This window comes from Pseudomonas sp. Irchel 3H7, from assembly GCF_900187605.1.
In the GTDB taxonomy this organism is placed as follows: Bacteria; Pseudomonadota; Gammaproteobacteria; order Pseudomonadales; family Pseudomonadaceae; genus Aquipseudomonas.
Window position 1 is genome coordinate 285615 of record NZ_FYEA01000007.1, and the last position, 111688, is coordinate 397302.

The window sequence follows — 111688 nt, forward strand, 5'->3', positions numbered from 1 at the left end:
GAGCACAACGCCAAGGTCGCCAGTTTCGCCACCGACCTGCGCACGCGCATCCGTGGTCAGGAACAAGCCGTGCACGCACTGGACCGCTCGATGCGCGCCACCGCTGCCGGCCTGAACAAACCTGACGCGCCGGTCGGCGTGTTCCTGCTGGTCGGCCCGAGCGGCGTCGGTAAAACCGAAACCGCCCTGGCCCTCGCTGACTTGCTGTACGGCGGCGATCGTTTCATCACCACTATCAACATGTCCGAATTCCAGGAGAAGCACACCGTCTCCCGTCTGATCGGCGCGCCACCGGGCTACGTCGGTTACGGCGAGGGCGGCATGCTCACCGAAGCCGTACGCCAGAAACCGTACTCGGTGGTGTTGCTCGATGAAGTCGAAAAGGCTGACCCGGACGTGCTCAACCTGTTCTACCAAATCTTCGACAAAGGCGTGGCCAACGACGGCGAAGGTCGCGAGATCGACTTCCGCAATACGTTGATCCTGATGACCTCGAACCTCGGTAGCGACAAGATCAGCGACCTTTGCGAAAACGGCGCACGCCCGACGGCCGAAGTGCTCGAAGAAACCATTCGCCCGGTACTCAGCAAACACTTCAAACCAGCGCTGCTGGCGCGGATGAAAGTGGTGCCGTACTACCCGGTCGGCGGCCCAGTATTGCGCGAGCTGATCGAGATCAAACTCGGTCGTCTCGGCGAGCGCCTCAACCGTCGTCAGCTGGATTTCAGCTGGTGCCAGAACCTCGTCGATCACCTGTCCGAGCGTTGCACGCAAAGCGACAGCGGCGCGCGCCTGATCGACCATCTGCTCGATCAGCATGTGCTGCCACTGGTGGCGGATCGTCTGCTCGACGCCATGGCCACCGGTGAAAGCCTCAAGCGTGTGCATGCCACGCTCGACGGTGAAGCCAGCGTGACGTGCGAGTTCGCCTGAGGTGGGCGTGATGTTCACTCAGGTGCCGCAGCCACTGGTCTATGCCGAAGCGTTGCTGGCGCAGTTCGCCAGTCTGTCGCGGGCGGCGGACGGTGCTGCGTTGCTGGGTGACTTCGTGCGCGGTCTGGCCGAGTTGAGCGGTTGCGAATTAACGCAGCTGTATCTGCTCGACGCCACCCACACGTGCCTGGGGATGAACGCCGAATGCCTCGACGGTGCTTTGCAACCGCGTGAAGCGGCGAGCCTGCCGGCGGATTACAACGGTGAGCAACTGCTGCAATTCGCCCTGTGCCAGAACCGCGTGGTGTGCCTCGACGACTTGAGCGGCAGCCTGCACGAAACCAGTTTTCTGCCGGCGGCGACCTCGCCGTGGCAGTCGCTGTTGTGCGTGCCGCTGGTCAATCAGCACAAAGCTGTTGAAGGTTTGCTGCTGTGCGCCAGCCGTCGTCGTACCCACCTGCAAGGCTTCGCTGATTCCCTTGGCCAGCTCGGCTCGTTCGTGCTCGGCCAGTTGCATTTGCTGCAACGCCTGCGCCAGCCACTGGCGGAGTCGGCCACGGTAGCGCGCAGCGTGCCGAGCATCAGTGGCTATGGCTTGATCGGCAAAAGCGCGGCGATGCGCCAGACCCATTCGCTGATCAGCAAAGTCCTGCACAGTCCGTACACCGTGTTGTTGCGCGGCGAAACCGGCACCGGCAAGGAAGTTGTCGCCCGGGCGATTCACGATTGCGGCCCGCGTCGGTCGCAGGCGTTTATCGTGCAGAACTGCGCGGCGGTTCCGGAAAATCTTCTGGAAAGCGAGTTGTTCGGCTATCGCAAAGGCGCCTTCACTGGTGCCGACCGCGACCGCGCTGGTCTGTTCGATGCGGCCAATGGCGGCACGCTGCTGCTCGACGAGATCGGCGACATGCCGCTGTCGTTGCAAGCGAAGATCTTGCGCGTGTTGCAGGAAGGCGAGATTCGTCCGCTGGGTTCCAACGACACCCACAAGATCGACGTACGCATCATCGCTGCGACCCACCGCGATCTGTCGACGCTGGTCAGCGAAGGCAAATTCCGCGAGGACTTGTACTACCGCCTCGCGCAATTCCCGATCGAGTTGCCGGCGCTGCGTCAGCGCGAAGGCGACATCCTCGAACTGGCCCAGCACTTCGCCGAGAAGACCTGCACGTATTTGCAGCGCGATCCGGTGCGCTGGTCGAGCGCGGCGCTGGAACACCTGTCCGGCTACAACTTCCCCGGCAACGTGCGTGAACTCAAGGCCTTGGTCGAGCGTGCGGTGCTGTTGTGCGAGGGCGGCGAGTTGCTCGCCGAGCATTTCTCCCTGCGCATGGAGGCAATGCCGGAAGACAACAGCCACCTGAATTTGCGCGAACGTCTGGAGCAGGTCGAACGCACGTTATTGCTCGACTGCCTGCGCAAGAACGACGGCAACCAGACCCTCGCCGCCCGCGAGCTCGGCCTTCCGAGGCGCACGCTGCTGTATCGGCTCGGCCGTCTGAACATCAATCTGGGAGATTTCGATGGGTAGGCAAAAAGTCATCGAAATCCTCGCAAAAACCAATTTCAGCGCCGCCCGCAAGGGTCGGCGCTTTGTGCTTTGTCTACCCCTGGAGACCCTCTGATGTCTGTTCGTCACTGGCAAGCTGTCCTGCTGACCCTCGTCGTTCTATGCGGCCTGGGCGGCTGTAGCGGCAATTACAAATTCAACGACAACGACTATCGCCCGTTGGGTGATCCGCAAGCGGTCAATCGCGGCAAGTGACCGCAAGGAGCATCAAACATGGAATTGGTTTTCGAAATGCTGAACACCAAGCAGTTCGTGCCCACCGAGTTGTGCCAGAAGACCTTTAAACAGGCCGGCGGCGTGATCGGGCGGGGCGAGGACTGCGACTGGATCATCCCTGACCGCAAGCGTCACCTGTCCAATCACCACGCGATTGTCAGCTACCGCGAAGGCACGTTCTTCCTCACCGACACCAGCAGCAACGGTGTCCAGGACGGCGAGAGCGGCGCGCGTCTGCACAAAGGCGAACCGGTGCGCATCGAGCACGGCAGCACCTACGTGCTGGGTGACTTCGAAATTCGCGCGCGACTGGTGCGCGACCCGGCGACCTTCGACGGTGAAGTCGGCCGTCCACGCGCCGCTGGCAGCATCATTCCCGACGACGCGTTCCTCGATCTCGACCCGCTCAATGCTCTCGAGCAGCAAGAGCGTGTGTACTCGGAAATCGACGAACTGCTGGCGCCGAACACCAAGCCTGAAGACTCCCGTCAGCGTGCCGACTACGCACGTATCGACATGGAAAGCCTGATGGTGCCGGAGCTGATTGCCGCGCCCGCCGAACCTGAACCCGCTCCGGCGCCGAAAGCCGTTGAGCGTCAAAGCGAAGGTTTCTGGGAGCACTTCGGTGCGGCGCTGGGCGTCGACGTCAAAGGCCTCAGCCACGACGAACGCGAAGCCCTGGCGCTGAATGCTGCCCGCTTGTTGCGCCAAAGCATCGGCGGTTTGCAGCAGAGCCTGCGCACTCGCTCGGAGCTGAAAAACGAGCTGCGTCTGGCCCAGACCACCGTGCAAGGCACCAACAAGAACCCGCTGAAATTCGCCGTCGATCCGAGCGAAGCCCTGCAGATTCTGTTGCAGCCAAGCAAGCCCGGCCATCTGCCGGCCGAGCAAGCCATTTCCCGCGCGTTCCGCGACCTGCAGGCGCATCAAGTGGCACTGCTGACCGCCAGTCGCGCCGCCGTGCGCGGCACGCTGGAGCACTTCTCGCCAGAGCAACTGACCCTGCGTTTCGAGCGCGACAACAAGCCGTTGATCGCAACCTCGGGCGGGCGCTGGAGAGCGTTCGGCCGTTATCACCAGGCGCTGCGTCAGGACGATGACTGGAGCGAGCGTCTGCTGGCCCGCGACTTCGCCCAGGCCTACGAAGAACAGATCCGCCTGATCTCCACCCTCCACACCGACCACCAAGGATGATGCGCATGTCTCGCCGCTCGACCGCTTTTTTCAAGACGCTGACTGCGCTCACCGTGCTGGTGCTGCTCGCCGGTTGCTCGTCGCTGTCGCCGTACTCGAAAGTGACCAAGATTAACCTGAAGCTGACCGGCAGCGATCAGCTCAACCCGGACCTCAACGGTCGGCCGTCGCCGATCGTCGTGCGCCTGTTCGAACTCAAGCACCCGGTGACCTTCGAGAACGCTGACTTCTTCAGCCTTTACGAACGCGCCAAGGAATCCCTCAATCCGGATCTGGTGGCCAGCGAAGAGCTTGAGCTGCGCCCGGGTGAAACCGTGGAGATGAAGCTCAAGGTGGAAGAGGGCAGCCTTTATGTTGGCGTTCTCGCCGCTTACCGCGACTTGCCGGACACCCAATGGCGCCACACCGTTCAGATCACTCCGCTGGAGGTCACTGAAGTCGATCTGACTCTGGACCAGACCGGCATCCGCAACACCAATCAAGTGCTCGCCAAGGCGGATGACTGATCATGAATACCCATAAAGTCATTTGGCAGGAAGGCATGCTGCTGCGTCCGCAGCACTTCCAGCACAACGATCGTTATTACGATCACCAGATGAAAACCCGCACCCAATTGCTGGGTGGCTACACCTGGGGTTTCCTCAATCTGGAGATCGACTTGCAGTTCCTCAACATGGGCAAACTGGTGATCAGTGAAGCCTCGGGGATTCTGCCGGACGGCAGCCTGTTCGAACTCGGTGGCAACACCGAGCCGCTGGCGCTGGACGTACCGCCGAACACCGGCAACACGCCGATCTACCTGGCGCTGCCGCTGGTCACCGGTAACCACATCGAGTCGCGCCGCCCGGAGCAATCCGACGTGCTCGCGCGTTACACCGCGTACGACGCCGAAGTGGCCGACTCCAACGCCGGCGACGATTCCGCCAGCCAGGTCAGCTGCGGTCGCCCGGACTTCAAACTGTTGCTCGGCGAGCAGCAGAGCGATCAGGCCTACGTCAAGCTGAAGATCTGCGACGTGCTCGACACCACGCCGGACGGCGTGATCAGCCTCGACCCGGATTTCGTGCCGACCTACATTCAGGCCCACGCCTCCAGCTATCTGCTGTCGTGCCTGAAAGAAGTCATCAGCATGCTCAACCACCGTGGCGACACGATTGCCGAGCGGATTCGCTCCAACGGCAAGGTCGGCGGTGCCGAAGTTGGCGACTTCATGATGCTGCAACTGATCAACCGCACCGAACTGCTGCTGCGCCACTACCTCGGCCTGGAGCAAGTGCACCCGGAAGAGTTGTACCGCACGCTGCTGACCATGCTCGGCGATCTGGCGACCTTTTCCGGCGAGAGCAAACGCCCGCGCCTGGACAGCCGCTACTCCCACGCCGATCAGGGCGGGAGCTTCCGCAAACTGATGGAAGCGATTCGTCAGGTGCTGTCGATGGTGCTCGAACAGCACGCCATCGAACTGATCCTGCAAGCGCGTCAGTACGGCATCATCGTCTCGCCGTTGCACGACCACAAACTGCTTGGCTCGGCGTCGTTCGTGCTGGCAGCCAGTGCCAACTGCGACTCCGAAGAACTGCGCCACCGCTTGCCGGCGCACCTCAAGGTCGGCCCGGTGGAACGTATCCGCCAACTGGTCAACCTGCACTTGCCGGGGATCAAGGTCAAACCGTTGCCGGTGGCCCCACGGCAGATCGCGTTCCACTCGAACAAAACCTATTTCATCCTCGAACTCAGTTCCGAAGACCTGGCACAACTCGAGCGCTCCGGCGGTTTCGCGTTCCATGTGTCCGGCGAATTCGCCGAGCTTGAACTGAAATTCTGGGCCATCAGGAACTGACCGACATGATCAAGGAAACGGATTACAACCAGGACGACAAAACTGTCCTGCTCGATCGTCAAGGCCACGGACCGGCATCGAGTCCGCTGACCGACTTCGCCGCGCCGCCGCGTTTCGAGCAACTGGAAGAACGCATGATCTACGCCGCGCGCTTGCGCCCGGCAGAAGCGTTCAACATCAGCCTCAATTCGCTGGTCGCTGCTTCGTCCGAGCTGCTTTCGGAAGTGGTGCGCCTCAAGCACAGCGAAACCCGCGAAGACTTGTACGCACTCAACGAGCGTCTGACTGCCGGGCTGAAATTGTTTGAAGTACGCGCCCTGCACAACGGCGCCGAAAGCAGCCAGGTGATGGCCGCGCGTTATGTGCTCTGCACCGTGGTCGACGAAGCTGTCGTGACCACGCCGTGGGGCAACGAAAGCGAATGGTCGCAAATGAGCCTGCTGAGCAGCTTCCACAACGAAACCTTCGGTGGCGAGAAGTTCTTCCAGTTGCTCGATCGACTGTCGAAAAACCCGGTCAAGCACCTGCCGATGCTCGAACTGATGTACCTGTGCCTGTCCCTCGGTTTCGAGGGCAAGTACCGCGTCCAGGCACGCGGCATGCTCGAACTTGAAGGCATTCGCGATGCTCTGTATCGGCAGATCCGTCAGTTGCGTGGCGACGTGCCGCGCGAGTTGTCGCCACACTGGGAAGGCTTGAACGATCAGCGTCGCAACCTGGTGCGCATCGTGCCGGCGTGGATGGTGGTGTTGTTCACTTTGGTCTGTCTGGTGGTGATGTATTCGGGCTTCGCCTGGGTCTTGGGCGAGCAGCGCGACACCGTTCTGCAACCTTATCAGCCGCTTGATCCAGCCGCGGTTCAACCGCAGTCGCAGCCGTAAACAGGGACGTGTGATGAAAAAGTTTTTCAAGAAAGTCGGCGCCTTCCTGCGCCAGACCTGGGTCTGGACCTTGCTGCTGGTGCTGTTCGTGGCGCTGCTGGTGTGGTTCGTCGGCCCGTTGTTGGCGGTTGATGATTACAAGTTCTGGGAAAGCGCGACCGCGCGCTTGCTGACCATCGCTGTGCTGTTCCTGATCTGGGGCCTGACCATGGTCTTCGTCAGCTGGCGCGCGGGTATCCGCAAGAAAGCCGAGGAAGAAAGCGAGGACGGCCAGGACCGCATTCGCCGCGAAGAGCTGATCGACGAAGAGCAGAAGGAGTTGAAGGCGCGCTTCAAAGACGCGCTGAAAACCCTGAAGACTTCCAGCCTGTATCGCGGCCGCAGCGAGCGCTGGCGCAGTGACTTGCCGTGGTACCTGTTGATCGGTCCGCAGGCCTCGGGCAAGACCAGCCTGCTGGACTTTTCCGGTCTGGAATTCCCGATCAACAAGATCGACCGCAAGCTGACCCGCGACACCCTCGGCACCCGTCATTGCGACTGGTACTTCGCCGACCACGGTGTGCTGATCGACACCGCCGGGCGTTACACCACGCAACCGGATGTGGAAGTCGACGGCGGTGCCTGGACAACGCTGCTGGAGCTACTGCGCAAGCGTCGTCGCGGGCGTCCGTTGAACGGCGTGCTGGTGACCATTCCGGTGGAAACCCTGCTCGGCGGCAGTGAGCAGGACATCGACACCCTCGCGCGCCAGATTCGCGGCCGTCTGCAAGACGTGCATCAGAAACTGCACGTCGACGTGCCGGTCTATCTGGTCCTGAGCAAGGCTGACAAGCTGCTCGGCTTCGACGAGTTCTTCGATCAACTGACCCGCGAAGAAAGCGATCAAGTGCTCGGCACCAGTTTCCGCAAGGATCAGGTCGGCACCGACGTCGCTGTGCTGCGCAACGAGTTCGAAGAACTGCTGCGCCGCCTCAACAGCCAAGTGATCATGCGCATGCACTCCGAGCGCGATACCCAGCGCCGTGGCCGCATCCTCGACTTCCCGCATCAACTAGGGCAGATCGGCGAGCGCCTGTGCCTGTTCGTCGACATGGCGTTCACCGGCAACCGTTATCAGCGTGCCACGCAACTGCGTGGTTTCTACCTGACCAGCGCGCCGCACCTGACCCAAGAGATGGATGCGACCACTGCCGGCATCGGCGCCAGCCTCGGCATGAGCGCCGGTGTGCTGCCGACCCTGCGCAGCGGTCGTTCGCGCTTCATTCATCACTTGTTCAGCCAGGTGATTTTCCCCGAATCCGACCTAGCCGGTCTGGACAAGCGCGAACGCAGCCGTATTCATTGGGGCCAACGTGCGTTGTACGTCGGCGCACTGGCTGCGCTGGCACTGTTCGGCATGCTCTGGGCGGGCGGTTTCTCGGCCAACTACGAGCGCCTGGAAAACCTGCGCAATCTGGCGCAGAACTGGACGCAGCAACGCACGGCATTGTCGCCGCGTGATGATGCGATGGGCGTGCTGAAAACCCTCGACAGCAGCTACGCCGCGACGCAGGTGTTCCCGAAGAAGGGCGACGTTTCGTATCACGAACGTGGCGGTCTGTATCAGGGCGAAGACGTCAATCCAGTGGTCAAAGAGGCTTACGAGCGCGAGCTTGAAAAGCAACTGCTGCCACGGGTAGCGACGATGCTCGAAGGGCAGATCCGCGCCAACATGAAGGACCGCGACCGCCTGCTCAACAGCCTGCGCGCGTACCTGATGTTGAACATGAAGGATCGTCGCGATGCCGCGTGGCTCAAGGACTGGGTCGCCACTGACTGGTCGACGCGCTACACCGGCAACACCGCTGTGCAGAACGGTTTAAGCGCGCATCTGGAACGTCTGCTGAAGCAGCCGTTTATCTACCCGCTGAACGATCAGTTGGTCACTCAGGCGCGTCAGGTCTTGCGCAGCGAATCGCTGGCCACGGTGGTTTACCGCATGCTCCGCGAGCAGGCGCGCAACCTGCCGGACTACCGTTTCAGCCAACACCTCGGTCCACAAGGCTCGCTGTTTATCGGCACCGAATACGTGATCCCGGGCTTCTACACGCAAACCGGTTATCAGCAGTATTTCTCGGTACAGGGTTCGGCGCTGGTTACCGACATCCTGCGTGACAACTGGGTGCTGGGCGAAGGTGCGGGCATCAGCGACATGGACTTGCGTCGTCTGATGGTCGAGCTGGAGCAGCTGTACTTCCGCGACTACGCCAACTATTGGAGCGAAGCGGTTGGCCAGGTTGCCCTGCCGCCGATCAGCGACGCCGGTGAAGGCGCCGAACAACTGGCGGGCCTGACCTCGGCCAACTCGCCGGTGCTGGCATTGCTCACTGAAGTGCGTGAGAACACCCGCTTCCAGGCGGCTGCAGACCCTGTCGAAGAAGCTGGCGACGCTGCTGATGCGCTGGCCGGGCAGAAAGGCAAACTGGGTAAGGTTGGCAAACTTGCCGCCGCCGCAGCAGACAAGGCTTCGGCCCTGAACGTGGCGAAGACCCTGCCGGACACCGCGAAGAAGTCGCTGCAACGCCGCTTCGAACCGCTGCATCGTTTGCTCGATGACAACAACGGCCCGGCGGCGGACCTGACGCCAGCGCTGAACGCGCTCAACGACCTGCAACTGCAACTGGCCGGCCTGGCCCGTTCCAGCACGCCGGAACAAGCCGCGTTCGAAATGGCGAAAACCCGCATGAGCGGCCAGCGTGATGCGCTGACCAACCTGCGCAATGCCTCCGGCCGTCTGCCGCGTCCACTGAGCGTGTGGTTCAACGTGCTGGCCGAAGACTCGTGGCGTCTGGTGCTTAACGATGCTTACCAATACCTGAACGGCCGTTATCAGAACGAGCTGTACAGCGTGTATGGCAAAACCATCAGCAAGCGTTATCCGTTCAGCGCCAGCAGCACCAGCGACGTGGCGATCAGCGATTTCCGCGAGTTCTTCCGCGCGCAAGGCACCGTCGACCGCTTCTTCGACAGCTACATGCGTCCGTTTGTCAGCGGCGATCCGGGCAACTACCGCATGCGCAGCGTCGACGGTCACAGCCTGCCGGTATCGAAGATGTATCTGGACCAGATGGCAGCGGCGCTGACGATTCGTCAGAGCTTCTTCTCGATCAACCCGGCCGAGCCGACCGTGCAGTTCAAACTGGAGCCGTACACCCTCGACCCGGCGGTCAGCCGTTCCGAGTTCAAGTTCGGCGACAAGACCATGGAATACCGCCACGGTCCGATCCTGCCAATGTCGTTCAAATGGCCGACCGATGCTGAGGACGGTCGCACCAGTCTGGTCATGGACAAAATGGCCGGGCGCCCGATCGGCATCGAGAAGAACTCCGGCCCATGGTCGCTGTTCCGTCTGTTCGACCTGATGCAGACCGAGTACCTGAGCGGTCGCGACGTGCTGGTGCTGAAAGCCGACGTAGGTGGCCTGCGCGCCAACTACCTGCTGACCAGCCAGCGCACGCCGAACCCGTTCGACATGGGCGTACTGCGCACCTTCCGTATGCCGGTGCAGCTCTGATGCTGGTGGCCAGTGCCTGGCGCAGCGCGGCGCGGACCGACCCGGGCAAGGTGCGGGCGCGCAACGAAGATGCCTTCCTCGACTCGCCACAGCAGGGGCTGTGGGTGGTCGCGGACGGCATGGGCGGTCATCAGGGTGGCGACATCGCCAGCCAGTTGATCGTCGCCAGCCTGGCTGAACTGCCGCAACACGAGGACTTCGACGAACGCCTCAAAGCCATCCGCCAGTGCCTGCACTGGCTGAACCGGCGTTTGGGGCAGGAGTTGACGGTCACCGCCGGACGCCACGACAGCATCATGGGCAGCACCGTCGTCGCGCTGCTGGTGGAAGGCAATCGCGCGGCCTGCATTTGGGCCGGCGACAGCCGTTGCTACATGTGGCGCGGGCAGCGTTTGTATCAGCTGTCCAAGGACCATTCGCTGCAACAGCAATTGATCGACGAGCAACAAATGAGCGTCGAACAAGCGGCAGCACACCCGGCGGCTCAGGCCTTGACCCGAGCCGTCGGCGCGGCCGAAACACTGACCCTGGATGTACTGGAACTCGAGGTCTATCCGGGCGATGCGTTTTTGCTCTGCAGCGATGGTTTGTATCAGGGCCTGAGCAGCGATGCCCTCGGCAACGCCCTCAGCCTCAGCGCGCCGCACGTGGCGCTGGAACGTTTGTTCGACGGCGCCCTGCGTGGCGCCGCGCGCGACAACCTGACAGCCGTGGTGATCCGCCAATGACTGAAATCGAATCCTCAGTCGACGACTTGCTGATGAGCGAAGAGCAGGCCAACAACCTGACCTACTTCGCCTTCGCCAAGGAAAACAAGGCAGAGCCTTTGCTGGCGCCAACCAAGGCCAGCATCGGTGCACTGCCGGATGTACTCGCCGGTCGCTACCACCTCGAGCGTCTGCTCGGGGCCGGTGGCATGGGCGCTGTTTACCGGGCGCGGGATCTGCTGCACGAACAGTTCGGCGATCCCGACCCTTACATAGCGCTGAAAATCCTCAGCGAAGAATTTGCCGAATCGCCGGACGCCAGTGCCTTGCTCTACAGCGAGTTCGCCCTGACCCGACGCCTGCGCCACGACAACGTCGTGCGTGCGCACACCTTTGAAGTCGACACCGACTGCCAGCGGGCCTTCATCACCATGGAATACATGCGTGGCCTGACCCTGGACAAATTGCTCTGCGAGCGGCCCCTCGGCCTGCCGTGGCACGAACTGCGCGACATCGTCCTGCCGCTGCTCGACACGCTGGCCTACGCCCACGGTCGCGGCGTGCTGCACGGTGACATGAAACCGAGCAACGTCATGCTCAGCGAAGACGGCTTGCGCCTGTTTGACTTCGGCCTCGGTCAGGCAGAGGAGGGCGTGTTGCCCGGCCTGCCACATCTAAGCCGCGAACGCTTCAACGCCTGGACCCCGGGCTACGCCGCCCCCGAACTGCTTGAGGGCCAACCGTTGTCGGCCAGCGCGGACGTGTACGGCGTGGCCTGCGTGATCTACGAACTGGCGGGCGGCAAACACCCGTTCCGCCGCTTGCCCTCGACCCAGGCCCGCGACGAGCACCTGGAGCGCGAGCTGCATGCGCCGGCGAACTTACCGAAACACGGCTGGCCAGCGCTGCGAACCGCGCTGAGCTTCGACCCGGCAGAACGCAGCATCACTGCCCAACAATTGCGTGACGCCTTGGGCGCCACTTCGTCCTGGCTGCAACGGTTGCGACTTCGGGCCTAACGGATGACATTCGAACAGGGAGCACTTTATGTTCAACCCAGCTAACGAAACCCACTTCAGCCTCAAGGTCGAAGACTACGTCGGCGACCTGCAAGTGCTGTCGTTCACCGGCACCGAAGGCATCAGCCAGCCGTATCGCTTCGACCTCGAACTGGTCAGCGAAAACCCGGATCTGGACCTTGAGCAACTGCTGCACAAGCAGGCGTTTCTGGCGTTCGATCCACAAGGCTCGGGCATCCACGGCCAGATCTACCGCGTCGCCCAAGGCGACGCCGGCAAGCGTCTGACCCGCTACAAAGTGTCGATGGTGCCGCAACTGCAATACCTGCATCACCGCACCAACCAGCGCATCTACCAGCAGATGTCGGCGCCGAAAATCATCGCGCTGATCCTTGAAGAGCACGGCATCAAAGGTAACGCCTACAGTTTCCAGTTGAGCCAGCCGTGCCCGGATCGCGACTACTGCGTGCAATACGACGAAACCGACCTGCACTTCGTCCAGCGCCTGTGCGAAGAGGAAGGCATTCACTACCACTTCCAGCACAGCGATAAAGGCCACCTGCTGGTGTTCGGCGACGACCAGACCGTGTTCCCCGACCTCGGCCAGCCAACCGCGTACGTGCAAGGCAGCGGCATGGTCGCCGAAGAACCGGTGATCAAAGGCTTCAAGCTACGCCTGGAAACCCGCACCAGCCGCATCACACGCCGCGACTACGACTTCGAAAAACCGCGCCTGCAAATGGAAGCGGCTTACAAGCCCGATGGCGAGAGCACCGAACCGGACCTCGAAGACTACGACTACCCGGGCCGTTTCATCGACCGCGCCCGTGGCAAGTTCCTCAGCCAGCGCGCCCTCGAACGCCATCGCGCCGACTACCGCCAGGCCGAAGGTCGCGGCGACCAGACCAAGCTGGTCAGCGGCCACTTCATGGAACTGTCCGACCACCCGCGCAGCGAGTGGAACGACCTGTGGCTGCTCACCGAACTCTTCCACGAAGGCAAACAGCCGCAAGTCCTCGAAGAAGGCGTGACCAGCGACACCACCGACAACAAGGACGACTTCCACCAGGGCTACCGCAACACCTTCCTCGCCACCCCGTGGGACGTGTTCTACCGCCCGGCCCTCGAACACCCGAAACCACGCGTACTCGGCAGCCAGACCGCCATGGTCACCGGCCCCAAAGGCGAAGAAATCCACTGCGACCAATACGGCCGCATCAAAGTCCAGTTCCACTGGGACCGCGAAGGCCTCGCCGACGACAAAACCAGCTGCTGGCTGCGCGTCTCCAGCTCCTGGGCCGGCGACCGCTACGGCGCCATCTCCATCCCGCGCATCGGCATGGAAGTCCTCGTCACCTTCCTCGAAGGCGACCCCGATCAACCGCTGGTGACCGGCTGCCTGTACCACAAGGAAAACCCGGTGCCGTACGCACTGCCGGCGAACAAGACTCGCAGCGTGTTCAAAACCCTCAGCTCACCGGGTGGTGGCGGCTACAACGAACTGCGCATTGAAGACAAGAAAGGTGCGGAGCAGATCTACATCCACGCCCAGCGCGATTGGGATGAGAACGTTGAGCATGACCAGAAGATTCGGGTCGGGAATGAACGCCATGACACGGTGGAGAAGAACAGCTACACCGAGCTCAAGGCTGAAGAACACCGCACCACGATCTCTGACCGCAAGATTGAAGCGAAGCTGGATGATCACCTCACGATTGGGCAGAACCAGCATGTGAAGCTGGGGACTGCGCAACTGACCAGCGTGGGGAAAGAAATTCACCTCAAGGCTGGGGACAAGATTGTTATTGAGGCGGGGACGGAGCTGACCATTCTTGGGGGGGGGAGCTTTATCAAGCTCGATGGCGGTGGGGTTACGGTGGTTGGGCCGGTGATCAAGATCAATGCGGGTGGCTCGGCTGGCTCCGGCACAGGGATCGGGATTAAACCGCCGGTGCTGCCGGGGGCGGCGGATAAGGATAAGGCGGGGAGTTTGATGGATCAGGCGTTGTTGAATGCACCGCCTGAGAAGGTTAAGCCGAAGGCTTTTTTTGTGTTTTCTGAGTGATGAGTGTCGTGATGACAACAAACAGGTACGTGAGGCAGATGAAGTGGTTTTCGATTGTTTTGTTGTGCTGGGGGATGACTTCGGGGGCCTTTGCCTCTTCGTCCAGCACCGCCCAATGCCCAAGTGGCAATTTTGCTGATTTCGTAAAAGTTTTTGCATCTGAGCCAGAGACACAGAAAGCGTTTATTGCGTCTCCTGTGAAGCATGTTCACGTGATAGCTGATGGGAAAATACCGAAGGTTGTCGAACGGAGCTTGGGCTCGATTTCCGCCGATGAGTTGAAGGTGCTGCTTCCGGAAAATGCTGCCAAATTGGATCTCACTATTGAAACCAAGGTGCCTGACAGGGTGGTCGTCCGAGATGAGGCGGGCCATTTTTTGAAGATTTTTCTTTTCAAACACAGTGATTGCTGGGCTCTGAATCGAGTGGAGAACTGGGCAATCGATGCGGTCATGGAAGAGATCACTCAGTCTGAGAAACTAACGCCCGGTGAGCTGGAACTCAAAAAAGGCGTCATATTCGACAGGTTGGTAAACAAGGCCTCTCCCGAATCAGGGATCTATTTGTACGCCGCGGCATTGGATAGCTATTTAGATGGCGCCCGGAAGGGTTCGGCGCAAGCAGCATTTGCTGCTGCGGGAATCAGCCTTTCTGGGCAGGCGCCACGCTTGGAGAATTCCAGAATCGTGGCGTTATTGATTCAAGCTTCAGAGCAAGTGCCGGATGCCGGCTTGACTCTCGCAGATTTTTATTGCGATGAAGGTGAATACGACGAAAGTCACGGTTGTATTAATCCCAGAGAATCAATAGCGACATTGGAGCGTGCCGCCCGCCTAGGTTCGACTAACGCACTGATTCGATTAGGTGAAGTGTACGAAGCGGGAGCCCTCGTAGCGGCTGACTTGCCACGCGCGATGGCGTGTTACCGGAATATTCAGAAAACCGATCCCAAGACGGCTACCGCTTTGGTTGAGCGCTTGGCAGCCCGAGGCGTCGTCAGCGATAACTCTATTCAATGTTTTGAAGCAGGAAGCTTTTGATGAGCACAGGACTACTTGAACAAAGGCAGCAATATCGCACTGGTTACGAGTACGGCCCTTTCAAGGGCGAGACTGACCATGATAACGATGGCAAGAAGGAAATCGACTGCTCCGGGCTTCTGTATCGAATGCTGAAGGATGCGGGGTATACGATCCCTTACCTCACAACATCAGGGTTGAATACCGACACTACTTATTTTGATGTGATCCCGCTTGCGGAAGTACAGCCAGGCGATATTGCGCTGTGGATAAACTTTCATGGGCACACTGGGGTGATCGAAGATATCTCCGGATCGCCTGTTCGAGATCGGGGGAATTTCTTCGGTTCACAGTCTTCAAACGGACCGAAATCTGCCAAATATGGGGTGGGCAGTGGTTACTGGCCAATGCCTGAAAAGTTTTTACGCCCGAGGCCCCAATTCAGAGGCGCACAACCAGCACCCGCACCTAATCCTGCGCCGGCCCCTGTACCGGCAGGCCCAGCTCCGCTGATGAGCTTCCAATATCCATTCCGTAAACCAGATGGCAAGCAGTTCACTGGGGCTGACGAAGTATATAAGGTACTAGAGAGCGAAGTATCTGGTCATTATTTGTTAGGTAGTAACAAATTCTGGCATGGCGGATTACATGTTAGCAATGCAAGCGCTCCCCAATGTGTATTGGATGAACCATTACGGTGTATGGCTGATGGTGAAGTCGTTGCTTATCGCCTAAATAAAGAATATCTAGAATCAACATTTGATGCAGGTGGGAGTTCAAAAAAATTAAAGTATTCGAATTCTTTCTGTCTGGTCCGGCACGAATATAAGTCTGCACCTAATCCAGAAGAAGGGGCGAATAAGGGGAAGCAAAATAAGCTGACATTCTATAGCCTATATATGCATTTGCTACCGTTTGATCGTTATCCTATACCTCCTGAGGAAGCGCCTAAGCCGAAAGTGACAATGCAAGTCAATGATTTTAAAGCATATGACGAATTGCCGGTGTCATCTAGTATTGTGTCTGTGGGTAAGTTAAATAAAGACTCGAAACTTGAAATCTTAGATCAAAGTCCGGTCGCGGGTACAGACCGAATTTATGCTAAAGGTAAAATCATATCTGGAAGTGTGCAGCTAAACTCACAAAAGACACGAGAAGTAGGGAGTGAAGTCTGGTTTGCGTACTTAAAGGCCGGCGAACCCTATAAAAACAACGCCGGTGATAGAGTTTGGTTGGAAGAAAAGGTACCAGAGCGAGAGCGGCCAACCTATTGGCAGGGCAAGGTTCATGGGACAGTAGTTAATAAGCTTCCCCTTTTCGGTGCACCGTCAGATCCTACTAATGGCAAGCCAGCGGGTGCTTCGCTCGGTGCCTTGCAGTTGATGATGAACAGCGTCGTAGCTTTTGATAGTCAAAAAGTTTTGAATTTAGTTGTCGGGCCATCCCTGCAGCGTATGGCCGAATGCACGCTGGTGAGTGGTGGTCCGGTCGCCACAGGAAATGTGCCACCGACATTCTGGGCGTGTGTTGAAAATACTTCGGAAAATAATGTTCTAAAATGGAGTGTAGCTGAACCGGCATCTGTCGACACTGTTTTGAACATAGGAGTTGGAATTAAGGCGGGAGATCCTGTCGGTTACCTTGGGCAAATGGAGAATGTCACTGAAGCTGGGGAGGTTAGTAGTAAGTTCCAAGCCCATATAGAAATTTTTACCGCTGATACAGGTGTAGAAGACTTTTTGAATAATACTGCTGCCTTGAAAGTTGGCAGACAGTATTTGTATTTAGCCAAAAATTCTCTGGTTAAGTTAAAGGCCCCAGCCACTGGGGAAGTTTCTCTGAAAGAACTGCATGCTGTAGAGTTAAGCAAAGCGCCGATTTATAAAGATACACAAGAGTGGTATGAGATCAATGTAATAGACGAAGGGCAAAACGTGACCGGTTTAGTACGTAAGGCTGGCGCCACTTTAATATCGCAGCATGATTGGGCGAAGCTGGGCTTTCAGATAGTGGAGGAGTCAAACGCTGCTGCTGATGGATTTCTCGATCCAAACGATATGCCCGTTTTCTTCAAAAGATTGTTTGAAAAAATCGATAAAGATAATAATAAAGAGATAGACGCATCAGAGTTGGCCGACGCGTTGAAGGATACTGACACACGCTCTCAATGGTCAAAGCTTGTCGCCAAGCATCCAACGGAATGGAAAGATAGAGCTAATCAACCAAAATGGGCTCGACTGGATGATATTTTAGAGCATTCGCCAAAATTAAAGGCTCATGAAAAAGAGAGGATAGATAAATTTATCTTCTGGGATGAGCTATCTGGAAAAGCGTCAGTTGAATCCAGTCTAGTTTGGCACTTTCATCCGATAGAGTTCATAGCTGGGTTTACTTCATCGGCCGCGGAACTAATCTCTTTCGATCAAATGAAGAAAATGTTCCCAGACTCTACCGATCAAAAGCGTGAGGAGGTAAGGGGGTTATTTAATAAGTATGCTGATCGATTTGAAATTAATACCGCGCCGAAAATGGCTCAGTTTTTTGCTCAAGTGAAGACCGAGGTTGGTAGCGCCTTGGTAGGTAAGGTAGAAGATCTTTGGTATTCAGCTGAAGCTCTCAGGTCTAAGTTTGGAAGGTATTTCAACACATATCCTGCGGAAGCTGAACTGTATGGATATAAACGCATTACAATGGCGCAGTATAATGCACTAAGCCCTGCGGCAAAGAGCGCCTATACGATTCGTAAAAATAAAGCATATTCTCAATTCCCAAATGAAGACGAGATCGCGAAGCGTATTTATTGCTGCAACTCAGTTCAAGGTGGATTTGTATTGACTGCGGGTGGCTGTGAAGAAGGTAAGAAGTATAAAGGCAAAGGTTTTATTCAGCTGACGTGGAAATCAAACTATCAGGCGGTAGAGGACCGCTTAAAGCAAAAAATACCTGAGGAAACCATTGAAATGGTTTCCAATCCAGACCAGTTGCTGGATACAAAAATAGGATTATTATCGGCTATGGGGTTTTGGGATGTAAATAATATAAATAATCTAGTCGCGCCAAATACGGACTCTACTAATAAAATTACAGAAGTAGTTAATAAGCATACTGATAGTTATGCGGAGCGCAGGACTAATTTTACAGCGATTTATCAGGAGCTTAATAAATGATTATTTTAAAAAAATTTTGGTGTCTACAGATTTTTTTATTTATTTTTTTTGCTGGCCAGTCTTCATTTGGTACTGCAAGCGATAGTCTTCCTCCTGCAGAAATGGTGAAGAAACAGTTTGATGTTGGTTTGGTTCCTGGATTAAAGTCTCCAAGACTCCTGGTCGTAAAAAATGACGATGCTGCACTTCCCGACAAACTAGTCTTGGTTGCTGAGGTGTCTGGGAAAGACTCGGTTATATTGAGCGCAAAATCGGCATTGGCGAAAATTAATAATGTGTATTCGCCTAAAAGTTATGACGGCTTCAATGTTTCTGTTGTTAAAGGCGTCGATAAAACTATAGGTGTTGTGGATTCTCAAGGGGAAATATACACCTTCAATTCAGACGCTCACGTTGTGGGAGATGTTTTGAATTTGATTACAAAAAAAGAAGACCAAACGTCGCAGAATTTTAATGTTCAATTTGAATATGATGCTACTCGCAAAAGTGTGGCAGTTAGCCGGGTTGTCTATACGGTTAATAATGAATCGTGCGATAGATCTCTTAAGAGTGCTTATATTTTACCTCTGAATGTTTTGATTTCTAAATCACTTGAAGATTTCGACGGTGCGACTGCATTTGAATATCTTCAAAAGTTAAATTTGGACATTCAGGCGGGGCGGGTGAAAGGTGAAAAACTCATGTCATCCTTTGTTGTCTCGACGGCAGACCAAGCACTCGTTGCATACAAAAATAATGATAAAAATAAGCTCATAGAATCTATGGGTTATCTTGTTGCCGATGGGGGCAGTAGTGAGTCGTGTGCACCTGAAAGCTACATAGCTGAAGCGTATTTCTATCCTGACAAGGTGGGTTGGTCCAATGATCTCGGATTTTTGTTTGCTGAGGCAGGATATTATTCAGAATCGGTTGAACTACTAAGAAAGGTGATTTCTGAAAACCCAGAGAGAACTGTCGCTTACTTGAATATAGCTGATGCATATTGGGGGTTGAGCCAAAAAGATTTGGCTGCAGAGAACTATAAAAAATATATCTCTATGATGCAGCAGTCGGGAAAAGCCATGAAAATTCCTAAGAGAGTTTTAGAGCGATCGGGCTCTTGAGGCACTAGCCGGGTTAACGCATTGGGTGGACGGGATAATTCGTTTAACCCGGTGGCTTCGGTTTTACTACATGCCAAATAAATCTGTGCCTATCTTTCTTTATTTACTACGCGTCAGCAAGAATAGCATCAGTAGGTAAACAATACGCCGAAGCACGCATCGTTGCACTCGGGGGAGCTTATGATGAGACTGGTAGTTTTTTTTGGTTTCGCGTTCTTGGCGGCAGTGGTTAGTGCGAACTCTATCTGTGAGGCTGATCTAAATGGGGATGGAATCTGCGATCCGTATAGTGTTAGCTCACTTGAGGATGACGGTACAATTTCGCGAATCACTATAGATATTGGTGGGGGTAACAAGTCAGTTTCGGGGTTTTTTGAACTTGGAGACGGTGGGTTATCTGTAGGTTATCTACCAGGTGTATTCTCGTTGTTGCTGGATTTTTATACTCGTAATACTGATCTTACGCAGTATAGTTTTAAATGGAGTTCTGCGCGGAAAGACTGGGTTCTCTATAAAAAATCTACTTGGGCGGAACCTAGTAGAGATGAAAAATATACCTTGGGTGGTGAGAGGGTACCAGTTGAAGCACGATTTCCGCAGAAGTTTAATGTTCAGCGTGTGGCGTGTTGCACCCTGTTTTCTCAGTTCTCCGAAAATGGGCCAAATTTTAGCTATTTGAGTAATGAGGATCAGCTTGCAGAAATCAGGAAAGACTTCAAATATATTCTTGATAAGCTTCCTCAGGGCGAAAAAGGAGAATTATTTTATGGGCTCGATGATCGCGGGAACAAGGTAAGGAGGAGTATTCCTCAAGAGCTGGTGTATGAGCTAACTTTGATAATATCCAATGATAATGTCGGGCCTCTAAATGACTATGCTTATTATTTGTATCGTAGCAAAAACAATGTTTTAGCTGCTTTGCTTTTGAGGGGGATTCATAAAAAGTTTCCGGAGAGAGTCGTTGCAACATTGAATTTGGCAGATGCTTATTGGGATATCGGAATGAAGTCCGACGCATGTCCGCTATATAAGGAATACATCGCTAAAATGACAATGAACGGAAAGGGTGAACGTATTCCGCAGGCAGCGAAATCTCGAGAAAACTGCAATTGAGACGAGCCGCGTTTCACGGGGAGGAGTAGGGCGAGCACATGCAATTCAAAACTCTAGCGGTATCGCTGCTCGGCCTGATGTGGACGATCCCAGCGTTAGCCGAAACCACCACGTTCAGTCCAACCAAAGGCGTCGACGCGACGCTGATTCTCGAAGGCTCCAAACTGAACATCGCGGTTAAAAGCGAAACGCACAGCGAGTCGCGAACCATCGCTTTTGAAGCCGAGAACGAACTCCACATGCAGTTCGACGATTTCAATTTTGACGGCGACAAGGATTTCGCGATCTGGCAGCTCGATGACGGCATGGGCACTTATGACTACTACCGAGTGTTCATTTATCAAGCCAAAACCGGCACCTTCGAAGAGTTACAGCCGGACTGCGGCGATGGCTTCGTTAACCTGCGCGTCGACAAAAAACGCAAAGCGTTGCTCAGCACTTACTGGGAAACGAACATCCCAAAGCAATGCATCACCCGATTCACCAAACGCAAAGCCTGAATGACTCAAGGATGAACACAGTGAACCGTTTTGTTTTAACCCTGCTGGCCGTACTGCTGCCGGCTTCAGCGGCCTATGCACAGGACGATTGCAGCCATGTCACCTCAAGCCTGGAAATGGTTCCCTGCTCGGAGGCGGCGAAGAAGGCTGCCGATGCGCAGTTGAATGTCAGTTACAAGCAGTTGATGACGCGGCTTGAGTCTGACTATCGAGCAGATCCGGCATTGGGCGCGGAGTACGCCGCGAAGGTCAAAGAGTCGCAACGTGCGTGGTTGAAGTTGCGCGATGCGAACTGCCCTTTGGAGGCATTCGAAATCGAGACGGGGATGCCGGCGCATGTGTTCGCCGTTAACTCTTGCATCGCCAGGATGAGCCGAGAGCGTTCGGCGTATCTGGACAAGATTGTCCCTGCTTTAGCATCCGACAAGAGCGCTTCGACGGCGCCGGCCAGCGGGGTTTGTCCTTCGGAGGAGTTTCCTGCTTTCCTGACAGCGTTTTCCGCCAATAGCGAATCACAACGCCGTCTTACCGCAATGACGGTTAAGTCGCTGGTGTTGAAACCGGTAGCTGGGAAGGATCGAAGCACCTTTGAGCCTTCGACCTCGGGTGTTAGTGGAACAACGTTCACCTATCCGCTGATGGCTGCAATCACACCCGGCAAGACACCTGGAGTCGAGATCGAAGAGGTCGATGACAGTCACGTCAACGTTGTGGATAAACGGGCGGGTAACAGCAATATCAAGATCTTCAACTTCTCTCGTCAGGCATGTTGGGTGCTTGAGGGGGTTGAGGATTGGTCGATTAGTGAGAAAGACTTGGTAGTGGCGAGCAAGCCCAAGTTGAGTGTTGAGGAGAATTTCTGCCGCCAACGTGCCAACGCCTTCGGTAATTTGGGAGGACTGGAGCAGTACCGTCTCACTGCAGAGCTTTTCGAGGCGTCACTGGAAAATGACCTTTGCGCAGCGCGTTCCGGAGATCCGGAATCCAGTTTGAGTGCAGCAAGTTTGAGCCTTTCGGGCATGGCGCCGCAGTTGCCAACGGATAAATTGGAGGCGTTGATCAAAGCTGCAGCGGCTACTTCGCCCGAAGGCGCACTGATGCTCTCGCTCTATTACTGCGACGGCAACACATTGGCTGGAACAGGTTCATGCCAACATCCAGCGTTGGCTGAAGAATCAATGATCCGGGCTGCGACTATGGGCAGCGTCCACGCGTTGGGTGCTTTAGGCTCCGCTTTCGAGCGAGGGGAACTGGTGACCAAGGATTTGTCCCGTGCTGTGGCCTGTTATGAAATGGGCGCGGCAAAGGGAAGTAAAGGATCGATCAATCGTTTGGATGAGTTAAAGAAAAACTCCACCACACCAATCAAACCCAGCTACTGCTACTGACAACCCCCGAAACCCCACGCATTTCCTTTAAACTCCCCACCCCAAGGAATGCGCTCAGGACACGGAATGCCAGCCCCCTCGACCTCGCTTCGCCCAGCGCTAGTGCTCTGGCTATACGCCGCCGCAATCGTGCACATTCTCGCCGGCCTCACCCTGACCTGGGCCGGTCACTCCGGATTACTCGACGGCTACCTGCACAATCTCGAACTCGCATTCTGGGGCGCTGATGCGGTTCCCACCGCCGGCCACGAACAACAAGTCTGGTGGCTCGCGCTGTTCGGCGCGACGCTGCAAAGTTATTCGCTGTACATGCTCGCGCTGGTGCACTTGGGCAATCGCTTGAAAACCCCGGCAGTCTGGGGCTGGTTGAGCGCCGGCATCCTGTTATGGGCGCCGCAGGACATGTGGCTCTCAGCGCAACAACAGGTCTGGTCGCACCTGTGGCTCGATGGTTTTGCGTTGCTGGTGCTATTGCCGCCGCTGGTTTGGTTGTATCGGCACGACCGCCGAAAATCGCCACCAGAAAAGATGCCGAGTCAGTCCAACCCGTTTGCCGGCAGCGCTTTCAAACGCGTGCTGATCACCGGCGGTACCGGGTTCATCGGCGAAGCCTTGGTCAATCAATTACTCGACGCCGGCCACTCGGTCAGCGTACTGACGCGCGATCCGTTGAGCGCGTCCAATATATTCAACGGCCGCGTCCGCTGTGTGCATTCGTTCAGCGAACTCAGCCACGACGAAGCCTTCGACGTACTGATCAATCTCGCCGGCGCCCCAGTCGCCGGCCCACGCTGGACTCCCAAGCGTCAGGCGCAACTGCTCGCCAGCCGAGTCGGCACCACCGAAGCGTTGATGACCTGGTTGAAGAACGCCAAGCACAAACCAACGCTGTGGATTCAAGCCTCGGCCATCGGCTTCTACGGCGTGCGCGATGCCGGCGAAAGCCTCGACGAACACGCCAGCAAGGGCGACGGCTTCATGGCCGAACTCTGTGCGCGTTGGGAAGCTGCCGCGCAACCGGCCACTGAGTTTGGCGTGCGTCAGGTGGTGCTGCGTCTTGGCGTGGTCTTTGGCTTGGGCGGTGCGTTGACGCCGTTACTGCTGCCGTTCCGCTTGGGTTTCGGTGGGCGCATGGGCGACGGTCGGCAGATCATGAGCTGGGTGCATCGCGACGATGTGCTTCAGGTGATCGCGCGGGCGTTCAACGACGACACTCTGCGTGGCACCTACAACATGGTCGCGCCCGAAACGGTCAGTCAGGCGGCGTTCGCCGGGCAGGCCGGCAAGGTCCTCAAGCGCCCGGTGTGGTTGCACATTCCCGCCGCGCCAGTGCGTGCAATGGCGGGGGAGATGGCGCAGTTGTTCTTCGACGGTCAGCGCGTGGTGCCGCAGCGTTTGACCGAGGCCGGCTACACGTTCCGCTATCCAACCCTCGACGCCGCTCTGCGCGATCTGACCTGAGGATCGCTCATGAGCAAGCCGTTGATGTACCTGCTAGCCGGCAACGGCAGCGCCGCCGATTGGTGGGATGACGCGCTGCCGCACTTCCAGCGCTACGACGTGGTACCGCTGGAGTTGCCAGGCTTCGGCGCCAACCCGCAGCCACCCTGCGAAGATCTGGCGGACTACGCGCAGACCTTGCTGGCGATGACGCAGAAGGGCAGCGCGATCATGGCGGTCGGGGTCAATGCCTTGCTTGTATTGCATGCGTTGCAGCGTCGGCCCGGACACTTTTCCCGCAGCGTTTTGTTGGCGCCGGTCGGTGCATTTTTGTGGCAGCGTCGCTTGCCGGCACTGATGTCGCCGCTGCCGATCCGCAAGACCATCCACTGGCTGCTGTCGAACAAGCCCACGCTGTTCGCCCGCAAGTTCTCCAACCAGACCTGGACACCTGCGCAGTACCAGCGCATGGGCGCCGGCTATGCGCGCTGCCGCGCGTTTGTGCCGCATTGGGATCTGGTTCGCGCCGATACTGCGCTGCCGCTGCTGGAGTGGATCACCGATCCGGTCGAGCTGGTCTGGGGCGATCAGGACGCCGTGCTCGGTATCGAGCAAGCGGCGGCATGGTCGGCGATTCTCGCCCGCGCCGATCTGACCATCAGCCTCAAACCCGGCTGGGGCCATTACCCGTGGATCGACTCGCCCGCCGAATTCGCGCAGTGGCTGGAGTCGGGCCAGCGCGGGTTTATCGCGCACACCAAGGGCGGGCGTTTGCGCCTGGCTGAACTGGCGCGGCAAGCGGTACCGGCAGCGCTGACCCTCAACGATTGCACCGATCCGCGTCTGCCGGCATTTCTCGCGGCCCAACCTGATGTGACCTGGGCGGTGCGCTCCTCCAGTTACGGTGAAGATCAGGCCGACTCGGCGAATGCCGGTTTGAGCACCACCTATCTGCGCGAGCCGTCCGCCAATGTGCCGAAACGCATTGCCGAACTGACGGCCGAAGGTGTCGAGGAAGTGGTGGTGCAGCGCTTCATCACCCCGGTCGTTTCCGGCATCGCTTTCGTGCGCCATCTCTCGGTAGAACTTGAGTGGGTGGAAGGCCATCTCGAATCGCTGGCCGACGGTCACGTCAGCCCCTCACGGGCAACGCTTTCGCGGCTCGGCGATGCCTGGCGCAGCGGCACGTTCACGCCGGCCCATGGTTTGACCGAAGACCTGCTCTGGCGCTTTTTGCAAGACGTACTGCGCGTGTTCCACTACGTGCCCGGCGACGTCGAATGGGCCTGGGACGGCTCACAACTGTGGCTGCTGCAATACCGGCCGATCAGCGATTACGGCTGGCGCCGCCACCTGACCGCCGCCAATATCGCCGAGATCCTGCCGCCGCAACCGAGCGTGTTGGTGGAATACGCCCAGCGCCGAGCCGCCGCGAGTATTCCGGCGATCATGGCGCGTTGGGATGCGCGGGTGCTGCAGGATAACGAGCCGTTCACCGCCGTCTTCGGCGGCGCGTCCTACATCAACAATGATCTGTTTCTCGCCCGGCTGGCCGACTGGGGCATCAGTGCCGCTAACTACGCCGGTGAAGTTGGCGGGGCGACTCCGCATCTGCCGTGGCAACCGCTGAAGATGCTGCGTTCGTTGCCGCTGTTTTTGCGCATGCAACGCAAGGCTCGCGGCCATTTGCTGAATCTTGAAAATGGTTTGCAGCGCTTCGATCGGGAGCTGGCCGAACTCGTCGCCCAAGCTGCCGATGGTCAGCAATTGGCAGACTGGTTCACCCGGTTTTACGTGTTCGTCGTGCAAGGCAATCTGTGCATCGCCACAGCGCTGGCGAGCAGCGGCGGTGATTGGCTGGGCCGCCCGCCGACGGCTTACGACAATCTAGAAAACAGTCCACATCGATTGCCGTGGGAGACCGATCCGGCCACGCCTCGGCCGGCGGCGACTGAGCTGCCGTTACAGGTATTTCCACAATGGTCAGGGCTGATCCGCCTCGTCCACTTGAGCGGCCTGCCGGGCTTGCGTGGCTACTACCTGCAAGTGCGCGAGTGGTACCGCGACAACCTCATGCGCATCTTCTTCCGCCTGCACCACGCCATGCCGCTGGCGGATCGCGAGCACTGGTTCGCACCGCATCCGGATGTGCGCACTCGCGATGGCAGCTTCTGGCAGGACGGTCGCGAAGGTGCGGAGCAGGCCACCGGGTTCATGATTTATCCGGGGCAGGTGCAAGGCATCCTCGGCGAGGACATCTTGCTCGAAGACACCCTCGATCCGGGGCGACATGCGCACTATCAAGCGGCGCGGGCAGTGATTGCGCGGATGGGCGGACGCTTGTCGCATGGTTCGACGTTGCTGCGCGAGTTGCGCAAGCCGTCGGCGGTAATGCCGCAGGTGGATCCGGCGTGGGTGGGGTGTGAGGTGTTGTATCGGGATGGTGAGTTGGAATTGATCAATTCGAAGGATGCGAAGTGAAACGACTGTTGTTGATGTGTTTGGCTTGGTTGCCGATGGTGAGCATGGCAACGGATCTGTGCAATTCGGAGACCGATACGAAGAATTTTCTCTCGCAATGGGTGGAAAGACCCGATTACGTCCTGGACATACATTCAAGTTTTCAAACTGATGGATTCAGTCTGGAGGAGGGCAAGGTGGTGTATCGCGGCGATCTCAACGGCGACGGTCAGGAGGACTTCATTTTCACCTCCTACTCAAGCCGTGGTTCAGCGGGTGACTCGACCTTCGCCTTCCTAATCCAGTGCCACGGTTACTTGAAGCATGTCGGCGGCGATTACTTCGCCGAGGTCAAGGTTCTGGACGGTCCGCCCAAGAACGGCGGCGATGTAAAAGACATCGAGATCTACTCCTACATCCGCGATAAGCGCGACCAGATCCGCTACAAGGGCAAAGAGGCCATGACCCGACCCCATCTGTGGCAATTCAACCCGCAGACACAGCGTTATGAAGGGCAGTCTGAGTAAGCCGACGGTCCCCACTTCATTTACGGAGTTATTACGTGAAAGGATTTTCAGTTCTTCTCGGCAGCTTGATATTGGCTGCCGCGTCCATGGCATTCGCTGCCGATCCAGTCTTCAAGGATTACACTGTCACGCCCGTTTTCACCGGCCCCAACCATAAGCTGGTGCCGCAAGAAAACAGCAGCCCAATGATGGATCAGGCACGGGTGCAAGCCCTGAAAGGCAAGGTCAACTTCGCCGGCCATTACATCCTGCACAGGCTCGGCTGTGGCGGCAGCGCGATTTGCGGCGAAGTGCTGGATGCCCAGACCGGTGAAGTGGTTGGCGGTCTGCCGAATGCTTACGACGGCAGCACCGTCGGCATGGTTTACCAGCCCGATAGTCGTTTGGTTATCGTGTCCGGCATCACGCTCGACGGTGAAGAGGACGCCCAAGGGAACGCGTTGGAAAGCGGTAACCGGGATCGTTACTACGAGTTTGTGAACAATGAGTTTCGGCTGCTAAGCATGACCGACGTGGAATCGTCGCCGATGGATGAGGAGTGAGTAGATGAACCGTCTTCTCGCGGGCAGTCTTAAGCGGTTGATGTTTGTCATGGGCCTGTTAGTTTCAGCCAATGCCTTGTCTGAAAATGTTCAGATCGTGGGGGTTGGCGGGCACTTAGTGACGCTGAAGGACAAGACATGGGGCAGGCCCGCTGCGGAGTCGGCGGTTGCCTCGTTTACCGCCAATGGAAAAACGTTTCCCCTCTATGTACCCGCGGTGGGTACTGAAACGCATGAGGCTTGGTTAAGTCCCGACAAGAAAACATTGCTCCTCCTTCAGACTCTGTATGGCGTTGTCATTGGCCAGGAGGGTGAAGAAATCCCAACAGAGGAAACTGGTTGCGGGGTCATTTCGATGGAGACCGGTTGCGTGCTCAGTCAGCCTGCAGCCAGGTTTTGCTACGGCAAGTGGGAGGGCAATCGGTGGACTTCCGGGGAAGAGGATGCGCCTGACCTCGTCCTGCAGACGCCGTCTCCAAAGGACTTATTGAAGCAGGTCTCAAATATTGAGATGCCGCAATCTCGCGTGGAAGAACTCGCATTCAATCTTCGCACTATAAGTCCAGAGTCCTATATGGCTTGTCACCCACCAGCGCGCAATGTTCAAGCTTTTAACGACTTGGCTTTCTACTTGGCCGAGGGCGGTAACGATGAGCTGGCGCTGAAGTTTTATCGCGGCGTTGAGGCCGTTGGTAAACGCACGGTACTGATGTTGAACATTGCCGACTCGCTCTGGCGCCTTGATCGGAAAGAAGAGGCGCAGCGTTATTACCGCGAGTACCGCGACGCGATGAGCGCCGACGGCAAGGCGCAGAAAATTCCGCAAAGAGTGATTGAGCGAACTGCACATCAGGGAATGAAAAATTGAACAGGATTGTCCGTTTTATCGCATTGCCTCTTGGAGCGCTGTGCGCATCAATCGCGCATGCCGAGGACACCTGCAAAGTCATCAACGTGAGCTGGCAATACGATGAGTGCTTGGAGGCCGACCGCAAGAATGCCGACGCACGACTCAATGCCAGCTACAAAAAACTGATGTCGCGGTTTGAGTCCAGCCCCGAACCGGAACTGACCAAGACAAATATGACCGCTGCCAAAGAGTCGCAACGTGCCTGGATCAAATTGCGTGACACCACCTGCCCCCTCGAAACCACGGCTGTCGCACCCGGTTCGCAGGCTTATTCCCAAGTACTCAATAAGTGCATCACCAGAATGAGTCTGGAGCGTGCCGCCTACCTGGATGCGATTGCGCCTGACGGCCCGAGTGAAGTGGTCGATGTGGCCAAGGTTTCTGCATCGGCCTCGCAACGTTTCGGTGATGTGGTAGCTCGCTACGTCACTACGTTTGGCAACCCTTGCCTCAATGTCCAGCTTCTCGCGCCCGATGGCAATTGGCGAGTGCTGGCGTCCAAGCGGTTCTGCAGTTTCGAGGGCAAGTCGTTTTGGGATGGCTATGCCAGTGCGGTGTTTGAGGATCATGCGTTCGCTACTGATGGTTTACACCTGACGCTCAGCTTGTTCGAGCTTCGTGGGGAAAGAGAGAAGCGGCTCGCTTGTGTGATACCGATCCAGAATGAGCAAATCAAAGAGCTGAAGTGCGGCGCAGCTGAGTCATCGTGAAACCATCAGCATTAACATTCGAAGATTGATCAACAGGGAAGTGAGTGGAATTGGCCAAGCTCTTAAGTTGTATGAGTGCGCTCGGATTCATGGTTGCCTTGTTGGCTCAGCAGGCATTAGCGAGTGACCCACAAACCATCGGTGAGCTGCATCCGCCAGTAGTTGCCTCGCTCGGTGATCAAAAAATCACCGTGTTCTTTTTGAAGAACAACCTCAAAGGTCAGGTGAGGGAAGGGCATGTTCCTTACGCCGAGATCTTCTACACCACCACGAATGCAGTGAAGCCTTCGCTGAATTATGTGTGGAAGGTCGAAGGTGAGCAGATCGCCTCGGTGTTCTTCTTTGAACGCAAATTCCCGGAGCAAGCGGGGAAGTCCATGTTTGTTCTGACAAAACAAAAAGTCTCGCACAGTCAATTCGAAGGTGATTCCTATTCGGTGCTGGAATTGCCACTGGTGAAGGACGGCGAACAATTGGCTTTGCGGTTTTTTAGTGGCGACCCACCAGATCCCGAGCTTGAGAACTGCCTCGACGGTCGAAATCTGGCGGATGATGTAAAGGTCGAATGTGCTTACAAGAATGCGACCAGCATTAAAAAGCGCTTGGCAGACTTGGATGCAAAGATAATTGCGGATTCAAAACTGCATCAGGACATCGGCCAGAATCCACTCAAAGCCGAGGTTGATACGTCCAATGTTGCTTGCCCTTCGACCGACTTTTCAGCGTTCCTCTCAGCTTTCTCCGAACGCGCAGATGTGCAAAAAGCCTTCGTACAACAACCGCTGAAAATGGTCACGACCGTGGCCGGCGATCCCGAACCCGAGATGGAAAAGCGCAGTCTCAGCGGCGATCAACTGAAGTTTCCTGTCATTCCGGATCAAGCAACGCGAGAGGCCCAGGGCCTGACGTTGACCGTCAAGGAAGCACGGGACAAAAAAGCGATCGCGATTCTGCAGAAGCCGGATACCGACTATGTCTTCGAATATCGGTTTGTTCGTGGGCAGTGTTGGCGGCTGGAAGAAGTGGCGGATTATTCGCTTTAGAAACGCCGGCGTTCATCGGCATAAGCGTATTCAACAGAACGGATTCAGAGGGATTTGTGAAGAAGTTATTTTTAGTGCTGCTATTGGTGTTGCCGTTGGCGGCCCACAGCGAAGTTTCTACACAGGTAAGGTGCTTCCATTCGCTGGAGGGCAAAAACATCAATTTTGAGTTCAGAACCTATTACGAGGTGGCCGCCAAATGGAGCGGCGCAAGTGTCAGGTACAGCAAGTCGAAGAAAGCTATTGCTTTGGTTCATCACCGAACCGAAGAGTACGTCATGACGGAGAGCGGGCCCTACGAATTCACGACGACTTGGGTGGAAGTTTCAGACGGTGCAGTGACGGGGCAGTATGTCATTGCAACGCAAGGCGCTCGGGTGAACTCGATGCGCTACACGAATTACAAATCCGGCAAGCAGTATTCGTTCGATGAGGACTTCAGTATCGAAGCCTCTCCGGAGACGGGTTGTCAGTGGGGATGAAATCTTCAAGAAAGGGGACTTAACGTCCCCTTTTTTCATCCGCAAATCTCGTTACGACATGGCTCAATCTCACCCCGTCCTGCCGTTGAGCGATGGCGTAAGTGGCTGAGGCTAGAGGGCCGCGGATTGCTCGAACCAGATAATCAATGTCAGGGTATTTCTGTTGATGTTCAAAAGCCTTCAAACGCCGCTACGCTCTCGACCTTGAAAATTGCCAGTGGTTGTCCATGTCCAAGAGTCGAGGGAACGGGTATCGCTACCAGATCTGGCGATCTGAAGCGCGCAAGGCAGCGGAAGATCTGGCGCGTGGGAACCAGAACCTCATAACCAGAGGTATTGATACAACTCGAATTCAGTACGAGCCCATTACTCCCGTTGCCATCGAGGCGGCCGATCTTTGGGGAGATGAGGCTACCTTGTACCCGTGGCACGATGTGCACCAATGGAAGCAAGCAGACACCCGTGGTTTTGACGTCTCGCTTTGGTTCGATCAAGAATTATGTGGGTTATGTTATGCGTCGCCTCGCAAGAGCAAGCTGTGCATCAAGATTGTGATTCTGGAGGGTAAGCCGGACAGATCTCATCCGTTGCGAGGCACCGTGGCTGCTTTGGCATTAACCGCGATTGAAAACTACGCGATCTTGATTGGCTGTACGGAAATTGAAGTTCAAGAACCAGCCGCCGCTGCTATACCGTTGTATGAGAGTTTAGGGTTTGGCTTTGATCCGACGGGCCGGCTTGTTATTGGGGTTGAGCGGTAATACTATCCAGTCAAATTTCGAGACCCGAGAGGTTTCCATGAAAAAGTCCAAACATGAACCCAAGCCTATGATGGCTGCTCGGTTCCAGGCTGAAGCTCGTGAAGTTTTGGCCAAGCGCTCTGGTAAGCGCAGCCGCTTTCTGGATGTTGCGTTGGCCAAAGGTTCTGATTTTGAGCCAGTCGGTCGACTGGCTGGTTGAAGGTTTTCGGATTCTCAAAAAAGCTGCCGTGACTGGCAGTTTTTTTGTGCCTGGATTTTTACAGGCAGTTGCAGAAAGGGGACTTAACGTCCCCTTTTTTCATCCGCAAATCTCGCTACGGCTTGGCCGCCACGCTTCGCACTTCAATCTGGTCGAGCGTCCCTTCCACCATCAATCTCACCCCGTCCGCCATTCTGCTCAGGGCAAGGGCTACCGAGCGGCGGGAGCCGTGGAGGTCGTCGGCGAGGTCGCAGGCGATGACGCTGATGGACAGGAGGTCTTCGGAGGCGTTGGCCATGAGGGCTTCGGCGTCGGTGCCGGGGGAGAGTTTGAAGTGGCCGTTCTCGCGTTTGGGATGTGGTTCGACGGCTGGTTTGAAATGGTGGTCGAGGGCGCGCTCGGCGGCTTCGTGGAATTTCTTTGATTCCAGGGTTTCGTAGGGCGAAACGTCTGGGTTTTCTGGGGGATTGGGTGTTGGTTTGATCATTCGGTCTTACTCCAGTTTAAGGAGCCGACACCGTTTCGCTCGCACTTCGAAAGTGGTGGCAGCTGTGCATAGGTGTGCAAGACCGGTGGAGTAACCCGGCAGACCCGAAGGCCTCCCATACACAGCCGCCATAACGATCCGCGAGCATAGGAAAACGCTCGGCGAATTGCCATAACCAATGTGTACTCCAACCGGACTTGCACGTCCGTATCGCCAATCTGCGGCGACACACAGAGCCTATCGATAGCCAGCCAACTCGCCTAGTTCACGCACAGCCCCGCACTTTGCAGGAAATTTCCCATAAATTCGCGGGCCGGAAGATCAAAAGATCGCAGGCTTCGCCGGCTCCTACAGGGATGTGTTTCAACAGGTGTAGGAAAGGTGAGTGGTGAGACGCAGAGCGTCTCGGGATGCATTCCCACGCGGAGCGGGGGAACGATCAGTGGGCGAGCGCTGAATCGTGACTTGGCGGTCATCGTGCGGGGAATAGTCAGCATCCTCTTCCAACAGCGGCAGATACTGGCGTTATCGTCCGAATCCCTTACACTGCCCCGGCCGTTCATTTTCCTTTTGAGGCTGTGCGCATGAAATTTCGTTTTCTTCTGTGGATGATGGGTTTGTTGATGGGTAAGGCCAGCCGGACAAATCCTGCGTTCCAGCAGCAGTTGGGTGACAAGGATTTGGTGTTTCAGTTGCAGACGCTGGATGGGAAAGTGGCGCGGCATTTCGTGGTCAAGGATCAGCGCATCACCAGCAAGTCTGGCGTGGTGGCAGAGCCGGCGTTTGCGATTGCGTTTAAAGATGCCGGTTATGGCTTCGCGACGATGCAGGCGAAGAACAAGCAGTTGGCGTTTATGCAGGGGATTCAGGACAAGTCGATCCAGCTCAAGGGCAACCCGGCGCTGGTGATGTGGTTTCAGGGGTTGATGAAGTATTTGAAGCCAAGAAAGGCTAAGGCTAAGGCTTAAGAAGGTGCTGGCTTGAACAGATCCATGCGCGCGCACTGAATAACGGTGCGCTTGTCTTGTAAGGCCATCATTGCGGCTCGTAAAGACAGCCGGACTGTCATTTCTATCAGGTGTTTTGTGCGTCATGGCGATGCTCTACTCAAGTTCCAGTTCCAGCGTTAAGGGACTCACCAACTTGATGGAACAAGCTCATGACGCAGACACACAGTATTTCGACCCCTAGGTCACTCGATCCGACATTTGCTCGCAATGGCGTGTTGACGTTACCGATACCCGGCATCGCGGGCGACGAAGCGGCGGCGGTCTTGGTGCTCCCCGATTCAAAATTTCTCGTGGCGATACCCTTAACGGGAGCGAATGCCCCGGTTGCCATTGCAAGGCTGAATGACGACGGTTCGCTGGACGAGACCTTCGGTCCGGCGCGCAGAGGTTTCGTTGAAATAGCGCTGGAAGGGGCTCGGATCAGCTATGTATCCGGTCTCGATGCGCTCGAGGATGATGGTTGGCTGATACGCCTTCAGTATTTCTCGACTACCTCCGATGACGTTGGCCTCGCACTGGTCCGCCTGAAAAAGACCGGTGAACTGAACGAAACGTTCGGCACCAACGGCGTGCGGTTCATCTCCCATTATGGCAACCCCGACCCCGCTAGCGTGCCGCGCAAGACCAGTCGCCCGACCGGCAGATCTTCTCAGATTGCGCACGCTTCATTACGGTCAACGGCCCTGAAGGTGGGCGGCAAAATCGTCCTGCTTCATCTCGTGTTTTTTGCTGATGCGCCATTGCCAGTGGGCGTTGTGATACGTCTGCAAGCGGATGGCTCCCTCGATCGATCATTCAACGGTTCGGGCTATGTGGTTGTGAATGTCGCCACATCGAATAACGTCTCCGGTATCGCCGTTCAAGCCGATGGCAAGGTGCTGGTCTGCGGTGCATACCAGGACGAATCGGGAGGCCGTGGAGTTTTTCTGGCGCGTCTGGACACAAATGGCGCACTGGACAGTCAGTTCAACGGCGGCGTGGCCGTGTTGATTCCCGACGACGAAGGCGAGAGTTTTCTGCAATCGATTTCGGTACGTGAAGGCGATGGCAGGATTATCGTCGCGGGCCAAGCCTTGCGTAGTGGCCTTGAAGGTGGGTTGATCGCTGCGTTCACGACCAGCGGCGCGGCAAACCTTGTGTTCAATGGCGGCAAGCCGCTGTTTTCGCCGTTACTGAAAGGGTTGGCGTGGACGCATGCCTCGCAGGTGGGTGGTTCGATCGTTGTTGTCGGTCACGGTGAATCAGCCATGGTGACGGCGCGTTTTCTTGCTAATGGAAAACCGGATACGGCTTTCAACGGTACGGGGCATGCGTTGTTTGAAGACAGCGCAGGGGCAGCCTCTGCGCGAGGTGTGGCCGTCATGGGGGACAGCCGGATCGTGGTGTGCATCGAACTATCCGTCCATTCTGATCTTCCCAAAGTCCCAGGGCGCTTCGTGCGCTATCTGGCGGGCACGTCACTTTTGAATAACGATCCGACTTTTGGCGACGCCGGCATCCTCAGATTTCCATTCCCGGGATTCTCGGGATATGACGTCAGGGCGCTGCTGGCGCTGCCGCAAAACAAATTGCTGGTCGCCGTTCGCCTTTCAACGCCCGGTGCGCCTACGCGGATCGTTCGCCTGCTTGAAAACGGTGCTCTCGACTCGGCTTTCGGTGGAGAAGACTCCGGCTATGTCGAGATCAGGCTGAAAGAAATTTTTTACATGAGCCGGATCCTCGGGTTTACACCGCTGAGCGATGGCGGTTGGCTGGTTGGTGCTCAGTACTCGGAAGAGGGCGCGACTAACTCGACGGGCCTGGTGCTGGTCAGGCAGCGCGAGGACGGGCAACTGCAAACGTCTTTCGGGGAACAAGGTGTGCTTTATCTTCCCTACGATAAGATGGGAGGAGGCGCATATTCCGAGGTGGTGCACGAGTCTGCCAGCGATGCCGCAAGGGCTGGCGCAGCAGGGATGGCTGCTCAGCAACTGGACGAAAAAATCGTCGTAGTCAGTACCATTGCAGATGCTGCCGGAAGGGCAAAAGGTATCGTTCTGAGGTTCGAGCCGGATGGCTCACCCGATAAGACCTTCAACGGCACTGGCATTGCGTTCATAGAGCTTGCAGATATTTCGCCTTCGGACATCGTTGCGCAAGCGGTCGCGACCCAGGCTGACGGCGCCGTGGTGATCTGCGGTAATTATTTCGCGGTGAGTAAGCCTGGCGCCTACGTGACTCGTTTCGATGCCACGGGCAAGGTTGACACGGGATTTGGAAGCAAAGGAGCGGTGTATGTGCCCCACGATGAATGGATCAGTCTGGACGTTGTGGCAGTAGTCGATGACAAAATCGTTGTGGCCGGCGGTGCGGCGGTGGAGGGCGTTTCTCATGGCTTGATTGCGGTGCTCAATCTCAGCGGCTCCTACAATCGGGTGTTCAATGGTGGTCAACCGCTAATATCTTCGCCTGTCTCTCAAGGCGTCAGATGGTTGCATTGCGTGCCGCGTGCGGACGGTTCAGTCATCGTTTGCGGTAGCAGTGGCACTGGCGCGCTTGATGAGAGTCTCAGCGCGGTCACCGCACGCTTTCTGGCCGATGGTTCTCCGGATCCTTCTTTCTTTGGTACGGGATTTACCGTTTTCAATGAAAGCGCGGGTTTCGAATATCCACACGGCATGGCCGTAATGGATGATGGCCGCATCGTGGTGGGCGGAGTGTATTTCACCGACTTCGGGTACGAAAAAGGCTGGGTGATCCGTTACCTTAACAAGTCGGATTAAGCCGGGGCGTTGGGTACATCGCGGGCAAGCGTCGCTCCAACTGGAGGTCGCTTGCCCGTTTTGCTTTCAGCCCTGACTGAACTGCGAAGCCAGTTCGCGCAGCAGGACTTCGGCCTCAAGCACTTTGCTGACGACGTCGTTGGCTTTGTCGCGAGTCAACCCCACGCGCTCCAGCAACGCATCCGGAATGTCTTCATCCGGCCCGGAGCCAATCCCGCGACTGCGCAGCAGGCGCACGGCCAGGCAGACGAGGTTCGGGTATTCGGCGTAGGCGCCGTCGTAGCTTGGGTCGTGCTGGAAGCGCAGGGCGGTGGCCAGTTCGTCGGGCATGTCCCAGTAGCGCATCAGCCACGAGCCGATCTGTTCGCGGCTGATACCGAGCAGGTGTTGCTCGATGTAGCTGTGGCACAGGTGCGGGTTGACCTCCAGGTGGCGGCAGATCAGCGAGAAGTGCGGCGGGAACACGTGGGCCAGCAACAGGTAACCGAAGTTGTGCAGCAGACCGGCCAGATACGTCAGGCCAGCTTCCGGACGCTGGGCGCGCGGCATGGCGCGGGTCAGGCCTTCGATGACGGCGGCGGTGTAGATCGACTGCTGCCAGTACGGCGTGGTGTGTTGCGGGTGGTCTTTGGGCAGGCTCAGGGTCTTGCCGAGGGCCAGGCCCAGCGCGAGGTTGATCACCAGATCGAAACCGAGCACGCGAACGATCGCGTCTTCCACCGAACGAATCTTGCCTGGCGAGGCGTAGTACGGCGACGCTGCCCAGCTCACCACTTGCGCGGCCAGCGCCGGGTCGGTTTCAACCACGCCGGTGATGTCATCGATGGTGGCGTTGGGGTCAACACGCAACTTGATGATTTTTTGCGCGGTTTCGGCCAGCGGCGGAATCTCGATGGTCGCTTCCAGACGCTGCTGAATGCGCCGCGCGGTGAACGCTTGCACGGCCTGGGTGATTTCCTCGCGGTCATCGTCCGGGCGATCAAGGTTCGGGCGGATGCTACTCAGGGCTTCGCCGAAGTTGGCGGCGCTGGCCTTGGTCAGCATGGTTTTGAAGTCTTCGCTGGCGATTTCCAGCAGCAGGCCCGGCTCGCCGGAGTTGATCAGCAACTTCGGTTCGCGCAGCAGGCTTTCTTCGTAGAGGCACGGCGAGCTGGTCAGCGCTGGCAGGCCCGGCAGCAGGCTCAGGCTGTGTTTGCCGAGCATCTTTTCCAGGCGCTCGGTGGACACGGCGGTCAGGCGCCGGCCCGTGAGTTCGGCGAGGCGATTGAGATCCAGCAGCTGGCTCTGTGGAAACAGCACCATCAACGCGCCGACGGCGTCGTCGAGCAACACGGCTTGTACCTTGCGCGAGGCATTGAGGCCGTGGTGATCGAGCACTTCTTCGTAGGCAACGCCCAGCTTGTTGAGCAGCAGCCGAATAACAGACGGAGCGTGCGGAGATTCGGGGGCGAGAGCAGCTTCGGTCATGGTCTGTATCCGTTTTTGAAACAATGGCAGGAGTATAACCAGCTCTGTCGGAACGATCCTTCAGAAACTGCGACGGTGCTCACACTTGGCCGTATTGCTGCCCATGGCGCAGCCAGCGGTCGAGCAATGGGCTGACGTGGGTCGGCCAGCGTTCCAGCAGCGCTTGCGCGGCGTCGCGGACGGCAGGCAGCAGGTCGGCGTCGCGCATCAGGTCGGCGACCTTGAATTGCAGCAGGCCGGTCTGGCGAGTGCCGAGCATTTCCCCGGGGCCGCGCAGTTCGAGGTCTTTTTCGGCGATGACGAAGCCGTCGTTGGTCTCGCGCATGATGCCCAGGCGCTGGCGACCGATCTGCGACAGCGGCGGATGGTAGAGCAGCACGCAATGGCTGGCGGCGCTGCCCCGGCCAACGCGGCCGCGCAATTGGTGCAGTTGTGCGAGGCCAAGACGCTCGGGGTTTTCGATGATCATCAGACTGGCGTTGGGCACGTCGACGCCGACTTCGATCACCGTGGTCGCGACCAGCAGTTGCAGGTTGCCAGCCTTGAATTCGGCCATGACGGCGGCCTTCTCGACGGGTTTCATGCGCCCGTGAATCAGCCCGACTTTCAGTTCCCCGAGGGCAAGTGTGAGGTCTTCAAACGTGGTTTCGGCGGCCTGACAGGTCAGCTCTTCGGATTCTTCAATCAGCGTGCAGACCCAATAGGCCTGACGGCCCTCGGCGCAGGCACCACGCACGCGTTCGATGACTTCGACGCGGCGGGTGTCGGTGACCAGCACGGTGTTAACCGGCGTTCGTCCGGGTGGCAGTTCGTCGAGGATCGAGGTGTCGAGGTCGGCGTAGGCGCTCATCGCCAATGTCCGTGGAATCGGCGTGGCGGTCATGATCAGCTGGTGCGGGCACATGCGTCCGCCGACGCCTTTCTGCCGCAGCGCCAGACGCTGCTGCACACCGAAACGATGCTGTTCGTCGATGATCACCAGCGCGAGGTTCTTGAACTGCACTTCGTCCTGGAACAGCGCGTGGGTGCCGACCACCATCGGCGCGCCGCTGGCGATCTGTTCCAGCGCGGCGACGCGGTTCTTGCCCTTGAGCTTGCCGGCCAGCCACGCGACTTCGATGCCCAGCGGTTCGAGCCAGCGCTTGAAGGTGATGAAATGCTGTTCGGCGAGAATCTCGGTCGGCGCCATCAGTGCGACTTGGTAACCGGCCTCCAGCGCCTGTAATGCAGCGAGAGCCGCGACCACGGTTTTACCCGCGCCGACGTCCCCCTGAATCAGTCGCAGCATCGGTTCGTGCTGGCTGAGGTCGTAGGCGATTTCGTTGCCGACACGCTGTTGTGCGCCGGTCGGGTTGAAGCCGAGGTTGGCCAGATACTTCGGCGGCAGTTTTTTCGCTTTCGGCATCGCTGGCGCGCGCAGCGAACGCATGCTTTCGCGCAGACGTTGTTGCGACAGTTGATGGGTCAGCAGTTCTTCGAAGGCCAGACGATGCTGGGCCCAGTGATGACCGAGGGCGAGTTCATCGACGTCGGCATCGGCGGGCGGGTTGTGCAGGTAGCGGATCGCATCGGTCAGCGGCGCGAGGTGATAGTCGCGGGCCAGTTCGGTGGGCAGCCAGTCGGGCAGGGTGTCTGGCTTAAGCATTGTCAGCGTCTGCAGACACAACTGGCGCAGACGCGCTTGGGTCAGGCCTTCGGTGAGCGGGTAGACCGGGGTCAGGGTTTCATCCACGGGCGGCGGTTCGTCGCCGGTAATGGCGCGGTATTCCGGGTGGTAGATTTCCAGTCCTGACGCACCGGGCCGGGCTTCGCCGTAGCAGCGAACGCGGGTGCCGCGCTTGAGGCCTTCTTTCTGCGCGTTGCTGAAATGGTAGAAGCGCAGACTGAGGCCGCCGGTGCCGTCCTGCAAACGCACAACGAGGCTGCGCCGGCGGCCCATGACCACGTCGGCGCCGCTGACGGTGCCTTCGACCACGGCGTCTTGCCCCGGCCGCAGCGCGCCGATTGGCACCACGCGGGTGCGATCCTGATAACGCAGCGGCAGGTGAAACAGCACGTCTTGCAGATTCTCCAGGCCGACCTTGGCCAATTTCTCGGCCATGGCTTCGCCGACACCCTTGAGTGCCGTCACCGACACTTGCGACAGCTCCGTCATGACGCTCGCTTAACCGGCTGTAACCGGTGCCGCTGGCTTGGCCACCGAACACAGGCGAATGGAGTCGGCGAGGATCTCGATGGCTTTCGGCCGTGGGAAGCTCGCGCGCCAGGCAATGGCCACGGTGCGGAACGGCACCGGCGGCGACAGCGGACGCACTTCGATCACGCCGGGGGCGTAGTGATGGCTGTCGACGGCCGACAACGGCAGGATCGAGATGCCCAGACCGGACGCAACCATGTGCCGAATGGTTTCCAGCGAGCTGGATTCGACCGTAGTGTGCTTGGCGCCGTCGTTGCCCTTGGTCAGGGTCGGGCAGGCTTCCAGCACTTGATCGCGGAAGCAGTGGCCTTCACCGAGCAGCAGCAGGCTCTTGTCGTTGAGCAGGCCGGCGTCGATGGTTTCTTTCTGTGTCCACGGGTGCTGGGCCGGCATCAAGACGTAGAACGGCTCGTCGTAGAGCGGTAGGGTCAGCACGTCGGCTTCGTTGAACGGCAGGGCGATGATGATCGCGTCAAGCTCGCCGTTGCGCAGTTTGTCGCGCAGCACGTGGGTGAAGTTTTCTTCGATGTACAACGGCATCTGCGGGGCGACCCGGTGCAGTTGCGGAATCAGGTGCGGGAACAGGTATGGGCCGACGGTGTAGATCGCGCCGACTTTCAGCGGCGCGGTCAGCTGGTTCTTGCCGGCCTGGGCCAATTCGCGGATGCCTTGCGCCTGCTCGAGGACTTTCTGCGCCTGGGCGACGATGCCTTCGCCGACCGGGGTCAGGCGCACGGCGCTTTTGCTGCGCTCGAAAATCAGCACACCGAGTTCGTCTTCAAGTTTCTTCACGCCCACCGACAGGGTCGGCTGGCTGACGTGGCAACGTTCGGCGGCGTGGCCGAAATGCTGCTCTTGGGCGAGGGTAACGATGTAGCGTAATTCTGTGAGGGTCATAGCAAGCGTCCATGAAGATGCGGGCCAAGCATACCGGCTGCAATCGATAGACGCACGTTATCAGACTGAGCGCTCAATGCGACTACGGCATAAAGCAAAAGATCGCAGCCTTCGGCAGCTCCTACATTGGAATGCATTTCCCTGTAGGAGCTGCCGAAGGCTGCGATCTTTTGATCTTGCTACTTAACGGCGGCGTTCGAGGGAGTAAACAAACGGCGCAACAATTTCGATCGAGCCGTTGTTGAGCATGTCGGCCGGTGGCTTGGGCAGCGGCTGCGCACGACGGATCATTTCCAGGGTAGCCCGGTCCAGATCGGCGTTGCCCGAGCGGCCCACCAGTTCGAACGACAGCACATTACCTTCGGCATCGACCACGAAGCGCAGACGGTTCAAGCCTTCCTTGCCCCGCGCCTGTGCACTTTGCGGGTACTTCTTGTACTTGGCCAAATGCGCAAGCAGAGTGCCTTGCCAACTGGCCTTGGCGGCCAACTGTGCCGGCGACGGGCCGGGCGCCGGTGCAGCGGATTTCTCCGTCGGTGCCGGGGTCGGCGGTGTATCGGCCGGCTTCTCCTCGGAAGGTTTTTCCTTCGGTGGATCAGGCAGCTTCTTCTCGACCGGCTTCGGCGGTTTAGGCTTGGGCTTCGGCTTGGGTTTCTGCACCGCGATTTCCGCTTTCGGTGCTTCGGCCAGCTTCGGAATCGGCAACTCTTCAACCGGAGCCGGTGGCTGCGGCGGTGTGACGACTTTCGGCGGAGCAGGCGGTGGCGGGGCCGGAACCGGGGCCAACTCGACCATCATTGCCTGCGGTGGCAACTCGATGGGCGGGCGGGCGGTCCAGTTCAGCGCCAGCGCGATGGCCAGCGCATGAACGCCCAGCACCACGGCCAGGCTACCGCTGTAACGCGTCAGCTTATGGCGCGTCGTGATCATTTCTTGGCTGCCGTCTCAAGTCCGACCAGACCGACCTTCAGGTAACCGGCAGAGCGCAGTTTGTCCATCACGCTCATCAGGTCGCCGTAATCCACGCCTTTATCGGCCTGGAAGAAGATGGTGGTGTCTTTCTTGCCCTGGGTCTTGGCGTCGAGAACGGCGCCAAGGGTTTCGGCTTTGACTTCATCGTCGCCGATGTACAGGCGCTGGTCAGCCTTGACGCTGAGGAACACCGGTTTCTCTGGCCGCGGTGCCGGTTTGGCGGTCGAGGCGGGCAGGTCGACTTTGATGTCCACGGTGGCCAATGGAGCCGCCACCATGAAGATGATCAACAGCACCAGCATCACGTCGATGAACGGCGTGACGTTGATTTCGTGGTTCTCGGCCAGATCGTCGTCTGCGCCTTCTTTCAAATGCAGGCCCATGGCCGATTACCCCACTTTGACCATGTGCGGCTGCGAGCTGCGCTCAGGCTGGTGATCAAGGTCACGGCTGACCAGCAGCAGCACTTCTGCCGAGGCGTCGGAAACCTGCGCCTTGTAACCGGCGATGGAGCGGGCGAAGACGTTGTAGATCACTACGGCCGGGATCGCGGCAACCAGACCCAGTGCGGTGGCCAGCAGCGCTTCAGCGATACCTGGCGCCACGACGGCAAGGTTGGTGGTCTGGGTTTTGGCGATGCCGATGAAGGAGTTCATGATGCCCCAAACGGTACCGAACAGGCCGACAAACGGTGCGGTGGAACCGATGGTGGCGAGGACGCCGGTGCCGCTGCTCATGTTGCGACCGCAGGCGGCAACCAGGCGCTCGAGACGGAAGCTCACGCGTTCCTTGATGCCTTCTTTCTCGCGGCTGTTGACCGACAGGCGCATTTCTTCGAGCGCGTCGTGCACCAGCAGGTTGGCGAGGGTGCCTTCCTTGCCGGCGGTGGCGCTGGCTTCTTTCAGGGTGGTGGCTTTCTTCAGGGCGGCAATTTCGCCACGCAGACGACGCTTGGCGCCCATCAGCTCGAAGCCTTTGGCGATCCAGATGGTCCAGGTGATGATGGAAGCGATGGCCAGACCGATCATGACGATTTTCACGATGATGTCGGCGTTCTGGTACATGCCCCACGGCGACAGGTCGTGGGCCATGCCCAGGCTGTTGTCGGCTTCGAGAACTTCAGGAACGTCGGCAGCGTCAACCGTTTGCACCGGATCGGTAGCGGCCGGGGCAGCCGGAGCGGCGGCTGGTGCGCTTTGCTCGGTGGCGGCTGGCGTTGCAGGTGCCTGGGCGTCGGCGAAAGCGGCGGTCGGTGCCAGCATCAGGCTGAGCAGCAGCGCTGCCACCGCGCTCCAGGCGCGAGGTCGATTGGTTGGCGAAGCGGAGGTTTGATTACGTGTCATGCTGGCCGGACCTGAGATAGAAAAACGGTGATGCTCTACCAGGCCTCGTAAGGCCGAGAACAAAAGTGGCGTGCATTATTGCAAGTAATTCTTGTTAACAAAAGTAATAGAGTATCTTTTTTTCCTGCATTGCTAGCCGTTCGTCCTTTGCCAGCGCTAGTCTGTGCCTTTGCGATAGGAGTTTTTTGATGTCCGCGCCTTCTGTTTTGATTGCCGGTTGTGGTGATGTCGGCAGTCGTCTGGCCAAGCAATTGCTGGCGGCTGGCTGGGAAGTTCATGGCCTGCGCCGGGATGTTTCGAAGCTGCCTGCTGGGGTGATCGGCGTTGCCGGCGACCTGTTCAACGAAGACTGCCCGGCCACCTGGCCGGTGGGGGCAGTGGACTATCTGGTGTATTGCGCCGCGGCTACTGATCACGATGAGGCCGGTTATCGTGCGGCTTATGTGCAGGGTTTGCAGAATGTGCTGAGCTGGCTGGATGACTATGGTCAGGTGCCTGAGCAACTGATCTTCGTGTCCAGTAGCAGTGTTTATGGCCAGCAGGAGGGTGAGTGGGTTGACGAAGCATCCGAGACGATCGCTGCCGGTTATTCCGGGCGGCTGATGCTCGAAGCGGAGCAGGTTGCGCTGAACAGTGGCATTCCTGCGAGCATCCTGCGCCTGACCGGGATCTATGGCCCGGGTCGGGAATGGCTGCTGACTCAGGTGCGTCGCGGTTATCGCGTAGCCGTCGAGCCGCCGCTGTATGGCAATCGCATTCACGCCGATGACGCGGCGGGACTGTTGGCGTTTCTGCTGGAAAAGTCACGGCAGGGCGTGCAATTGGAGAAGATCTACATCGGTGTCGACGATGCACCGGCACCTTTAGCTGAGGTCGTGGGCTGGTTGCGCGAGTATCTGGGCGTTACCGAATGGGCCGACGACGCCAGCGTTCGCCGTACCGGCAGCAAACGCTGCAGCAATGCGCGGGTGAAGGCGCTGGGCTGGACGCCTGAGTACCCAAGCTATCGCGAAGGTTACGCTGCGATCCTCGAAGGTAAATGCTGACTTCCTGACACCCCAAAAACAAATGTAGGAGTGAGCCTGCTCGCGATAGCGGTCTAACATTCAACACTTATGCTGACTGTTACACCGCTATCGCGAGCAGGCTCACTCCTACAGGGGATCTCAGCGGATTGTGGTCCGGGTTACTGCTTCTCCAGCAACCACTTGCGCTCGCCCGGCGTGTATTGCGGCATTTCATCTGCCAGCGCGGTGTTCACCGCCTGGAAAATCTCCAGCTCCTTGCCCTTGCGCGCAAAGATGTAGGCATTGCCCTGACCGTTGAGCTGCAACCACATGTTGTCGTTGGTGCTGCTCATCGAAGCGCAATCACCTGCCAGGCACAAGGCATAACGGTCGGCCCCCGGCAAACCGGAGACCTGGCCATCAGCCTGGAACTGCACAGTGCCGCCTTCGCCCTGACCGCTGGCGATTGTCCAGTTGCCGCCCATGTAGGCGGAATACAGTGCGCGTTCGAAACTGGCACCGATCGGTGCACCTTCCGGCACCGGAATCTGTGCACGGTCGAAAACCTGCTCCGGTTCGTTATCGCTGGCGGCTTGCTGCAGCTGCCCGCCGTCGCGTTTCAGCTCACTGGCGGAGCTGCCATAGAAGTCGACTTTCCAGGCGCCGGATTTTTCACCCAGCAGCCGTCCTTCGACGTTCTCAAAACCGTTGGTGTAGCGGGCCTGACCGGCCTTGGTGTTGACGTCCCACTCAAGGTTCGGGCCGTAAGCCTGAAGCGCTTCGCGCAGGGGGCCGCCCTTGGCTGCAGCATCAATCGCCACCTGGTTGATCCAGGTGCCGCTGATATCACGGTCGGCAGGGTTGCTGGCGCAGCCGCCGAGGAAAATGGCGAGCAGCGGGAGAGCTAGCGCTTTGCGCATGGTGGAATCCTTTCAAAACCTTTTCTTGCAGCAGTCGGCGCGGCGGTTGAAGGCCGCGCCGTGCGCATCACTCGATGACCAGAATGGCATCCATTTCAACCTGCGAACCCTTTGGCAGGGCGGCAACGCCAATGGCGGCGCGGGCCGGGTATGGCTGGTCGAAGTACTTGCCCATGATCTCGTTGACCTTGGCGAAGTGGCTCAGGTCGGTGAGGAAGATGTTCAGTTTGACGATGTCCTTGAACGAACCGCCGGCCGCTTCGGCCACGGCTTTGAGGTTCTCGAACACCTGGACGGTCTGGGCTTCGAAGCCTTCAACCAGTTCCATGGTTTTTGGGTCCAGCGGAATCTGACCCGACATGTAAACGGTGTTGCCGGCCTTGATCGCCTGGGAGTAAGTGCCGATGGCGGCCGGGGCCTTGTCGCTGGTGATAACGGTCTTGGTCATGTATGACTCCTTGTAATGGTTGAGTTATGCACGCATGCGGGTGATGCGGATCACCCCGGTCAAGGCGCGCAGCTTCTTGATCACGCGGGCCAGGTGCACTCGGTCGTGGACGCTGACCACCAACTGGACAACGCTGATGCGACCATCGCGTTCGTCCATGCTGATTTTCTCGATATTGCCGTCGGCCGCGTTGACGCTGCTGGCCAGCAGGGCGATCAGGCCGCGCTGGTGTTCCAGCTCGACGCGCAGTTCGACGTTGAATTCGCCGGTGACATCCTTGGCCCACGAGAGCTGGATGCATTTTTCCGGGTTGTGCCGGATTTCGCTGATGTTGCGGCAGTTGTCCAGGTGCACGACCATGCCTTTGCCCGCCGACAGGTGCCCGACAATCGGGTCGCCCGGGATCGGCGTGCAGCATTTGGCGTAGCTCAGCACCAAGCCTTCGGTGCCGCGAATCGCCAGCGGGCCTTCCGGGCTTGGCAACTGTTCGCCTTCGCCGAGCAGGCGGCGGGCGACCACATAGGCCATGCGGTTGCCCAGGCCGATGTCTTCGAGCAGGTCTTCGATCAGTTCGAGGCGGTACTCGGTGAGCATGGCTTTGACGCGTTCGGCCGGGATCTTCTCCAGCGAACTGTCGAAACCGTTAAGCACCTTGTTCAGCAGGCGTTCGCCGAGGCTGATGGACTCGGAGCGACGTTGCAGTTTCAACGCATGGCGGATGTGCGTGCGGGCCTTGCCGGTGACGACGAAATTGAGCCACGCCGGATTCGGCCGGGCGCCGGGGGCGCTGACGATCTCGACCGTGGAGCCGCTTTGCAGCGGTTCGGACAGCGGTGCGAGACGACGGTTGATCCGGCAGGCAATGCAGCTGTTGCCGACGTCGGTGTGGACCGCGTAGGCAAAGTCGACCGCCGTGGAGCCTTTGGGCAGCTCCATGATCCGGCCTTTGGGCGTGAACACGTAGACCTCGTCCGGGAACAGGTCGATCTTCACGCTTTCGATGAATTCCAGCGAGTTGCCGGCACGTTGCTGCATTTCCAGCACGCCTTTGACCCACTGGCGGGCGCGGGCGTGAGTGCCTTTCGGCTGCTCGTCGCCGCTGGATTTGTACAGCCAATGCGCGGCGATGCCGTTGTTGGCCATCTCTTCCATTTCACGGGTACGGATCTGGATCTCGATCGGTACACCGTGCATTCCGAACAGCGTGGTGTGCAGCGACTGATAGCCGTTGGCCTTGGGGATCGCGATGTAATCCTTGAAGCGCCCCGGCAACGGCTTGTACAAATTATGTACAGCGCCGAGTACGCGGTAGCAGGTATCGACCTTGTCGACGATGATCCGGAACGCGTAGACGTCCATGATCTCGTTGAAGGCCCGACGCTTGCCGCGCATTTTCTTGTAGATGCCGTAGAGGTGTTTCTGGCGACCGCTGACTTCGCCCTGGATACCGTCGATGGCGAGGCAATGGCCAAGGGATTCTTCGATCTTGTTGACGATTTCCTTGCGGTTGCCCCGGGCGCGTTTGACCGCCTGGTAGATCCGCGCGGAACGCATCGGGTGCATGGCCTTGAAACCAAGGTCTTCGAATTCGATGCGGATCGCGTGCATGCCCAGCCGGTTGGCGATGGGCGCGTAGATTTCGAGGGTTTCCTTGGCGATCCGGCGGCGTTTTTCGCCGGACAGCACTTCCAACGTGCGCATGTTATGCAGGCGGTCGGCGAGCTTGACCAGGATCACGCGAATGTCGCGTGCCATGGCCATGGCCATTTTCTGGAAGTTTTCGGCTTGGGCTTCGGCCTTGGTCTCGAAATTCATCTGAGTCAGTTTGCTGACCCCGTCGACCAGTTCGGCCACGGTTTCACCGAACTGCGCTTGCAGCGCTTCTTTGGCAATACCGGTGTCTTCGATCACGTCATGCAGCATCGCGGCCATCAGGCTCTGATGGTCCATGTGCATGTCGGCAAGAATATTCGCCACGGCAAGAGGATGCGTGACGTACGCCTCGCCGCTGCGACGGCGTTGGCCGTCATGGGCTTGTTCGGCGTAGAAATACGCTCGGCGGACCAGGTTGACCTGGTCGTTGCCGAGGTAGGTCGATAAGCGATCGGCGAGGGCGTCTATGCTCGGCATGATAATTCCTGCCGTAGGCTGTGACCCCGCGCCGTGCTACGTCGACCAGGCATAGGCTTAGACGGCCTCGTTGGACTCGTCCTCGAACGCTGCAAACAGCGGTTCGTCTTCGACGATCTCAGCGTTGGCGATGAACTCGTAGCTCATCAGGCCTTCAGCGATTTCACGCAGGGCAACAACGGTAGGCTTGTCGTTTTCCCACTGAACCAGTGGCTCTTTGCCGCCGGTGGCCAGTTGACGGGCACGTTTGGTAGAGAGCATGACCAGCTCAAAACGGTTTTCCACGTGGTTCAGGCAGTCTTCAACGGTTACGCGGGCCATGGTATTCCTCGGAGCGAATGCAATATGCGCGCTGCCCGGTTGGGCGAGCGGACTCAACAGTTTAAAAAATCACCAGCGATTAGGGAAGCGCTGATTTTTTGACCAAGCCCTTCAACGCGCTGCAAGCACCAATGTAAAGCGCTTGCAGGCGTTTTGGGAAGTGCTGATTAACCGAGCAATTCGGCAAGCAATTTGCCGAAACGCACCTGCTGGCGTTTCTGTTGGAGTTGATTGGCGCGGAAAATCGCCTTCAGATCGTCCAGTGCGTGAGCAAAATCGTCGTTGATGATCAGGTAGTCGTACTCGACATAGTGACTCATCTCGTTGACCGCTTCGCGCATCCGGCCGTCAATGATCTCGTCGCTGTCCTGACCACGATTGGTCAGGCGCTGGTGCAGGGCTTGAAGCGACGGCGGCAAGATAAAGATCGAGCGTGCTTGCGGCATCAGCTTGCGCACTTGCTCGGCGCCTTGCCAGTCGATTTCCAGAATCAGGTCGTGACCTTCGTCCAGCGTCTGCTGCAGGCGGCTTTGCGAGGTGCCGTAGAAGTTGCCGAAGACTTCGGCGCGTTCGAGGAAGTCGCCATGCTCGCCCATCTTCACAAACTCTTCGCGGGTCACGAAGTGATAGTTCACACCGTCCACTTCACCCGGACGCATGGCGCGGGTGGTGTGCGAAACCGAAACGCGAATTTCCGGTATGGCATCGGTCAAAGCCTTGACCAGGCTGCTTTTGCCCGCGCCCGATGGCGCGGAAATGATGTACAGGGTGCCGGTGCTGTGGGTCATGTCGGGGTTGCCTTACTCAATATTCTGCACTTGTTCACGCATCTGCTCGATCAACACCTTGAGGTTGACGGCGGCCTGGGTGCTGCGCGGGTCGAAGGCCTTGGAGCCCAATGTGTTGGCTTCGCGGTTGAGTTCCTGCATCAGGAAATCAAGGCGGCGTCCGGCCGCACCGCCGGACTTCAGTACCCGGCGCACTTCGATGATATGGGTGCTCAGGCGATCCAGTTCTTCGGCCACATCGCTCTTTTGCGCGAGCATGACCATTTCCTGTTCGAGGCGCTGCGGATCAAGCTCGGCCTTCATGTCGGTGAAGCGGTCGAGGACTTTCTGGCGTTGGGTGGCGAGCATCTGCGGTACCAGTTCGCGCAGGGTCACCACGTCTTCTTCAATGGAAGTCAGGCGCTCGTTGATCAAGCGTGCCAGCTCCGCGCCTTCGCGCTCGCGGCCGGCCTTCAACTCTTTCAGGCCTTGATTGAACAGGGCCAGCGCGTCGGCGTTCAATGCCTGCGGGTCAGTCGCGTCGCCCACCAGTACGCCAGGCCAGGCGAGCACTTCCAGCGGATTGAGTGCGGCGGGATTGTTGATCAGGCCGGCAATGGTTTCGGCCGCAGCGACCAGCTGCGCGGCGCGCTCGCGATCGATTTGCAGGGTTTTGCCGGTACTTTCTTCGGTGAAACGCAGGGTGCATTCGAGTTTGCCCCGCGACAGGCCCTGGCGCAGCGCTTCACGCACCGCGCCTTCGAGGTCGCGAAACGTCTCCGGCAAACGCAGGTGGGGTTCCAGATAGCGGCTGTTGACCGAGCGCAGTTCCCAGCTCAGGGTGCCCTGGGCGCCGGCTTTTTCGACGCGGGCGAAGGCGGTCATGCTGTGCACCATGGCGGTGACCTCGCAATGCAGATCGGCGCAGCAGATGTTCCGCAGGCTCGATATCAATGAATTTAAGCCGACTGGCAGCAAAGGCGCAGGATTGTAGCGCAGTGCGGCGAATGCGCCCAAACACACGGTGTGACAAAGGGCTGCAGCCCGTCGGTAATGGGTGTTTCAGGGCCTTCGATCGTCGCCCGGATTTTTTAACGAGTGCCCAGGCGCGGTGCAGCGCTCTATAATGCTCGGCAGTTTTCCGTCCCCAGTACAGGTATTCCCTATGAAACGTCCAAGTGGTCGCGCTGCCGATCAGCTCCGCTCGATCCGCATTACCCGCAACTACACCAAACACGCCGAGGGATCTGTACTGGTCGAATTCGGTGATACCAAAGTCATCTGCACCGTCAGCGTCGAAAACGGCGTGCCGCGCTTCCTCAAAGGTCAGGGCCAGGGTTGGTTGACTGCCGAGTACGGCATGCTGCCGCGCGCCACTGGCGAGCGTAACCAGCGTGAAGCGAGCCGTGGCAAGCAGGGCGGCCGCACTCTGGAAATCCAGCGTCTGATCGGTCGTTCCCTGCGCGCTGCGCTGGACATGTCCAAGCTGGGCGACGTGACCCTGTACGTCGACTGCGACGTGATCCAGGCTGACGGTGGCACGCGCACCGCTTCCATCACTGGCGCCATGGTTGCCCTGGTTGATGCGCTGAAAGTGATCAAGAAGCGCGGCGGCCTGAAGGGCGGCGATCCGCTCAAGCAAATGATCGGTGCGGTATCGGTCGGCATGTATCAGGGCGAGGCCGTGCTGGATCTGGACTATCTTGAAGATTCCGCCGCCGAGACTGACCTCAACGTGGTGATGACCAGCACCGGTGGTTTCATCGAAGTGCAGGGCACTGCCGAAGGCGCGCCGTTCCAGCCTGAAGATCTCAATGCCATGCTGGAACTGGCCAAGCAAGGCATGAACGAAATCTTCGAACTGCAAAAGGCTGCACTGGCCGACTGAGCAGATTGATAACTGCAAGGAGGACGCGATGAGTGACGAGCAAGAGCTGCTGCCCAAGCCGAGCCAGGAGGTTCGCCAGTGGGCGATGTTTTGTCACTTGTCCGCCTTGTTGGGGATCTGGATACCGTTCGGCAATTTGATCGGGCCGTTGATCCTGTGGCAAATGAAGCGCGAGACAGACCCGTTCATTGATGCTCAAGGCAAGGAGGCGCTGAATTTTCAGATCACCGTCGCCATTGCTTCATTGATCTGCTTCTTGCTGATGGTGCTGATCATCGGGTTCTTCCTGTTGGGGATACTGGCGATTGGCGCACTGGTTTTGACGATCATCGCCGGTGTGAAAGCCAATGAAGGTTTTCCTTACCGATATCCGTTTACCTGGCGGCTGATCAAATAAGAAGCTCGCAAAGTTCTAATACCAATGCCCTGACCCGTCAGGGCATTTTTATTTATGCAGCATAATTAATCGCTATTGTATGTAGGAATAATCTGGTTGCGATGACGGGTCCTATTGTTTGCGCATATACACTTTTAGTCACAACTGCATCGGCTTAGTTAGGATTCATGTCCTTGGAATCAAGTCCGACGATTGTTAAAGTTGCTCGGCTAATATTTCTTCTGAAATATTAAGATATGTTCAAGCCAACGAAGGCTCTTGAATTTCCGAGTAATCAGTGTTGAGACAATCAGCCTGTTCAGGGGCGGACGAAGGTAAAAAATTCGCCTCTGAATAAATAGCCAAGAATAATCCCAATGATTCAGCTCGATTTTTACGGAACGCTTGTGGCCGCTTCCTTAGTACTTCTACTGGGGCGCGGGCTCGTTATGCGTGTTGGCTTCATGCGCAGTTACAATATTCCTGAACCTGTCGCAGGTGGCTTGGTAGTTGCCTTGGTTTTGTTATTGCTGCGAACGTTCGATATTGAAATTCGTTTTGATACTTCCCTGCAAACACCTTTAATGCTGGCCTTTTTTGCCACTATCGGTCTGAGCGCCGATTTCGCCAGCCTGAAGAAGGGCGGGCGCATCGTGGGGATCTTCCTGCTGGCCGTTACCGGGCTGTTGGTGGTGCAGAACGCGATGGGAATCGGGCTGGCAAAAATGCTCGGGCTCGACCCATTGATGGGGTTGCTGACCGGCTCGATCACCCTGGCGGGCGGTCACGGTACCGGTGCTGCGTGGGGCACGGTATTCAGTGAGAAGTATGGTCTGGCCTCTGCCTCCGAACTGGCGATGGCCTCTGCGACGTTTGGTCTGGTACTGGGTGGTTTGATTGGTGGACCGGTCGCGCGTTTGCTCATCAAGCGTGTGGAAGTGCCCGATTGCAATCAACAGGAAGCACCACGATTGCCAAAGGGTTTTGAGCAGCCGAACAAAGAGCGCTCGATCACGCCATTTTCGTTTGTCGAAACCCTGGCTCTGATTGCCGTGAGCTTGCTGGCGGGCAATCTGTTGAATGGCCTGTTGCACGGGACTGCGTTCGAGTTACCGACGTTTGTTTGTGTGCTGTTTGTCGGCGTAGTGCTGCGCAACGGTCTTTCAGCACTGGGCTTGTATCAGGTGTTTGAGCGTGAAGTCTCGGTGCTGGGCAATGTCAGCCTGTCGTTGTTTCTGGCGATCGCCCTGATGTCGCTCAAGTTGTGGGATCTGGCCGCGCTTGCGCTGCCGATCTTCATCATTCTGGCGATGCAGGCCATGGTCATGGCGCTGTTCGCGATTTTCGTGACATTCCGGGTGATGGGCCGCAACTATGATGCTGCCGTGCTGGCGGCGGGGCATTGCGGTTTTGGCCTGGGCGCCACGCCGACTGCCATTGCCAACATGCAGGCCGTGACGCAGCGCTACGGCCCCTCGCAGATCGCGTTTCTGGTGGTGCCGATGGTCGGAGCGTTCTTCATCGACATTATCAATGTCATCGTGATCAAGCTGTATTTGGCCTTACCGTTCTTCGCGGCAGTCTGAATTCGATCCTGTCTGGAAGTGACGCATAAAAAATGCCCGTATCTTGCGATATGGGCATTTTTTGTACTGCGAAACGACGCTTAGATGGTCAGCGTCCAGTCGTAGTCGACGATCAGCGGCGCATGCTGCGAGAACCGCGGTTGACGTGGCAGGCGTGCGCTGCGTACGAAGCGTCGCAGGCCTGGAGTCAGGATCTGGTAATCGAAGCGCCAGCCCAGATTGAGCATCTCGGCCTGTTCGTTGTCCGGCCACCAGCTGTACTGGTCGCCTTCGCGGCTGACTTCGCGCAGGGCATCGACATAGCCCATGTTGCCGACAATCTCGTCCATCCAGGCGCGTTCTGGCGCCAGGAAGCCCGGGGATTGCTGGCTGTCGCGCCAGTTCTTGATGTCGAGCTTCTGCTGCGCCACGTACAGCGAGCCACAATAAATGTACTCGCGACGTTTGCGTCGCTGTTTGTCCAGGTACTTGCCGAAGTCGTCCATGAGCTTGAACTTCTGGTTCAAGTCCTCATCGCCGTTCATCCCCGAAGGGAGCAGCAAGGTGGCAATACTGACTTTGTCGAAATCTGCTTGCAGGTAGCGCCCGTAGCGGTCGGCCGTCTCAAAACCGAGACCGCTGATGACAGCCTTCGGTTGCAACCGCGAGTACAAAGCCACGCCACCTTGGGCAGGGACTTCAGCATCGCAGGCATAAAGGAAGTAGCCATCCAGTTGGAAGGCTGGGTCATCCAGTTCAAAGGCGGAGGCACGGGTGTCCTGCAGGCAGATGACGTCGGCATTCTGTGCTTGCAGCCAACTGAGCAAACCACGCTCGACTGCAGCCTGAATACCATTGACGTTCACACTGATGATCCGCATAAATGGCCCCAAAAATCGCGTGCGTGTATGATACACGGCGTCAAGCTAATTAGCTAAATCCGTGGTATTTGGGGTTTTTTTCATGCAAGCGTATCAGCGCGATTTCATTCGTTTTGCCATCGATCGCGGCGTTTTGCGCTTCGGTGAGTTCACCCTGAAGTCCGGGCGCACCAGTCCTTACTTCTTCAACGCCGGCCTGTTCAACTCGGGTTCGGCCCTGGCACAGCTGGGGCGTTTCTACGCTGCAGCCATTGCCGAAAGCGGCATTCCTTTCGACGTCCTGTTCGGCCCGGCCTACAAAGGCATCCCGTTGGCGGCGACCACTGCCGTCGCGCTGGCCGAGCATCACGGCCGTGACCTGCCATGGTGCTTCAACCGCAAGGAAGCCAAGGCTCACGGCGAAGGCGGCAGTCTGGTCGGCGCGCCGTTGACCGGTGACGTGCTGATCATCGATGACGTGATTACCGCCGGTACGGCAATCCGCGAAGTGATGCAGATCATCGCTTCCCAGGAGGGTGCCAAGGCCGCTGGCGTGCTGATCGCCTTGAACCGTCAGGAGCGTGGCAACGGTGAGTTGTCGGCGATTCAGGAAGTCGAGCGCGACTTCGGCATCCCGGTGATCAGCATTGTTTCGCTGAATCAGGTGCTGGAATTCCTCGCTGACGATCCGCAGCTCAAGCAGCACCTGCCAGCCGTAGAAGCCTACCGCGCCCAATTCGGTGTCTGACGACGAGAAGCCCTGTGAAGACAGGGCTTTTTTGTCACTGTCAAAAGCATTAATCACGCAGGCGCAGTGCGCGCAGTAACGCATCAACCTGGCCAAAAGCATCTTGCTGCCACTGTTCCGGTGTTCGGTCTTCCAGGATCTGGCTATCTTCTACGAATCGTCTTACTGACACGGGTCCGTAACCTCCAACGACGTCAAATTTTTCATTGATGTGAAGGAAGCCCTGCTCACCGTTTCCCGTTGCGAGAACGGGCTGACACTCATCAGCGAGCGCTTCTATTCCTCCAGGGAAATTGCGCACGCAATAATAAATGTCATAAGCATCTTTCTGTTTGTACCTGCCATTTAGCGCGAACCCTTTCATCGCCAACAATGCAGGGATTGAACAAACAGCGACCTCGACGCGATTCGTCCCACCCATTGGCATGGGGCCCTCAATCGCAACCATTTGATAAAATCGCAGCGCCAGATCGGCCCCGTCAGCACGCTGAACTGCAAACTCGGTGAGAATAGGTGGCTTGTTCTGGATGATTTGGGCGTCACGTGGCATCAGGAAGTCCACGATTACATCTATAGCAACCCTTTCGTCCTGCGCGGGTACTTGGCGGACGAGTTGAAAACGGCGTAATTCCCCTCTCTGCTCGTACCCGTTACCCATAAGGGCCTCAACTAACGTTGCGTATTCCCCATCGCCGAGAGCTTCTGCATCTAGGCTCAAATCCACATCGAGCGTGCCAACGTGTTGCATATCTTCATTTGCAAGCAACAACCATGGCACGGCACCGCCGATCACCACGAATTTACCTTTGAAGCTACCCAGTATCTGCCCCATTTCAACAAGTACCGTCTTCACGGTCTTCGTTGTTCGATCGTCATAATCCGAAGCTGACTGGGGTTCTTGAGGGATCAGAGCGGCCATATGAGTTTTTCCTCGCGCAAGTGTTCCGCTGCTTCCTTGCCGCGCTCACCAGCAACACTCAGATCCAGATAAGTCTGAACCGGGCTCGTGCATAAGATGCCTGGAGCAGGTTCAATGGTATCTAGCAGTAGGCCTTCGTCTTGGGTGACATTGATGACGACATTTTCGCCTTTCGAAGCAGGAACGAGCTTCAATGCGTTGATCAGTTTTTCCAGCCCTTCATTATCTGCATAGAAAAAACTCGAGTTTATTCGTGCATAGGGCGCGAGCCATTGGGCAGCAGAAAATGAAGAAAAAACTGCGCTTCCACTGCTCCGGTCGCTAAGCGCATTGCGCGCTGCTTCTTGCAAAGCATGTCCATGTAGTGTGGTGTAAAACGTTTTACGCGCAGCCACGGGTGGTTCATAAACTTCAACCCATGCATCAAGCAGCGCAGTCGGGTCAGATAGCTGTACTCCTTCGCTCGTTGCTTTGGCCCATTCTCTGTCCAGTAGTGCTTTGCGTACATTACTCACTTGACCCAGACTCGCTCCAGCGGCTTCGGAAAGCTCTACGACGCGCCACGTATGTTCTGGCTTTTGAAGCATGGTGTGCATGATTCGGGCGGATTTAGGCTTGAAGAGAAACTTCAACTCTCTGCGCTCTGTAGCCGGTCTGTCTGTAACTTGGTGATCAATGAAAACACCGTCGAATGCGATCCAGCAGTTGCCTTCCAGATCGAGATAACCGACGCTCTTTTCGCGACAAAGCTGCCTCGCGGCAGGCGAAAGATAGGGCGCTATGAGGATGGGAGTGGCACCTACGGATGAGTCACAAGCATAGTCGCGTAGCTGGAGAATCGCTGTGCTGACAAATCGTGGCTGCCCATTCGCTTTCACTTCGCAAATCAGGCGGTGGGGCTTTCCGGATACCCTGGTTTCTACAATGAAGTCAGGATTCCAGCGATTTGCAGGCGGGGCGGATTTCAGCGCCTCTACTACCAGAATAGGAATTCTGTTCAGGAGATCACTTAGTTTTTCTCTTGAGAGGTTATGTAGATTTTTCATTGCTATCGACCTTTTCAGCGAATGTTGAAAATAGACATTCTGGTGAAATTTGTCGATATTTCACTGAAATATAGTATTTCAGCATTTGTTGAACAAGCTTGAAATAGTGGAGCTGCCGCTGTCTCAGCGGAGACTCCGCCATTTAAGGGCGATTTTTGCCGCAATCAGCCCGTTGAACAGTGCCAAAACCAGGAGCACCCACACGACCATCACGTAAAGGGTACTGCTCACGTCGAAGTTCCAAAGATCCAGTGTGCTAGTACTCAAGATGCGAATGGCCGAGGGTAGGTTGACGTAAAACAGCCCCACAAACGCGCACGTCAACGGCAGCGCCCGCGAATAAAACGCCTTCCCTACTTTCTCTCGACTTCGCCTTCGGCTCTGTGGGCCAGACTGGTATTCATCCAGCGCCAACGCTTCACTGAGCGCCGGCCACGCCAGATTGAACATGAACGTGGTCAGGGTCAGCAGCAAGCCACTGACCGCGACGATGTCACTGAACGGCATTGAGCCCCAACGTCGCGCAGAGCAAGGCGTGAGAATCCTCGCTGATCTCGAACTGCCCGGCGCTGCCCTTGCGCTTGGTAATGGGTTTGAAGGTCGGCTCGTTCTGGGTGATCAGCATGTTCAGCTCATCGCGTATCACGTCCGAACTGATCACCACCAGAAATACGGTTTGCGCGTGCTCTGCGGTCTCGATCACGGCACGCATGCTGTGCTGGAGGATGTCATCGAGCTGATTGCGAAAGCGCGATACCGTGTTCTTCAGCAAGGTTTTGCTTTGGCTTTGGGTCAGCTGAAAGATCGTCGAGATCTGCGATTCCGTCGGCAGCGTTTGTCCGAAGTAGCTTTGAATCAGGTAGAGCAGGCGATCCTGTTTGGCCTCGTCGGCCCGGCTGGGCATGCCGCCCTCGACCAGCATTTTCAGGTATTCGGTCAGGCTGGCCTTGGCGATACGCTGCAGGGCGTGGGCGATTTCCGCGTCGCCAATGCGCAAGGTCTTTTTGACCGGTTCCTTTTGTTCCAGCTCGAAAGCGTCGGCGTCGATCGTGAACGAGATCTGCATGGCTCAGGCGCTCCGGAGTTATTTTTTGTCCGAGGGCGTGATGACCTCGGCGCTTTTGATGTTGGCAGGCTGTTCTGGATAAGGGTCTTTGATCGCATCACCTTGCCCGGTGAGGATTTTCCAGCCATTCAACGCGTGCGCCGTTTTGCGAAACTGTGGGCACGGTGGCATCGAGGTTTTGGCTTGATTGGAATACTGATGGCCGCAATCAACGCACTCGTAAGTGCCTGGGGAAACATCGCTGCCGTAAGGGACGTAGTCTTTTTGCATGAGTCAATCTCCGGTGGATGAAGGGATGATCCTAGGGAGATTTGTTCGGAGGGAATGTCGGACGTTTCGCTGAGTTGTATCGGATGTTTCTTGCGCGCATAAAAAAGATCGCAGACTTCGTCAGCTCCTACAGAGACTTCGTACAAAACGACGTTTCTGTAGGAGCTGACGAATGCTGCGATCTTTTGCTGTTCAGCGATTACCGATCAAGGACGCTTGCGATTGCTGATCAGCGTACCCACACCGGTGTCGGTGAAGATTTCCAGCAGGATCGCGTTCGGCACGCGCCCGTCAATGATCAGCGAGCTGCCAACGCCGCCCTGAACCGCTTCCAGCGCGCAACGGATCTTCGGCAGCATGCCGCCGTAGATGGTGCCATCGGCAATCAGATCGTCGACCTGCTGAGTGCTCAGGCCGGTCAACACGGTGCCCGACTTGTCCATCAGGCCGGCGATGTTGGTGAGCAGCATCAGCTTCTCGGCTTTCAGTGCCTCGGCAACTTTACCGGCGACCAGGTCAGCGTTGATGTTGTACGACTCGCCATTCTCACCGACGCCGATCGGCGCAATCACCGGGATGAAGTTGCCTTTGACCAGCAGGTTCAGCAGTTCGGTGTTGATCCCGACCACTTCACCTACCTGACCGATGTCGATGATTTCCGGCTGGGTCATCTCCGGTGTCTGGCGGGTCACGGTGAGCTTCTTCGCGCGAATCAGCCCGGCGTCTTTACCGGTCAGGCCGATGGCGCTGCCGCCGTGACGGTTGATCAGGTTGACGATGCTTTTGTTGACCTGCCCGCCCAAGACCATTTCAACCACGTCCATGGTCGCGGCGTCGGTGACGCGCATGCCGTCGACGAAGTGGCTTTCGATCGACAGGCGCTTGAGCAGATCACCGATCTGCGGGCCGCCACCGTGCACGACCACCGGGTTGATGCCCACGGCTTTCATCAAGACGATGTCGCGGGCGAAGCCGGTTTTCAGCTCCTCGCTTTCCATCGCGTTGCCGCCGTATTTGATCACCAGAGTCTTGCCGACATAGCGTCGGATGTAAGGCAACGCTTCGGACAGGACCTGGGCGGTATGGGCGGCGGCTTCGCGTTCGAGGGTCATTCAGGGCTCCGGGTGGATCAGAACGGTAGTTGGAGATCAGGTGCAACGCGTTTCAGTTGGGCGTGGAACACATCCTTGATGCGTTGCAATTCAGCCTCGTCATCGGCCTCGAAGCGCAGCACCAGCACCGGCGTGGTGTTGGATGCGCGCACCAGGCCCCAGCCTTTGGCGTAATCGACTCGCACGCCGTCGATGGTGGTCAGGTCAGCGCCTGGGCCCCACTGTGCGTCGTGCAGTGCATCAATGATGCTGAATTTGCTCTCTTCGGTCACATGGATATTGATTTCCGGCGTAGAAATATCGTTCGGGAAGGTCGCAAACAGCTCTTCTGCGGTGGATTTTTCCTTGCTGAGGATCTCCAGCAGCCGTGCAGCGCTGTAGATGCCGTCGTCGAAACCGAACCAGCGTTCCTTGAAGAAGATGTGCCCGCTCATTTCACCGGCCAATAGCGCACCGGATTGTTTCATTTTCTTTTTGATCAACGAATGACCAGTCTTCCACATTAGCGGACGACCACCGTACTCCTTGATCAGCGGCACCAGGCGACGGGTGCATTTGACGTCGAAAATGATCTCGGCGTCCGGGTTGCGTGCGACTACGTCGCGGGCGAACAGCATCAGCAGGCGATCCGGGTAGACGATGCTCCCGGTGTTGGTCACCACGCCGACACGGTCACCGTCGCCGTCGAAGGCCAGGCCGATGTCGGCGTTGCTTTCCTTGACCTTGGCGATCAGGTCTACGAGGTTTTCCGGCTTGCCCGGATCCGGGTGATGGTTCGGGAAGTTGCCGTCGACTTCGCAGAACAGCGGGATGACTTCGCAGTTCAGCGCCTCGATCAGTTGCGGGGCGATCACGCCGGCCGCGCCGTTGCCGCAGTCGACCACGACCTTCATGCGCCGCGCCAGTTTGATGTCCTGGACGATTTCGGTGTTGTAGCGATCGAGGATTTCGACCTGAGTAACGCTGCCGGTGCCGCTGCTCAGATTGTTGGTTTTGATGCGCTCATGCAGCACCTGAATCTGTTCGTTGGCGAGGGTGTCGCCGGCGATGACGATCTTGAAACCGTTGTAGTTCGACGGGTTGTGGCTGCCGGTGAGCATCACGCCCGACTTGCCGGCCAGCACATTGGCGGCGTAATACAGCGCCGGCGTCGGCACCAGGCCAACGTCGCTGACGTGGCAGCCGCTTTCGGCGATACCGCGGATCAGCTCGGCAACCAGTTCGGGGCCGGACAGGCGGCCATCGCGACCGACGGACACGTTCGGCTCACCCTCGGCCAGGCTCTGCGAGCCGATGGCGCGACCGATCCAGTAAGCGGTTTCGGCATTGAGGAATTCCGGCACGGTGCCGCGAATGTCATAGGCGCGGAAAATGCTGTCGGGCAGCTTCGGGGCAATCTTGGCTGGGGTGCTCATCTACGGAAATGCTCCATCTCGAAAGTGGCGGGACAGACCGACGAATCGTTCGACGGCAGGCTCAAACTGAAGGGTATGACGGCGTTTTCCACAGAGAGTTCGTGGTATGAAAGGGCCATGACGCCTCGGCTGGCGTGGCTTTCGGCCGGCAAAACCTTGATTTTCGGTGTTAAACCTTTCAGTTGATCTGCCTGAAACTTCCCCCTGTAGGAGCTGCCGCAGGCTGCGATCTATTGATCTTGATCTTAAAAATCAAAAGATCGCAGCCTGCGGCAGCTCCTACAGAAGATGACTCCGGTTATTTAGTGCCGGTGTGGCCAAACCCGCCGGTGCCGCGTTCGGTTTCGACGAACTCTTCAACCATTTCAAAGTGCGCCTGTACCACCGGTACCAGCACCAATTGCGCCAGGCGTTCACCGACGGTCATGGTGAAATCGGTCTGGCCACGGTTCCAGCACGACACCATCAACGGGCCCTGGTAATCGGAGTCGATCAGGCCGACGAGGTTGCCCAGCACAATGCCGTGCTTATGGCCCATGCCCGAGCGCGGCAGGATCAGCGCGGCGAGGTTCGGGTCGCCGATGTAAACCGACAGACCGGTCGGGATCAGCACGGTTTCACCCGGCTTGATCACGATGTCCTGCTCCAGCATGGCGCGCAGGTCGAGGCCAGCGGAGCCTGGTGTGGCGTATTGCGGCAGCGGGAATTCGCTGCCGATGCGTGGGTCGAGGATCTTGGCTTGCAAAGCGTGCATGTAAATTAAACCTGGTTCAGACGTTCGGCGATAAAAGTGACCAGCTGGCGAGCGATCTTGCTTTTGCTGGTCTGGGCGAAAACCGTGGCGTGCAGCGCACGGTCAATCACGCTGCAGGCGTTTTCTTCACTGTTGAAACCGATGCTCGGGTTGGCAACGTCGTTGGCGACGATCAAATCGAGATTCTTGTCCTTCAGCTTGCGTGCAGCGTAGTCGAGCAGGTGTTCGGTCTCGGCGGCAAAGCCGACACTGAACGGACGGTCGGGACGGGTCGCAATGGTGGCCAGGATGTCCGGGTTACGCACCATTTGCAGGACGAAGCCGTCACCGCTCGTAGGATCTTTCTTGAGTTTTTGCGGGGCGACGACTTCCGGGCGGTAGTCCGCAACGGCTGCCGAGGCGATGAACACGTCGCACGGGATCGCCGATTCGCAGGCCGCGAGCATGTCGCGAGCGCTGACCACATCGATGCGCGTGACGCGATCCGGGGTCGGCAGGTGCACCGGGCCGCTGATCAAGGTGACGCGGGCGCCGGCTTCAACTGCGGCTTCGGCGAGGGCAAAGCCCATTTTGCCGGAGCTGTGGTTGGTGATGTAGCGCACCGGGTCGATGTTTTCCTGGGTCGGGCCGGCGGTAATCACCACGTGCTTGCCGGTCAGAGCCTGACGCTGGAAGCAGTCCGCCGCGCATTGCGCCAGATCGGTGGCTTCCATCATGCGGCCCATGCCGACATCGCCGCAGGCCTGACTGCCCGAGGCTGGGCCGAAGGTCTTCAGGCCACGGCTTTCCAGGAGTTGCAGGTTGGCCTGGGTCGCCGGGTCGCGCCACATCGCCTGATTCATGGCCGGAGCAACGGCGACGACGGCGTCGGTAGCGAGCACCAGAGTGGTCAGCAAATCATTGGCGATGCCTTGGGCAAGGCGGGCGATCAGGTCGGCGGTGGCCGGGGCGATCAGCACCAGATCGGCCCACTTGGCCAGCTCGATGTGGCCCATCGCGGCTTCGGCAGCCGGGTCGAGCAAGTCGAGGTGCACCGGGTGGCCGGACAGCGCTTGCATGGTCAGCGGGGTGATGAACTCGGCGCCGCCATGGGTCATCACCACGCGCACTTCAGCGCCCTGATCGATCAGGCGACGAACCAGATCGGCGCTCTTGTAGGCCGCAATACCGCCGCCGACGCCCAGAACGATGCGTTTCCGATACAGCCGCTGCATAGGTCTGCCTTTCATTTCGTGGGTGACATACGTGGCGAATCCCCCTCCCCAGGGTGAATTCGCCCGCAAAAAAGATGGGCTAAGATATCACAGCGACCGCTACGGAACAGCGGCGCCCACAGACAGGGAATGTGTATGAGTATTCGCGATTGGCCTGCGGCGGAACGGCCGCGGGAAAGGTTATTGGAGCACGGGGCAGCGAGCCTTTCGGACGCTGAGTTATTGGCGATTTTTCTGCGCACCGGATTGCCCGGAATAAGCGCTGTGGACCTGGCGCGCAATCTGTTGACTCAATTCGGCAGCCTGCGTTTGCTGCTTGAGGCCGACCAGCACGCATTCAGCAAACAATTGGGACTCGGGCCGGCGAAGTTTGCGCAACTGCAAGCTGCTCAGGAAATGAACAGGCGGCATCTGGCTGAGAAATCACGGCAGAAACCAGCCCTGGAAAACCCTCAGGTCGTTCGCGATTATCTGAAATCGATGCTGCGTCACGAACCGCATGAGGTGTTTGGTTGCCTGTTTCTCGACTCCAAACATCAAGTACTGAATTTCGAGATCCTCTTTCGCGGCTCGATCGACAACACCAGCGTGCATCCACGCGAGGTTGTGAAGCGATGTTTGGCCAATAACGCGGCGGCGTTGATCCTGTGCCACAACCATCCATCGGGGAACACTGACCCCAGTCAGGCTGATCGATTGCTGACCAAGCGCCTGCAGAAGACGCTGGAGCTGATTGATGTGCGAGTGCTGGATCACTTCATCGTCGGCGATGGTGAGCCGCTGTCGATGGCGGAGTGTGGCTGGATGTAGTTCTAGGGACAAAACGCAAGTCCATGTAGGAGTGAGCCTGCTCGCGATGGCTTCATTTCAGTCAACATGTTTGGTGGCTGGAAGATTGCTATCGCGAGCAGGCTCACTCCTACAGGTTATGTGTAAGGCAGGTTATTTGAGGTTGACCTTGGAATAGTCCTGCCGGCCGAACGGGCTTACCGAGTAACCCTGCACGTCTTTACGCGTCAGTGCGTAGGCCGTCGGGTGCGCCAGCGGCAGCCACAACGCCTGCTGCTGAATCTGCGTCTGCGCCTGTTCGTACAGCTTGGTACGCACGCCTTGTTCGCTGGTGGTCTTGCCGGCGCTGATCAACCTGTCCAGATCGGCATTGCAGTACCGCGCGAAATTGGTGCCCGATTTGACCGCGGCGCAGGAAAACTGCGGCGTAAGGAAGTTGTCCGGGTCGCCATTGTCACCGGCCCAGCCCATGAACAGCAGGTCATGCTCGCCGGCCTTCGCGCGACGAATCAATTCGCCCCATTCGATCACGCGGATTTCTGCCTGAATGCCGATTTCCGCCAGATCCGATTGCAGCAATTGCGCACCGAGGCTTGGATTCGGGTTTAGCAGGCTGCCTGACGGGCGTGTCCAGATGGTGGTCTGAAACCCGTCCTTCAATCCTGCCTTGGCCATCAGTGCCTTGGCTTTAGCGACATCGTGCGGGTAACCCGGCAGACTCTTCGCGTAACTCCAGGTGTTCGGCGGATAAGGGCCATTGGCCGCTTCTGCGGTGTCTTCAAACACAGCCTTGATGTAGTTGGCCTTGTCGAAGGCAAGGTTGATTGCCTGACGCACCTCCGGCTTGTCCAGTGGCGGATGCTGACTGTTGATGCCGACGAATGCGGTCATGAACGCGTCAGTCTTTTCGACTTTCAGTGTCGGCTCTTTCAGCGCGGCCTGTACGTCCAACGGTTTTGGCGACAGGGCGATCTGGCATTCATTGCGCCGCAGTTTCTGCAGGCGCACGTTGGCGTCCGGGGTAATGGCGAAGATCAACGGATCCACCGCAGGCTTGCCGCCGAAGTAATCCGGGTTGGCCTTGTAGCGGATCGCCGCGTCTTTCTGGAAACGGTTGAAGACGAACGGGCCGGTGCCGATTGGCTGGCTGTTGAGCTTGTCGGTCGCGCCTGCCTTCATCAGCTTGTCGGCGTATTCGGCGGAGTAGATCGAAGCGAAGCCCATACTCAGAGTCGCCAGGAACGTCGAATCCGGGTGATCAAGGGTGAAACGCACGGTGAGCGGGTCAAGTGCGTCGATTTTCTTGATCAGTGCCGGCAACTGCATCGACTGCGCATGCGGGAAGCCGCTCTGGGCGACTTTGTGCCACGGATTGGCCGGGTCGAGCATGCGGTCGAAGCTGAATTTGACGTCTTCGGCGGTCAGTTCACGGCTTGGCTTGAAGTATTCAGTGGTGTGAAATTTCACCTGCGCACGCAGCTTGAACACGTAAGTCAGGCCGTCGGTGCTGACTTCCCAGCTGTCGGCCAGGCTCGGCACGACTTTGCCGCTGGCGGTGTCGAAATCCACCAGGCGGTTCATCAGCACGTCGGCCGAGGCGTTGGTGGTGGTCAGCGAGTTGTATTGCACCACATCGAACCCTTCAGGGCTGGCCTCGGTGCAGACGCTCAGCGCGGCGGCCTGGGCCAGGGGGCTCAGCAGGAGCGGGGCGAGCAACAGGGGTAGGGCAGCGAGGCGCATGGTCGGTTTCCTTTTACAGATCGAAGGCCCATCTGCAAGTGCAGTCTGGAAAAGGCCTACCCTAGAGGTCTGGATTACAAATGACTATCCCCTTTTTGCATTTTCGGGGCACAGTGATGGCGGTTTTTCAGACTGCGGCGCGCGGTAAAAAGTCTGGATCGGCCGTGAGGACGATTTTCTGCGACGAGTGGTAAAAATCGATGCCAGCCTTTATCCAAGGCGTTCGCAGGCTGAAAAAGCGTCTTTTTATGGATTGATTGCACACCGAATGTTGTTGCACCCGGGTCTTTCTGGTATAAAGCAGCGCTCTTTTCTAGGGGCCCGGTTCCTTCACTGTAGGTGTAGCCGGTAAGACCTCTAAAGAAACGCGGCGCCTGGCGCCAAATGACTGAGAGATTAAGCGGCCAACCCATGCCGGGTTGGGCATGTGGTTTTAGAGGGCTGAGGCATGTCGAGAGTATGTCAAGTTACCGGTAAGGGTCCGGTGACTGGGAATAACATTTCCCACGCAAACAACAAAACCCGTCGTCGTTTCCTGCCGAACCTGCAGCATCACCGCTTCTGGGTTGAAGAAGAGAAACGTTTTGTGCGTCTGCGCGTATCTGCCAAAGGCATGCGTATCATCGACAAGCGTGGCATCACTGTCGTGCTCGCCGAACTTCGCCGCGATGGCAAGATTTAAGGGAGCTAATCATGCGTGAATTGATTCGTTTGATCTCGAGCGCCGGTACTGGTCACTTCTACACTACCGACAAGAACAAGCGTACTACCCCGGACAAAATCGAGATCAAGAAATATGATCCGGTTGTTCGCAAGCACGTGATCTACAAGGAAGGCAAAATCAAGTAATTGATTTTTCCGGACTTACGAAAAAGGCCCGTATCTCACGATACGGGCCTTTTTTGTTGCCTTGAAGCCTGATCGATCAACCACAGATCAGTTCAATGATCTCGTTTTTCTCGTTGACCAGGACTCTGATGCGGTCCGCATCAGTGCGCAGGTTGTACATGCCATCCGGCACTTCGAGGCGATGCTTTGTTACTCCGGCTGCGTTGCGCACAGCGAGCAGGTTGTCAGTAGTAGCAACATCGCCGAGGAAAAATTGCGCGTTGTAGAGATTGCATTGGCTGGACATTGTGCCTCCTTGCTTTGGTTTGAGTTGAGGCCCCTATTCATCGAATCAGACTAACCTCCTGGTTTGACTGATCTTTTCTCGATTCCTAAGCGGCCAGCCGAAGTTTCACTCAAACCTGCTGGACATGCCTTACCCTGCTCGTCACCGTGTGTGTCGGATCAGCTTTTCTGTTCAAAGATCACATAGACCTTGCGGCAAGCCTCCAGCACTTCCCAAGTGCCACGAAACCCCGCCGGAATCACAAACCGGTCACCAACACGCAAGGTCTTGGCATTGCCATCGCCATCACGCAGCACCGAAACGCCCTGCAAGATCTCGCAGTATTCATGCTCGGTGTAGTTCACTGTCCACTGACCCACCGCGCCTTCCCACACACCAACGCCCATCTGCCCACAAGGGCTTTCGTATTGGTGGAACACCGCTTGCTCAGGATCACCCTTGAGCACTTTCGCCGGGTCCGGACGATAGCGTTCGGCTTCGCTGCTGGTCAGGCTGATGTCGACGACGTTCTGGATGTTCATTGTTGTTTTCTCCCGTAATGACGACGTGATGGTTGGAATGGGCGAAAGTCTATGTTTATTAAAATGAACACCGCAAGGCCGTATAGCCGGCTTATGTCAAATATATTGAAACAACCCCGGCCGCTGGTTTAGGGTGGCGGGTGCCTTGGGCCGAAATGCAGGCTGGCCGGGCAGAATTTTTGAGGACGCTGGCGACGATCGCGCGGCGCTCGTATTGAACAAGAGGAGGACACTTAAATGACCACCCTGACTCGTGCCGACTGGGAACAACGCGCCCGCGACCTGAAGATTGAAGGCCGCGCCTACCTCAATGGCGAATACACCGACGCCGTCTCCGGCGAGACCTTCGAGTGCATCAGCCCGGTCGATGGCCGTCTGCTCGGCAAGATTGCCAGCTGTGACGCCGCCGACGCTCAGCGCGCCGTGGAAAACGCCCGCGCCACCTTCAATTCCGGCGTCTGGTCGCGCTTGGCGCCGACCAAACGCAAAGCCACCATGATCCGTTTTGCCGGCCTGCTCAAGCAGCACGCCGAGGAACTGGCCCTGCTCGAAACCCTCGACATGGGCAAGCCGATCAGTGATTCGCTGTACATCGACGTCCCGGGCGCGGCGCAAGCGCTGAGCTGGAGCGGTGAAGCGATCGACAAGATTTACGACGAAGTCGCCGCTACGCCGCACGATCAACTGGGTCTGGTGACTCGCGAGCCAGTGGGGGTGGTCGGCGCCATCGTACCGTGGAACTTCCCATTGATGATGGCCTGCTGGAAACTCGGCCCGGCATTGTCGACCGGTAACTCGGTGATCCTCAAGCCGTCGGAAAAATCCCCGCTGACCGCCATTCGCATCGCTGCGCTGGCTGTTGAAGCCGGTATTCCGAAAGGCGTGCTCAACGTGCTGCCGGGCTACGGCCACACCGTCGGCAAGGCGCTGGCCCTGCACAACGACGTCGATACGCTGGTATTTACCGGTTCGACCAAGATCGCCAAGCAATTGATGATCTACTCCGGCGAATCGAACATGAAACGCGTCTGGCTGGAAGCCGGCGGCAAGAGCCCGAACATCGTCTTTGCCGATGCGCCGGATCTGCAAGCCGCCGCTGAATCCGCCGCCAGCGCCATCGCCTTCAACCAGGGTGAAGTCTGCACCGCCGGTTCGCGTCTGCTGGTCGAGCGTTCGATCAAGGACACATTCCTGCCGATGGTGATTGAGGCGCTGAAGGCCTGGAAGCCGGGCAATCCGCTGGACCCGGCGACCAATGTCGGTGCACTGGTGGATACGCAGCAGATGAACACCGTGCTGTCGTACATCGAATCCGGCCACAGCGATGGCGCCAAACTGGTCGCTGGCGGCAAGCGCATCCTGCAGGAAACCGGTGGCACCTACGTCGAGCCAACGATTTTCGACGGCGTGAGCAACGCGATGAAAATCGCTCAGGAAGAGATTTTCGGGCCGGTTCTGTCGGTTATCGCCTTCGATACTGCCGAGGAAGCTATCCAGATCGCCAACGACACGCCTTACGGCTTGGCCGCTGCGGTCTGGACCCAGGACATCTCCAAGGCACACCTGACCGCCAAGGCTCTGCGTGCCGGCAGTGTGTGGGTCAACCAGTACGACGGCGGCGACATGACCGCACCGTTTGGCGGCTTCAAGCAGTCGGGCAACGGCCGCGACAAGTCGCTGCACGCGTTCGACAAATACACTGAGCTGAAAGCGACGTGGATCAAGCTGTAAGCCGTTAGGAGGGGCTGTTCGCGAGAGCAGATCCTCCAGACGAGGCAGATCCCTGTGGGAGCGAGCCTGCTCGCGAAAGCGGTGTATCAGTCAGCCCTTGTGCTGAATGTGAAACCGCTTTCGCGAGCAGGCTCGCTCCCACATTTGCTTGATGTGGCCTCTAAAAATAATTATCCACAGGAGCGTGGAACATGCGGTGGGCGACGTATTTCGCCGTGTTGGCGTCTGTCTTGAGTGTCGGCCTGGCCCTGGGGGTCAGCATGCCGTTGGTGTCGTTGCGCCTGGAGGGTTGGGGTTACGGCTCTTTCGCCATCGGTGTGATGGCGGCGATGCCGGCGATTGGCGTGTTGTTGGGCGCGAAAATTTCCAGCCATCTGGCGGCACGCTTCGGTACGGCCAACCTGATGCGCCTGTGTCTGTGGGCTGGAGCGCTGTCCATCGGCCTGCTGGCGCTGTTGCCGAGCTACCCGATCTGGCTGGTATTGCGCCTGATGATCGGCGTGATCCTGACCATCGTGTTCATCCTCGGCGAGAGCTGGATCAATCAACTGGTGGTCGAGAACTGGCGCGGACGATTGGTGGCGCTGTATGGCAGCAGCTATGCGTTGAGCCAGCTCTCCGGCCCGTTACTGCTGGGCGCGCTGGGTACCGAGCATGATTACGGTTTCTGGGTCGGCGTCGGCCTGCTGCTGGTTTCGCCCTTGTTGCTGCTGGGCCGCAGCGGTGCACCCAGCAGCGAAGCGAGCAGCGTAACGTTCCGTGACCTGTGGGGATTCGCTCGTGAGCTGCCAGCGATTGCCTGGGCGGTTTCATTGTTTGCCGCGTTCGAGGCGATGATCTTGACGCTGCTGCCGGTGTATTGCCTGCAGCAGGGTTTTACCGCCGAGATTGCACTGGCGATGGTCAGCACGGTGGTGGTGGGCGATGCGCTGCTGCAATTGCCGATTGGCGCGTTGGCCGACTACCTGTCGCGGCGCACGTTGTTCGCCGGTTGTGCGCTGGTGTTGATGCTGTCGAGTCTGGCGATCCCGCTGTTGCTCGATACGCTGCTCATCTGGCCGCTGTGGGTATTGTTCGGGGCGAGTGCCGGCGGGTTGTTCACCCTGTCGTTGATTTTGATTGGCGAGCGTTATCGCGACGATGCACTGGTGCGGGCGAATGCGCATATTGCACAGCTGTGGGGCGTGGGATGTCTGGTCGGGCCGCTCGCGGCCGGGGCGGGCAGCCAGTGGATCAATGGGCATGCGTTGCCGTTGTTGATGGCGATTGGGGCGTTTGGGTTGGTGATTCTGCTCTTGCGCCAAGGGGCATTCGGACCCATAACCGAGCCTGCCTAAGATCAAAAGATCGCAGCCTTCGACAGCTCCTACAGTTGCAATGCATTCGTTCTGTAGGAGCTGCCGAAGGCTGCGATCTTTTGCTTTTTAAAGCATTCGCTCAAGGCCGACAGTGGTGCTGAACCACGCGTTGAATCGTCGCCACCAACTCCCCGGCTCTTTGCTCAGTGTATGCATTTGGCCGTTGTCCTCAGTCACCCAGACGATCTGCCCGTTCTCAAGCTTCGCCTCATAGCTCAACGCTGGCGCCATGCCTTGCAAGGCCAGTTCGCGAACATGTTCGGCCAGCTCGGGGCTGTCGACCAAGACCCCGACTTCGGTGTTCCACAGCACCGAGCGCGGGTCGAAGTTGAACGAGCCGATAAACGACTTCTGCCGATCAAAAATCATCGCTTTGCTGTGCAGGCTTGAATCCGAGCCACGAAACGACTTGCTGTAAAACACATGCGGACCGCTGCCGTAGTTATCCCCAGGCTGGCGCCGTAGTTCATACAACTTCACGCCATGCTCCAGCAGAGCTTTGCGATACGGCGCATATCCGCCGTGCACTGCGGGCACGTCGGTGGCTTCCAGCGAGTTGGTCAGCAGGCTCACGGACACACCCGCATCGGCGCGGCCGGTCAGGTACACCAGCCCCGGCTGGCCCGGCACAAAGTACGCCGAGATCATGATCAGTTCCTTGCTGACGCCGCGCAGCTCCGGGCCCAGCTGCGTGGTCAGCAGCAATTGCGGATCCGGCTCACCCTTGGCCAACACCTTGCTCGGTGCATCCCACAACGCCTGATTCCACGCCCAGATCAGTTCTTTGCGCCAGATATCCATGCGCGGCGCGGTCTTGAACGTCATGAGCTGCTGATAAAGCGCGTGATTCTGTTTACGGGTGTCTTCCAGCGATTCTTCCAGGCGGGTGCGAGTGTTCTGCAGATCCTTGGCGGTCGGTTGGCTGGTGAGGAACTCGTCGATCGGTTTGCTCAGCGCGCTGTTCCAGTACTGGTCGAAACTGTGCCCGAGTTGCTCGGCGACCGGCCCGACACTGAGCATGTCGATGTCGGTGAAATTCAGGTTCGGCTCGGCGTCGAAGTACTCGTCGCCCAGATTGCGCCCGCCGACGATGGCCACGCTGTTGTCCGCCAGCCACAGCTTGTTGTGCATGCGCCGATGTTGCAGCGACAGATTGAACAAGCGCCCCGCCGCGCGGGTGACGCCGGTGCTGCGGCCCAGATGCAGCGGGTTGAACAGGCGAATCTGAATCTGTGGATGCGCCGCCAGTGTCGCGATGATCTGGTCGAGGCCATCGCTGGTGGTGTCGTCGAGGAGAATGCGCACACGGACACCACGATCGGCAGCCTTGAGCAGTTCCTCCACCAGCATCCGCGTGCTGATGCCGTCGTGGACGATGTAGTACTGCAGATCCAGACTGCTCTGGGCGTTGCGGATCAGTTCGGCGCGCGCGGTGAACGCCTCGCTGCTGTTGGACAGCAGGCGAAAACCCGAGCGGCCTTGATAGGGCGCCGCTTGTGCCTGAATCGAACGACCGAAGCTGGAATCGGAAGCCGGCAACGCCTGACTGGATTCGCGCGGAACATCGAGACTGGCACAGCCGCTCAGGAACGAGGCGAGTAACAGCAAAGCGAGAAGGGGCTGTCTGAAGCTCACGTAGGGTCATTCCGGTTGGCGGCTAGGGTCGGCATATGGACGCGGTTCTCAGGAAAAAAGTCAGTCGGCTTCTGCCAGCAATCTGACAGCGGTCTCGCCGACCTTGCGCACCGCTTCTTCGATCTGCGCTGTCGGTTTGGCAGCGTAGTTCATCCGCAGGCAATTGCGGTATTTGCCCGAGGCGGAAAAGATGCTGCCGACGGCAATCTGTACGCCTTGGTCGTGCAACTCACGATTCAGTTTCAAGGTGTCGAAACCTTCCGGCAATTCGACCCACAACATGAAGCTGCCTTGCGGCCGACTGGCGCGGGTGCCTGCCGGGAAATAGCGGGTCACCCAGTCGATCATCAGGTCGCGGCTGCGCTGGTATTGCGTGCGCATCCGCCGCAAGTGCGGTTCGAAATGACCGGCCTTGAGGAATTCGGCGATGGCGATCTGCGGCTGCGGTGCGGTCGATCCGGTGCTGATGTATTTCATGTGCAGCACGCGTTCGAGGTATCGGCCCGGCGCGACCCAGCCAATACGCAGCCCTGGCGCCAGGGTCTTGGAAAACGAGCTGCACAGCAATACGCGGCCGTCTTCGTCGAAAGATTTGATCGTGCGTGGGCGCGGGTAGGTGTAGGCCAGTTCGCCATACACATCGTCTTCGATGATCGCCACGTCGAAGCGCTGCGCGAGGTTGAGCAGAGCGCGTTTGCGCGACTCCGGCATGATGTAGCCGAGCGGGTTGTTACAGTTCGGGGTGAGCTGGATGACCTTGATCGGCCATTGTTCCAGCGCTAGTTCCAGGGCTTCGAGGCTGATGCCGGTGAGGGGATCGGTGGGGATTTCCAAGGCTTTCATGCCCAGGCCCTTGAGGGTCTGCATGGCGCCGTGAAAGCTTGGCGAGTCCACCGCGACAATGTCGCCCGGCTCGCAGATCGCGTGGATGCTGGTGGACAGCGCTTCATGGCAACCGGTGGTGACGACCAGGTCGCTGGCGCTCAACTGGCAGCCGGAATCAAGCATCAGTCTGGCGATCTGCTCGCGCAATTCGAGGGTGCCGTGGATGTTGTCGTAATACAGACCGGGCATGTCCTGGCGGCGGCTGATCCGCGCCAGCCCGCGCAGCAGCGGTTTCATCGTTGGCGAGCTGATGTCGGGCATGCCGCGACCCAGTTGCACGACATCCTTGCGCGGCACTGCGCGAATCAACTCCAGCACCTGATCCCATTGCGAAATCTCCACTGGCCGTTGCGCCGGGCGGCCAACGGCGGGCAGCTCCGGCAGTTCGCGGCCAACCGGCACAAAGTAGCCGGACTTGGGCTTTGGCGTAGCCAGACCGCTGTCTTCCAGCATGCGATAAGCCTGTTGCACCGTGCTCAGGCTGACCCCGTGTTCGACGCTCAAGGCACGTACAGACGGCAACCGATCGCCGGGTCGATAGAAGCCGTTTTCGATGCGCGTGCCGAGCAATTCGGCAAGGTTTACATAAAGGGTCATGGCTCTGCCTCGGTGCGGTGATTCGATAAACCAGTACAGATGCGGCAGAAATCGACAATTCAGTCTTCAGAGCGGCAAATCTGTATGGAGTTAATACAGTTGCTTTGAATCTGTAACGGTTTTGCTCGCCCGCGCATCATGGAATCTCTGGCTACCCAAGTAAACAGGAGCAACGAAAATGAACGGCTTGAGCGATGTGCGGCTGACGTTACACAGTCAGGAACTGGCGGCAGGGCAGAAGGACAACGCGCGCAATCTCATGCGTAACGCGCCATCCGGCCTGAGTCGCTGGAATCTGTTCTGGCATCGTCTGCACACGCGAAAGGCGTTGCTGGCGCTGACGGCGGATCAGCTCAAGGACATCGGGCTGACGCGTGAACAGGCGCAGGAGGAGGGGTTGAAGCCGTTCTGGCGGATCTGATAACCACTGATCGTTCCCACGCTCTGCGTGGGAACGCCGCCCCGGACGCTCCGCGTCCGCTGTGACGCAGAGCGTCACTGGATGCATTCCCACGCAGAGCGTGGGAACGATCAATCAGACCAACTCTTTCATCCGATGCCACAACATCCCCAACGCCAACAGCGGCGAACGCAAATGCTTGCCGCCCGGGAAAGTGATGTGCGGCACCTTGGCAAACAGATCAAAGCCACCGCTGTGCCGCCCGCTGATCGCCTCGGCGAGCAACTTGCCCGCCAGGTGCGTGGCATTCACCCCGTGTCCGGAATACGCCTGGGCGTAATACACATTTGGCTGATCCGCGAGCCGGCCAATCTGCGGCAAACGGTTTGCGCCGATACCGATCATCCCGCCCCACTGATAATCGATCTTCACCCCGGCCAATTGCGGGAATACTTCGAGCATCTTCGGCTGCATGTAGGCGCCGATATCCTTCGGATCCCGCCCCGAATAATGACAGGCACCGCCGAACAGCAAACGATGATCGGCCGAGAGCCGGTAGTAATCCAGCGCGACACGTTGGTCGCAGACCGCCATGTTCTGCGGCAGCAGGCTGTGCGCCTGTTCTTCGCTCAACGGTTCGGTGGCGATGATGTAGCTGCCGGCGGGCAGGACTTTGCCGCTGAGTTGCGGGTTCAGATCATTGAGATAGGCATTGCAGCCGAGCACCAGCGTTTTCGCGCGTACCAAACCGTGGGCTGTATGGACTTTGACTTCGGGGCCGTAATCGATACGCGTCACTGCGGAGTGTTCAAACAGTTTGACGCCCAATTGCTGCGCCGCTGCCGCTTCACCCAGCGCCAGATTCAGCGGATGCAGATGTCCTGAACCCATGTCGATCAATCCGCCGACATAGCGCTTGGAGCCGACCACCGTGTGCATATCGTTGGCTTGCAGCAAGCGGGTTTCGTAGCGATAGCCAAGGCCACGCAATTCTTCGGCGTCTTCGGCAAAGCCTTCGAGGTCGGACGGTTTGTTGGCGAGGTCGCAGTAGCCCCAGGTCAGGTCACAGGCAATCTGAAAACGCTCGACGCGCTGACGAACGATTTCCACCGCTTCCAGGCCCATGAGTTTCATCTCGCGCACGCCGTCGGCGCCGATGACGTTGGTGAACTGATCGAGGCCGTGGCCGACGCCGCGAATCAACTGCCCGCCGTTGCGGCCACTGGCGCCCCAGCCAATCTTGTGTGCTTCCAGTAGCACCACGCTGAGGCCGCGTTCAGCCAGTTCCAGTGCCGTGTTCAACCCGGAAAAACCGCCACCAACCACGCAGACATCAGCCACCATTTCACCTTGCAGCGCAGGATGATCCGGCTGCGGCAAGCTGCTGGCGGCGTAATAAGAGGCAACGTGGGGTTGGCTCGCGGGGGAGTGGGCGCGGGCAGTCATGGGCGTCATCCAACGGCTAAGGTGTCGAGAAAATTTGACGGAGCATAAGCCGCACGCCCGAACGTGGGCAACACTGGTCGGCCGGCGGTGTCTGGATCAGGGCTTTTGCGGCACAATTGGCGCCTATTCCACCTTGGTTACCGTTTCGATGAGCTGCAACAGCCAGACAGTCCGCACCTTGCGTCAGCAGATCCCCTCGTTCGAGTGCGTGCCCGGCTGCCACGACTGCTGCGGGCCAGTGACCACTTCGCCGGAAGAAATGTCCCGCCTGCCGCGCAAGACCCGCGCCGAGCAGGATGCGGCGATGGAGGAGTTGAACTGTGTGCATCTGGGGCCGAATGGCTGCACGGTGTATGAGGAGCGGCCGTTGATTTGCCGCTTGTTTGGCACGACCAAAACCTTGCCTTGCCCGAATGAGCGGCGGCCGGTGGAGCTGATTCATCCGCGGGTGGAGAAGCAGATATTCGAGTACATGACGGCGAATCGGCAGGTGTTGGTTTAGTCGTAGCGTTTCATGATCATTCCCACGCTCTGCGTGGGAATGCAGCCCGGGACGCTCTGCGTCCCAAATGCCGAACGCGGAGCGTCCGAAGAGGCATTCCCACGCAGAGCGCGGGAACGATCGTCGCGGTGCTCAGTCTGGAATCGGCAGGCTCAGGCTCTCCTTCACCTCTTCCATCACGATATAACTCTTCGACTCCCGCACATGCGGCAGCTTCAGCAGAATGTCGCCCAGCAGTTTGCGGTACGAAGCCATCTCGGAAATCCGCGCCTTCACCAGATAGTCGAAATCCCCTGACACCAAATGACATTCCAGCACGTGCGGCAATTTCAGCACCGCGCGGCGGAACTCTTCGAAAGTGTCGCCGGATTTGTAGTCAAGGCTGATCTCGACAAACACCAGCAAGCTACCCTTCAAGTGCTGCGGATTCAGCCGGGCGTTGTAGCCCATGATGATTCCTTCGCGCTCCAGACGCCTTACCCGCTCGGTGCACGGCGTGGTGGAGAGGCCGACCTTTTCCCCGAGTTCGGTAAAGGAAATCCGCCCGTCCGCCTGCAGGATCCGCAAGATGTTGCGGTCGATCTTGTCCAGCTCACGTTTGGTCTGAGTGTTGGTACGCATAGGGGATGCGCCTCCGTGAAAAGGGTTTTTGCCGAGAATTGTCGCCAAATATAGGCGCTTATATAGTGAAAAGCACTGGCATTTCTTTTTTACACTGCGCGCATCATTGCTCTAACAACACAGCTCGGCGAAAAGCCGCGATGAGGGATACAAAATGCGCGTTATGGTCTTGGGTAGCGGCGTCATCGGTACCGCCAGTGCTTACTATCTGGCCCGTGCCGGGTTTGAAGTGGTGGTGGTCGACCGGCAGCCCGCTGCGGCCATGGAGACCAGTTTCGCCAACGCCGGCCAGGTCTCGCCGGGCTACGCCTCGCCGTGGGCCGCGCCGGGCGTGCCGCTGAAGGCGATTAAGTGGCTGCTGCAACGCCACGCCCCTCTCGCGATCAAGGCCACTGCCGACATCGACCAGTACCTGTGGATGGCGCAGATGCTGCGCAACTGCACCGCCAGCCGTTACGCGGTGAACAAGGAGCGCATGGTGCGTCTGTCCGAGTACAGCCGCGACTGCCTCGATGAATTGCGCGCCGAAACCGGCATCGCCTACGAAGGCCGCAGCCTCGGCACCACTCAATTGTTCCGCACCCAGGCGCAACTGGATAATGCCGCCAAAGACATCGCCGTGCTGAAAGAATCCGGCGTGCCGTTTGAAGTCCTCGATCGCGCCGGCATTGCCCGCGTCGAGCCAGCGCTGGCAGGTGTCACTGACATCCTCGCCGGCGCCCTGCGCCTGCCGAATGACCAGACTGGCGACTGCCAGATCTTCACCACGCGTCTCGCCGAAATGGCAGTGAAACTCGGTGTCGAATTCCGCTTCGGCCAGGACATTCAGAAACTCGACTACGCCGGTGATCGCATCAACGGCGTGTGGATCGACGGCAAACTGGAAACCGCCGACCGCTACGTGCTGGCGCTCGGCAGCTATTCGCCGCAATTGCTCAAGCCGCTGGGCATCAAGGCCCCGGTGTATCCGCTCAAGGGTTACTCGCTGACCGTGCCGATCACCAACCCGGCGATGGCTCCGACCTCGACTATTCTCGACGAGACCTACAAGGTCGCGATCACCCGTTTCGACAACCGCATCCGCGTTGGCGGCATGGCCGAGATCGCCGGTTTTGACCTGTCGCTGAACCCGCGCCGCCGCGAAACCCTGGAGATGATCGTCAACGACCTTTATCCTCAGGGCGGTAATCTGGCCGAGGCGAGTTTCTGGACCGGTCTGCGTCCGACCACCCCGGACGGCACGCCGATCGTGGGTGCCACACCGTTCAAGAACCTGTTCCTCAACACCGGTCACGGCACCCTCGGTTGGACCATGGCGTGCGGTTCCGGTCGTTTGCTGGCCGACCTGATGGCAAAGAAAAAGCCACAGATCAGCGCCGAAGGCCTCGATATTTCCCGTTACGGCAACAAAATTCAGGAGTCCGCAAAACATGGCAATCCAGCGCCAGCTCACCAATGAGCGCATGAGTCAGATCGTCAGCCACAACGGCACCGTGTATCTGGCCGGGCAGGTCGGCGACGACTTCGACGCCGGGATTGAACAGCAGACTCGCGAAGTACTTGCCAATATCGAGCGTTTGCTTGATCTGGCCGGCACTGACAAACAACACCTGCTGTCGGCGACGATTTACCTGAACGACATCGAGGCGCACTTTGCCGGGATGAACTCGGTGTGGGACCAGTGGCTGCCCAAAGGCGCCGCCCCGGCCCGTGCCACCGTCGAAGCGAAAATGGCCAAACCGAGCATTCTGGTGGAAATTTCCATCGTCGCCGCGCTGCCGTAACCGTTGTAAAGATCCCTCTCCCGGCGCTGTTGGCGGTTCACGTCGTCAGTCGGCGCCGGTTTTTCTTCCCATGACCGCCTAGAAGTCTGCCGCCATGCGTCCTGCCCGTGCCCTGATCGACCTAGAAGCCCTGCGCCACAACTACCGAATTGCCCGCGAAGTCACCGGCGCCAAGGCGTTAGCGGTGATTAAGGCGGATGCCTATGGCCATGGCGCGGTGCGTTGCGCGCAGGCGCTGGAAGCCGAGGCCGACGGTTTTGCCGTCGCTTGCATCGAAGAAGCGCTGGAGTTGCGCGCGGCCGGCATCAAGGCCCCGGTGTTGTTGCTCGAAGGCATCTTCGAAGCCGATGAGCTGGCGTTGATCGTCGAGCATGATTTCTGGACCGTGGTGCATTCGCTGTGGCAGCTCGAAGCAATTGAGCAGGCGACGCTGAGCAAGCCGATTACCGTGTGGCTGAAGCTTGATTCGGGCATGCACCGTGTCGGTCTGCATCCCAAGGATTACCCGGCAGCCTATCAACGGCTGCTGGCCAGCGGCAAAGTGGCGAAAATCGTCTTGATGAGCCACTTCGCCCGCGCCGATGAACTGCACGCGCAGAGCAGCACCGAGCAGGTTGCGGTGTTTGAAGCGGCGCGTCAGGGCCTGGCGGCGGAAGTCAGCTTGCGCAACTCGCCGGCTGTGCTCGGTTGGCCGCAGATTCACAGCGATTGGGTGCGCCCGGGCATCATGCTTTATGGCGCGACCCCGTTCGAAGAAGCCAACGCCGTGGCCGAGCGCCTGCAACCGGTGATGACCCTCGAATCGAAAGTCATCTGTGTGCGTGAGCTGCCCGCCGGCGAGCCGATCGGCTACGGCGCCAAATTCATCACCGACAAGCCGATGCGCATCGGCGTGGTCGCCATGGGTTACGCCGATGGCTACCCGCGTCAGGCGCCGACCGGCACGCCGGTTTTGGTGGCTGGCAAGCGCAGCCGCATTCTCGGTCGCGTGTCGATGGACATGCTCTGCATCGATCTGACCGATGTGCCGCAAGCCGACCTCGGTTCGAGCGTCGAATTGTGGGGCAAAAATATCCTCGCCAGTGAAGTGGCGCAGTGGGCCGACACCATTCCGTACCAGATCTTTTGCAATCTGCGCCGAGTGCCAAGGCTCTATTCCGAGGGTTAACGCCGCTGCGGGGGCCAAGTGTTGTAAATACTGAACGCTGTCGCCATGATAACGCTCAATATTCTTACAACATCAGGAGGCTCCCGCCTTGGACGTCGGTGAACGACTGCAATCGATCCGCAAGCTCAAAGGGCTTTCCCAGCGTGAACTCGCCAAACGCGCGGGCGTCACCAACAGCACCATTTCGATGATCGAAAAGAACAGCGTCAGTCCTTCGATCAGTTCGCTGAGGAAGGTACTGGGCGGCATCCCCATGTCCATGGTCGAGTTCTTTTCCGAAGAAATCCTGCAGGAAGTCCCGACCCAGATTGTCTACAAGGCCAACGAGCTGATCGACATTTCCGACGGCGCCGTGACCATGAAACTGGTCGGCCGCGCGCACCCCAGCCGCGCCATCGCCTTCCTCAATGAAATCTACCCGCCGGGCGCCGATACCGGCGAAGAAATGCTCACCCATGAAGGCGAGGAAACCGGGATTCTGGTGGAAGGTCGTCTGGAACTGGTGGTGGGTCTGGAAACTTTTATTCTCGAAGCCGGCGACAGCTACTACTTTGAAAGTACCAAGCCGCATCGTTTCCGTAATCCGTTCGACGCGCCTGCGCGACTAATCAGCGCAGCCACGCCGGCGAATTTTTAACAAAGAGGTGCCAAGCCATGATGGCAAAGGCATCCGGACCGTTTTTCTACCGTGCGGTATAACCCCTTCGACTATGGGGTTGTTTCAGTGTGACGGGCTACCCGCTATACTTCCGCCCGCCTGCGAACCGTGGCCGCAGGCGTGAATAGCCACCATTGAGGGTGAACGCGTGAACCTAATTATGAAAATGCTGGCTGCACCAGCAACCGTACTGGCCCTCTGGGCTGTCAGCGCTCAAGCTGCGACGAATGACGACATTGCCAAACGCCTCGAGCCGGTCGGCCAGGTGTGCGTCCAAGGGCAGGAATGCAAAGGGATGGAAGTTGCCGCTTCCGCAGGTGGTGGTGGCGGGGCGAAGTCCCCTGATGATGTGATTGCCAAGCACTGCAATGCTTGCCACGGCACAGGCCTGCTGGGCGCACCAAAAATCGGTGACAAGGCGGCTTGGCAAGAGCGCGCTGATCATCAAGGCGGCCTCGACGGCATCCTGGCCAAGGCCATCACCGGTATTAACTCGATGCCACCGAAAGGCACCTGCGCCGATTGCTCGGATGAAGAGTTGAAAGGTGCAATCCAGAAGATGTCCGGCCTGAAATAAGCCGCGCTTCTGACGAAAAAAACCGTCTTCGGACGGTTTTTTTGTGCCTGCGATTTAGTAGCCCTCACCCCAGCCCTCCCGAAACGTCGGACCGCCCGTAGGGAGAGGGGGCCGACCGAAGTGTCTTTCGCTATCCATCGACCTGAAAGACCTTAGCGATTATGGATTCGGTACAGCTCTTTCAGGTCGATGTAGATGCCGAGCATCCCCGAATCAGTCCCCTCTCCCTCCGGGAGAGGGCTAGGGTGAGGGCAACAATTTCAAGTCGGAAAAACATTTCAAGAACAGCGCACATTCACTCTGAAGCTGTTCTTTGCAGCAAACTCAAGGCAAGCTCGGTCTACCCCTATTCACGGAACGGGCAGGAGGCTTCAGATGGTGCAGTTGTGTTCGATCGAACAGGCAGTGGACGACGTGCTGGCGCGCTTGCCGGCGCACATCCACATGGGCATGCCGCTAGGCCTGGGCAAACCCAATCACTTCGTCAACGCGCTGTACCGGCGAATCAAAGAGCTGCCCGAGCGGCAGCTGACGATTTACACCGCGCTGTGCCTCGGCCGCCCGGCGCTGGGTGATGGATTGCAGAAGCGCTTCATCGAACCCTTCGTCGAGCGCGTCTTCGGTGATTACCCGGAATTCGATTTCCTCGCCGACCTGCATCGCGACAGCCTGCCGGCCAACATCCGTATCGAACAGTTCTTCATGCAGCCCGGCAGCCTGCTCAACAGCGCGCCGGCCCAGCAGGATTACGTCAGCAGCAATTACAGCCACGCCGCTCGCGACATCAACGCCGCCGGGCTGAATCTGGTAGCGCAGTTATTAGCCAGCAGCAGCGAACACCCCGACCGTCTGAGCCTGAGCTGCAACCCCGATATCACCCTCGACCTGTTGCCGATGATCGCCAAGCGTCGCGAAGCTGGGGAGACGATCCTGCTGGTCGGCCAGGTGCACACCGATCTGCCGTACATGCCCGGCGATGCTGAAGTCGATATCGACACCTTCGACCTGCTGATCGACGCCAAGGACAACAGCACGCTGTTTTCCACGCCGAACATGCCGGTGGGGTTTCAGGACCATTTCATTGGTTTGCACGCCAGTACGCTGGTGCGCGACGGCGGTACGTTGCAGATCGGCATCGGCTCAATGGGTGATGCGCTGACTGCTGCGCTGCTTACACGTCAGGCGGATAACGCCGGTTACAAGGCGTTGCTCGACGACATCAACCTCAGCCAATGGGCGCAGTTGATCCACCGCGAGGGCGGCACCGGGCCATTCGCCAAAGGTTTGTACGGTTGCAGCGAAATGTTCGTCAACGGCTTGCTGGTGCTGGCAGATGCCGGGATCATCCGGCGCAAGGTCTATCCCGACGTACAGACTCAGGAGCAGGCCAACGCCGGCACCCTCGACGAGGCGGCGCAGACTGACGGCATCTCGGTGCACGGCGGCTTCTTCCTCGGCCCGCGCAGTTTCTATGAACGTCTGCGCGAGTTACCGCAGAGCAAACGCCTCGAATTCAACATGACCCGCATCAGCTACATCAACGAGCTCTACGGGCAGGAAGAACTCAAGCGCTTGCAGCGCCTTGATGCGCGCTTCATCAACACGGTGTTCACCATGACGTTGCTGGGCGCGGGCGTGGCGGATCAACTCGAAGACGGACGGGTGCTGAGCGGTGTCGGTGGGCAGTACAACTTCGTGGCGCAGGGCCACGCGCTGCACGATGCCCGCTCGATTCTGATTCTGCGCAGCTGGCGTGAATCCGGTGGCGACGTCAGTTCGAATATCGTCTGGGAATACGGCCACTGCACGATTCCACGGCATCTGCGCGATATCGTTGTCACCGAGTACGGCATTGCCGATCTGCGTGGTAAATCCGACGCGGTCGTCATTGAATCGCTGTTGAACATCAGCGACTCGCGCTTCCAGCAGGGCTTGATCGAGCAAGCGCAAAAAGTCGGCAAGCTGCCAAAGGATTTCCGCCTCGACCCACGCTTTGCCGACAACACGCCACAGCGTTTGCAGGCAATCGCCGCGCTGCATCCGAACCTGTTTCCAGAATATCCACTGGGCTGTGATTTCACCGCGATCGAGCGGGATTTGCTGCGTGCGCTGAACTGGCTGAAGAGCAAATTCAAACTCACCGAAATCCTCGAACTCGGCAAAGCCGCCCTCGACGCCCCCGAGGCATCGCTATACCCAGAACACCTCGAACGCATGCAGCTCACCAACCCGGAAGGCCTGAAAGAAGACATCTTCCAACGCCTGCTGCTCACCGGCCTCAAAGCCACCGCACAATAACTGCCGGACCCAAAACAACTGTAGGAGTGAGCCTGCTCGCGATGGCGGTGCATCAGTCAACCAAGATGTCGACTGACCCTAGGCATTCGCAATCAGGCTTACTCCTACATATTAAGCGCACTCTAACGAGTGAATCGGATGGACGCTCACGGATGGGCTAAGAAAGTCTATGTGGTAGCCAGAGGAACCATCACCAATAGCTAAATGAACACCGCTGACTCCCTCATTCATTTGAGAGTTGATTTTGTAATCAATTTTGGTCGAGATGGATTCGTTAACACCGATGGCAAATTCCGTAAGTTTAAGTCCGCGTTTGCCCGCAGCCAGATCCAGAAGCTTAATATGTTCTTCGTTATTTATTCTTAATGAGGTTATGTTGTTTTCTTCTATTGTGAGCAAGGTCTCTTCGTTTGATATCCGATCGCTTAGCCATTTTAGAGATGTTCTTACACCGGCAGGTAACTCGGGGTTAGGCTTTCTGAGTACAGTCAGTATTCCGGAAACATTCAATGTGCCTGAGAATATAAAAGGGCAGGGCTCTAATGGGTTCATATGTGCGTAATGAACCTCAAAAAATTCTGCGACGGACTGCACGAAGTTTTCGGTCACATCTTCGCCAAGCAATGCATAAGGCTGTGCATGGGGAAGAATAGATACGGTTGCATTGGATTCGTTGCCAGATAACGAAAAGGTCTGGTGGGAGTTAAGCATATTCAACACAGCTCGCTGCGAGCAGAGCGATTGCTGAAAATCGCTGCCCATCAGAAGCTTTAGGCTGTAAAGCGCGGCGGCCAAGGATGGTTCAAATACTTGGGTCGCGCAAAAGATGATTTTTTTTCGCTCCGTCTTTTTTGCGATCTCAAATGTCATTTTTGCAGCTTCGTTGCTGAATGAAAAAACGATGCTGTTTTTTGGAAACGTCTCTAACTGAGCAATATTGACCGTCGCGAATCCCCAAAGCTCGCATTCTCTAAGGAATTCATTCGAGTCGGCGATAATCGAAAATTCTTCATGATTGAAGAGCGCCGACGCTATATTTGGCGGTGACATAAAACCCCCCTTATTCTGAAGTGCGCGGCAAGGGCGGTTGCCGCGCGGTGCTTTCAATTAATCTTCAGTATGCGCCCAGGCTAACGGTGCCCACCCGAAATTGCCCGGGCCAGAAGTGATTCGATTGAGATTTTCTTTTATAGTTTTTTCAGTTTGCATTTTATTTTCCTTTTTCTGATTTTGTTGTGATCCCCCAAGTTGCATGGGGGTGAGCGGATTAATGCATAAGTTTGTGGTCGTGTTAAATAAATATTCTTGCTTTTTAAGAATGATTTCATCTGTCTTGTTTTGTGAGGTGGGTGGTTCGGTTATTTAAGTGGACTGCGTCTGTAGGCCTAATCTGAAAGTTGTAAATTCAAGGTTTTTAAATTGTGGTGGGAGGTCTTGTCTGGTTAGGTTTTATTTATGGGTCTTGTTTTCTGGGGCTCATGCCAATCATAAATACAGGGGCACAAAGTGCATATATCAAAGAAATACCTGACAGATGTTTCTGTCCATCAAGCCTTACTTCTGACTGACTTGACCGAAAAGAGCCACCCCGATCACGCTGTCCGACTAATACTGAATGAAGTCCTTCAGGGACTCGAAGAAAAGGGCTGGCCCCGAGCCCAGTTGCAGGTTGGACCAAGGATCGTATCCGCCGAAGAAAACTACGGTTTGCTGGGTTACGACCCGGCAGAAATCACCCTCGGCAGTGAGCACACCCGTTGGGTCGATGAGCATTCGCTTTTGCGAACACAGACCACTAGCCAGATTCCTGCGGCGCTTCAGCAGGTCGCGGAGGTTCGTCAGCCGGGACAAACCATTTTGCTGGCAGCACCGGGCATTACCTTCAGGCGTGATAGCCGAGATCGTTGGCATTGCGCCGAGCCGCACCAAATGGACATTTGGGTATTAGGCGATCCAGAGCTGGCATCCCATGAGCATTTGCTGCGTCTTGTCGGCGATATTTTGCAGTTGGCCGTTCCTGAAAAATCATGGGTTTATAGCGATAGTCCACATCACTACACCGAGGGTGGGATTGAAGTGAATGTGTTGAATGGTGGCGTGCCGGTCGAGGTTCTTGAGTGCGGGCGTATTGCGGAGTCGCTATTGCAGCGTTTGCAGATTGATCCTCTGCGCCATGGCGGGCTCGCTCTTGGGATGGGGCTGGATCGCCTGACGATGTTGCGCAAAGGCATTCCTGATATTCGTTTGTTGCGTGATCAGAACGTGCGCGTGCAGGCGCAGATGCATGATCTGGATCCTTGGACTGCGGTATCTCGTTTGCCGTCGATTGCCCGCGATATCTCGTTGGCGGTAACGCCGGGATTGAGTGAAGAGGTATTGACCGAGAGGATGTTGCAGGCGGCAGGGGATTGTTCTGGATGGATTGAGGAGATGCGAATCAAGGGGCGTTGGCAACATTCGGATTTACCTGCGCAAGCCATTGAGCGACTCGGAATGCTGCCGGGTCAGGAGAACGTGCTTTTGCATGTGGTGCTGCGTGATTGTTCGCGTTCGATTACCACCGGCGAGGCGAATGCCTTGTACGCGGATATTCAAGCTGCGATGCATGAAGGGGTGCCGGGGGCGGGGTACAGAATGGATTTGTCGAAGGCTTGAGAGTTGCCTGTTGGAGTGAGCCTGCTCGCGATGGCGGTGTTTCAGCCGACGAATATATCGACTGACACTACGCTATCGCGAGCAGGCTCACTCCTACAGGGGGGGCTGCGGTGTGGCTTTATTCGATGAAAGTGACGACGCCATCCTTCAGCGATTTCACGCGGGCCAGCGATTCAACGCGGTAGCCCTGCGAGTCCAGCTCGGCGCGGCCGCCCTGGAACGACTTCTCGATGACGATGCCCAGGCCAGCAACGGTCGCGCCGGCCTGTTTGATGATCGAGATCAGCGCTTGCGACGCCTTACCGTTGGCCAGGAAGTCGTCGATGATCAGCACGCGGTCGCTGCTGGTCAGGTGACGCGGGGAGATGGCCACGGTGCTTTCGGTCTTTTTGGTGAACGAGTAAACGGTCGCCGACAGCAGGTTTTCCGTCAGGGTCAGGGACTGTTGCTTGCGGGCGAAGATCACCGGCACGCCGAGGTTCAGACCGGTCATGATCGCCGGGGCTATCCCTGAGGCTTCGATGGTGACGATCTTGGTGATGCCCGAATCCTTGAACAGCGAGGCGAATTCGTCGCCGATCAGCTTCATCAGGGCCGGGTCGATCTGGTGGTTCAGGAAGGCGTCGACCTTCAGGACCTGGTCGGAAAGCACAATGCCTTGTTCGCGGATTTTCTGGTGCAATGCTTCCATGAAGCTGTCCTCTTTTGGCGCTTTGTGCGCCGAAGGTCTAGTAAAAAAAGTGGTCAATTCTAGCGCTTTAACATCGCGCGTATATCAGCCAATGCGCTGTTGCCACGCACGACTTTGACTTCGGTCGGTGTGTCGTCGTTGCCTTCCCACGCCAGATCGTCCGGCGGCAGCTCATCGAGGAAGCGGCTCGGCGCGCAGTCGATGATCTCGCCGTACTGCTTGCGCTTGGCGGCAAAGGTGAAGGCCAGGGTCTGGCGCGCGCGGGTGATGCCCACGTAGGCCAGGCGACGTTCTTCTTCGATGGTGTCGGCTTCGATGCTGGAACGGTGCGGGAGGATTTCCTCTTCCATGCCCATGATGAACACGTAAGGGAATTCCAGACCCTTGGACGCATGCAGGGTCATCATCTGCACGCCTTCGGCGCCGTCTTCCTCTTCCTGCTGACGTTCGAGCATGTCGCGCAGGACCAGTTTGCCGATGGCGTCCTCGACGGTCATTTCGCCTTCTTCGTCCTTTTCGAGGGTGTTTTTCAACGCCTCGATCAGGAACCAGACGTTGCTCATCCGGTAATCGGCCGCCTTGTCGCTGGAGCTGTTGGTGCGCAGCCAGTTCTCATAGTCGATGTCCATGACCATGCTGCGCAGCGCCGAGATCGGGTCTTCGCCGGCGCACTGCTCGCGCACTTTGTCCATGAAGCGCTTGAAGCGCGACAGGCGATCGGTGAAACGGCTGTCCAGATGCTCGCCCAGACCGATTTCGTCGGTGGCGGCGTACATCGAGATCTTGCGTTCGGTGGCGTAGTTGCCGAGTTTTTCCAGAGTGGTCGAGCCGATTTCCCGGCGCGGTACGTTGATCACGCGCAGGAAGGCGTTGTCGTCATCCGGGTTGACGATCAGGCGGAAGTAGGCCATCAGGTCTTTCACTTCCTGACGGCCGAAGAAGCTGTTGCCGCCGCTCAGGCGATACGGCACCTGGTGGTGCTGCAACTTCAGCTCGATCAGCTTGGCCTGATAGTTACCGCGATAAAGGATCGCGAAGTCGCTGTACGGACGGTCGGTGCGCAAGTGCAGGCTGAGGATTTCCATGGCCACGCGCTCGGCTTCGGCGTCCTCGTTGCGGCAGCGGATTACGCGGATCTCGTCGCCGTGGCCCATCTCACTCCACAGCTGCTTTTCGAATTCGTGCGGGTTGTTCGAGATCAGCACGTTGGCGCAGCGCAGGATGCGACTCGTCGAGCGATAGTTCTGCTCGAGCATCACCACTTTCAAGGACGGATAGTCGTCCTTGAGCAGCATCAGGTTTTCCGGCCGCGCGCCGCGCCAAGCATAGATCGACTGGTCGTCGTCGCCTACCACGGTGAACTGGTTGCGCTTGCCGATGAGCATTTTTACCAGCAGGTATTGGCTGGCGTTGGTGTCCTGATATTCGTCGACCAGCAGGTAGCGCACCTTGTTCTGCCACTTTTCGAGAATGTCGGCGTGTTCTTCGAAAAGCTTTACCGGCAACAGGATCAGGTCGTCGAAGTCCACCGCGTTGAACGCTTTCAGCGTGCGCTGATAGTGGGTGTAGACGATCGCGGCAGTCTGTTCCTTGGGATTACGCGCGTTCTCCAGCGCCTGAGGCGGCAGGATCAGGTCGTTTTTCCAGGCGCCGATCATGTTCTTGATCTCGTCGACGCCGTCGTCGCCCGCGTATTCCTTCTGCATGATGTCGGTCATCAGGGCTTTCACATCGGTCTCGTCGAAAATCGAGAAACCGGGTTTATAGCCCAGCCGCGCGTGTTCCTTGCGGATGATGTTGAGACCGAGGTTGTGGAAGGTGCAGACGGTCAGGCCACGCCCTTCGCCGGCCCGCAGCAAGGTGCCGACCCGCTCTTTCATCTCGCGCGCGGCCTTGTTGGTAAAGGTCATGGCGACGATGTACTGGGCGCGGATGCCGCAGTTCTGGATCAGGTGCGCGATTTTGCGCGTGATCACGCTGGTCTTGCCGGAGCCAGCACCGGCGAGCACCAATAGAGGGCCGCCGACGTAGTTCACGGCTTCTTGCTGCCGGGGATTGAGTCGGGACATACGAAAATTCGGGAGTCGTTGACGAAATGGGCCGGCATTTTAACAGGCTCAGAGAATTGTGCTGCTCTCTCCGACTTGTGACGTACCACGCGATTCAAATTTGCCGGTTTTGTTACTTTCGCGGAGGATGCGCGGTGATTTTGCGGCTAATGTACTCATTCGTGACACAAAATAACGTTTTGATAACCGTTGTCATTTGGTCATTGAACATCGCAACGGCATAATGCCCCGCCCACATCTTTGCAGAGTCTAGGGAGCTAGCTTGTCTACGCCTGTCGAACCCTTGCGTTTGCTGCTACTGGCCGAAGAGCCAGCGTGGACAGCGTTATTGCGTGAGTGTCTGGCTCCGATGGGGAGCGCGGCGGTGCTGATCAGCGCGCCGAGCTGGGACTCGGTCAGCAGTCTGTTCGAAGACAACCGCAATGCGGTGTTGTTGACCCTTCCGGCATTACAACCGGCACCGGGCCGTTGCAGCCTGCCGACGGTATTGCTGCTGGAACACGAACCGGACACCGCACCGGTTGGCGTCAGCGACTGGCTGGTGTTCGACGCCCTCGACGCCGGCATGCTGCGCCGTTGCCTGCGCCATGTGCGCGAACGCGGCGTTCTCGAAAACACCCTGCAACGCCTCGCCGAACAGGATCCGTTGACCGGCATCGCCAATCGCCAGGGCTTCCAGACCTTGCTCGCCGCGCGCCTCGCGGAAAACGACGGTCGCGGCCTGGCCCTTGGACATCTTGATCTCGACAACTTCCGCCACGCCAACGACGCGCTGGGTCATCAGGCGGGCGATCGCTTGATCCTGCAGGTTGTCGCACGGCTGAAAAGTCAGCTGGAGGCGGGTGATCAACTGGCACGCCTGGGCAGCGACGAATTCGCTCTGCTGATCGACACCCGTCGTGCGCCACAACGCGCCGAATGGATGGCTGAACGCATCACCGAAGCGCTCGCCGAACCGTATTGGGTCGATGGCGAAAGCCTGCTGATCGGCTCCAGTCTTGGCATCGCCCATGCCCGTGCGCAGGGCGGTGCCGATCCGCTGATGTGGCACGCGCACATCGCCATGCAGCAGGCCAAAAGCACGCAGGGCTGCACTTTTCATATCTTCAACGAACGCATCAACCGCAACGCGCGGAGCATGGCCGACCTCGAAAGCGAGCTGCGCCGGGCCTTGCGTCGCGATGAACTGGAGCTGCATTACCAGCCAAGGCTGAATCTTGAAGACGGCCAGATTGTCGGCCTCGAAGCCTTGGTGCGCTGGCGCCATGGCGAACGTGGTTTGCTGCCGCCGAGCGAATTCGTGCCGCTGGCTGAGCAAAGCGGGTTGATCGTGCCGTTGGGTTATTGGGTGATTTCCCGGGCTCTGCGCGATATGCAGGCGTTGCGCGAACGTGGTCTGCCGGCGCTGCACATGGCGATCAACCTGTCGTTCCGCCAGTTTCAGGACAGTCAGTTGTTGCCGACGCTCAGCCGCTTGATCGCTGAGCGCGGTGTTGAAGCGCAGTGGCTGGAATTCGAACTGACGGAAACGGCGGTGATGCGCCGCAGCGATCTGGTCAAGCAGACCATGGACGCCCTTGGCCGCCTCGGTGTGCGCTTCTCGCTGGACGACTTCGGCACCGGGTTTTCCTCGTTCGTGCACCTCAACAGCCTGCCGATCACTTTGCTGAAGATCGACAAGAGCTTTGTCGGTGGCATGGAGCAGCGCGAAGAGAACCGCAAACTGGTGCACGCGATGATCAATCTTGCGCACAACCTGCATCTGGAAGTGGTCGCGGAGGGGGTGGAAACTCCGGAGCAACTGGAATTGCTGCGCGGCTTTGGTTGCGATCAGGTGCAGGGGTATCTGATCAGCCGGCCGTTGCCGTTAGCGGAACTGGTTGAATATCTCACCTACGGCTCAAGCCAGCAGCCAGCCCTCGAAATCGTCAACTGAGCGTATACCCCTGTAGGCCTTCGCCTGCTCGCGATAGCGGAGTGTCAGACAACTCATCATTATCTGACACACCGCTATCGCGAGCAGGCTCACTGCTACTGAGGATCTCAGTCGGTCTGAGGAATTGTGAATGGCCTGGATGACGCAGGCTCCAGCCGAATCATCCGCTTCATCTTCCATTCAAACGCCAGCGTCAGACTCACCGCCGCGCAGGCCAGGCCCAACGCCAAGCCCCACCAGACGCCCGTCGGCCCCCAGTTCAAGTGGAACGCCATCCACCACGCCGCCGGCGCGCCGATCAGCCAATAGCAGCCGAGCCCGACCAGAAACGTGGTCTTCGCATCCTTGAGCCCGCGAATGCAGCCCATGGCAATCGTCTGCGTGCCGTCGAACAGTTCAAACCACGCCGCCACTGCCAGCAGGCTCACCGCCAAGCGAATCACCTCGGCAAACGCCGGATCATTGTGATCGAGGAACAGCCCCACCAACTGGTTCGGCAACAGCCAGAACACCATGGCGAAACCCAGCATCACCACGGCGCCAAAGACGATCCCGACCCGTCCGGACATCCGCGCATCGCTCAATTGCCCGGCACCGTAATGCTGACCGACGCGCATGGTGATCGCGTACGACATGCCCGCCGGCACCATGAACGCCACCGAGACGATTTGCAGAGCAATCTGGTGCGCACCCAACTGCGTGCTGCCCATCGTGCCCATGCACAGTGCGGCGAAGGCAAATAATCCAACTTCCACCGCATACGTGCCGCCGATTGGCAGGCCAAGGCGCCACAACTCTTTCAGGTACTGTCGATTCGGCCGCGACAGACCCGCGCGCAGCGGATAAGCGTCATACGCTGGATGCCGACGGATGTGCCAGGCCAGCGCCAGCGCCATGCAGTTGGCGACAATCGCCGTGACCAGGCCGATGCCCGTCAGGCCCATTTTCGGCAGGCCGAACATGCCGGTGATCAGCGCGTAATTGAGCAGGAAATTCGCCACCGTGCCGGCCAGGCTGATGACCATCACCGGTGTCGCCCGGCCGATGGCACTGGTGAAACCGCGCAGGGCCATGAAGCTCAGGTAGCCGGGCAGAGCGAAGGGCAGGGCGATCAGGAATTGTCCGGCGGCATTGACGTTGGTTTCGGTCTGGCCGAACAGCAGCAACACCGGTTTCAGGTTCCACAGCAGCAACCCGGCGCCCAGCGCCATCAGCCACGCCAGCCACAACCCGGCCTGAGTCAGCCGTGCTGCACCAATGATGTCACCGGCGCCCTTGCGGATCGCCACCAGCGTGCCGACTGCCGCAATCACGCCGATGCAGAAAATCGACACGAACGAGTAAGTCGCTGCACCGAGACCGCCGCCCGCGAGCGCTTCCGGACTCAGGCGCGCCATCATCAATGTGTCAGTCAGCACCATCAACATGTGCGCCAACTGTGAAGCAATCAACGGCCCTGCCAGCCGCAGAATGGCCCAGAGTTCGGTACGCACAGGATGCTGCATGGTCATCACCACTCGATTTTCAGAGGGAACAGGAGAGCGTCGATTCTCGGCGCTTGGCAGGCGTTGCACAAAGGGATAAAAAGGATGGGTGGCATGAGTAAAACTCATCCTGATGTGATTCTGTCCGTTTTACTGCATCCCGCTGCTGGAGCCTTGTGTATGTCCCGTCGACTTCCTCCGTTGTATGCCCTGCGCGCATTCGAAGCTGCAGCACGGCACAGCTCGTTCACGCGTGCGGCCGAGGAGTTGTCGATCACCCAGAGTGCGGTGAGCCGGCACATTCGCACGCTCGAAGATCACTTTGCCTGCAAGTTGTTTCACCGCAGCGGTCGCCATCTGCAGCTGACCGAGTCGGCGCGTTTGCTGTTGCCTGGCATCCGTGAAGGTTTCGCGGCATTGGAACGTGCCTGTAATACCTTGCGCGCCGAAGACGACATCCTGCGTATGAAAGCCCCGTCGACCCTGACCATGCGCTGGTTGCTCGCGCGCCTGAGTCGCTTCCGCCATTTGCAGCCTGGCAACGAAGTGCAACTGACCAGTGCGTGGATGGACGTCGATTCGGTTGATTTCAACGATGAGCCGTTCGACTGCGCGGTGCTGTTGAGTGACGGGCATTTTCCGCCGGATTGGGAGGCGAGTTTATTGTTTCCCGAAGAGCTGATTCCGGTGGGGGCGCCAAACCTGCTGAATGATCAGCCGTGGGATCTGGCTCGACTGGCTTGCACCGAATTACTTCACCCGACACCGGACCGTCGCGATTGGCGCAGTTGGCTGGAACACATGGGGCTGTCCGATCAGGTGTCACTCAAGGGTGGGCAAGTGTTCGATACCCTCGAATTGGGCATGATCGCGGCGGCGCGCGGGTACGGTGTGTCGATGGGCGACCTGTTAATGGTCGCCGAAGATGTGGCGCAGGGAAGACTGAGCCTGCCGTGGCCAACCGCGGTCGCCAGCGGCTTGAATTACTACCTTGTGTGGCCAAAGACCCGCCCGGGAGGTGAACGTTTGCGCCGTCTCAGCGACTTTCTGCAAAGCGAAGTCCGCGCCATGGAGTTGCCGGCGGTCGCGCGCTTGAGCTGAAACGTTAGAGCCGCCACAATGCCGGCCTTGTGCCATAACCTTGTTTTCCGCTCAAGTATTTGGATCCACCGCCGAATACGTGCTTGTGGAACCGTCGTGCCGGTATCCACGATTCACCCCCACAACCAGAAAAATTTCCGAGTCGAGATCAAGGAGGATCCCGTGGCTCGGCCAGGAGCTGTCCATGTCTCAACCTCGCGCTCGGATCGCCTCGCAGCTGGGCCTCGCGCTCGCTGTAATACTGGCGATAGTTATCAGTGGCAGTACGGTGTTCGCCTTGCGTTCGCTGGACTCCGCCAACCTCGCCACTCGTGAAGAGCATCTGGCCAGTGAGGCGCGGCTGCTGGCCGACCAACTGAGCACCTTCCACGGCACGCTGCGTGAAAGCACCCAGCGCCTGAGCGGGCTGTTCGAGAAGCGTTTCAGCGCAGGTCTGAGCATTCACCCGAGTGAGCCGGTGAATGTTGCCGGCACCCAGACCCCGGGTCTGCATCTGGGCAGCGAAGTGCTGAACAACAACTTCAAAGAAGTCGACGAGTTCAAGCAGATGACCGCCGGCGTCGCCACCCTGTTCGTGCGCAGCGGCGAAGACTTCATCCGCGTCAGCACTTCGCTGACCAAACAGGATGGCACCCGTGCCATCGGCACCTTGCTCGATCACGCGCACCCGGCCTACGCGAAGTTGATGGCGGGGCAGGGTTACGTCGGTCGCGCCTTGCTGTTCGATCGCTCCTACATGACCCAATACACCCCGGTGCGTGATGGCAGCGGCAAGGTGATTGCGGTGCTGTTCGTCGGCTTCGATTACACCGACGCGCAGAACATCCAGTTCGATAACCTCAAGCGCTTCCGCATTGGCCAGAGCGGTTCGCTGGCGTTGCTCGACGAGCAAAACAAATGGCTGGTCGCGCCAGCGGGGGTGCAGGCGCTGGATCAAGCCGTTCCGGTGATCAAAGGTTTGGCTGCAAAGCCGGGCAAGGGTGAGTTCTGGAGCGACACCTCGGAAGATTTCTACAGCATTGCCGTGCCGTTCGATGGCGGACCATGGTCGGTCGTGGCGAGCATGCCGAAAGCTGAGATCCGCGCGGTGACCTGGAGCGTGGGTACGCAACTGGCCATTGGCAGTCTGTTGGCGATGCTGCTGGCGGTCGGATCTGTGGTCTGGCTGCTGCGCAGCAAACTGGCGCCTCTGGGGGATCTGGTGCGTCAGGCCGAGGCCTTGGGCGCCGGTGATCTGAGCGTGCGCCTGAACGTATCGAGCAACGACGAAATCGGTCAGCTGTCCCGCGCGTTCAACCAGATGAGCCAGGCGCTGTCGACCATGGTCGAGCACATCCGCCGCTCTTCGGAAGAGGTCAACAGCCGTGCCCAGGCCCTGTCCGGTTTGTCCGGCGGTGCCTATGAAGGCATGGAGCAACAATCTGGCGAAATCACCAGCATGGCCGGCGCGGTGGAAGAGTTCAGTGCGACGTCGTTGAACATCGCCGACAACATGGGCGCGACCCAGCGTCTGGCGCAGGAAAATGCCCAGCAAACGCAGATTGGCCGCAGCTCGATGGAAGAAGCGTCGTCCTCGCTGGAGCAAATCGCTGGCGCCCTGAACAGCACCGCCACCGTGATCAACACCCTCGGTCAGCGTTCGCAGGAAATTGGCGGCATTGTAGGTGTGATCACCTCGATCGCTGAGCAGACCAACCTTCTGGCACTTAACGCAGCAATCGAAGCTGCCCGTGCTGGTGAGCAGGGTCGTGGCTTTGCTGTGGTGGCCGATGAGGTGCGCAGCCTGGCCTCGCGCACCCGTCAGGCGACGGATGAAATTTCCAGCATGATCCACAGCATCCAGCAGGAAACCGGCAACGCGATCAGCACCATGGAGCAGGGCAATGTGCTGATGCAGGAAGGCTTGTCGCGCAACGCGAATGTCGCGTCGGCACTGGCGCGTATTGACGAGCAGAGCCGTTCGGCGGGGCAACAGTTTGCCGCGATTACCACGGCGACTCAGGAGCAGAGCAGCACAGCGACGTTGTTGAGCAGCAATTTGCAGAGCATTGCACTGGCCAACAGTGAGCAGCGTGAGGTTGTGTCGAACCTGGCTGTTACCGCCAAAGAGCTTGAGAAGCTGGCGGCGGATTTGCGTTCCGAGGTTGATCGCTTCCGTTGATGGGTGGCTGAAATCGCTATCGCGAGCAGGCTCACTCCTACAGGTATATCGGTTGGTCGCAATTTTTGTGGTCACTGAAGATCCCTGTAGGAGTGAGCCTGCTCGCGATCGCCTCACTGCCAATCCTGGGTAAAACACTCGAGCTCTTTCTCTTTCATACTTGCTGAAACGTTTCCGCAGCGCTATAAAAATGGCACAACTCCAATAAAGGCTGCTGCCATGACCCCGCTCAAACTCGCCGTCGCTCTCGGCGCACTCTCTGCTGCTTCCCACGCCATGGCTTGGGATTACGTCCTTCTCGATGTCAACAAGCCCGCACAAAACTGGACCATCACCAGTGCGCAGCTCGGCGTGAAAACCGACAAACCCTTCTCCGTAAGCCTGCGTACCTTGCACGGTGGCCGGCAGGAAGGTGTCAGCATCGTCGATATCGATAACGGCACAATGAAACTCTCGGTGGTGCCGACCCGAGGCATGAATGTCTTGCAGGCCTCTGTCGGCAACGTGCGCATGGGTTGGGATTCGCCGGTCAAGGAAGTGGTCAACCCGGCCTTCATCGAACTTAACGGACGCGGTGGGCTTGGCTGGCTGGAAGGTTTCAACGAGCTGGTGACCCGCTGCGGTTACGAGTGGGTTGGCCATCCCGGTATGGACAATGGTGAATTGCTGACCTTGCACGGACGCGCCGCCAACATCCCGGCCAGTACCGTCACGCTGCACATTGAAGAAAAGCCACCCTATGCCATCAGCCTGCGTGGCGAGCTGAAAGAACAGGCCTTCAAGAAAGCCGACTTCTCGGTGGTCACGGAACTGGTCACCGAGCCCGGCAGCGTGCGCTTTGCACTCAACGACACTCTGACCAACAACGGCGACTATCCGAAGGAATACCAGGCGCTGTATCACAGCAATTTCAGTACGCCGTTCCTCGAGCAGGGCGCCCGTTTTGCTGCACCGGTAAAACAGGTGTCGCCGTTCAACGACAAGGCCAAGGGTGATCTGGCCGACTGGCAGACCTATCGCGCGCCGACCAAGGACTACGACGAAACCGTCTACAACGTCGTGCCCTATGCTGATGCCAAAGGCGAAACCCTGACTGTTTTGCACAATAAGGCCGGCGGCCTCGGTGTTTCTGTTGGCTTCAATACCCAGCAGTTGCCGGTGTTCTCTCTGTGGAAAAACACTGATACCCAAGGGCAGGGCTATGTCACCGGGCTGGAGCCGGGCACCAGTTTTTCCTACAACCGTCGCTATCAGCGTCCGCTGAATCTGGTGCCGACCATTGCACCCAAGGAACACAAACAGTTCCAGATCAGCTACAGCCTGCTTGCGGACAAGGGGGCTGTGGATAACGCGTTGAAGCGCGTGACCGAGATTCAGGCCGGGCGCGACACCGAAGTGCGGCAGACGCCGCTGGTGGATCTGACCGAGCATTAAGGTGTCGCCGGCCGGTATTGCAGTGCCTCGGCCAAGTGTTCGCGTTTGATTGAATCGGCTTGCTCAAGGTCTGCCAGGGTGCGGGCGACTTTGAGCAGGCGATGGGCCGAGCGCAGCGAAAGCGTCAGGCGTTCACAGGCTGACTCCAACCAATTCTCATCGGTTGTGGATAACTTGCAGTGTTTTTTCAGTCCTGGCAGATCGAGAAACGCGTTGGCGCAGCCTTGACGCTTTTGCTGTCGTTCGCGAGCCTCGGCTACCAGTGCTGCGGCGCTGGCGCTGTCCTCGCCGGGTTTAATTGCCGGATTCAACGCCGTCGCCTCCCGCGCCACCGTCAGGTGCAGATCAATCCGATCCAGCAACGGCCCCGATAGCTTGTTGCGATAGCGCTGCACCATGTCCGGTGTGCACGAGCACTTGCCGCTGGGCTCGCCAAGATATCCACAAGGGCAGGGATTCATCGCCGCCACCAACTGGAAGCGTGCCGGAAAACGTACGCGATCCTTGGCCCGGGCTATCACGATGAATCCCGACTCCAAAGGCTCCCGTAAAACCTCCAGAACCTTGCGATCAAATTCCGGCAACTCATCGAGAAACAGCACACCATGGTGGGCGAGGGTGATTTCGCCAGGTTGCGGTTTTGAGCTGCCGCCGACCAGTGCCGGCCCGGATGCCGAGTGGTGCGGTTGACGGAAGGGACGCTGCGGCCAATGGGTCAGCGGTGCGCCACTGGCGACGGACTGAATCGCCGCCACCTCCAGTGCTTCACTCTCGGCCAGCGGCGGCAACAGCCCCGGCAGGCGACTCGCCAACAATGTCTTACCCGTCCCAGGCGGCCCGCTGAACAGCAAGTTATGGGCGCCCGCAGCAGCAATCAGCAGCGCTCGTTTCGCCGCCACTTGCCCCTGCACTTCATTCAAGTCGGGATAAGGCTTGCTGGCATGCATCAACCCGTCTGATACATAGGGCTCAACCGGCGTATGCCCATTGAAATGCGCCACCGCCTCCAGCAAATGATCCACCGCAAACACCTTCAACCCCGAAGCCAGGCACGCCTCCTCGGCATTCGCCCGCGGCACCACCAACGCACGACCCGCCTTGCGCGCCGCCAACGCTGCCGGCAACACCCCGCGCACCGCCCTGACTGCGCCGGACAACGCCAACTCACCCAGACATTCCACATCATCCAGCGTCAGACACGGCACCTGCACACTCGCCGACAGAATCCCCAAGGCAATCGCCAGATCAAACCGCCCGCCATCTTTGGGCAGATCCGCCGGCGCCAGATTCAAGGTGATCCGCCGCGCCGGAAACTGCAGCCCGGAATTGATGATCGCGCTGCGCACCCGATCCTTGCTCTCCTTCACCGCCGCCTCGGGCAGCCCGACCATAGTCAGCGACGGCAGACCGTTGGCCAGATGGACTTCGACGGTGACAGCGGGGGCTTCCACGCCTATCTGGGCGCGACTGTGGACGATGGAGAGGGACATGGTCGTTCCTTGAGCTGAATCGGGGAGCCGCTTCCTGCGGGTTTTTTAAGGGTAGTTGAGCCGGGTTTCAGTGCTGAAATAGAGGTTTACAAGACGTATCAAGACCCGATGGGCTGTCACTGCTTGCCTGAATTGGAGCGTTGACTCTCGCCCGGCATTGACGGATCATCCCGTTCGAGGACTGCAACTGCGCATTCGTCGGGACTGGGCACCAGCAAAAGCTCCCCCGCATTTTTGGCAGCAGAGAAAGCTGGTTTCTCTGAAGTAGTGACGACGGGCTAGCCTGTCGGATCCTGAACCCAAGGCCGTAAAGCCCGGAGCTAAAGAATCGCTGCGACTACTCCTCAAAAAATACTTAAAAGGCGTCCATCGGACGCCTTTTTTTATTTCTGATTTGGTGGTGCTCGTGGTATCTGCCCCACTAACGTGCCATGTGCACGTTTTTGCGGGTACCAAGTCACCACGAAGTAACCAAATCCTGTGGCGCGCTCGTGTCGCGGTTCAAGAATCAGTGTTCCCATAGATGTCTTCAGTACCGCGACCCTGTTTCCACATCGCTGTTCTTTGAACTCACAATAGATTTGTGCTCCCGGGACGATCATTTTCGCAACAATCGCTGCTACCCCATCGGCAGTCTGGCAACCATGCTTGAGCAAATCGGCACTATGGGCTTCCCAAATGTGCACTACGCCAAAACCACTATTCGCTCGACGGTGAATACCTACCCGCAGATAAATCTTCCCGCCTCGCAAGCCGAATTTTGGCATATCGGGGATCGTGCCAAAGATGTAACCACCATCTGGATGCTGAACCAGCGTGTTTTCTTTGAGCTTGAGCAAATGAGACAAGAGGGATCCAGAACCAGAGTGTCTGGCGATCAATGTGTATCGCCTAGAACTCGACGAATAGGATCGACCAGCGCAGGCGAAAGCCACCAGCCTAATCACAGCCAAGAACTCACGGAATCAGGCGCAGACGCTGATTCTCGTAGGGTTATGCCCTATTAGTTGTAGGACGCCGGCGAAAGGGGGGGTCAAGGTCTTGTATCCGGGAGTCGGATGCTCCAGTTTGGCCGTTTAACGCAGCCCTCTGGAGGCGAGCAATGGACCGCAATGGTATGCGCCCGATTCATCCGGGCGAGGTTCTGAGTAAGTAATTCATGGAGCCGTTGGGCATGACTGTCATGGATCTGGCCATGCCCACGAACTGGCCCGAAAGTGAGATCGAAAAGCTTGTGAAATGCCAGCTCAGGATCTGCGCCGATCTGGCAATCAGCCTTGCCACTCATCTCAACACCACACCTGAGTTCTGGATGAATCTTCAGTCGACTTACGATTTGCGCAGGGCCCAGCTCCGGCATGCGGGGTTATAGCGATTGCAGCATCCGCGAAGCCCTTTTCCACCATGGCCCCGTCATTGGGCGCTTGGTCTGTTCCCGTTCCACCACCATCAGCGGCACATCCTGCAACCGTATCCACGGCTGGTTATTCCAGTGCAACAAACTCAAAGACATGTCCGGCCAACTGAGCAGGCTCAGGTGTGGGCGTTCGCTTGTGGTGGGGTGTTGGGTGTCGCGCAGGGTCGGGATGACTTGGTGAGTAAGCCATTCGCGCAGGGCTCGGTATTCGGGGCAGTAGTGGTAGACGAGGAGGGCGTAGACGCCGGATTCGCTGATCAGCAGGGTGTTTTCGATTTGATTGTGGATCAGGGTTTTGCGGGTCTGGTATTGGTCGGGGTCGAGTTTTCGCAGCATGCGTTCGTTGAGGTAGATGTGTAGCAGGCGACTCAGGTCTCGGGCGCAGAACCAGGGTTGGTTCTGGATGAGGAGGGCGTGGAGGGGGAGTTTGTGGCGGGTAAAGATGTGCGGGGTCAGATAAGTCTCTTCTTGATTCATTGAGCAGTTCCTCTTGCTTAAGGGGCTGCCCTCAATCGTCGCCAAACGATTGGGTGGCAGTTGTACGCGGGTTGGCGAACCGGAGCAAAAGGAACCCGGCAGACCCGAAGGTCTCCCACGCACAACCGCCATGAAACGATGTGGCGGTAAATGTAGCCGCCATCATGGTTGTCGTGCGCCTTAAGCTGTTCGGGTCGCCAAACCCGCTGCTGAACATTCAGCATCGGGTGAGCTTAGAAACCTAGGCTTTTCGGCGCAATCGGACGGCGGTCATTCAGGTTGTAGGACGTTGCCGGGATGGTTGAAGGGCTGGAGATCAAAAGATCGCAGCCTTCGGCAGCTCCTACAGGGGGCGCGGATTATTCCGCGGGCGGCGTCAGCTTGGCTTCCATCTCGGCAACCTTGGCTTCGAGGCTTTCGAGGCGTGCGCGAGTACGCGCCAACACAACCATCTGACTATCAAATTCTTCACGGCTGACCAGATCGAGTTTGCTGAAGGCACTCTGCAGCAGCATCTTGAACTGGCTTTCGATTTCGGCTTTCGGCAGCGGGGTGTCGCCGTTGAACAGGCGGGAGGCGGTGCCGCTCAGGGCGTCGAGGAAGTCTTTGGGCGCGAGCATGGTGGATGTCCTGGAAACAATGGCCGGCAGTGTATCACGCAGTGTCTATAGTCAATCTCGTGGTCAGGGATGCACGCTTTTCGCGCAGGCGGACGGATGGCGACGCACCGTTGTTGTGCGTATCCGGATGGCGTTTTGCACGGGATGCCTTGCGGCAGCGGCCAAGGGATTGAAATCAGGGGATTTTGGCGAGATGGCAAGGTTTCTGCTTAGTCACCTTCGACCCATGCACTGATGCAGTCGCTGTGACGAATGCAGTGCGGCAGACGGAGCGGGGAGTTTCGTCAGCAGCGGTTAGCTGGCGTCAGTCGGGCAGGTAAGGCCGACGATGCGTTACAAAGCCAGGCACTGCGCTTAGACTTGAGTCGGGTTTGTTTTCCTGGGGCAAGTCCACCAATTCGGGAGAGAGTTTCATGAAGCTAGTCACTGCCATCATCAAGCCGTTCAAGTTGGACGACGTGCGCGAGTCGCTGTCCGAAATCGGCGTGCAGGGCATTACCGTTACTGAAGTCAAAGGCTTCGGCCGGCAGAAGGGTCACACCGAGCTGTATCGCGGCGCGGAATATGTGGTCGATTTTCTGCCCAAGGTGAAAATCGACGTGGCCATCGACGACAAGGATCTGGATCGGGTGATCGAGGCGATCACCAAGGCGGCCAACACCGGCAAGATCGGTGACGGCAAGATCTTCGTGGTCAATCTGGAACAGGCGATTCGCATCCGTACCGGCGAAACCGATACCGACGCGATTTAAACGCCGCCACAAACCCCAACGCCCCAGGAGAAAACAATATGACTCTGCGTAAATTCGCAGGGCTAGGAGCCCTGTTGTCCATCGTAATGCCAAGCCTTGCAATGGCGGCAGACGAAGTGGCGGCCCCAGTCCTCAATTCCGGCGACACTGCCTGGATGCTCACCTCGACGGCACTCGTGCTGTTCATGACCATCCCCGGCCTGGCGCTGTTCTACGGCGGCATGGTTCGCTCGAAAAACATTCTTTCCGTGATGATGCAGTGCTTCGCCATTACCGGTCTGATCAGCATCCTGTGGGTCATTTATGGCTACAGCATTGCGTTCGACACCACCGGCATGGAGCAGGGCGTCGTCAACTTCAACTCGTTCTTCGGCGGCATGGGCAAGGCGTTCCTCGCCGGTGTCACGCCTTCGAGCCTGACCGGCCCAGCGGCTTTGTTCCCTGAGGCGGTGTTCATCACCTTCCAGATGACCTTCGCGATCATCACCCCGGCGCTGATCGTCGGTGCGTTCGCTGAGCGGATGAAGTTCTCCGCGATGCTGATCTTCATGGGCATCTGGTTCACCCTGGTTTATGCACCGATCGCGCACATGGTCTGGTCCGGCAACGGCGGTCTGATGTGGGACTGGGGCGTACTCGACTTCGCGGGCGGCACCGTGGTGCACATCAACGCCGGTGTCGCCGGTCTGATTGCCTGCCTGGTGCTGGGCAAGCGTAAAGGCTTCCCGACCACCCCGATGGCTCCGCACAACCTCGGTTACACCCTGATGGGCGCGGCGATGCTGTGGGTCGGCTGGTTCGGCTTCAACGCCGGCTCCGCTGCAGCGGCCAACGGCACTGCCGGCATGGCGATGCTGGTCACTCAGATTGCTACCGCTGCTGCGGCACTGGGCTGGATGTTTGCCGAGTGGGTCACCCACGGCAAGCCAAGCGCACTGGGTATCGCATCGGGTGTGGTGGCCGGTCTGGTCGCGATTACTCCGGCTGCCGGCACCGTGGGCCCGATGGGTGCACTGGTGATCGGTCTGGCCGCAGGCGTGGTGTGCTTCTTCTGCGCCACCACCCTGAAACGCAAACTCGGTTATGACGATTCCCTGGACGCGTTCGGCGTGCACGGTATCGGCGGTATCCTCGGCGCGATCCTCACCGGTGTGTTCGCAGCTCCGGCTCTGGGTGGCTTCGGCACCGTTACCGATATCGGTGCGCAAGTCTGGATTCAGGTCAAAGGCGTGGGCTTCACGGTGATCTACACCGCGATCGTCACCTTCATCATTCTCAAGGTCCTGGACGCCGTCATGGGTCTGCGTGTGACCGAGGAAGAAGAGTCGGTTGGCCTCGATCTGGCACAACACAACGAACGCGGCTACAACCTGTAAGTACGCGCATTAAAAAACTTGCCCGGTTCGCCGGGCATTTTTTTGTCTGGAATTTGTCGCAGAGAGAGCAGCTGAAAGGATTTTTCGTACGGCTTTGGTCGTGTTTACGACGAGCGTTTTTCTGCGGCCAATGGCTTACATCATTGCAGGATTATTAGGGCCTTTGTTTTTTCCCAGAGCGCGCTAGAATGCGCCCCGAACGTGCGGAGAACTGTATGTGGCAACAGACTCTGATAACCCTGCGGGCACGGCCCCGGGGCTTTCATCTGGTAACGGACGAGTTACTCGCGGGGCTGCCTGAACTCAGGGAGTGTCGGGTCGGTCTGTTGCATTTGTGGCTGCAGCATACCTCGGCGTCGTTGACCATCAACGAGAACGCCGATCCGGCGGTACGTCGCGACTTCGAACGATTTTTCAATCGTCTGATCCCACAAGGAACAGACGGCTATGAGCATAACGACGAAGGCCTGGACGACCTCCCGGCGCACTTCAAGGCCAGCGTGCTTGGCTGCCAGATCAGTCTGCCGGTTTCGGCAGGTCGCCTGGCACTGGGGACCTGGCAAGGCGTTTATCTGGGCGAGCACCGTGATCATGGCGGTGCTCGAAAAGTCCTCGCCACCTTGCACGGTGAAGGGGCATAAACCGTTGGTCACCAATGGTTACTGATTTTTTAACGGCGACTTTCGACAGTTGCCAAAGCTGGTCTATAACTAATCTGCTTTTCGCAAGTCATGAGGTAGAACATGAGCGACGATGATCTGGAAAACGACGACCTCGAAGTAGGCGACGAAGACGAGGCCGAGGAAGGTCTGGAAGCAGCAGCGGAAGACGTTGCTGACGACGATGGTGGCGACGATACGCCGGCCCCTGCTGCCAAAGGCAAAGCCAAGGCTGCGGTGTCGGTAGACGAGTTGCCGAGCATTGAAGCCAAGAACAAGGAGCGCGACGCCCTGGCCAAGGCCATGGAAGAGTTCCTGTCGCGCGGCGGAAAAGTGCAGGAAGTGGAGGCCAATGTGGTCGCCGATCCGCCGAAGAAGCCAGACAACAAGTACGGTAGCCGCCCTATCTGAGGCGTGCCGCTGGCTTGCTGAAAAGGCCCGCCGTCGCTGCGGGCTTTTTCATGGGTGATGAAAAGATCAAAAGATCGCAGCCTTCGGCAGCTCCTACATTGGAATGCGTTTCCCTGTAGGAGCTGCCGAAGGCTGCGATCTTTTCAGCGGTTCCAGCGTGCGAGCACGGCTGGCAAATCGCTCAGGCTACGAATCTCGGCATCCGGCAAACGATCCGCTTCCCAGACCTTGCCCGCCGGGTTAAACCAGATCGCCCGCAACCCGGCTTGCTGTGCCCCGGCAATGTCATCGCCCGGATGATCACCGATGTGCACAGCGGTTTCGGCGGTGGCGCCACCGCGTTGCAGAGCCTCATGAAAAAGCCGCGCATCCGGTTTGGCGATGCCGATATCTTCCGCGCAAAGCGCAAACTTGAAGTAGTCCGCCAGACCCAATCGACGCACATCAGCATTGCCATTGGTGACCACGCCAAGCGCATAGTGATTGGCGAGAATCTCCAGCACCGGCTCGACTTCAGGAAAAACTTCGATCTGATGCCGTGCATGCAGAAACACTTCAAAGCCCTTGTCTGCCAGGTCGGTTGCTTCACCATGGGCGTAACCAGCGTCTTCCATCGCATGAAACAACACCCGCCGACGCAGAGCGCTGATCCGATGCTTGAGTCCCGGCTCGCCGGCCAACACCCGCTCACGAATCGCCCACAAATGCTCCACCGGCACCGCGCCCAGATTCGGCGCATGTTCGCTCAGCCATTCGCGCAATATCGCTTCGGCACTGACGATCACCGGGGCGGTGTCCCACAAGGTGTCGTCGAGGTCGAAGGTGATCAACTGGATGCTCATGAATCGTCGCCTTTCATGCGTTTGGCCCGTGGGTGGGCGCTGTCGTAGACCGCCGCCAGGTGCTGGAAGTCCAGGTGGGTGTAGATCTGCGTGGTCTTGATATCTGAGTGGCCGAGCAGTTCCTGCACGGCGCGCAGGTCCTGCGAGGATTCCAGCAAGTGGCTGGCGAAGGAGTGGCGCAGCATGTGCGGGTGCAGGTTCTGTCCCAGTTCTCGTTCGCCGGCCAGTTTGACCCGCACCTGAATCGCTCGTGGACCGAGGCGTCGGCCTTGCTGGCTGACGAATACGGCGTCGTCTGCGGGGTTGGTCATGGCCCGTAACGGTAGCCATTGTTCCAGTGCTTCGCGGGCCTTTTTACCCACCGGCAGCAGTCGGGTCTTGCTGCCCTTGCCGAGCACTTGAACCATACCGTCAGCAAGATCCAGCTGATCAAGATTGAGCCCGGTCAGTTCGGAAAGGCGCAGGCCGGAGGAATAGAACAACTCCAGAATCGCCTGATCGCGCCGCGCAAGAAAATCATCCTCGACCGCACCTTCAAGCAGTTGCAGCGCACGGTCAGTGTCGAGGGTTTTCGGCAGGCGACGCTCACCTTTCGGCGGCGCCAGACCGGTCGCCGGATCGTGGTCGCAAAGGCCTTCGCGGTTGAGGTAGTGATAGAGCCCACGCACCGCCGACAGCAGCCGCGCGAGGCTGCGCGAGGATTGGCCTTGCGCATGCAGACGAGCGATCAGGCTGCGCAGGCGCTGAATATCCAGCGCCGCCCAACTGCCGATGTTTTGCTTCACGCACCAGCCAAGGACTTTATCGAGGTCGCGGCGGTAGGCCGACAGGGTGTGCGGCGACACCTGTCGCTCACTGCGCAGGTGTTCGCAGTAAGCGTCCAGTTGCCGTTCCATGTTCAGCGTACCGAGCGCAGGGAGCTGTTGACCCGTGGCAGCACGCGGCCCATGACTTCGGCGATGTAGCTGAGGAACAGCGTGCCCACCGAACTCTTGTAGTGCTGCGGATCACGGCTGGCGATCGCCAGAATGCCGTGAATGCCTTGATGGCTGACCGCGACGACAGCGGTGGAACCGATCTGCTTGCGCTGCTCTTCGCCGAAGAGGAAGTCCAGTTCATGCTCACGCAGGCTGCCGCTGATGCTTTTGCCTTCGGTGAGCAGGCCGCCGATGGCGACTTGCGCGTCAGCGTGAGTGACCCAGCGGCCAACCGGTGCCGGGTTATCGCCAAGCAAAATAAGGCTGACAAAAGGCACCTGGAAATCCTGGCGCAGACTGTCTTCGACGCTGATCACCACGTCTTCCAGGCTGCTGGCGTCCATCAGGGACAGGATCAAGCGACGAGTCTTGTCGAACAGGCGATCGTTGTCGCGGGCGACGTCCATCAAATGCGAGAGGCGGTGACGCATCTCGATGTTGCGGTCGCGCAGGATAGTCATCTGCCGCTCGACTAAGGACACGGTGTCACCGCGCTGGTGAGGAATGCGCAAGGCGGGCAGCAATTCCTGGTGCTCGACGAAGAAGTCCGGATGAGCCTCCAGGTATGCGGCAACCGCTGCCGCCTCCAGGCTCTCGGACGCTGATTCGTCGGACTGTCGGGCGGGTACCTGAGGCTTATCGGTCATGGTTTCTGCTCACTCAAAGACGTACTTGTCCTTCGTATACACGCACTGCCGGACCGGTCATCAGCACCGGTTGACCAGGGCCAGCCCATTCAATGGACAGACGCCCGCCAGGCAGGTCGATCAATAGCGGCGAATCCATCCACCCCTGGCTGATCGCAGCGACAGCCGCTGCACACGCACCGGTACCGCAGGCCTGGGTTTCCCCGGCGCCACGTTCCCACACGCGCAGTTGCGCGCGGTTGCGGTCGATGACCTGGAGAAAACCGACATTGACCCGCGCCGGGAAGCGCGGGTGGTGTTCGATTTTCGGCCCCAGTTCATGCACCGGTGCACTGTTGATGTCTTGCACGCGCAATACGGCGTGCGGGTTGCCCATCGACACGGCGGCCAGCTCGACCGTGGTGCCGTCGACTTCCAGCTGATAGCTGGTCGCCTGGGCTGGTGCGTCGAACGGAATGTCCGCCGGCACCAGACGCGGGGCGCCCATGTTCACACCGATCTGGCCGTCGTTACGCACGTCCAGTTCGATGATGCCGCCCTTGGTCTCGACGCGGATCTGCCGTTTGGCGGTCAGACGCTTGTCGAGCACGAAACGGGCGAAGCAGCGCGCACCGTTGCCGCACTGCTCAACTTCGGATCCGTCGGAGTTGAAGATCCGATAACGGAAATCCACGTCCGGGTTGCTCGGCGCCTCGACGATCAGCAATTGGTCGAAGCCAATGCCAGTGTGGCGGTCGCCCCATTGCTTGGCGTGCTTTGGCTGAATATGCGCGTGCTGGCTGACCAGGTCGAGAACCATGAAGTCATTGCCCAAGCCGTGCATTTTAGTAAAACGCAGCAGCATGGGTTACTCCGGCAGCAGGCTTTCGCCGGCAAACAGCTCAGCCACGGTTTCGCGGCGGCGCACTTCAAAAACCTGGTCACCGTCTACCAGCACCTCAGCGGCACGGCCGCGGGTGTTGTAGTTGGAACTCATCACGAAACCGTAGGCACCCGCCGAATGCACGGCCAGCAGATCGCCTTCGGCCAAGGCCAATTCGCGATCCTTGGCGAGGAAGTCGCCGGTTTCGCAGATCGGGCCGACGATGTCGTATTTGCGCGCAGCGGAGTCACGCGGTTTGACCGCGGTAACGTCCATCCACGCCTGATACAGCGCCGGGCGGATCAGGTCGTTCATCGCCGCGTCGACGATGGCAAAATCTTTGTGCTCGGTGTGCTTGAGGTACTCGACCTGAGTCAGCAGCACGCCAGCATTGGCAACGATGAAACGGCCTGGCTCGAACACCAGCGCCAGATCACGACCGTTCAGACGCTCGCGCACAGCTTTGATGTAGTCGGCAGCCAGCGGCGGCTCTTCATCGCGATAACGCACGCCCAAACCGCCGCCGAGATCGATGTGGCGCAGGTGAATGCCGCAATCGCCGAGGCGATCGACCAGATCCAGCAGGCGATCGAGGGCATCGAGGAACGGTGGCAGCGTGGTCAGTTGCGAACCGATGTGGCAGTCGACGCCGACCACTTCGAGGTTCGGCAGATGCGCGGCGCGCACGTACACGTCTTCGGCGTCGGCGATGGCGATGCCGAACTTGTTCTCTTTGAGACCGGTGGAAATGTACGGGTGGGTGCCGGCATCGACGTCCGGGTTCACCCGCAGCGACACCGGTGCGCGAACGCCCAGTTCGGCGGCAACCACTTGCAGGCGCTCGAGCTCATCGGTGGATTCGACGTTGAAGCAGTGCACGCCGACTTCCAGTGCGCGACGCATGTCGTCACGGGTCTTGCCGACACCGGAGAAGACGATCTTGTCAGCGCTGCCGCCAGCGGCGAGTACGCGTTCCAGCTCGCCACGGGAAACGATGTCGAAACCGGCGCCGAGACGGGCCAGGACATTCAGTACGCCGAGGTTGGAGTTGGCTTTGACCGCAAAGCAGACCAGATGCGGCATGCCGGCCAACGCATCGGCGTAAGCCAGATACTGGGCTTCGATGTGCGCGCGCGAGTAGACGTAAGTGGGCGTGCCGAAGCGGTCGGCGATGGCGGACAGCGCCACACCTTCCGCGAACAGCTCCCCGCCACGGTAGTTAAAAGCGTCCATGGCGATCCCTTATTGGTAAACGTCGTGCTTGTGTGCTTTGGACGGCTGCTTCTGCGAAGACTGGGCTTGCTCGGCCGGGTCCTGATCGTCATCCGGCAGGTACAGCGGGCCTTTTTGACCACAGGCCGAAACGAGGCAGGCAACCGCGACGAGCGCAGCAAGGGAAGAGATCAGGCGCTTCATGGCGAAATCCTTGAAAATGCGTTAATTGCGCCGGAGTATACCGGCCACCCGGCAGCTTGCCTATGCGAGGGGGTTCCCGTCCGGCGGGGCTTGCCCAAAGCTGCCCGAACCGCCGCAATACCTTGTAGGAGTGAGCCTGCTCGCGATCGCGGTGTGTCAGCCAGCGATAATGTTGGATGTGCCGGCCATTCGCGAGCAGGCTCGCACCCACAGGGTTCGGTGTTGATGGGCCGGCAGGTGCTTGGTCGTTAATCTTTGCAATCGGCCGGAAGCGTCCGTATCTTTCGGCGCTTGAGCCTGATCAGAACATTTTTTGAGGTTGCCGCAATGAGTTTGTCCGAAGCCCGTTTCCACGATCTGGTCGATGAAACCCAGGAAAAACTGGAAGACATCTTTGATGAAAGCGACCTGGATATCGACATGGAGAACTCGGCCGGTGTGCTTACCGTCAAGTTCGAAAACGGCTCGCAGCTGATCTTCAGCCGCCAGGAACCGCTGCGTCAGCTGTGGCTGGCGGCGGTGTCCGGTGGTTTCCACTTCGACTACGACGAAGAAAGCGAGCGCTGGATGTGCGACAAGAGCGAAGAGCAATTGGGCGAAATGCTCGAGCGCATCGTCAAGCAGCAGGCTGGCGCCGAATTCGACTTCGAAGGTCTGTGATTCCGTGACTGACACCGCTCCCGTTCGTCCACCGAAGCCGCTTTACAGCAACATCAGCCCGGCCGTGCCCTCGCCGTGCAGCGGTGTGTGCCGGCTGGATGAGCACAAGGTCTGCCTCGGCTGCTTCCGCCATGTCGAAGACATTCGCGAATGGCGCTCGGCGGACGACCAGCGGCGACGGGTAATTTGCGCGCAGGCGTCGCAGCGCAAACAGTGCGGCGGGGCGTGACTTGTATATTTTTTGAGCTGTGATAGTGTCCGAACACGCCTCAACCCATCGAGGCCTGGTGAAAACCCCGTCTTTTTTGGCGGGGTTTTGCTTTTTTTGTGTGCAGAAGAAAGGAGTCTGCCCGGATCATGACCGCACCTTCCATCACCCTTACCCGTCTGGACGTGCAACGTCTGGAGCGCCTGATCGACAGCCTGGATGACACGCTGCCGGGCGTGATTGCGCTGCAAACCGAGCTGGATCGCGCCGACACCGTGGTTGGCCACGATGAAGTGCCTGCCGATGTCGTGACGATGAATTCCCGCGTGCATTGCCGTGAAGAAGGCAGTGGCAAGGACTACCACCTGACGCTGGTCTATCCCAAGGATGCCAACGCCGATCAAGGCAAGATTTCCATTCTGGCACCCGTCGGCAGCGCACTGCTGGGCCTGAAAGTCGGTCAACACATCGACTGGCCGGCCCCGGGTGGCAAGACCCTCAAACTGACCTTGCTGGAAGTTGAATCGCAACCGGCCAACGGTGGCGCGTTCCCCGAGTAATCCGCCTCAGACCTGTTCGAGTGCCTCGTTCAGGGCGCGCTCCAGGTCAGCCTTGTAGCGCAAATACAGATTGCTTGAACTCTGCCCGTCACCGAGCAGGCCTGAAAGGTCGAGGTCGGTGATGTAGCAGCGATAGCGTTCGCTTTCGCGGCGCTGCTCGACGATCTCCCGGGCGACCACGCTGAACAGCTGGTCGCCATGTTCCAGCTCACTGAACTCCCGTTGATTGCAATACAGGGTGACCTGCACCTCGCCCGGTGCGGCTTTGCCGACGATCGCCTGCACGTCGTAAAACGGCTTGTTCACCGGCGTCTGCGGTGCCGGTCGCGATTCGACCCGTCGTGCGCGCCCCGGACCCGAAGGCAATAACTGGTAATACAAAGTTTCGAGGCGGCCGTCGGGACCGGCGTCCATCGGTAGCACGGCTTCGCGGCGGAACAGGATCGATTGCAGAAAGCGCTGCAATGGCACCAACAGACTTTGCTCATCGTGATAGGGCAAATGTTGCTGCCACAGCGCGTTGAACTCATCCAACACGTACAACTCGGCCTGCTGCTCGGTGATCCGGTAGAACACTTGAATGCATTCCGGCTGACCCATCGGCAGGATCAATGCGAGGTCGTGATCTTCCAGTGCCATCGGATCCAGATGCAGCGGACTGTAGCGCGGCTGTTCTTCACCGAGGTAATCGAGCAGGGCGGGCAACGTGGCGAGGGCGACATGGTTGACCTGGCCCGGCACCAACTCCAGCACGTGATAGTGCTGCTGCACCTGAATCAGGTAGCGGTGGTTCAACTCGCTGAGCAGCAGGTTCTGCGCGGTGTCGACGATTTCTTCGACGCGACGGGCAATGAATTGCGCGCGGTTGTGGCAGAAACAACGCACCTTCAGCGACGGCTGTAGCGGCCCGCGCGGCAGATTGTTGAGGTAATCGCGCAGGCAATCGAGCAGGGCGTGCGGGCCGTCGAAGCGATTGACCAGCACTTCGTTCCAGCTGTTGAGCGTGACCTGATCCAGCGTCAGCACGAGGTTTTCGCGCACCCCGGCGTAACTCAGCGAGTCGGTGCGCTCGGTGGTCATCAGTATATTGAGGTCGCGGTGATGTTTGAGCGGATCAATCCCGACGTTGACCAGCATCAGCACTTCGCTCGGCACCGCTGCACGCAGCAACGGCTCTTCTGCGACGGTGGGCAAGGGCAGGGCAATGCACTGTTGCAGGCTGCCGAGCAGGTTGAACAGTTCGAACTCGCTCAGGTCGCTGGTGCCGGGATGCAGGGCCAGGCGGGTGCTGCTGTCGATCACACCGTTGCGGTGGCACCAGGTCAACAGCTCGAGTAACTCGCGGCTGCGCTTGATCGGCGCGAAGTGTTCCCACTCCAGTGCCGTAAGGCTGCCGTTATACAGGCCCCACTGGGTTTGCCCCGGTTCCTTTTTGTTGCGCGACTGCACCAGGGTCAGGGTGTCTTCGGCCAGATCCGGGGCGATGCCGGGATTGATGAATTCGACCTTGTCAGCCTTGCGTTCGAAGGCAGCATAGAGCCGGCGCCCGAGTACGTTGAGGTCACGCTTGTTGATCAGGCTGACGGTCTGCTCGGTGCGGGCGAACTGGGTGAGGAAGCGATAGCTGTAGTTCAGTTCGTTGACCAGCGCGCGGCGTTCGGCGCTGACCTGGCGGACTTTCCATTGGCTGCGGCTGTCGAGCAGGGTCAATTGCCGCTGATCCCAATGCCATTCACTGGCCAGTCTTTCCAGCAATGAACGCTGCCAGCTCTGGGTGCGGCTGTTGCCGGTGAGCTTGCGGTTGACCTTCAGGTACAGCGCGCGGCGCACCAGCTCCAGGCGTTCCGGTTCGTTGCGTGCGGTGAGGTATTCCTCGATGCGCCGGTACACGACCATGTACGGGTCCAGCTCATCCAGATCCAGTTGGTTGGCGAACACGGCTTTTTTAAAGCGCAGGCTCAGGCACTGCACCTGCGGGTGTTCGCTGGCGTAGACCTCGGTCAGCAGCAGTTTGAGCACCGATTTGTAGGGTGACTCGATGCCTTTGAACAGCTGCCACAATCCGGCGCCGATGAACTCGCCCGGTGGAATGGTCGCCAGATGGCCGAGGTCCACGGTTTCGTCGGCACGGATGAAGCGCTTCGACAGCAGGGTATGGGTGTAAAGGTCGTAGGCGGTTTCTTCGTACACCGGCACCAGCCACCAGATCGGCGTGCGCCCGGCCAGCCAGATTGCAGTGCGATAAAACTCGTCGAGCAGCAGATAGTGCTGGGTGGTGCCGCAGTTTTCCGAACTGAGCTGGGTGTCGCGTTCGCCTTTGACGAAGCGCACCGGGTCGATCAGAAAGAAATGCGCCTCAGCACCCTGGCTCGCGGCCCAGGCTTCCAGTAACTGACATTTCTTGCTCAGTTCGGCGAGTTCACCTTCGCTCAAGTCAGGCGCGTGGCAGACCCATACGTCCATGTCACTCTGATCGGCCTGCGCCAGCGTGCCGAGGCTGCCCATCAAGAACAGGCCATGAATCGGTCGCGGCGGATTGCTGCCGTGGCGCGGCTTGTAGGAGAACGAACGCGTCAGACGCTGTGCCTCGGTCAGCACGTTGGCGTCCGGCTCGTAGTTCGACAGGCCGGCTGGCGTACTGCCCGAGACATAACCCGGCAACAGCGGATGATTGACATGGAAGAACAGCGGCAACAGCGTCAGCACGCTCTGCTGGCGTGTCGACAAGCCTTCGAGGGCGCGGCCGAGGCGGCCTTCATTGAGTTTGAGAAAGCGCGCGCGTAGCTGGCTGAGGACCTTGCGGTCGATGCCTTCGTCCAGGTCGGGGCGGATTTCGTGGGTGCGCGTCATGTCAGCTCAAACCGGCTCGCAAGCTCGGACGAAGAGGGTCTCGGAATGGGAGGCAGTTTAGCCTTTGCGCAGCGGGACTTTTAAGCTGAATTTGTTTTTTGACGTCAGATTTCTATCGCGGATGACCGGGCAGGCCCGCGGAAATCCCGTGGCAGGAGTTCCCGTGGGCAAAGTCAGGGGGAATCAGGCGGTTTCTTGCTCTCTCAGAATGGTCAGCACGGTTTGCACATTCTGTGCGGCGTCGCGACCGAGGCTGGTCAGATACCCGCCATCGGGCTGATCGGTGAGTTCTTTTTCGAAGAGGCGTTTGGCGGCAGCAATGTGTTTCGGGGCAGCGGTCTGATGAATTTTCAGACCTTCCTGGGAACTGTCCAGGTTGAAGAGTGCGAGGACTTCCAGTTCGGCAACCAACTCAGGGGTAAGCGACATAAGGACTCCAGACTTTCTAGGAATTGGACGACAGCGTCCCTAAGGTGAACCCGCTTTTGCGGCATGTCCAGTGCTCAGATCAGGGATTTTGTCTTGAGGCGGATTCCAGTGTAGTCGGGGCCGGGGAGTTGGCTGGATGGATGGGTGACAAATTGTGTGGGAGATTCTATGGTTGAGGGGAAGCCCTCAACTGACTTTTGTCTGATATTCGCTTTGCCTTTTCAGCAAGGCGAATACCACCCGAGCAAGTTTGCGAGCCAGCATCACCAACGCCTGCGTGGTGCTGAAACCCCGTGCTCTTTGGGCTTCGTAAAACCCTTTCCAGGCTTTCGTACGGCTAGCCGACATCGCTGCGT

Annotated in this window: 105 protein-coding genes and 2 pseudogenes (1 of these 107 running past the window's edge); 60 read left to right on the top strand and 47 right to left on the bottom strand. The window is 58.3% G+C overall.

Annotation, left to right across the window (positions count from 1 at the left end; genetic code table 11):
• The 27 genes from tssH to CKW38_RS30200 all read left to right on the top strand — a co-directional run.
• Nucleotides 1–933 carry the final stretch of a type VI secretion system ATPase TssH gene (tssH, locus tag CKW38_RS15635; protein WP_095113198.1) on the top strand. 1725 nt of this gene lie to the left of the window's left edge, so 933 of the gene's 2658 nt are visible here — the last part of the coding sequence; its start codon lies beyond the left edge, outside the window; the stop codon is at nt 931–933.
• A gap of 10 nt (nt 934–943) precedes the next feature.
• A complete protein-coding gene (locus tag CKW38_RS15640) occupies nt 944–2464 on the top strand; it encodes a sigma-54-dependent Fis family transcriptional regulator (RefSeq protein ID WP_095113199.1) in 1521 nt (506 codons plus the stop codon).
• 93 nt (nt 2465–2557) lie between these two features.
• The gene (locus tag CKW38_RS15645) at nt 2558–2698 is read left to right on the top strand and encodes a hypothetical protein (RefSeq protein WP_007920296.1); all 141 of its coding nucleotides are present in this window, start codon (nt 2558–2560) and stop codon (nt 2696–2698) included.
• Nucleotides 2699–2716: 18 nt separating this feature from the next.
• Nucleotides 2717–3913: a type VI secretion system-associated FHA domain protein TagH gene (gene tagH / locus CKW38_RS15650; protein WP_064116459.1), complete on the top strand. Its 1197-nt coding sequence runs from the start codon at nt 2717–2719 to the stop codon at nt 3911–3913.
• A gap of 5 nt (nt 3914–3918) precedes the next feature.
• Complete coding sequence (gene tssJ / locus CKW38_RS15655; protein ID WP_007920299.1) at nt 3919–4419, top strand: type VI secretion system lipoprotein TssJ; 501 nt, start codon at nt 3919–3921, stop codon at nt 4417–4419.
• 2 nt (nt 4420–4421) lie between these two features.
• Nucleotides 4422–5753 carry a type VI secretion system baseplate subunit TssK gene (gene tssK / locus CKW38_RS15660; RefSeq protein WP_007920300.1) on the top strand — a complete coding sequence of 444 codons (1332 nt, stop codon included), beginning with the start codon at nt 4422–4424 and terminating at the stop codon, nt 5751–5753.
• Nucleotides 5754–5758: 5 nt separating this feature from the next.
• Complete coding sequence (gene icmH, locus CKW38_RS15665) at nt 5759–6634, top strand: type IVB secretion system protein IcmH/DotU (protein WP_007920301.1); 876 nt, start codon at nt 5759–5761, stop codon at nt 6632–6634.
• Nucleotides 6635–6647: 13 nt separating this feature from the next.
• The gene (gene tssM / locus CKW38_RS15670; protein WP_095113200.1) at nt 6648–10187 is read left to right on the top strand and encodes a type VI secretion system membrane subunit TssM; all 3540 of its coding nucleotides are present in this window, start codon (nt 6648–6650) and stop codon (nt 10185–10187) included.
• On the top strand, nt 10187–10915 hold the full coding sequence (locus CKW38_RS15675; RefSeq protein WP_007920303.1) for a PP2C family serine/threonine-protein phosphatase: 729 nt from the start codon (nt 10187–10189) through the stop codon (nt 10913–10915). The genes tssM and CKW38_RS15675 overlap by 1 nt, the downstream gene beginning before the upstream one ends.
• Nucleotides 10912–11913 carry a serine/threonine-protein kinase gene (locus tag CKW38_RS15680; RefSeq protein WP_095113201.1) on the top strand — a complete coding sequence of 334 codons (1002 nt, stop codon included), beginning with the start codon at nt 10912–10914 and terminating at the stop codon, nt 11911–11913. The genes CKW38_RS15675 and CKW38_RS15680 overlap by 4 nt, the downstream gene beginning before the upstream one ends.
• A 28-nt stretch (nt 11914–11941) precedes the next feature.
• A complete protein-coding gene (locus tag CKW38_RS15685) occupies nt 11942–13978 on the top strand; it encodes a type VI secretion system tip protein VgrG (protein WP_095113202.1) in 2037 nt (678 codons plus the stop codon).
• A gap of 38 nt (nt 13979–14016) precedes the next feature.
• Complete coding sequence (locus CKW38_RS15690; RefSeq protein ID WP_141232666.1) at nt 14017–15018, top strand: sel1 repeat family protein; 1002 nt, start codon at nt 14017–14019, stop codon at nt 15016–15018.
• Nucleotides 15018–18164 (top strand): hypothetical protein, encoded by a 3147-nt coding sequence (locus CKW38_RS30385; RefSeq protein WP_256588384.1) that lies wholly within the window; start codon nt 15018–15020, stop codon nt 18162–18164. Before CKW38_RS15690 ends, CKW38_RS30385 begins: the two co-directional genes overlap by 1 nt.
• A complete protein-coding gene (locus CKW38_RS15705; RefSeq protein WP_095113204.1) occupies nt 18161–19267 on the top strand; it encodes a M48 family metallopeptidase in 1107 nt (368 codons plus the stop codon). The genes CKW38_RS30385 and CKW38_RS15705 overlap by 4 nt, the downstream gene beginning before the upstream one ends.
• 183 nt (nt 19268–19450) lie before the next feature.
• Nucleotides 19451–20380 (top strand): type IV pilus biogenesis/stability protein PilW, encoded by a 930-nt coding sequence (locus tag CKW38_RS15710; protein ID WP_176472335.1) that lies wholly within the window; start codon nt 19451–19453, stop codon nt 20378–20380.
• 38 nt (nt 20381–20418) lie between these two features.
• Nucleotides 20419–20880 (top strand): hypothetical protein, encoded by a 462-nt coding sequence (locus tag CKW38_RS15715; RefSeq protein ID WP_095113206.1) that lies wholly within the window; start codon nt 20419–20421, stop codon nt 20878–20880.
• Between the two features lie 20 nt (nt 20881–20900).
• The gene (locus CKW38_RS15720; RefSeq protein WP_095113243.1) at nt 20901–22268 is read left to right on the top strand and encodes a lysozyme inhibitor LprI family protein; all 1368 of its coding nucleotides are present in this window, start codon (nt 20901–20903) and stop codon (nt 22266–22268) included.
• Nucleotides 22269–22334: 66 nt separating this feature from the next.
• Nucleotides 22335–23729: a TIGR01777 family oxidoreductase gene (locus CKW38_RS15725; protein WP_095113207.1), complete on the top strand. Its 1395-nt coding sequence runs from the start codon at nt 22335–22337 to the stop codon at nt 23727–23729.
• 9 nt (nt 23730–23738) lie between these two features.
• Nucleotides 23739–26189, top strand: a complete 2451-nt coding sequence (locus CKW38_RS15730) for an alpha/beta fold hydrolase (RefSeq protein WP_095113208.1) — start codon at nt 23739–23741, stop codon at nt 26187–26189.
• Entirely contained in the window at nt 26186–26695 is a 510-nt protein-coding gene (locus CKW38_RS15735; RefSeq protein ID WP_256588385.1) for a hypothetical protein, read from the top strand. The genes CKW38_RS15730 and CKW38_RS15735 overlap by 4 nt, the downstream gene beginning before the upstream one ends.
• Nucleotides 26696–26781: 86 nt before the next feature.
• Nucleotides 26782–27237 carry a hypothetical protein gene (locus tag CKW38_RS15740; RefSeq protein ID WP_095113245.1) on the top strand — a complete coding sequence of 152 codons (456 nt, stop codon included), beginning with the start codon at nt 26782–26784 and terminating at the stop codon, nt 27235–27237.
• Between the two features lie 4 nt (nt 27238–27241).
• Entirely contained in the window at nt 27242–28105 is an 864-nt protein-coding gene (locus CKW38_RS15745) for a type IV pilus biogenesis/stability protein PilW (protein ID WP_095113209.1), read from the top strand.
• Nucleotides 28102–28857 carry a lysozyme inhibitor LprI family protein gene (locus tag CKW38_RS15750; RefSeq protein WP_095113210.1) on the top strand — a complete coding sequence of 252 codons (756 nt, stop codon included), beginning with the start codon at nt 28102–28104 and terminating at the stop codon, nt 28855–28857. The genes CKW38_RS15745 and CKW38_RS15750 overlap by 4 nt, the downstream gene beginning before the upstream one ends.
• A 44-nt stretch (nt 28858–28901) precedes the next feature.
• Nucleotides 28902–29900 (top strand): hypothetical protein, encoded by a 999-nt coding sequence (locus tag CKW38_RS15755; RefSeq protein ID WP_256588386.1) that lies wholly within the window; start codon nt 28902–28904, stop codon nt 29898–29900.
• Between the two features lie 56 nt (nt 29901–29956).
• A complete protein-coding gene (locus CKW38_RS15760; RefSeq protein ID WP_095113211.1) occupies nt 29957–30382 on the top strand; it encodes a hypothetical protein in 426 nt (141 codons plus the stop codon).
• A 227-nt stretch (nt 30383–30609) separates the two neighbouring features.
• The gene (locus CKW38_RS15765; RefSeq protein ID WP_095113212.1) at nt 30610–31143 is read left to right on the top strand and encodes an N-acetyltransferase; all 534 of its coding nucleotides are present in this window, start codon (nt 30610–30612) and stop codon (nt 31141–31143) included.
• 37 nt (nt 31144–31180) lie between these two features.
• A complete protein-coding gene (locus CKW38_RS30200) occupies nt 31181–31342 on the top strand; it encodes a hypothetical protein (RefSeq protein ID WP_163012154.1) in 162 nt (53 codons plus the stop codon).
• Nucleotides 31343–31457: 115 nt separating this feature from the next.
• Here the strand turns inward: CKW38_RS30200 and CKW38_RS15770 are convergent, their stop codons facing one another.
• The gene (locus tag CKW38_RS15770) at nt 31458–31829 is read right to left on the bottom strand and encodes a DUF6124 family protein (protein WP_095113213.1); all 372 of its coding nucleotides are present in this window, start codon (nt 31827–31829) and stop codon (nt 31458–31460) included.
• A gap of 584 nt (nt 31830–32413) precedes the next feature.
• On the opposite strand from CKW38_RS15770, the gene CKW38_RS15775 reads away from it, so the two are divergent.
• Both CKW38_RS15775 and CKW38_RS15780 read left to right on the top strand, forming a co-directional pair.
• Nucleotides 32414–32797 carry a hypothetical protein gene (locus tag CKW38_RS15775; RefSeq protein WP_007920327.1) on the top strand — a complete coding sequence of 128 codons (384 nt, stop codon included), beginning with the start codon at nt 32414–32416 and terminating at the stop codon, nt 32795–32797.
• 191 nt (nt 32798–32988) lie between these two features.
• The gene (locus CKW38_RS15780) at nt 32989–35601 is read left to right on the top strand and encodes a hypothetical protein (RefSeq protein ID WP_095113214.1); all 2613 of its coding nucleotides are present in this window, start codon (nt 32989–32991) and stop codon (nt 35599–35601) included.
• Nucleotides 35602–35667: 66 nt separating this feature from the next.
• Here the strand turns inward: CKW38_RS15780 and CKW38_RS15785 are convergent, their stop codons facing one another.
• The 6 genes from CKW38_RS15785 to exbB form a co-directional block, all read right to left on the bottom strand.
• On the bottom strand, nt 35668–37068 hold the full coding sequence (locus CKW38_RS15785; protein ID WP_007920329.1) for an aminoacyl-tRNA deacylase and HDOD domain-containing protein: 1401 nt from the start codon (nt 37066–37068) through the stop codon (nt 35668–35670).
• A gap of 79 nt (nt 37069–37147) precedes the next feature.
• Nucleotides 37148–39223, bottom strand: a complete 2076-nt coding sequence (recG, locus tag CKW38_RS15790) for an ATP-dependent DNA helicase RecG (RefSeq protein WP_095113215.1) — start codon at nt 39221–39223, stop codon at nt 37148–37150.
• Between the two features lie 9 nt (nt 39224–39232).
• Nucleotides 39233–40162 carry a hydrogen peroxide-inducible genes activator gene (locus CKW38_RS15795; protein WP_007920331.1) on the bottom strand — a complete coding sequence of 310 codons (930 nt, stop codon included), beginning with the start codon at nt 40160–40162 and terminating at the stop codon, nt 39233–39235.
• A gap of 183 nt (nt 40163–40345) precedes the next feature.
• Nucleotides 40346–41092 carry an energy transducer TonB gene (locus CKW38_RS15800; protein ID WP_007920332.1) on the bottom strand — a complete coding sequence of 249 codons (747 nt, stop codon included), beginning with the start codon at nt 41090–41092 and terminating at the stop codon, nt 40346–40348.
• Nucleotides 41089–41517, bottom strand: a complete 429-nt coding sequence (gene exbD / locus CKW38_RS15805) for a TonB system transport protein ExbD (protein WP_007920333.1) — start codon at nt 41515–41517, stop codon at nt 41089–41091. The genes CKW38_RS15800 and exbD overlap by 4 nt, the downstream gene beginning before the upstream one ends.
• A 6-nt stretch (nt 41518–41523) precedes the next feature.
• Nucleotides 41524–42477, bottom strand: coding sequence for a tonB-system energizer ExbB (gene exbB / locus CKW38_RS15810; RefSeq protein WP_007920335.1), 954 nt, complete (start codon nt 42475–42477; stop codon nt 41524–41526).
• Nucleotides 42478–42665: 188 nt separating this feature from the next.
• Here exbB and CKW38_RS15815 point away from each other — a divergent pair, with 188 nt between their 5' ends.
• Nucleotides 42666–43523, top strand: a complete 858-nt coding sequence (locus CKW38_RS15815; protein WP_007920336.1) for an SDR family oxidoreductase — start codon at nt 42666–42668, stop codon at nt 43521–43523.
• Between the two features lie 140 nt (nt 43524–43663).
• On the opposite strand, the gene CKW38_RS15820 is transcribed toward CKW38_RS15815, so the two are convergent.
• The 6 genes from CKW38_RS15820 to CKW38_RS15845 all read right to left on the bottom strand — a co-directional run bounded on the left by CKW38_RS15820 (nt 43664) and on the right by CKW38_RS15845 (nt 48967).
• Nucleotides 43664–44404 carry a hypothetical protein gene (locus CKW38_RS15820; protein ID WP_007920337.1) on the bottom strand — a complete coding sequence of 247 codons (741 nt, stop codon included), beginning with the start codon at nt 44402–44404 and terminating at the stop codon, nt 43664–43666.
• A gap of 67 nt (nt 44405–44471) precedes the next feature.
• A complete protein-coding gene (locus CKW38_RS15825; RefSeq protein ID WP_003229509.1) occupies nt 44472–44852 on the bottom strand; it encodes a RidA family protein in 381 nt (126 codons plus the stop codon).
• Between the two features lie 24 nt (nt 44853–44876).
• Nucleotides 44877–46982, bottom strand: a complete 2106-nt coding sequence (gene spoT, locus CKW38_RS15830; RefSeq protein ID WP_007920338.1) for a bifunctional GTP diphosphokinase/guanosine-3',5'-bis pyrophosphate 3'-pyrophosphohydrolase — start codon at nt 46980–46982, stop codon at nt 44877–44879.
• Between the two features lie 57 nt (nt 46983–47039).
• Entirely contained in the window at nt 47040–47303 is a 264-nt protein-coding gene (gene rpoZ / locus CKW38_RS15835) for a DNA-directed RNA polymerase subunit omega (protein ID WP_007894670.1), read from the bottom strand.
• Nucleotides 47304–47470: 167 nt separating this feature from the next.
• Nucleotides 47471–48091, bottom strand: a complete 621-nt coding sequence (gene gmk, locus CKW38_RS15840) for a guanylate kinase (protein ID WP_007920339.1) — start codon at nt 48089–48091, stop codon at nt 47471–47473.
• Nucleotides 48092–48103: 12 nt separating this feature from the next.
• Nucleotides 48104–48967 (bottom strand): YicC/YloC family endoribonuclease, encoded by an 864-nt coding sequence (locus CKW38_RS15845; protein WP_007920340.1) that lies wholly within the window; start codon nt 48965–48967, stop codon nt 48104–48106.
• A 268-nt stretch (nt 48968–49235) separates the two neighbouring features.
• On the opposite strand from CKW38_RS15845, the gene rph reads away from it, so the two are divergent.
• From rph to gltS, 3 genes are all read left to right on the top strand, one after another.
• The gene (gene rph / locus CKW38_RS15850; RefSeq protein WP_016985814.1) at nt 49236–49958 is read left to right on the top strand and encodes a ribonuclease PH; all 723 of its coding nucleotides are present in this window, start codon (nt 49236–49238) and stop codon (nt 49956–49958) included.
• A gap of 28 nt (nt 49959–49986) precedes the next feature.
• Nucleotides 49987–50355, top strand: a complete 369-nt coding sequence (locus tag CKW38_RS15855; RefSeq protein WP_007920344.1) for a DUF4870 domain-containing protein — start codon at nt 49987–49989, stop codon at nt 50353–50355.
• A gap of 356 nt (nt 50356–50711) precedes the next feature.
• The gene (gene gltS, locus CKW38_RS15860; RefSeq protein ID WP_095113216.1) at nt 50712–51920 is read left to right on the top strand and encodes a sodium/glutamate symporter; all 1209 of its coding nucleotides are present in this window, start codon (nt 50712–50714) and stop codon (nt 51918–51920) included.
• An 80-nt stretch (nt 51921–52000) separates the two neighbouring features.
• On the opposite strand, the gene CKW38_RS15865 is transcribed toward gltS, so the two are convergent.
• On the bottom strand, nt 52001–52780 hold the full coding sequence (locus CKW38_RS15865; RefSeq protein ID WP_007920349.1) for an exodeoxyribonuclease III: 780 nt from the start codon (nt 52778–52780) through the stop codon (nt 52001–52003).
• 82 nt (nt 52781–52862) lie between these two features.
• Between CKW38_RS15865 and pyrE the strand changes: the two genes are divergently transcribed.
• Nucleotides 52863–53507, top strand: coding sequence for an orotate phosphoribosyltransferase (gene pyrE / locus CKW38_RS15870; RefSeq protein WP_007920351.1), 645 nt, complete (start codon nt 52863–52865; stop codon nt 53505–53507).
• 49 nt (nt 53508–53556) lie between these two features.
• Here the strand turns inward: pyrE and CKW38_RS15875 are convergent, their stop codons facing one another.
• From CKW38_RS15875 to coaBC, 9 genes and pseudogenes are all read right to left on the bottom strand, one after another.
• Nucleotides 53557–54426: a nucleotidyl transferase AbiEii/AbiGii toxin family protein gene (locus tag CKW38_RS15875; protein ID WP_095113217.1), complete on the bottom strand. Its 870-nt coding sequence runs from the start codon at nt 54424–54426 to the stop codon at nt 53557–53559.
• On the bottom strand, nt 54414–55472 hold the full coding sequence (locus CKW38_RS15880) for a type IV toxin-antitoxin system AbiEi family antitoxin (RefSeq protein WP_095113218.1): 1059 nt from the start codon (nt 55470–55472) through the stop codon (nt 54414–54416). The genes CKW38_RS15875 and CKW38_RS15880 overlap by 13 nt, the downstream gene beginning before the upstream one ends.
• Nucleotides 55473–55595: 123 nt before the next feature.
• Entirely contained in the window at nt 55596–55979 is a 384-nt protein-coding gene (locus CKW38_RS15885) for a hypothetical protein (RefSeq protein WP_095113219.1), read from the bottom strand.
• The gene (locus CKW38_RS15890) at nt 55966–56538 is read right to left on the bottom strand and encodes a hypothetical protein (protein WP_007920355.1); all 573 of its coding nucleotides are present in this window, start codon (nt 56536–56538) and stop codon (nt 55966–55968) included. Before CKW38_RS15890 ends, CKW38_RS15885 begins: the two co-directional genes overlap by 14 nt.
• A gap of 18 nt (nt 56539–56556) precedes the next feature.
• On the bottom strand, nt 56557–56808 hold the full coding sequence (locus tag CKW38_RS15895) for a hypothetical protein (RefSeq protein ID WP_007920357.1): 252 nt from the start codon (nt 56806–56808) through the stop codon (nt 56557–56559).
• Nucleotides 56809–57014: 206 nt separating this feature from the next.
• Entirely contained in the window at nt 57015–57920 is a 906-nt protein-coding gene (gene argB, locus CKW38_RS15900; protein WP_003229488.1) for an acetylglutamate kinase, read from the bottom strand.
• Between the two features lie 17 nt (nt 57921–57937).
• Nucleotides 57938–59314, bottom strand: a pseudogene (locus CKW38_RS15905) (phosphomannomutase/phosphoglucomutase); the annotation flags it as partial.
• A 319-nt stretch (nt 59315–59633) separates the two neighbouring features.
• The gene (gene dut / locus CKW38_RS15910) at nt 59634–60089 is read right to left on the bottom strand and encodes a dUTP diphosphatase (protein ID WP_095113221.1); all 456 of its coding nucleotides are present in this window, start codon (nt 60087–60089) and stop codon (nt 59634–59636) included.
• A 5-nt stretch (nt 60090–60094) separates the two neighbouring features.
• Nucleotides 60095–61303 (bottom strand): bifunctional phosphopantothenoylcysteine decarboxylase/phosphopantothenate--cysteine ligase CoaBC, encoded by a 1209-nt coding sequence (coaBC, locus tag CKW38_RS15915; RefSeq protein ID WP_007920365.1) that lies wholly within the window; start codon nt 61301–61303, stop codon nt 60095–60097.
• Between the two features lie 135 nt (nt 61304–61438).
• On the opposite strand from coaBC, the gene radC reads away from it, so the two are divergent.
• The gene (gene radC / locus CKW38_RS15920; RefSeq protein WP_007920367.1) at nt 61439–62113 is read left to right on the top strand and encodes a DNA repair protein RadC; all 675 of its coding nucleotides are present in this window, start codon (nt 61439–61441) and stop codon (nt 62111–62113) included.
• Between the two features lie 132 nt (nt 62114–62245).
• Here radC and CKW38_RS15925 read toward each other — a convergent pair whose 3' ends face one another.
• A complete protein-coding gene (locus tag CKW38_RS15925) occupies nt 62246–63832 on the bottom strand; it encodes an ABC transporter substrate-binding protein (RefSeq protein WP_095113222.1) in 1587 nt (528 codons plus the stop codon).
• 448 nt (nt 63833–64280) lie between these two features.
• Here CKW38_RS15925 and rpmB point away from each other — a divergent pair, with 448 nt between their 5' ends.
• Both rpmB and rpmG read left to right on the top strand, forming a co-directional pair.
• A complete protein-coding gene (gene rpmB / locus CKW38_RS15930; protein WP_007920377.1) occupies nt 64281–64514 on the top strand; it encodes a 50S ribosomal protein L28 in 234 nt (77 codons plus the stop codon).
• 11 nt (nt 64515–64525) lie between these two features.
• Nucleotides 64526–64681: a 50S ribosomal protein L33 gene (rpmG, locus tag CKW38_RS15935; protein WP_003177274.1), complete on the top strand. Its 156-nt coding sequence runs from the start codon at nt 64526–64528 to the stop codon at nt 64679–64681.
• 76 nt (nt 64682–64757) lie between these two features.
• Here the strand turns inward: rpmG and CKW38_RS15940 are convergent, their stop codons facing one another.
• The gene (locus CKW38_RS15940) at nt 64758–64967 is read right to left on the bottom strand and encodes a hypothetical protein (protein ID WP_007920378.1); all 210 of its coding nucleotides are present in this window, start codon (nt 64965–64967) and stop codon (nt 64758–64760) included.
• 158 nt (nt 64968–65125) lie between these two features.
• The gene (locus CKW38_RS15945; protein ID WP_007920379.1) at nt 65126–65488 is read right to left on the bottom strand and encodes a cupin domain-containing protein; all 363 of its coding nucleotides are present in this window, start codon (nt 65486–65488) and stop codon (nt 65126–65128) included.
• A 237-nt stretch (nt 65489–65725) separates the two neighbouring features.
• On the opposite strand from CKW38_RS15945, the gene CKW38_RS15950 reads away from it, so the two are divergent.
• Together CKW38_RS15950 and CKW38_RS15955 are read left to right on the top strand one after the other, a co-directional pair.
• On the top strand, nt 65726–67219 hold the full coding sequence (locus tag CKW38_RS15950; RefSeq protein ID WP_007920380.1) for an aldehyde dehydrogenase: 1494 nt from the start codon (nt 65726–65728) through the stop codon (nt 67217–67219).
• Nucleotides 67220–67410: 191 nt separating this feature from the next.
• Nucleotides 67411–68556, top strand: coding sequence for an MFS transporter (locus tag CKW38_RS15955; RefSeq protein ID WP_007920382.1), 1146 nt, complete (start codon nt 67411–67413; stop codon nt 68554–68556).
• An 87-nt stretch (nt 68557–68643) separates the two neighbouring features.
• On the opposite strand, the gene CKW38_RS15960 is transcribed toward CKW38_RS15955, so the two are convergent.
• Nucleotides 68644–70212, bottom strand: coding sequence for a phospholipase D family protein (locus tag CKW38_RS15960; protein ID WP_007920383.1), 1569 nt, complete (start codon nt 70210–70212; stop codon nt 68644–68646).
• Nucleotides 70213–70272: 60 nt separating this feature from the next.
• Complete coding sequence (locus CKW38_RS15965; RefSeq protein ID WP_007920385.1) at nt 70273–71694, bottom strand: PLP-dependent aminotransferase family protein; 1422 nt, start codon at nt 71692–71694, stop codon at nt 70273–70275.
• Nucleotides 71695–71872: 178 nt separating this feature from the next.
• Here CKW38_RS15965 and CKW38_RS15970 point away from each other — a divergent pair, with 178 nt between their 5' ends.
• A complete protein-coding gene (locus tag CKW38_RS15970) occupies nt 71873–72115 on the top strand; it encodes a DUF1127 domain-containing protein (protein WP_007920387.1) in 243 nt (80 codons plus the stop codon).
• Nucleotides 72116–72229: 114 nt separating this feature from the next.
• Here the strand turns inward: CKW38_RS15970 and CKW38_RS15975 are convergent, their stop codons facing one another.
• A complete protein-coding gene (locus CKW38_RS15975) occupies nt 72230–73540 on the bottom strand; it encodes an FAD-binding oxidoreductase (RefSeq protein ID WP_095113223.1) in 1311 nt (436 codons plus the stop codon).
• A gap of 148 nt (nt 73541–73688) precedes the next feature.
• On the opposite strand from CKW38_RS15975, the gene CKW38_RS15980 reads away from it, so the two are divergent.
• Nucleotides 73689–74042, top strand: a complete 354-nt coding sequence (locus CKW38_RS15980; protein WP_007920389.1) for a YkgJ family cysteine cluster protein — start codon at nt 73689–73691, stop codon at nt 74040–74042.
• A gap of 132 nt (nt 74043–74174) precedes the next feature.
• Here the strand turns inward: CKW38_RS15980 and CKW38_RS15985 are convergent, their stop codons facing one another.
• Entirely contained in the window at nt 74175–74663 is a 489-nt protein-coding gene (locus CKW38_RS15985; RefSeq protein ID WP_003177284.1) for an Lrp/AsnC ligand binding domain-containing protein, read from the bottom strand.
• 154 nt (nt 74664–74817) lie between these two features.
• On the opposite strand from CKW38_RS15985, the gene dadA reads away from it, so the two are divergent.
• The 6 genes from dadA to CKW38_RS16015 all read left to right on the top strand — a co-directional run bounded on the left by dadA (nt 74818) and on the right by CKW38_RS16015 (nt 81148).
• Nucleotides 74818–76122: a D-amino acid dehydrogenase gene (dadA, locus tag CKW38_RS15990; protein ID WP_095113224.1), complete on the top strand. Its 1305-nt coding sequence runs from the start codon at nt 74818–74820 to the stop codon at nt 76120–76122.
• On the top strand, nt 76094–76447 hold the full coding sequence (locus CKW38_RS15995) for a RidA family protein (RefSeq protein WP_042561737.1): 354 nt from the start codon (nt 76094–76096) through the stop codon (nt 76445–76447). Before dadA ends, CKW38_RS15995 begins: the two co-directional genes overlap by 29 nt.
• A gap of 94 nt (nt 76448–76541) precedes the next feature.
• On the top strand, nt 76542–77615 hold the full coding sequence (alr, locus tag CKW38_RS16000; RefSeq protein ID WP_007920392.1) for an alanine racemase: 1074 nt from the start codon (nt 76542–76544) through the stop codon (nt 77613–77615).
• A gap of 88 nt (nt 77616–77703) precedes the next feature.
• Nucleotides 77704–78252 carry a cupin domain-containing protein gene (locus tag CKW38_RS16005; RefSeq protein WP_007920393.1) on the top strand — a complete coding sequence of 183 codons (549 nt, stop codon included), beginning with the start codon at nt 77704–77706 and terminating at the stop codon, nt 78250–78252.
• A 181-nt stretch (nt 78253–78433) separates the two neighbouring features.
• A complete protein-coding gene (locus CKW38_RS16010) occupies nt 78434–78850 on the top strand; it encodes a cytochrome c5 family protein (RefSeq protein WP_042705063.1) in 417 nt (138 codons plus the stop codon).
• Between the two features lie 375 nt (nt 78851–79225).
• A complete protein-coding gene (locus CKW38_RS16015; protein WP_095113225.1) occupies nt 79226–81148 on the top strand; it encodes an acetyl-CoA hydrolase/transferase C-terminal domain-containing protein in 1923 nt (640 codons plus the stop codon).
• A 111-nt stretch (nt 81149–81259) separates the two neighbouring features.
• Here the strand turns inward: CKW38_RS16015 and CKW38_RS16020 are convergent, their stop codons facing one another.
• Nucleotides 81260–82255, bottom strand: coding sequence for a hypothetical protein (locus CKW38_RS16020; RefSeq protein WP_371857966.1), 996 nt, complete (start codon nt 82253–82255; stop codon nt 81260–81262).
• A gap of 399 nt (nt 82256–82654) precedes the next feature.
• On the opposite strand from CKW38_RS16020, the gene CKW38_RS16025 reads away from it, so the two are divergent.
• A complete protein-coding gene (locus CKW38_RS16025) occupies nt 82655–83803 on the top strand; it encodes a hypothetical protein (protein WP_095113227.1) in 1149 nt (382 codons plus the stop codon).
• 118 nt (nt 83804–83921) lie between these two features.
• Here CKW38_RS16025 and CKW38_RS16030 read toward each other — a convergent pair whose 3' ends face one another.
• Nucleotides 83922–84494, bottom strand: coding sequence for a xanthine phosphoribosyltransferase (locus tag CKW38_RS16030; RefSeq protein WP_007920398.1), 573 nt, complete (start codon nt 84492–84494; stop codon nt 83922–83924).
• A gap of 59 nt (nt 84495–84553) precedes the next feature.
• Nucleotides 84554–86563, bottom strand: coding sequence for a DNA helicase Rep (rep, locus tag CKW38_RS16035; protein WP_007920400.1), 2010 nt, complete (start codon nt 86561–86563; stop codon nt 84554–84556).
• 262 nt (nt 86564–86825) lie between these two features.
• On the opposite strand from rep, the gene CKW38_RS16040 reads away from it, so the two are divergent.
• Nucleotides 86826–88499 carry a bifunctional diguanylate cyclase/phosphodiesterase gene (locus CKW38_RS16040; RefSeq protein WP_095113228.1) on the top strand — a complete coding sequence of 558 codons (1674 nt, stop codon included), beginning with the start codon at nt 86826–86828 and terminating at the stop codon, nt 88497–88499.
• A gap of 107 nt (nt 88500–88606) precedes the next feature.
• Here CKW38_RS16040 and CKW38_RS16045 read toward each other — a convergent pair whose 3' ends face one another.
• A complete protein-coding gene (locus tag CKW38_RS16045; protein WP_095113247.1) occupies nt 88607–90004 on the bottom strand; it encodes a NorM family multidrug efflux MATE transporter in 1398 nt (465 codons plus the stop codon).
• A 159-nt stretch (nt 90005–90163) separates the two neighbouring features.
• Here CKW38_RS16045 and CKW38_RS16050 point away from each other — a divergent pair, with 159 nt between their 5' ends.
• The 3 genes from CKW38_RS16050 to CKW38_RS16060 all read left to right on the top strand — a co-directional run bounded on the left by CKW38_RS16050 (nt 90164) and on the right by CKW38_RS16060 (nt 94679).
• Entirely contained in the window at nt 90164–91084 is a 921-nt protein-coding gene (locus CKW38_RS16050; RefSeq protein ID WP_095113229.1) for a LysR substrate-binding domain-containing protein, read from the top strand.
• 184 nt (nt 91085–91268) lie between these two features.
• Complete coding sequence (locus tag CKW38_RS16055; protein ID WP_007920409.1) at nt 91269–93245, top strand: methyl-accepting chemotaxis protein; 1977 nt, start codon at nt 91269–91271, stop codon at nt 93243–93245.
• 219 nt (nt 93246–93464) lie between these two features.
• Nucleotides 93465–94679: an aldose 1-epimerase family protein gene (locus tag CKW38_RS16060; protein WP_095113230.1), complete on the top strand. Its 1215-nt coding sequence runs from the start codon at nt 93465–93467 to the stop codon at nt 94677–94679.
• Here CKW38_RS16060 and CKW38_RS16065 read toward each other — a convergent pair.
• Together CKW38_RS16065 and CKW38_RS16070 are read right to left on the bottom strand one after the other, a co-directional pair.
• On the bottom strand, nt 94676–96169 hold the full coding sequence (locus tag CKW38_RS16065) for a YifB family Mg chelatase-like AAA ATPase (protein ID WP_095113231.1): 1494 nt from the start codon (nt 96167–96169) through the stop codon (nt 94676–94678). The genes CKW38_RS16060 and CKW38_RS16065 overlap by 4 nt on opposite strands.
• Nucleotides 96170–96552: 383 nt before the next feature.
• Entirely contained in the window at nt 96553–97017 is a 465-nt protein-coding gene (locus tag CKW38_RS16070) for a hypothetical protein (protein ID WP_095113232.1), read from the bottom strand.
• Nucleotides 97018–97328: 311 nt separating this feature from the next.
• On the opposite strand from CKW38_RS16070, the gene CKW38_RS16075 reads away from it, so the two are divergent.
• Nucleotides 97329–97541: a HigA family addiction module antitoxin gene (locus tag CKW38_RS16075; protein WP_256588389.1), complete on the top strand. Its 213-nt coding sequence runs from the start codon at nt 97329–97331 to the stop codon at nt 97539–97541.
• Here the strand turns inward: CKW38_RS16075 and CKW38_RS16080 are convergent.
• Nucleotides 97536–98063: a Bro-N domain-containing protein gene (locus CKW38_RS16080; RefSeq protein WP_095113233.1), complete on the bottom strand. Its 528-nt coding sequence runs from the start codon at nt 98061–98063 to the stop codon at nt 97536–97538. The two genes, CKW38_RS16075 and CKW38_RS16080, sit on opposite strands and share 6 nt — an antisense overlap.
• A gap of 359 nt (nt 98064–98422) precedes the next feature.
• On the bottom strand, nt 98423–98683 hold the full coding sequence (locus tag CKW38_RS16085; RefSeq protein ID WP_008086041.1) for an accessory factor UbiK family protein: 261 nt from the start codon (nt 98681–98683) through the stop codon (nt 98423–98425).
• A gap of 413 nt (nt 98684–99096) precedes the next feature.
• On the opposite strand from CKW38_RS16085, the gene glnK reads away from it, so the two are divergent.
• From glnK to sutA, 4 genes are all read left to right on the top strand, one after another.
• The gene (gene glnK / locus CKW38_RS16090; RefSeq protein ID WP_002555808.1) at nt 99097–99435 is read left to right on the top strand and encodes a P-II family nitrogen regulator; all 339 of its coding nucleotides are present in this window, start codon (nt 99097–99099) and stop codon (nt 99433–99435) included.
• Between the two features lie 38 nt (nt 99436–99473).
• Nucleotides 99474–100811 (top strand): ammonium transporter, encoded by a 1338-nt coding sequence (locus CKW38_RS16095; protein ID WP_007920417.1) that lies wholly within the window; start codon nt 99474–99476, stop codon nt 100809–100811.
• Between the two features lie 215 nt (nt 100812–101026).
• Nucleotides 101027–101452 (top strand): secondary thiamine-phosphate synthase enzyme YjbQ, encoded by a 426-nt coding sequence (locus CKW38_RS16100; protein ID WP_007920418.1) that lies wholly within the window; start codon nt 101027–101029, stop codon nt 101450–101452.
• Between the two features lie 102 nt (nt 101453–101554).
• On the top strand, nt 101555–101881 hold the full coding sequence (gene sutA, locus CKW38_RS16105) for a transcriptional regulator SutA (RefSeq protein WP_007920420.1): 327 nt from the start codon (nt 101555–101557) through the stop codon (nt 101879–101881).
• A 143-nt stretch (nt 101882–102024) separates the two neighbouring features.
• On the opposite strand, the gene CKW38_RS16110 is transcribed toward sutA, so the two are convergent.
• The 6 genes from CKW38_RS16110 to CKW38_RS16135 are packed head-to-tail and all read right to left on the bottom strand — an operon-like array spanning nt 102025 to nt 106625.
• Nucleotides 102025–102723 carry an HAD family hydrolase gene (locus CKW38_RS16110; RefSeq protein WP_095113234.1) on the bottom strand — a complete coding sequence of 233 codons (699 nt, stop codon included), beginning with the start codon at nt 102721–102723 and terminating at the stop codon, nt 102025–102027.
• Nucleotides 102720–103619: a tyrosine recombinase XerC gene (xerC, locus tag CKW38_RS16115; protein ID WP_007950060.1), complete on the bottom strand. Its 900-nt coding sequence runs from the start codon at nt 103617–103619 to the stop codon at nt 102720–102722. The genes CKW38_RS16110 and xerC overlap by 4 nt, the downstream gene beginning before the upstream one ends.
• A 2-nt stretch (nt 103620–103621) precedes the next feature.
• A complete protein-coding gene (locus CKW38_RS16120; protein WP_095113235.1) occupies nt 103622–104347 on the bottom strand; it encodes a DUF484 family protein in 726 nt (241 codons plus the stop codon).
• A gap of 13 nt (nt 104348–104360) precedes the next feature.
• Nucleotides 104361–105191 (bottom strand): diaminopimelate epimerase, encoded by an 831-nt coding sequence (gene dapF, locus CKW38_RS16125; RefSeq protein ID WP_095113236.1) that lies wholly within the window; start codon nt 105189–105191, stop codon nt 104361–104363.
• Between the two features lie 3 nt (nt 105192–105194).
• Nucleotides 105195–106442 (bottom strand): diaminopimelate decarboxylase, encoded by a 1248-nt coding sequence (lysA, locus tag CKW38_RS16130; protein ID WP_007911096.1) that lies wholly within the window; start codon nt 106440–106442, stop codon nt 105195–105197.
• 9 nt (nt 106443–106451) lie between these two features.
• Nucleotides 106452–106625: a lipoprotein gene (locus CKW38_RS16135; RefSeq protein WP_007911098.1), complete on the bottom strand. Its 174-nt coding sequence runs from the start codon at nt 106623–106625 to the stop codon at nt 106452–106454.
• A gap of 327 nt (nt 106626–106952) precedes the next feature.
• Here CKW38_RS16135 and cyaY point away from each other — a divergent pair, with 327 nt between their 5' ends.
• From cyaY to rnk, 3 genes are all read left to right on the top strand, one after another.
• Nucleotides 106953–107285: an iron donor protein CyaY gene (cyaY, locus tag CKW38_RS16140; RefSeq protein ID WP_007911100.1), complete on the top strand. Its 333-nt coding sequence runs from the start codon at nt 106953–106955 to the stop codon at nt 107283–107285.
• A 4-nt stretch (nt 107286–107289) separates the two neighbouring features.
• Entirely contained in the window at nt 107290–107514 is a 225-nt protein-coding gene (locus tag CKW38_RS16145; protein WP_081498736.1) for a DUF1289 domain-containing protein, read from the top strand.
• Nucleotides 107515–107642: 128 nt separating this feature from the next.
• A complete protein-coding gene (gene rnk / locus CKW38_RS16150) occupies nt 107643–108053 on the top strand; it encodes a nucleoside diphosphate kinase regulator (protein WP_095113237.1) in 411 nt (136 codons plus the stop codon).
• A 6-nt stretch (nt 108054–108059) separates the two neighbouring features.
• On the opposite strand, the gene CKW38_RS16155 is transcribed toward rnk, so the two are convergent.
• From CKW38_RS16155 to CKW38_RS30390, 3 genes and pseudogenes are all read right to left on the bottom strand, one after another.
• Entirely contained in the window at nt 108060–110903 is a 2844-nt protein-coding gene (locus CKW38_RS16155; RefSeq protein ID WP_007950059.1) for a class I adenylate cyclase, read from the bottom strand.
• Between the two features lie 183 nt (nt 110904–111086).
• The gene (locus CKW38_RS16160; protein WP_003229392.1) at nt 111087–111332 is read right to left on the bottom strand and encodes a TIGR02647 family protein; all 246 of its coding nucleotides are present in this window, start codon (nt 111330–111332) and stop codon (nt 111087–111089) included.
• 186 nt (nt 111333–111518) lie between these two features.
• Nucleotides 111519–111688: pseudogene (locus CKW38_RS30390) on the bottom strand (IS110 family transposase); the annotation flags it as partial.

Excerpts from the sequence above, each read along its gene's own strand:
- CKW38_RS15640 (WP_095113199.1), top strand. The coding sequence starts at position 944 with ATGTTCACTCAGGTGCCGCAGCCACTGGTCTATGCCGAAGCGTTGCTG.
- CKW38_RS15645 (WP_007920296.1), top strand. The coding sequence starts at position 2,558 with ATGTCTGTTCGTCACTGGCAAGCTGTCCTGCTGACCCTCGTCGTTCTA.
- tagH (WP_064116459.1), top strand. The coding sequence starts at position 2,717 with ATGGAATTGGTTTTCGAAATGCTGAACACCAAGCAGTTCGTGCCCACC.
- tssJ (WP_007920299.1), top strand. The coding sequence starts at position 3,919 with ATGTCTCGCCGCTCGACCGCTTTTTTCAAGACGCTGACTGCGCTCACC.
- tssK (WP_007920300.1), top strand. The coding sequence starts at position 4,422 with ATGAATACCCATAAAGTCATTTGGCAGGAAGGCATGCTGCTGCGTCCG.
- icmH (WP_007920301.1), top strand. The coding sequence starts at position 5,759 with ATGATCAAGGAAACGGATTACAACCAGGACGACAAAACTGTCCTGCTC.
- tssM (WP_095113200.1), top strand. The coding sequence starts at position 6,648 with ATGAAAAAGTTTTTCAAGAAAGTCGGCGCCTTCCTGCGCCAGACCTGG.
- CKW38_RS15675 (WP_007920303.1), top strand. The coding sequence starts at position 10,187 with ATGCTGGTGGCCAGTGCCTGGCGCAGCGCGGCGCGGACCGACCCGGGC.
- CKW38_RS15680 (WP_095113201.1), top strand. The coding sequence starts at position 10,912 with ATGACTGAAATCGAATCCTCAGTCGACGACTTGCTGATGAGCGAAGAG.
- CKW38_RS15685 (WP_095113202.1), top strand. The coding sequence starts at position 11,942 with ATGTTCAACCCAGCTAACGAAACCCACTTCAGCCTCAAGGTCGAAGAC.
- CKW38_RS15690 (WP_141232666.1), top strand. The coding sequence starts at position 14,017 with ATGAAGTGGTTTTCGATTGTTTTGTTGTGCTGGGGGATGACTTCGGGG.
- CKW38_RS30385 (WP_256588384.1), top strand. The coding sequence starts at position 15,018 with ATGAGCACAGGACTACTTGAACAAAGGCAGCAATATCGCACTGGTTAC.
- CKW38_RS15705 (WP_095113204.1), top strand. The coding sequence starts at position 18,161 with ATGATTATTTTAAAAAAATTTTGGTGTCTACAGATTTTTTTATTTATT.
- CKW38_RS15710 (WP_176472335.1), top strand. The coding sequence starts at position 19,451 with ATGAGACTGGTAGTTTTTTTTGGTTTCGCGTTCTTGGCGGCAGTGGTT.
- CKW38_RS15715 (WP_095113206.1), top strand. The coding sequence starts at position 20,419 with ATGCAATTCAAAACTCTAGCGGTATCGCTGCTCGGCCTGATGTGGACG.
- CKW38_RS15725 (WP_095113207.1), top strand. The coding sequence starts at position 22,335 with ATGCCAGCCCCCTCGACCTCGCTTCGCCCAGCGCTAGTGCTCTGGCTA.
- CKW38_RS15730 (WP_095113208.1), top strand. The coding sequence starts at position 23,739 with ATGAGCAAGCCGTTGATGTACCTGCTAGCCGGCAACGGCAGCGCCGCC.
- CKW38_RS15740 (WP_095113245.1), top strand. The coding sequence starts at position 26,782 with ATGGCATTCGCTGCCGATCCAGTCTTCAAGGATTACACTGTCACGCCC.
- CKW38_RS15745 (WP_095113209.1), top strand. The coding sequence starts at position 27,242 with ATGAACCGTCTTCTCGCGGGCAGTCTTAAGCGGTTGATGTTTGTCATG.
- CKW38_RS15765 (WP_095113212.1), top strand. The coding sequence starts at position 30,610 with ATGTCCAAGAGTCGAGGGAACGGGTATCGCTACCAGATCTGGCGATCT.
- CKW38_RS30200 (WP_163012154.1), top strand. The coding sequence starts at position 31,181 with ATGAAAAAGTCCAAACATGAACCCAAGCCTATGATGGCTGCTCGGTTC.
- CKW38_RS15770 (WP_095113213.1), bottom strand. The coding sequence starts at position 31,829 with ATGATCAAACCAACACCCAATCCCCCAGAAAACCCAGACGTTTCGCCC.
- CKW38_RS15775 (WP_007920327.1), top strand. The coding sequence starts at position 32,414 with ATGAAATTTCGTTTTCTTCTGTGGATGATGGGTTTGTTGATGGGTAAG.
- CKW38_RS15780 (WP_095113214.1), top strand. The coding sequence starts at position 32,989 with ATGACGCAGACACACAGTATTTCGACCCCTAGGTCACTCGATCCGACA.
- CKW38_RS15785 (WP_007920329.1), bottom strand. The coding sequence starts at position 37,068 with ATGACCGAAGCTGCTCTCGCCCCCGAATCTCCGCACGCTCCGTCTGTT.
- recG (WP_095113215.1), bottom strand. The coding sequence starts at position 39,223 with ATGACGGAGCTGTCGCAAGTGTCGGTGACGGCACTCAAGGGTGTCGGC.
- CKW38_RS15795 (WP_007920331.1), bottom strand. The coding sequence starts at position 40,162 with ATGACCCTCACAGAATTACGCTACATCGTTACCCTCGCCCAAGAGCAG.
- CKW38_RS15800 (WP_007920332.1), bottom strand. The coding sequence starts at position 41,092 with ATGATCACGACGCGCCATAAGCTGACGCGTTACAGCGGTAGCCTGGCC.
- exbD (WP_007920333.1), bottom strand. The coding sequence starts at position 41,517 with ATGGGCCTGCATTTGAAAGAAGGCGCAGACGACGATCTGGCCGAGAAC.
- exbB (WP_007920335.1), bottom strand. The coding sequence starts at position 42,477 with ATGACACGTAATCAAACCTCCGCTTCGCCAACCAATCGACCTCGCGCC.
- CKW38_RS15815 (WP_007920336.1), top strand. The coding sequence starts at position 42,666 with ATGTCCGCGCCTTCTGTTTTGATTGCCGGTTGTGGTGATGTCGGCAGT.
- CKW38_RS15820 (WP_007920337.1), bottom strand. The coding sequence starts at position 44,404 with ATGCGCAAAGCGCTAGCTCTCCCGCTGCTCGCCATTTTCCTCGGCGGC.
- CKW38_RS15825 (WP_003229509.1), bottom strand. The coding sequence starts at position 44,852 with ATGACCAAGACCGTTATCACCAGCGACAAGGCCCCGGCCGCCATCGGC.
- spoT (WP_007920338.1), bottom strand. The coding sequence starts at position 46,982 with ATGCCGAGCATAGACGCCCTCGCCGATCGCTTATCGACCTACCTCGGC.
- rpoZ (WP_007894670.1), bottom strand. The coding sequence starts at position 47,303 with ATGGCCCGCGTAACCGTTGAAGACTGCCTGAACCACGTGGAAAACCGT.
- gmk (WP_007920339.1), bottom strand. The coding sequence starts at position 48,091 with ATGACCCACAGCACCGGCACCCTGTACATCATTTCCGCGCCATCGGGC.
- CKW38_RS15845 (WP_007920340.1), bottom strand. The coding sequence starts at position 48,967 with ATGGTGCACAGCATGACCGCCTTCGCCCGCGTCGAAAAAGCCGGCGCC.
- rph (WP_016985814.1), top strand. The coding sequence starts at position 49,236 with ATGAAACGTCCAAGTGGTCGCGCTGCCGATCAGCTCCGCTCGATCCGC.
- CKW38_RS15855 (WP_007920344.1), top strand. The coding sequence starts at position 49,987 with ATGAGTGACGAGCAAGAGCTGCTGCCCAAGCCGAGCCAGGAGGTTCGC.
- gltS (WP_095113216.1), top strand. The coding sequence starts at position 50,712 with ATGATTCAGCTCGATTTTTACGGAACGCTTGTGGCCGCTTCCTTAGTA.
- CKW38_RS15865 (WP_007920349.1), bottom strand. The coding sequence starts at position 52,780 with ATGCGGATCATCAGTGTGAACGTCAATGGTATTCAGGCTGCAGTCGAG.
- pyrE (WP_007920351.1), top strand. The coding sequence starts at position 52,863 with ATGCAAGCGTATCAGCGCGATTTCATTCGTTTTGCCATCGATCGCGGC.
- CKW38_RS15875 (WP_095113217.1), bottom strand. The coding sequence starts at position 54,426 with ATGGCCGCTCTGATCCCTCAAGAACCCCAGTCAGCTTCGGATTATGAC.
- CKW38_RS15880 (WP_095113218.1), bottom strand. The coding sequence starts at position 55,472 with ATGAAAAATCTACATAACCTCTCAAGAGAAAAACTAAGTGATCTCCTG.
- CKW38_RS15885 (WP_095113219.1), bottom strand. The coding sequence starts at position 55,979 with ATGCCGTTCAGTGACATCGTCGCGGTCAGTGGCTTGCTGCTGACCCTG.
- CKW38_RS15890 (WP_007920355.1), bottom strand. The coding sequence starts at position 56,538 with ATGCAGATCTCGTTCACGATCGACGCCGACGCTTTCGAGCTGGAACAA.
- CKW38_RS15895 (WP_007920357.1), bottom strand. The coding sequence starts at position 56,808 with ATGCAAAAAGACTACGTCCCTTACGGCAGCGATGTTTCCCCAGGCACT.
- argB (WP_003229488.1), bottom strand. The coding sequence starts at position 57,920 with ATGACCCTCGAACGCGAAGCCGCCGCCCATACCGCCCAGGTCCTGTCC.
- dut (WP_095113221.1), bottom strand. The coding sequence starts at position 60,089 with ATGCACGCTTTGCAAGCCAAGATCCTCGACCCACGCATCGGCAGCGAA.
- coaBC (WP_007920365.1), bottom strand. The coding sequence starts at position 61,303 with ATGCAGCGGCTGTATCGGAAACGCATCGTTCTGGGCGTCGGCGGCGGT.
- radC (WP_007920367.1), top strand. The coding sequence starts at position 61,439 with ATGAGTATTCGCGATTGGCCTGCGGCGGAACGGCCGCGGGAAAGGTTA.
- CKW38_RS15925 (WP_095113222.1), bottom strand. The coding sequence starts at position 63,832 with ATGCGCCTCGCTGCCCTACCCCTGTTGCTCGCCCCGCTCCTGCTGAGC.
- rpmB (WP_007920377.1), top strand. The coding sequence starts at position 64,281 with ATGTCGAGAGTATGTCAAGTTACCGGTAAGGGTCCGGTGACTGGGAAT.
- rpmG (WP_003177274.1), top strand. The coding sequence starts at position 64,526 with ATGCGTGAATTGATTCGTTTGATCTCGAGCGCCGGTACTGGTCACTTC.
- CKW38_RS15940 (WP_007920378.1), bottom strand. The coding sequence starts at position 64,967 with ATGTCCAGCCAATGCAATCTCTACAACGCGCAATTTTTCCTCGGCGAT.
- CKW38_RS15945 (WP_007920379.1), bottom strand. The coding sequence starts at position 65,488 with ATGAACATCCAGAACGTCGTCGACATCAGCCTGACCAGCAGCGAAGCC.
- CKW38_RS15950 (WP_007920380.1), top strand. The coding sequence starts at position 65,726 with ATGACCACCCTGACTCGTGCCGACTGGGAACAACGCGCCCGCGACCTG.
- CKW38_RS15955 (WP_007920382.1), top strand. The coding sequence starts at position 67,411 with ATGCGGTGGGCGACGTATTTCGCCGTGTTGGCGTCTGTCTTGAGTGTC.
- CKW38_RS15965 (WP_007920385.1), bottom strand. The coding sequence starts at position 71,694 with ATGACCCTTTATGTAAACCTTGCCGAATTGCTCGGCACGCGCATCGAA.
- CKW38_RS15970 (WP_007920387.1), top strand. The coding sequence starts at position 71,873 with ATGAACGGCTTGAGCGATGTGCGGCTGACGTTACACAGTCAGGAACTG.
- CKW38_RS15975 (WP_095113223.1), bottom strand. The coding sequence starts at position 73,540 with ATGACTGCCCGCGCCCACTCCCCCGCGAGCCAACCCCACGTTGCCTCT.
- CKW38_RS15980 (WP_007920389.1), top strand. The coding sequence starts at position 73,689 with ATGAGCTGCAACAGCCAGACAGTCCGCACCTTGCGTCAGCAGATCCCC.
- CKW38_RS15985 (WP_003177284.1), bottom strand. The coding sequence starts at position 74,663 with ATGCGTACCAACACTCAGACCAAACGTGAGCTGGACAAGATCGACCGC.
- dadA (WP_095113224.1), top strand. The coding sequence starts at position 74,818 with ATGCGCGTTATGGTCTTGGGTAGCGGCGTCATCGGTACCGCCAGTGCT.
- CKW38_RS15995 (WP_042561737.1), top strand. The coding sequence starts at position 76,094 with ATGGCAATCCAGCGCCAGCTCACCAATGAGCGCATGAGTCAGATCGTC.
- alr (WP_007920392.1), top strand. The coding sequence starts at position 76,542 with ATGCGTCCTGCCCGTGCCCTGATCGACCTAGAAGCCCTGCGCCACAAC.
- CKW38_RS16010 (WP_042705063.1), top strand. The coding sequence starts at position 78,434 with ATGAAAATGCTGGCTGCACCAGCAACCGTACTGGCCCTCTGGGCTGTC.
- CKW38_RS16015 (WP_095113225.1), top strand. The coding sequence starts at position 79,226 with ATGGTGCAGTTGTGTTCGATCGAACAGGCAGTGGACGACGTGCTGGCG.
- CKW38_RS16030 (WP_007920398.1), bottom strand. The coding sequence starts at position 84,494 with ATGGAAGCATTGCACCAGAAAATCCGCGAACAAGGCATTGTGCTTTCC.
- rep (WP_007920400.1), bottom strand. The coding sequence starts at position 86,563 with ATGTCCCGACTCAATCCCCGGCAGCAAGAAGCCGTGAACTACGTCGGC.
- CKW38_RS16045 (WP_095113247.1), bottom strand. The coding sequence starts at position 90,004 with ATGCAGCATCCTGTGCGTACCGAACTCTGGGCCATTCTGCGGCTGGCA.
- CKW38_RS16050 (WP_095113229.1), top strand. The coding sequence starts at position 90,164 with ATGTCCCGTCGACTTCCTCCGTTGTATGCCCTGCGCGCATTCGAAGCT.
- CKW38_RS16055 (WP_007920409.1), top strand. The coding sequence starts at position 91,269 with ATGTCTCAACCTCGCGCTCGGATCGCCTCGCAGCTGGGCCTCGCGCTC.
- CKW38_RS16060 (WP_095113230.1), top strand. The coding sequence starts at position 93,465 with ATGACCCCGCTCAAACTCGCCGTCGCTCTCGGCGCACTCTCTGCTGCT.
- CKW38_RS16065 (WP_095113231.1), bottom strand. The coding sequence starts at position 96,169 with ATGTCCCTCTCCATCGTCCACAGTCGCGCCCAGATAGGCGTGGAAGCC.
- CKW38_RS16075 (WP_256588389.1), top strand. The coding sequence starts at position 97,329 with ATGGAGCCGTTGGGCATGACTGTCATGGATCTGGCCATGCCCACGAAC.
- CKW38_RS16080 (WP_095113233.1), bottom strand. The coding sequence starts at position 98,063 with ATGAATCAAGAAGAGACTTATCTGACCCCGCACATCTTTACCCGCCAC.
- CKW38_RS16085 (WP_008086041.1), bottom strand. The coding sequence starts at position 98,683 with ATGCTCGCGCCCAAAGACTTCCTCGACGCCCTGAGCGGCACCGCCTCC.
- glnK (WP_002555808.1), top strand. The coding sequence starts at position 99,097 with ATGAAGCTAGTCACTGCCATCATCAAGCCGTTCAAGTTGGACGACGTG.
- CKW38_RS16095 (WP_007920417.1), top strand. The coding sequence starts at position 99,474 with ATGACTCTGCGTAAATTCGCAGGGCTAGGAGCCCTGTTGTCCATCGTA.
- CKW38_RS16100 (WP_007920418.1), top strand. The coding sequence starts at position 101,027 with ATGTGGCAACAGACTCTGATAACCCTGCGGGCACGGCCCCGGGGCTTT.
- sutA (WP_007920420.1), top strand. The coding sequence starts at position 101,555 with ATGAGCGACGATGATCTGGAAAACGACGACCTCGAAGTAGGCGACGAA.
- CKW38_RS16110 (WP_095113234.1), bottom strand. The coding sequence starts at position 102,723 with ATGAGCATCCAGTTGATCACCTTCGACCTCGACGACACCTTGTGGGAC.
- xerC (WP_007950060.1), bottom strand. The coding sequence starts at position 103,619 with ATGGAACGGCAACTGGACGCTTACTGCGAACACCTGCGCAGTGAGCGA.
- CKW38_RS16120 (WP_095113235.1), bottom strand. The coding sequence starts at position 104,347 with ATGACCGATAAGCCTCAGGTACCCGCCCGACAGTCCGACGAATCAGCG.
- dapF (WP_095113236.1), bottom strand. The coding sequence starts at position 105,191 with ATGCTGCTGCGTTTTACTAAAATGCACGGCTTGGGCAATGACTTCATG.
- lysA (WP_007911096.1), bottom strand. The coding sequence starts at position 106,442 with ATGGACGCTTTTAACTACCGTGGCGGGGAGCTGTTCGCGGAAGGTGTG.
- CKW38_RS16135 (WP_007911098.1), bottom strand. The coding sequence starts at position 106,625 with ATGAAGCGCCTGATCTCTTCCCTTGCTGCGCTCGTCGCGGTTGCCTGC.
- cyaY (WP_007911100.1), top strand. The coding sequence starts at position 106,953 with ATGAGTTTGTCCGAAGCCCGTTTCCACGATCTGGTCGATGAAACCCAG.
- rnk (WP_095113237.1), top strand. The coding sequence starts at position 107,643 with ATGACCGCACCTTCCATCACCCTTACCCGTCTGGACGTGCAACGTCTG.
- CKW38_RS16155 (WP_007950059.1), bottom strand. The coding sequence starts at position 110,903 with ATGACGCGCACCCACGAAATCCGCCCCGACCTGGACGAAGGCATCGAC.
- CKW38_RS16160 (WP_003229392.1), bottom strand. The coding sequence starts at position 111,332 with ATGTCGCTTACCCCTGAGTTGGTTGCCGAACTGGAAGTCCTCGCACTC.